At 45.3% G+C, this 115,343-nt stretch carries 117 protein-coding genes, 2 tRNA genes, 1 other RNA gene, 2 pseudogenes and 1 other annotated feature (1 of these 123 running past the window's edge); of the genes and pseudogenes, 99 read left to right on the forward strand and 23 right to left on the reverse strand.

All coding sequences use genetic code 11. From position 1 onward, the window contains the following. Together BM101_RS04530 and leuS are read left to right on the forward strand one after the other, a co-directional pair. Positions 1-657, forward strand: a 657-nt coding sequence (locus BM101_RS04530) for a LysM peptidoglycan-binding domain-containing protein (RefSeq protein ID WP_143084430.1), incomplete at its 5' end; no start/stop codon positions are given. An 83-nt stretch (positions 658-740) separates the two neighbouring features. Beyond that, positions 741-946, forward strand: a binding site (T-box leader). Positions 947-1,033: 87 nt separating this feature from the next. After that, positions 1,034-3,448 carry a leucine--tRNA ligase gene (gene leuS, locus BM101_RS04535; RefSeq protein WP_087032071.1) on the forward strand — a complete coding sequence of 805 codons (2,415 nt, stop codon included), beginning with the start codon at positions 1,034-1,036 and terminating at the stop codon, positions 3,446-3,448. A 318-nt stretch (positions 3,449-3,766) separates the two neighbouring features. Here leuS and BM101_RS04540 read toward each other — a convergent pair whose 3' ends face one another. Beyond that, on the reverse strand, positions 3,767-5,188 hold the full coding sequence (locus tag BM101_RS04540) for a LysM peptidoglycan-binding domain-containing protein (RefSeq protein WP_093399837.1): 1,422 nt from the start codon (positions 5,186-5,188) through the stop codon (positions 3,767-3,769). A 404-nt stretch (positions 5,189-5,592) separates the two neighbouring features. Between BM101_RS04540 and BM101_RS04545 the strand changes: the two genes are divergently transcribed. The 3 genes from BM101_RS04545 to pepV all read left to right on the forward strand — a co-directional run bounded on the left by BM101_RS04545 (position 5,593) and on the right by pepV (position 9,562). Beyond that, a complete protein-coding gene (locus BM101_RS04545) occupies positions 5,593-7,251 on the forward strand; it encodes a putative polysaccharide biosynthesis protein (RefSeq protein ID WP_087032069.1) in 1,659 nt (552 codons plus the stop codon). Positions 7,252-7,313: 62 nt separating this feature from the next. Continuing rightward, positions 7,314-8,057 (forward strand): pseudouridine synthase, encoded by a 744-nt coding sequence (locus BM101_RS04550; RefSeq protein ID WP_177194380.1) that lies wholly within the window; start codon positions 7,314-7,316, stop codon positions 8,055-8,057. A gap of 101 nt (positions 8,058-8,158) precedes the next feature. After that, positions 8,159-9,562 (forward strand): dipeptidase PepV, encoded by a 1,404-nt coding sequence (pepV, locus tag BM101_RS04555; RefSeq protein ID WP_087032066.1) that lies wholly within the window; start codon positions 8,159-8,161, stop codon positions 9,560-9,562. Positions 9,563-9,722: 160 nt separating this feature from the next. On the opposite strand, the gene BM101_RS04560 is transcribed toward pepV, so the two are convergent. After that, complete coding sequence (locus BM101_RS04560; protein WP_177194396.1) at positions 9,723-10,409, reverse strand: HAD family hydrolase; 687 nt, start codon at positions 10,407-10,409, stop codon at positions 9,723-9,725. 2 nt (positions 10,410-10,411) lie between these two features. Then, positions 10,412-11,191, reverse strand: coding sequence for a DeoR/GlpR family DNA-binding transcription regulator (locus BM101_RS04565; RefSeq protein WP_087032062.1), 780 nt, complete (start codon positions 11,189-11,191; stop codon positions 10,412-10,414). A 231-nt stretch (positions 11,192-11,422) separates the two neighbouring features. Here BM101_RS04565 and lacG point away from each other — a divergent pair, with 231 nt between their 5' ends. Genes lacG through BM101_RS04580 form a run of 3 tightly spaced genes read left to right on the forward strand, consistent with a single transcriptional unit; the run spans position 11,423 to position 14,857 of the window. Beyond that, positions 11,423-12,823 (forward strand): 6-phospho-beta-galactosidase, encoded by a 1,401-nt coding sequence (gene lacG, locus BM101_RS04570; protein WP_087032060.1) that lies wholly within the window; start codon positions 11,423-11,425, stop codon positions 12,821-12,823. Between the two features lie 24 nt (positions 12,824-12,847). Continuing rightward, positions 12,848-13,162 carry a PTS lactose/cellobiose transporter subunit IIA gene (locus BM101_RS04575; protein WP_087032058.1) on the forward strand — a complete coding sequence of 105 codons (315 nt, stop codon included), beginning with the start codon at positions 12,848-12,850 and terminating at the stop codon, positions 13,160-13,162. A gap of 12 nt (positions 13,163-13,174) precedes the next feature. Beyond that, the gene (locus BM101_RS04580; RefSeq protein ID WP_087032056.1) at positions 13,175-14,857 is read left to right on the forward strand and encodes a PTS lactose transporter subunit IIBC; all 1,683 of its coding nucleotides are present in this window, start codon (positions 13,175-13,177) and stop codon (positions 14,855-14,857) included. Between the two features lie 126 nt (positions 14,858-14,983). Here BM101_RS04580 and BM101_RS04585 read toward each other — a convergent pair whose 3' ends face one another. Further along, complete coding sequence (locus BM101_RS04585) at positions 14,984-15,352, reverse strand: PH domain-containing protein (protein WP_087032054.1); 369 nt, start codon at positions 15,350-15,352, stop codon at positions 14,984-14,986. 290 nt (positions 15,353-15,642) lie between these two features. Between BM101_RS04585 and BM101_RS04590 the strand changes: the two genes are divergently transcribed. Continuing rightward, the gene (locus BM101_RS04590; protein WP_177194381.1) at positions 15,643-16,071 is read left to right on the forward strand and encodes a GatB/YqeY domain-containing protein; all 429 of its coding nucleotides are present in this window, start codon (positions 15,643-15,645) and stop codon (positions 16,069-16,071) included. A 152-nt stretch (positions 16,072-16,223) separates the two neighbouring features. On the opposite strand, the gene BM101_RS04595 is transcribed toward BM101_RS04590, so the two are convergent. Then, complete coding sequence (locus BM101_RS04595; protein ID WP_087032050.1) at positions 16,224-16,400, reverse strand: YjzC family protein; 177 nt, start codon at positions 16,398-16,400, stop codon at positions 16,224-16,226. A gap of 283 nt (positions 16,401-16,683) precedes the next feature. Here BM101_RS04595 and BM101_RS04600 point away from each other — a divergent pair, with 283 nt between their 5' ends. From BM101_RS04600 to pheT, 6 genes are all read left to right on the forward strand, one after another. Continuing rightward, complete coding sequence (locus BM101_RS04600) at positions 16,684-17,991, forward strand: murein hydrolase activator EnvC family protein (RefSeq protein ID WP_245825640.1); 1,308 nt, start codon at positions 16,684-16,686, stop codon at positions 17,989-17,991. Between the two features lie 118 nt (positions 17,992-18,109). Continuing rightward, positions 18,110-18,865 (forward strand): TrmH family RNA methyltransferase, encoded by a 756-nt coding sequence (locus tag BM101_RS04605; protein WP_087032048.1) that lies wholly within the window; start codon positions 18,110-18,112, stop codon positions 18,863-18,865. A gap of 120 nt (positions 18,866-18,985) precedes the next feature. After that, positions 18,986-19,501: an HD domain-containing protein gene (locus BM101_RS04610; RefSeq protein WP_087032046.1), complete on the forward strand. Its 516-nt coding sequence runs from the start codon at positions 18,986-18,988 to the stop codon at positions 19,499-19,501. A 199-nt stretch (positions 19,502-19,700) separates the two neighbouring features. After that, positions 19,701-20,030 (forward strand): winged helix-turn-helix transcriptional regulator, encoded by a 330-nt coding sequence (locus BM101_RS04615; protein WP_087032044.1) that lies wholly within the window; start codon positions 19,701-19,703, stop codon positions 20,028-20,030. A 320-nt stretch (positions 20,031-20,350) separates the two neighbouring features. Further along, on the forward strand, positions 20,351-21,397 hold the full coding sequence (pheS, locus tag BM101_RS04620; RefSeq protein WP_087032042.1) for a phenylalanine--tRNA ligase subunit alpha: 1,047 nt from the start codon (positions 20,351-20,353) through the stop codon (positions 21,395-21,397). 4 nt (positions 21,398-21,401) lie between these two features. Beyond that, positions 21,402-23,816, forward strand: coding sequence for a phenylalanine--tRNA ligase subunit beta (gene pheT, locus BM101_RS04625; RefSeq protein WP_087032040.1), 2,415 nt, complete (start codon positions 21,402-21,404; stop codon positions 23,814-23,816). 110 nt (positions 23,817-23,926) lie between these two features. Here pheT and rnhC read toward each other — a convergent pair whose 3' ends face one another. After that, positions 23,927-24,862 (reverse strand): ribonuclease HIII, encoded by a 936-nt coding sequence (gene rnhC, locus BM101_RS04630; protein ID WP_087032038.1) that lies wholly within the window; start codon positions 24,860-24,862, stop codon positions 23,927-23,929. A 275-nt stretch (positions 24,863-25,137) separates the two neighbouring features. On the opposite strand from rnhC, the gene zapA reads away from it, so the two are divergent. From zapA to BM101_RS04655, 5 genes are all read left to right on the forward strand, one after another. Beyond that, on the forward strand, positions 25,138-25,932 hold the full coding sequence (gene zapA / locus BM101_RS04635) for a cell division protein ZapA (RefSeq protein WP_087032036.1): 795 nt from the start codon (positions 25,138-25,140) through the stop codon (positions 25,930-25,932). A gap of 8 nt (positions 25,933-25,940) precedes the next feature. Next, positions 25,941-26,486 carry a CvpA family protein gene (locus BM101_RS04640; RefSeq protein WP_087032034.1) on the forward strand — a complete coding sequence of 182 codons (546 nt, stop codon included), beginning with the start codon at positions 25,941-25,943 and terminating at the stop codon, positions 26,484-26,486. Positions 26,487-26,578: 92 nt separating this feature from the next. After that, on the forward strand, positions 26,579-28,954 hold the full coding sequence (locus BM101_RS04645; RefSeq protein ID WP_087032033.1) for an endonuclease MutS2: 2,376 nt from the start codon (positions 26,579-26,581) through the stop codon (positions 28,952-28,954). A 77-nt stretch (positions 28,955-29,031) separates the two neighbouring features. Then, the gene (gene trxA / locus BM101_RS04650) at positions 29,032-29,343 is read left to right on the forward strand and encodes a thioredoxin (RefSeq protein WP_087032031.1); all 312 of its coding nucleotides are present in this window, start codon (positions 29,032-29,034) and stop codon (positions 29,341-29,343) included. A gap of 356 nt (positions 29,344-29,699) precedes the next feature. Then, positions 29,700-30,257, forward strand: coding sequence for an NADPH-dependent FMN reductase (locus tag BM101_RS04655; RefSeq protein ID WP_087032140.1), 558 nt, complete (start codon positions 29,700-29,702; stop codon positions 30,255-30,257). Between the two features lie 84 nt (positions 30,258-30,341). On the opposite strand, the gene BM101_RS04660 is transcribed toward BM101_RS04655, so the two are convergent. Beyond that, a complete protein-coding gene (locus BM101_RS04660; protein WP_177194382.1) occupies positions 30,342-30,767 on the reverse strand; it encodes a DUF2507 domain-containing protein in 426 nt (141 codons plus the stop codon). Positions 30,768-31,123: 356 nt separating this feature from the next. Next, complete coding sequence (locus tag BM101_RS04665; protein WP_087032027.1) at positions 31,124-31,435, reverse strand: hypothetical protein; 312 nt, start codon at positions 31,433-31,435, stop codon at positions 31,124-31,126. Between the two features lie 225 nt (positions 31,436-31,660). Here BM101_RS04665 and racE point away from each other — a divergent pair, with 225 nt between their 5' ends. The 4 genes from racE to cbpB all read left to right on the forward strand — a co-directional run bounded on the left by racE (position 31,661) and on the right by cbpB (position 34,240). Next, a complete protein-coding gene (gene racE / locus BM101_RS04670) occupies positions 31,661-32,476 on the forward strand; it encodes a glutamate racemase (RefSeq protein ID WP_087032025.1) in 816 nt (271 codons plus the stop codon). Between the two features lie 21 nt (positions 32,477-32,497). Next, the gene (locus tag BM101_RS04675) at positions 32,498-33,121 is read left to right on the forward strand and encodes an XTP/dITP diphosphatase (RefSeq protein ID WP_245825638.1); all 624 of its coding nucleotides are present in this window, start codon (positions 32,498-32,500) and stop codon (positions 33,119-33,121) included. Beyond that, a complete protein-coding gene (locus tag BM101_RS04680) occupies positions 33,121-33,636 on the forward strand; it encodes a metallophosphoesterase (RefSeq protein WP_087032019.1) in 516 nt (171 codons plus the stop codon). Before BM101_RS04675 ends, BM101_RS04680 begins: the two co-directional genes overlap by 1 nt. Positions 33,637-33,751: 115 nt before the next feature. Beyond that, positions 33,752-34,240, forward strand: coding sequence for a cyclic-di-AMP-binding protein CbpB (gene cbpB, locus BM101_RS04685; protein WP_087032016.1), 489 nt, complete (start codon positions 33,752-33,754; stop codon positions 34,238-34,240). 186 nt (positions 34,241-34,426) lie between these two features. Here cbpB and BM101_RS04690 read toward each other — a convergent pair whose 3' ends face one another. After that, positions 34,427-35,332, reverse strand: coding sequence for a mechanosensitive ion channel family protein (locus tag BM101_RS04690; RefSeq protein WP_087032013.1), 906 nt, complete (start codon positions 35,330-35,332; stop codon positions 34,427-34,429). A 259-nt stretch (positions 35,333-35,591) separates the two neighbouring features. Between BM101_RS04690 and BM101_RS04695 the strand changes: the two genes are divergently transcribed. Together BM101_RS04695 and BM101_RS04700 are read left to right on the forward strand one after the other, a co-directional pair. Next, entirely contained in the window at positions 35,592-36,047 is a 456-nt protein-coding gene (locus tag BM101_RS04695) for a DUF948 domain-containing protein (RefSeq protein ID WP_087032011.1), read from the forward strand. Positions 36,048-36,090: 43 nt separating this feature from the next. Then, positions 36,091-36,543 (forward strand): YtxH domain-containing protein, encoded by a 453-nt coding sequence (locus BM101_RS04700; protein WP_087032008.1) that lies wholly within the window; start codon positions 36,091-36,093, stop codon positions 36,541-36,543. Between the two features lie 60 nt (positions 36,544-36,603). Here the strand turns inward: BM101_RS04700 and BM101_RS04705 are convergent, their stop codons facing one another. Continuing rightward, positions 36,604-37,719: a M24 family metallopeptidase gene (locus BM101_RS04705; RefSeq protein WP_245825636.1), complete on the reverse strand. Its 1,116-nt coding sequence runs from the start codon at positions 37,717-37,719 to the stop codon at positions 36,604-36,606. Positions 37,720-37,937: 218 nt separating this feature from the next. Between BM101_RS04705 and ccpA the strand changes: the two genes are divergently transcribed. Beyond that, on the forward strand, positions 37,938-38,951 hold the full coding sequence (gene ccpA / locus BM101_RS04710; protein ID WP_087032005.1) for a catabolite control protein A: 1,014 nt from the start codon (positions 37,938-37,940) through the stop codon (positions 38,949-38,951). A 454-nt stretch (positions 38,952-39,405) separates the two neighbouring features. Beyond that, a pseudogene (locus BM101_RS04715) lies at positions 39,406-40,446 on the forward strand (IS4 family transposase). A gap of 191 nt (positions 40,447-40,637) precedes the next feature. Here the strand turns inward: BM101_RS04715 and BM101_RS04720 are convergent. The 3 genes from BM101_RS04720 to BM101_RS04730 form a co-directional block, all read right to left on the reverse strand. Beyond that, entirely contained in the window at positions 40,638-43,328 is a 2,691-nt protein-coding gene (locus BM101_RS04720; RefSeq protein ID WP_087032003.1) for a transglycosylase domain-containing protein, read from the reverse strand. 139 nt (positions 43,329-43,467) lie between these two features. Continuing rightward, positions 43,468-44,451 carry an oxygen-dependent tRNA uridine(34) hydroxylase TrhO gene (gene trhO, locus BM101_RS04725; RefSeq protein WP_087032000.1) on the reverse strand — a complete coding sequence of 328 codons (984 nt, stop codon included), beginning with the start codon at positions 44,449-44,451 and terminating at the stop codon, positions 43,468-43,470. A 246-nt stretch (positions 44,452-44,697) separates the two neighbouring features. Beyond that, entirely contained in the window at positions 44,698-46,509 is a 1,812-nt protein-coding gene (locus BM101_RS04730; protein ID WP_087031997.1) for a M3 family oligoendopeptidase, read from the reverse strand. Between the two features lie 109 nt (positions 46,510-46,618). Here BM101_RS04730 and BM101_RS04735 point away from each other — a divergent pair, with 109 nt between their 5' ends. Together BM101_RS04735 and BM101_RS04740 are read left to right on the forward strand one after the other, a co-directional pair. Next, positions 46,619-47,116 (forward strand): VanZ family protein, encoded by a 498-nt coding sequence (locus BM101_RS04735; protein ID WP_087031994.1) that lies wholly within the window; start codon positions 46,619-46,621, stop codon positions 47,114-47,116. 64 nt (positions 47,117-47,180) lie between these two features. Then, positions 47,181-47,915: a YebC/PmpR family DNA-binding transcriptional regulator gene (locus tag BM101_RS04740; RefSeq protein ID WP_087031992.1), complete on the forward strand. Its 735-nt coding sequence runs from the start codon at positions 47,181-47,183 to the stop codon at positions 47,913-47,915. A 219-nt stretch (positions 47,916-48,134) separates the two neighbouring features. Here BM101_RS04740 and BM101_RS04745 read toward each other — a convergent pair whose 3' ends face one another. Next, entirely contained in the window at positions 48,135-48,686 is a 552-nt protein-coding gene (locus tag BM101_RS04745) for a DUF2798 domain-containing protein (protein WP_177194383.1), read from the reverse strand. A 354-nt stretch (positions 48,687-49,040) separates the two neighbouring features. Between BM101_RS04745 and comGA the strand changes: the two genes are divergently transcribed. The 25 genes from comGA to BM101_RS04870 all read left to right on the forward strand — a co-directional run bounded on the left by comGA (position 49,041) and on the right by BM101_RS04870 (position 69,262). Further along, positions 49,041-50,084 carry a competence type IV pilus ATPase ComGA gene (gene comGA, locus BM101_RS04750; RefSeq protein WP_245825634.1) on the forward strand — a complete coding sequence of 348 codons (1,044 nt, stop codon included), beginning with the start codon at positions 49,041-49,043 and terminating at the stop codon, positions 50,082-50,084. Further along, entirely contained in the window at positions 50,035-51,108 is a 1,074-nt protein-coding gene (gene comGB / locus BM101_RS04755) for a competence type IV pilus assembly protein ComGB (protein ID WP_087031986.1), read from the forward strand. The genes comGA and comGB overlap by 50 nt, the downstream gene beginning before the upstream one ends. Further along, positions 51,108-51,425 carry a competence type IV pilus major pilin ComGC gene (comGC, locus tag BM101_RS04760; RefSeq protein ID WP_087031984.1) on the forward strand — a complete coding sequence of 106 codons (318 nt, stop codon included), beginning with the start codon at positions 51,108-51,110 and terminating at the stop codon, positions 51,423-51,425. Before comGB ends, comGC begins: the two co-directional genes overlap by 1 nt. Positions 51,426-51,448: 23 nt before the next feature. Next, positions 51,449-51,892 carry a prepilin-type N-terminal cleavage/methylation domain-containing protein gene (locus tag BM101_RS04765; protein ID WP_087031980.1) on the forward strand — a complete coding sequence of 148 codons (444 nt, stop codon included), beginning with the start codon at positions 51,449-51,451 and terminating at the stop codon, positions 51,890-51,892. Next, positions 51,867-52,208, forward strand: a complete 342-nt coding sequence (locus tag BM101_RS04770; protein ID WP_087031978.1) for a hypothetical protein — start codon at positions 51,867-51,869, stop codon at positions 52,206-52,208. Before BM101_RS04765 ends, BM101_RS04770 begins: the two co-directional genes overlap by 26 nt. Beyond that, a complete protein-coding gene (comGF, locus tag BM101_RS04775; protein ID WP_087031975.1) occupies positions 52,177-52,644 on the forward strand; it encodes a competence type IV pilus minor pilin ComGF in 468 nt (155 codons plus the stop codon). Before BM101_RS04770 ends, comGF begins: the two co-directional genes overlap by 32 nt. A gap of 10 nt (positions 52,645-52,654) precedes the next feature. Further along, complete coding sequence (locus BM101_RS04780; protein ID WP_087031972.1) at positions 52,655-53,008, forward strand: hypothetical protein; 354 nt, start codon at positions 52,655-52,657, stop codon at positions 53,006-53,008. Positions 53,009-53,291: 283 nt separating this feature from the next. Continuing rightward, a complete protein-coding gene (locus BM101_RS04785) occupies positions 53,292-54,353 on the forward strand; it encodes a M24 family metallopeptidase (RefSeq protein WP_087031969.1) in 1,062 nt (353 codons plus the stop codon). A 68-nt stretch (positions 54,354-54,421) separates the two neighbouring features. Then, positions 54,422-54,982: an elongation factor P gene (gene efp, locus BM101_RS04790; protein WP_087031966.1), complete on the forward strand. Its 561-nt coding sequence runs from the start codon at positions 54,422-54,424 to the stop codon at positions 54,980-54,982. Between the two features lie 26 nt (positions 54,983-55,008). Further along, complete coding sequence (locus BM101_RS04795) at positions 55,009-55,431, forward strand: Asp23/Gls24 family envelope stress response protein (RefSeq protein WP_087031963.1); 423 nt, start codon at positions 55,009-55,011, stop codon at positions 55,429-55,431. Positions 55,432-55,442: 11 nt separating this feature from the next. After that, a complete protein-coding gene (nusB, locus tag BM101_RS04800) occupies positions 55,443-55,883 on the forward strand; it encodes a transcription antitermination factor NusB (RefSeq protein ID WP_087032134.1) in 441 nt (146 codons plus the stop codon). Positions 55,884-56,205: 322 nt separating this feature from the next. Further along, the gene (folD, locus tag BM101_RS04805) at positions 56,206-57,045 is read left to right on the forward strand and encodes a bifunctional methylenetetrahydrofolate dehydrogenase/methenyltetrahydrofolate cyclohydrolase FolD (RefSeq protein WP_087031960.1); all 840 of its coding nucleotides are present in this window, start codon (positions 56,206-56,208) and stop codon (positions 57,043-57,045) included. A gap of 16 nt (positions 57,046-57,061) precedes the next feature. Then, entirely contained in the window at positions 57,062-58,414 is a 1,353-nt protein-coding gene (xseA, locus tag BM101_RS04810) for an exodeoxyribonuclease VII large subunit (protein WP_087031957.1), read from the forward strand. Beyond that, positions 58,395-58,643, forward strand: a complete 249-nt coding sequence (locus tag BM101_RS04815; protein WP_087031954.1) for an exodeoxyribonuclease VII small subunit — start codon at positions 58,395-58,397, stop codon at positions 58,641-58,643. Before xseA ends, BM101_RS04815 begins: the two co-directional genes overlap by 20 nt. 3 nt (positions 58,644-58,646) lie before the next feature. Beyond that, positions 58,647-59,549, forward strand: coding sequence for a polyprenyl synthetase family protein (locus BM101_RS04820; protein ID WP_087031951.1), 903 nt, complete (start codon positions 58,647-58,649; stop codon positions 59,547-59,549). A 12-nt stretch (positions 59,550-59,561) separates the two neighbouring features. After that, on the forward strand, positions 59,562-60,404 hold the full coding sequence (locus BM101_RS04825) for a TlyA family RNA methyltransferase (RefSeq protein WP_087031949.1): 843 nt from the start codon (positions 59,562-59,564) through the stop codon (positions 60,402-60,404). A gap of 38 nt (positions 60,405-60,442) precedes the next feature. Then, positions 60,443-62,161 (forward strand): DNA repair protein RecN, encoded by a 1,719-nt coding sequence (gene recN / locus BM101_RS04830; protein WP_087031945.1) that lies wholly within the window; start codon positions 60,443-60,445, stop codon positions 62,159-62,161. A 124-nt stretch (positions 62,162-62,285) separates the two neighbouring features. Further along, entirely contained in the window at positions 62,286-63,026 is a 741-nt protein-coding gene (locus BM101_RS04835) for a glycerophosphodiester phosphodiesterase (protein WP_087031942.1), read from the forward strand. Then, on the forward strand, positions 63,019-63,975 hold the full coding sequence (gene miaA, locus BM101_RS04840; protein ID WP_245825632.1) for a tRNA (adenosine(37)-N6)-dimethylallyltransferase MiaA: 957 nt from the start codon (positions 63,019-63,021) through the stop codon (positions 63,973-63,975). The genes BM101_RS04835 and miaA overlap by 8 nt, the downstream gene beginning before the upstream one ends. 23 nt (positions 63,976-63,998) lie before the next feature. Further along, complete coding sequence (gene hflX, locus BM101_RS04845) at positions 63,999-65,258, forward strand: GTPase HflX (RefSeq protein WP_177194385.1); 1,260 nt, start codon at positions 63,999-64,001, stop codon at positions 65,256-65,258. Further along, positions 65,242-66,495, forward strand: a complete 1,254-nt coding sequence (locus BM101_RS04850) for a methionine gamma-lyase family protein (RefSeq protein WP_087031939.1) — start codon at positions 65,242-65,244, stop codon at positions 66,493-66,495. The genes hflX and BM101_RS04850 overlap by 17 nt, the downstream gene beginning before the upstream one ends. Before the next feature lie 374 nt (positions 66,496-66,869). After that, entirely contained in the window at positions 66,870-68,273 is a 1,404-nt protein-coding gene (locus BM101_RS04855; RefSeq protein ID WP_087031938.1) for an FRG domain-containing protein, read from the forward strand. Positions 68,274-68,373: 100 nt separating this feature from the next. Next, complete coding sequence (locus tag BM101_RS04860; protein ID WP_087031935.1) at positions 68,374-68,670, forward strand: hypothetical protein; 297 nt, start codon at positions 68,374-68,376, stop codon at positions 68,668-68,670. A gap of 216 nt (positions 68,671-68,886) precedes the next feature. Then, positions 68,887-68,960, forward strand: a tRNA-Arg gene (locus BM101_RS04865). 228 nt (positions 68,961-69,188) lie between these two features. After that, positions 69,189-69,262 (forward strand) — tRNA-Arg (locus tag BM101_RS04870). A 151-nt stretch (positions 69,263-69,413) separates the two neighbouring features. On the opposite strand, the gene BM101_RS04875 is transcribed toward BM101_RS04870, so the two are convergent. Both BM101_RS04875 and BM101_RS04880 read right to left on the reverse strand, forming a co-directional pair. Next, on the reverse strand, positions 69,414-69,725 hold the full coding sequence (locus BM101_RS04875; RefSeq protein ID WP_087031932.1) for a YjgN family protein: 312 nt from the start codon (positions 69,723-69,725) through the stop codon (positions 69,414-69,416). 176 nt (positions 69,726-69,901) lie between these two features. After that, entirely contained in the window at positions 69,902-70,204 is a 303-nt protein-coding gene (locus BM101_RS04880) for a hypothetical protein (protein ID WP_087031929.1), read from the reverse strand. 255 nt (positions 70,205-70,459) lie between these two features. Here BM101_RS04880 and BM101_RS04885 point away from each other — a divergent pair, with 255 nt between their 5' ends. The 16 genes from BM101_RS04885 to BM101_RS04960 all read left to right on the forward strand — a co-directional run bounded on the left by BM101_RS04885 (position 70,460) and on the right by BM101_RS04960 (position 82,654). After that, on the forward strand, positions 70,460-70,768 hold the full coding sequence (locus BM101_RS04885; RefSeq protein WP_342746164.1) for a DUF2187 domain-containing protein: 309 nt from the start codon (positions 70,460-70,462) through the stop codon (positions 70,766-70,768). A 333-nt stretch (positions 70,769-71,101) separates the two neighbouring features. Beyond that, positions 71,102-71,563 carry a fatty acid biosynthesis transcriptional regulator FabT gene (fabT, locus tag BM101_RS04890; protein ID WP_087031926.1) on the forward strand — a complete coding sequence of 154 codons (462 nt, stop codon included), beginning with the start codon at positions 71,102-71,104 and terminating at the stop codon, positions 71,561-71,563. A 4-nt stretch (positions 71,564-71,567) separates the two neighbouring features. Next, positions 71,568-72,545, forward strand: a complete 978-nt coding sequence (locus BM101_RS04895) for a beta-ketoacyl-ACP synthase III (protein WP_087031923.1) — start codon at positions 71,568-71,570, stop codon at positions 72,543-72,545. A 27-nt stretch (positions 72,546-72,572) separates the two neighbouring features. Then, entirely contained in the window at positions 72,573-72,797 is a 225-nt protein-coding gene (locus BM101_RS04900; protein ID WP_087031920.1) for an acyl carrier protein, read from the forward strand. A 29-nt stretch (positions 72,798-72,826) separates the two neighbouring features. Next, the gene (gene fabK / locus BM101_RS04905) at positions 72,827-73,786 is read left to right on the forward strand and encodes an enoyl-[acyl-carrier-protein] reductase FabK (RefSeq protein WP_087031917.1); all 960 of its coding nucleotides are present in this window, start codon (positions 72,827-72,829) and stop codon (positions 73,784-73,786) included. Between the two features lie 21 nt (positions 73,787-73,807). Next, on the forward strand, positions 73,808-74,734 hold the full coding sequence (fabD, locus tag BM101_RS04910) for an ACP S-malonyltransferase (protein ID WP_087031914.1): 927 nt from the start codon (positions 73,808-73,810) through the stop codon (positions 74,732-74,734). A 29-nt stretch (positions 74,735-74,763) separates the two neighbouring features. Then, a complete protein-coding gene (gene fabG / locus BM101_RS04915; protein ID WP_087031911.1) occupies positions 74,764-75,495 on the forward strand; it encodes a 3-oxoacyl-[acyl-carrier-protein] reductase in 732 nt (243 codons plus the stop codon). 15 nt (positions 75,496-75,510) lie between these two features. Continuing rightward, positions 75,511-76,746 (forward strand): beta-ketoacyl-ACP synthase II, encoded by a 1,236-nt coding sequence (fabF, locus tag BM101_RS04920; RefSeq protein WP_177194387.1) that lies wholly within the window; start codon positions 75,511-75,513, stop codon positions 76,744-76,746. Between the two features lie 3 nt (positions 76,747-76,749). After that, complete coding sequence (gene accB / locus BM101_RS04925; RefSeq protein ID WP_087031907.1) at positions 76,750-77,229, forward strand: acetyl-CoA carboxylase biotin carboxyl carrier protein; 480 nt, start codon at positions 76,750-76,752, stop codon at positions 77,227-77,229. A 17-nt stretch (positions 77,230-77,246) separates the two neighbouring features. After that, positions 77,247-77,678, forward strand: a complete 432-nt coding sequence (fabZ, locus tag BM101_RS04930) for a 3-hydroxyacyl-ACP dehydratase FabZ (protein ID WP_087031904.1) — start codon at positions 77,247-77,249, stop codon at positions 77,676-77,678. Between the two features lies 1 nt (position 77,679). Beyond that, the gene (locus BM101_RS04935) at positions 77,680-79,056 is read left to right on the forward strand and encodes an acetyl-CoA carboxylase biotin carboxylase subunit (protein ID WP_087031902.1); all 1,377 of its coding nucleotides are present in this window, start codon (positions 77,680-77,682) and stop codon (positions 79,054-79,056) included. Positions 79,057-79,092: 36 nt separating this feature from the next. Next, a complete protein-coding gene (gene accD, locus BM101_RS04940; RefSeq protein WP_087031900.1) occupies positions 79,093-79,968 on the forward strand; it encodes an acetyl-CoA carboxylase, carboxyltransferase subunit beta in 876 nt (291 codons plus the stop codon). 53 nt (positions 79,969-80,021) lie between these two features. After that, the gene (gene accA, locus BM101_RS04945; RefSeq protein ID WP_245825659.1) at positions 80,022-80,747 is read left to right on the forward strand and encodes an acetyl-CoA carboxylase carboxyl transferase subunit alpha; all 726 of its coding nucleotides are present in this window, start codon (positions 80,022-80,024) and stop codon (positions 80,745-80,747) included. A gap of 115 nt (positions 80,748-80,862) precedes the next feature. Continuing rightward, entirely contained in the window at positions 80,863-81,834 is a 972-nt protein-coding gene (locus tag BM101_RS04950; RefSeq protein WP_087031894.1) for a tetratricopeptide repeat protein, read from the forward strand. Positions 81,835-81,944: 110 nt separating this feature from the next. Further along, positions 81,945-82,157, forward strand: a complete 213-nt coding sequence (locus BM101_RS04955; RefSeq protein ID WP_087031891.1) for a cold-shock protein — start codon at positions 81,945-81,947, stop codon at positions 82,155-82,157. Positions 82,158-82,240: 83 nt separating this feature from the next. Further along, complete coding sequence (locus BM101_RS04960; RefSeq protein WP_087031888.1) at positions 82,241-82,654, forward strand: ribonuclease HI family protein; 414 nt, start codon at positions 82,241-82,243, stop codon at positions 82,652-82,654. A 142-nt stretch (positions 82,655-82,796) separates the two neighbouring features. On the opposite strand, the gene BM101_RS04965 is transcribed toward BM101_RS04960, so the two are convergent. Beyond that, a complete protein-coding gene (locus tag BM101_RS04965) occupies positions 82,797-83,630 on the reverse strand; it encodes an SDR family oxidoreductase (RefSeq protein WP_087031886.1) in 834 nt (277 codons plus the stop codon). A gap of 241 nt (positions 83,631-83,871) precedes the next feature. Here BM101_RS04965 and BM101_RS04970 point away from each other — a divergent pair, with 241 nt between their 5' ends. The 4 genes from BM101_RS04970 (at position 83,872) to BM101_RS04985 (ending at position 88,111) form a co-directional block, all read left to right on the forward strand. After that, the gene (locus tag BM101_RS04970; RefSeq protein ID WP_087032127.1) at positions 83,872-84,480 is read left to right on the forward strand and encodes an NAD(P)H-binding protein; all 609 of its coding nucleotides are present in this window, start codon (positions 83,872-83,874) and stop codon (positions 84,478-84,480) included. Between the two features lie 41 nt (positions 84,481-84,521). Next, a complete protein-coding gene (locus tag BM101_RS04975; RefSeq protein ID WP_087031883.1) occupies positions 84,522-85,520 on the forward strand; it encodes an aldo/keto reductase in 999 nt (332 codons plus the stop codon). Between the two features lie 270 nt (positions 85,521-85,790). Continuing rightward, positions 85,791-86,843, forward strand: coding sequence for an NAD(P)-dependent alcohol dehydrogenase (locus BM101_RS04980; protein ID WP_087031880.1), 1,053 nt, complete (start codon positions 85,791-85,793; stop codon positions 86,841-86,843). 233 nt (positions 86,844-87,076) lie between these two features. Then, the gene (locus BM101_RS04985) at positions 87,077-88,111 is read left to right on the forward strand and encodes a zinc-binding dehydrogenase (RefSeq protein WP_087031877.1); all 1,035 of its coding nucleotides are present in this window, start codon (positions 87,077-87,079) and stop codon (positions 88,109-88,111) included. 161 nt (positions 88,112-88,272) lie between these two features. Here BM101_RS04985 and BM101_RS04990 read toward each other — a convergent pair whose 3' ends face one another. From BM101_RS04990 to BM101_RS05005, 4 genes are all read right to left on the reverse strand, one after another. Continuing rightward, entirely contained in the window at positions 88,273-89,442 is a 1,170-nt protein-coding gene (locus BM101_RS04990) for a THUMP domain-containing class I SAM-dependent RNA methyltransferase (protein WP_087031874.1), read from the reverse strand. Between the two features lie 114 nt (positions 89,443-89,556). Beyond that, an RNA gene (gene rnpB / locus BM101_RS04995) (RNase P RNA component class B) lies at positions 89,557-89,922 on the reverse strand. A 17-nt stretch (positions 89,923-89,939) separates the two neighbouring features. Further along, positions 89,940-90,281 carry a cell division regulator GpsB gene (gpsB, locus tag BM101_RS05000; RefSeq protein ID WP_087031871.1) on the reverse strand — a complete coding sequence of 114 codons (342 nt, stop codon included), beginning with the start codon at positions 90,279-90,281 and terminating at the stop codon, positions 89,940-89,942. A gap of 169 nt (positions 90,282-90,450) precedes the next feature. Beyond that, positions 90,451-90,825, reverse strand: coding sequence for a hypothetical protein (locus tag BM101_RS05005; protein ID WP_087031868.1), 375 nt, complete (start codon positions 90,823-90,825; stop codon positions 90,451-90,453). Between the two features lie 250 nt (positions 90,826-91,075). Between BM101_RS05005 and BM101_RS05010 the strand changes: the two genes are divergently transcribed. The 7 genes from BM101_RS05010 to dtd all read left to right on the forward strand — a co-directional run bounded on the left by BM101_RS05010 (position 91,076) and on the right by dtd (position 97,642). After that, a complete protein-coding gene (locus BM101_RS05010; protein ID WP_087032125.1) occupies positions 91,076-91,690 on the forward strand; it encodes a DNA-3-methyladenine glycosylase in 615 nt (204 codons plus the stop codon). Positions 91,691-91,706: 16 nt separating this feature from the next. Then, positions 91,707-92,195, forward strand: coding sequence for a DUF3013 family protein (locus BM101_RS05015; protein WP_179193084.1), 489 nt, complete (start codon positions 91,707-91,709; stop codon positions 92,193-92,195). 17 nt (positions 92,196-92,212) lie between these two features. Beyond that, positions 92,213-93,163, forward strand: coding sequence for a 50S ribosomal protein L11 methyltransferase (gene prmA, locus BM101_RS05020; RefSeq protein ID WP_087031862.1), 951 nt, complete (start codon positions 92,213-92,215; stop codon positions 93,161-93,163). 3 nt (positions 93,164-93,166) lie between these two features. Next, positions 93,167-93,943, forward strand: a complete 777-nt coding sequence (locus BM101_RS05025; RefSeq protein ID WP_087031859.1) for a 16S rRNA (uracil(1498)-N(3))-methyltransferase — start codon at positions 93,167-93,169, stop codon at positions 93,941-93,943. Beyond that, positions 93,936-94,601, forward strand: a complete 666-nt coding sequence (gene deoC / locus BM101_RS05030; protein WP_087031856.1) for a deoxyribose-phosphate aldolase — start codon at positions 93,936-93,938, stop codon at positions 94,599-94,601. Before BM101_RS05025 ends, deoC begins: the two co-directional genes overlap by 8 nt. 358 nt (positions 94,602-94,959) lie before the next feature. Further along, positions 94,960-97,170 (forward strand): RelA/SpoT family protein, encoded by a 2,211-nt coding sequence (locus BM101_RS05035; RefSeq protein ID WP_087031853.1) that lies wholly within the window; start codon positions 94,960-94,962, stop codon positions 97,168-97,170. 25 nt (positions 97,171-97,195) lie between these two features. After that, positions 97,196-97,642 (forward strand): D-aminoacyl-tRNA deacylase, encoded by a 447-nt coding sequence (dtd, locus tag BM101_RS05040; protein WP_087031850.1) that lies wholly within the window; start codon positions 97,196-97,198, stop codon positions 97,640-97,642. A 249-nt stretch (positions 97,643-97,891) separates the two neighbouring features. On the opposite strand, the gene BM101_RS05045 is transcribed toward dtd, so the two are convergent. Further along, positions 97,892-99,211: an N-acetylmuramoyl-L-alanine amidase gene (locus tag BM101_RS05045; RefSeq protein ID WP_245825629.1), complete on the reverse strand. Its 1,320-nt coding sequence runs from the start codon at positions 99,209-99,211 to the stop codon at positions 97,892-97,894. A 320-nt stretch (positions 99,212-99,531) separates the two neighbouring features. Here BM101_RS05045 and tnpA point away from each other — a divergent pair. From tnpA to BM101_RS05080, 7 genes and pseudogenes are all read left to right on the forward strand, one after another. After that, a pseudogene (tnpA, locus tag BM101_RS05050) lies at positions 99,532-99,933 on the forward strand (IS200/IS605 family transposase). A 15-nt stretch (positions 99,934-99,948) separates the two neighbouring features. Further along, entirely contained in the window at positions 99,949-101,256 is a 1,308-nt protein-coding gene (locus tag BM101_RS05055; RefSeq protein ID WP_218149882.1) for an RNA-guided endonuclease InsQ/TnpB family protein, read from the forward strand. Between the two features lie 532 nt (positions 101,257-101,788). After that, on the forward strand, positions 101,789-103,111 hold the full coding sequence (gene hisS / locus BM101_RS05060) for a histidine--tRNA ligase (RefSeq protein ID WP_087031847.1): 1,323 nt from the start codon (positions 101,789-101,791) through the stop codon (positions 103,109-103,111). A gap of 24 nt (positions 103,112-103,135) precedes the next feature. Next, on the forward strand, positions 103,136-104,902 hold the full coding sequence (aspS, locus tag BM101_RS05065; protein ID WP_087031843.1) for an aspartate--tRNA ligase: 1,767 nt from the start codon (positions 103,136-103,138) through the stop codon (positions 104,900-104,902). 140 nt (positions 104,903-105,042) lie between these two features. Continuing rightward, positions 105,043-105,936: a deoxyribonuclease IV gene (locus BM101_RS05070; RefSeq protein ID WP_087031840.1), complete on the forward strand. Its 894-nt coding sequence runs from the start codon at positions 105,043-105,045 to the stop codon at positions 105,934-105,936. 88 nt (positions 105,937-106,024) lie between these two features. Next, a complete protein-coding gene (locus BM101_RS05075; RefSeq protein WP_087031838.1) occupies positions 106,025-106,606 on the forward strand; it encodes a LemA family protein in 582 nt (193 codons plus the stop codon). 18 nt (positions 106,607-106,624) lie between these two features. Further along, positions 106,625-107,452: a TPM domain-containing protein gene (locus tag BM101_RS05080; protein WP_256212128.1), complete on the forward strand. Its 828-nt coding sequence runs from the start codon at positions 106,625-106,627 to the stop codon at positions 107,450-107,452. An 80-nt stretch (positions 107,453-107,532) separates the two neighbouring features. Here BM101_RS05080 and BM101_RS05085 read toward each other — a convergent pair whose 3' ends face one another. Beyond that, a complete protein-coding gene (locus BM101_RS05085; protein WP_177194399.1) occupies positions 107,533-108,366 on the reverse strand; it encodes a pyruvate, water dikinase regulatory protein in 834 nt (277 codons plus the stop codon). 87 nt (positions 108,367-108,453) lie between these two features. On the opposite strand from BM101_RS05085, the gene BM101_RS05090 reads away from it, so the two are divergent. The 10 genes from BM101_RS05090 to glyS all read left to right on the forward strand — a co-directional run. Beyond that, the gene (locus tag BM101_RS05090) at positions 108,454-108,888 is read left to right on the forward strand and encodes a Fur family transcriptional regulator (RefSeq protein ID WP_087031829.1); all 435 of its coding nucleotides are present in this window, start codon (positions 108,454-108,456) and stop codon (positions 108,886-108,888) included. 209 nt (positions 108,889-109,097) lie between these two features. Next, the gene (gene rpsU, locus BM101_RS05095) at positions 109,098-109,271 is read left to right on the forward strand and encodes a 30S ribosomal protein S21 (protein ID WP_086627850.1); all 174 of its coding nucleotides are present in this window, start codon (positions 109,098-109,100) and stop codon (positions 109,269-109,271) included. 207 nt (positions 109,272-109,478) lie between these two features. Continuing rightward, a complete protein-coding gene (locus tag BM101_RS05100; RefSeq protein ID WP_409373494.1) occupies positions 109,479-110,465 on the forward strand; it encodes a PhoH family protein in 987 nt (328 codons plus the stop codon). A 9-nt stretch (positions 110,466-110,474) separates the two neighbouring features. Continuing rightward, positions 110,475-110,957: an rRNA maturation RNase YbeY gene (gene ybeY, locus BM101_RS05105; RefSeq protein WP_087031827.1), complete on the forward strand. Its 483-nt coding sequence runs from the start codon at positions 110,475-110,477 to the stop codon at positions 110,955-110,957. Continuing rightward, on the forward strand, positions 110,929-111,345 hold the full coding sequence (locus tag BM101_RS05110; RefSeq protein WP_087031824.1) for a diacylglycerol kinase family protein: 417 nt from the start codon (positions 110,929-110,931) through the stop codon (positions 111,343-111,345). Before ybeY ends, BM101_RS05110 begins: the two co-directional genes overlap by 29 nt. 20 nt (positions 111,346-111,365) lie before the next feature. Continuing rightward, complete coding sequence (gene era / locus BM101_RS05115) at positions 111,366-112,277, forward strand: GTPase Era (protein WP_087031821.1); 912 nt, start codon at positions 111,366-111,368, stop codon at positions 112,275-112,277. A gap of 95 nt (positions 112,278-112,372) precedes the next feature. After that, positions 112,373-113,185 carry a DNA repair protein RecO gene (gene recO / locus BM101_RS05120; RefSeq protein ID WP_087031818.1) on the forward strand — a complete coding sequence of 271 codons (813 nt, stop codon included), beginning with the start codon at positions 112,373-112,375 and terminating at the stop codon, positions 113,183-113,185. A gap of 284 nt (positions 113,186-113,469) precedes the next feature. Then, on the forward strand, positions 113,470-113,712 hold the full coding sequence (locus BM101_RS05125) for a hypothetical protein (protein ID WP_087031815.1): 243 nt from the start codon (positions 113,470-113,472) through the stop codon (positions 113,710-113,712). A gap of 29 nt (positions 113,713-113,741) precedes the next feature. Then, complete coding sequence (glyQ, locus tag BM101_RS05130; protein WP_087031812.1) at positions 113,742-114,653, forward strand: glycine--tRNA ligase subunit alpha; 912 nt, start codon at positions 113,742-113,744, stop codon at positions 114,651-114,653. A 4-nt stretch (positions 114,654-114,657) separates the two neighbouring features. Beyond that, on the forward strand, positions 114,658-115,343 hold the beginning of the coding sequence (gene glyS / locus BM101_RS05135) for a glycine--tRNA ligase subunit beta (protein ID WP_087031810.1). 1,378 nt of this gene lie beyond the right edge of the window; 686 of the gene's 2,064 nt are visible here — the first part of the coding sequence; its start codon is at positions 114,658-114,660; its stop codon lies beyond the right edge, outside the window.

Here is a 115,343-nt window from a genome sequence, read left to right on the forward strand (position 1 = left end):
AATTTGACGTCGGACGTCATCTTGCCGGGCCAAACATTGACGTTGAGCGGATCTGTTACAGCAACCCAAACGGCAACGACTGCAACGCCAGCCAGTACGCCTGCAGCAACCACACCGGTATCCACAAGCAAAGCGACCGTGACGGTAGCCTCCGGGGATACGTTATGGAAATTGGCCAACGCGAATGGCCTGACGGTTGCGGAGCTGAAAGCCTTGAATAATTTGACGACCGACTATGTCTACCCAGGCCAATCACTCGTTTTAGCAAAGAGCGCGCAAACGCAAACACCAGCGCAGACGGTGACCACTGTTGTTGCGGCAAATACAAGTGCAGACAGTATTTATACCGTCCAAAAAGGCGATACGCTTTATAAAATCGCTTCAGCCAACGGCATTTCAATCACTGAACTAAAAACGCTGAACAATTTGAGCTCAGACATCATCTTTGTGAACCAAACACTGAAAGTCAAACAAGCAGCTGCTGTCACTGTTGCCGCTGCCCCTGCGACAACCTCTGCGGAGAAAACATACACGGTTAAGAAAGGCGATACGCTTTACTTCATCGCTAAGGAAAATGGTGTATCATTGGCTGAATTGATTGAAGCAAACGGCATCACTTCTGACACCATCTATATCGGACAAGTAATCAATCTATAAGCAAGCGGCTGGGGTTTTGCACTTCGCCCTTGAAGATTCAAAGGTTATTTGATAGAATAACAGAAGGATAAATTCATAAATATCAATAAACAAAGATAAGGAACAGTAAAGAGCTGCTTTTTTTTAGAGAGTGCATGGTTGGTGGAAATGCATAATTGGTTCTCTTGAACTCGCCTTTGAGTTGTTCCGCTGAATAAAGTAGGCTGAACCGTTTCGCCGCGTTATAGGCATGATGAGGAATGTACATACATTCAATATAGGTGGTACCACGAATCCAATCGTCCTATAGACAGAACCAATGGCGGAATCTGTCTATAGGATTTTTTTTATGGAATCATCTGCACGAATGAAAAAAAGGAAAAGGATGTTGCTAATCATGGGTTACAATCACAAAACGATTGAAAAGAAATGGCAAAAATATTGGTCCGACAACAGAACGTTTAAAACGACGGAAGGAGGCGGCAAACCAAAATATTACGTTTTGGATATGTTCCCTTATCCATCTGGACAAGGATTGCACGTAGGCCATCCGGAAGGGTATACAGCTACGGATATCGTGGCTCGTTCAAAACGCGCACAAGGCTTCAATGTATTGCATCCGATGGGATGGGATGCCTTCGGATTGCCGGCTGAACAATATGCTTTGGACACAGGGAATGACCCTGCCGACTTCACAGCACACAACATCAAAACGTTCAAACGCCAAATCCAATCTTTAGGATTCAGCTACGACTGGAGCCGTGAAATCAATACGACCGATCCTAACTACTACAAGTGGACACAATGGATTTTCACAAAATTATTCGAAAAAGGCTTGGCATACGAGGCGGAAGTATCCGTTAACTGGTGTCCTGCTTTGGGGACCGTGCTTGCCAATGAAGAAGTCATCGACGGTCTCAGCGAACGTGGTGGACACCCTGTCTATCGCAAACCGATGAGACAATGGATGCTGAAAATCACCGCTTACGCAGAGCGCCTGTTGGATGATCTTGAGTTGGTGGATTGGCCGGACAGCATCAAAGAAATGCAACGCAATTGGATCGGCCGTTCTGAAGGGTCGAATGTGACCTTTAAAATCAAAGATACCGATAAAGACTTCACCGTCTTTACGACAAGACCGGATACGCTGTTTGGGGCAACTTATGCCGTAATGGCGCCTGAATTGCCTTTGGTAAAGGAAATCATGTCCAGCGACCGAGCTGATGCGGTTGAAGCCTACATCGACTCCGTCTCACTGAAGAGCGACTTGGATCGTACCGAAATGGCGAAAGAAAAAACCGGTGTCTTCACTGGGGCGTATGCCATCAATCCTGTCAATGGGAAAGAAATCCCGATCTGGATTGCGGACTATGTTTTGGCGACATACGGTACGGGCGCCATCATGGCTGTCCCAGCCCACGATACCCGTGACTACGAATTCGCAAAAACGTTTGATATCGAAATCATTCCCGTTCTGGAAGGCGGCAATGTCGAAGTTGAGGCCTTTACGGAGGATGGGTTGCACATCAACTCTGACTTCCTGAACGGTTTGGATAAAGTGACGGCCATTGCAAAAATGAACGAATGGCTTGTTGAAAATCAAATCGGTGAAACGGTCATCTCGTACCGCTTGAGAGACTGGCTGTTCTCGAGACAAAGATATTGGGGAGAACCGATTCCGGTCATCCATTGGGAAGATGGCACGTCAACCACTGTTCCTGAAAAGGAACTGCCCTTGCTGCTTCCGAAAACCGATAAAGTGAAACCGAGCGGCACCGGTGAATCCCCGCTGGCAGTCATTGATGAATGGGTGAATGTCGTTGACCCTGAAACGGGAATGAAAGGCCGCCGCGAAACCAATACGATGCCACAATGGGCGGGTAGCTCATGGTACTTCCTCCGCTTCATGGATTCGCACAATCCGGATGAGCTGGCTTCAAAAGAACGACTGGATTATTGGCAAAATGTCGACCTCTATATCGGCGGAGCGGAACATGCCGTGCTTCACTTGCTGTATGCACGTTTCTGGCATAAATTCCTTTACGACTTGGGAATCGTCCCTACCAAAGAGCCATTCCAAAAACTATTCAATCAAGGGATGATTTTGGGCGAGAACAATGAAAAAATGTCCAAATCAAAAGGCAATGTCGTCAATCCGGATGATATCGTGGAACGTTATGGCGCAGATACCTTGCGCATGTACGAAATGTTCATGGGACCTTTGGATGCCTCTTCCGCTTGGAGCGAAAATGGTATCGAAGGAAGCCGTAAATTCTTGGACCGCGTGTGGCGCATGATTTTTGATGAAGATGACAAAGTGAGAGACCGTATTACGACAGTCAATGCGCATACTTTGGAAAAGGTTTACCATCAGACAGTCAAAAAAGTGACGGAAGACTACAATAACCTGCACTTCAACACCGCCATCTCCCAAATGATGATTTTTGTCAATGAAGCCTACAAAGCGGATTCCTTACCATTTGAATACATTGAAGGCTTTGTGCAATTGTTGGCTCCGATTGCGCCGCATATGTGTGAAGAAATATGGGAGAAATTTGGGAATAAAGAAGGCATTTCTTACGTACAATGGCCTGCATATGATGAATCATTCTTAAAAGAAGATGAAATTGAAGTTGTTTTCCAAATAAACGGAAAAGTCAAAACAAAAGAAATGGTTTCTTCGGATATTTCAAAGGATGACATGATTGCAATGGCATTGGAAAATAACATCATCAAAAAAGGCACTGAAGGGAAAACCGTCAGAAAAGTGATCGCCATTCCTGGTAAGTTAGTCAACATCGTAGCTAATTAAGCTGCATTCACAACTATAAGGGATTGCCGTATCATAAGAATGAGACAAAAAGCGTTTAGACCCGAATCACTGGAGCGAATAAGCGGAGTATGGTCACGGACCATCTGAGCATTATCCGTGAAGTGACTTCGGGTCTGCTTTTGGAACACGCTTAGAGAGTGCGATGATTCGCTGTAGGGACTGAGCACGAAGCGGTCTTACCGGATCCCCCCGCGAAAGAGGACACGGTTACGATTGATTAATAGGAAAAAAGAAAGAGGCTAGGACTTATTTGTCCCTGCCTCATTCTTTTTTCAGCTTTTGTTCAGTCACCGTATATTATTGTGGAATTTTCAATACTTGCCCGATGCTGATCAGATTTGGGTTGGAGATGTTGTTTGCCGATACAATTTGTTGGATGGTGATGCCATAACGAAGTGCGATGGCATACAAGGTGTCGCCAGCTTTCACTGTATAGGTCGTTCCTGTAGTAGGAGTAGGTGTTGGTGTGGTTCCCGCACCAGGGATGGTGAGCACCTGTCCGACGCTGATCAGATTGGCATTGGCAATATTATTGGCCGAAACGATCTGCTGGATGGTCACTCCGTACCGTAGAGCTATCGCATACAAAGTATCCCCGGATTTAACCGTGTAGGTCGTACCGGTTGAAGGAGTAGGCGTTGGAGTCGGCGTCGGTGTGGTTCCCGCACCAGGGATGGTGAGCACCTGTCCGACCCTGATCAGATTGGCATTAGCAATATTATTGGCTGAAACGATCTGCTGGACGGTCACGCCGTACTGCAAAGCTATCCCATACAAAGTATCCCCGGATTTAACCGTGTAGGTCGTACCGGTTGAAGGAGTAGGCGTTGGAGTCGGTGTGGTTCCCGTACCAGGGATAGTGAGTACCTGTCCGACCCTGATCAGATTGGCATCGGTCAGGTTGTTGGCCGAAACAAGCTGCTGAACGGTGACGCCATAGCGGAGTGCGATGCCATATAAGGTATCCCCGGCTTGCACCGTATAGCTTGCGCCAGTTCCGCTACCGGGAACACTGGCCATGTTCCTTAATTGGGAAATGGTCACAAAAGAATATCCCATCGCTCTCAGTTGTGAAATGATGTTAGGCAAGGCTGAAGAGGTTCCGTTTGCGCCGTAGCCTGCATGCATCAATATGATAGCACCCGGAACGATATTGTTGATGACACGGTTATAGATATCCGTTGAAGAATTTCCGGTCCAGTCCAGGGAATCAATCGTCCATTGCAACGTATAAGCATAGCCGGCATCGCCTACCGTTTGCAAGACCGTCGAGTTGTATGCTCCATAAGGGGCACGGAAGTAAGGTTTTGTGCTCTTGCCTGTGAGATTGCTTATGATTGTTTCGGTTCGATTGATTTGATTGGTCATTTCCGCGGTGGAAATGGTAGTGAAATCTGGATGGTCGTAGGAATGGTTCCCGATATCGTGTCCGGCAGCGACGATGTTTTTAATCGCCTGGGGATGATTTTCCGCACCTTGACCGGTCAAAAAGAAAGTGGCTTTGACATTATTGGCAGACAGCACATTCAGTATGGATTGGATGTTATAGCCGTCCGATCCATCATCAAAAGTCAAGGCGACAACTTTATTGGTTGTGGATCCTTGGTAAATTATTTGTGAGGTCGCCGCTAATGCGGACGGTGCCGTAAAAGCAAAGAGCAAGAAGAACGAAAAGATCAGTCCGGAAATGTTTCTGAACACTTTAGAGTGGGTACTCATCTTTATACCTCTTTTCTATTCAATTGAGAGCAACGGCATGTGACTGAACAACACAATTGAACGAAGTGACATCCAGGAATGAAGCAGCGGCGTTAGTCGCGGAGTTGAGGGTGGGGGGGCCGATTTACTACTTTATTACATTCTAATTTTAACACAAACAGCCTCTAATGGATAAGAAAACGCTATCATGATGCAGAGCAGCCTAAAAATAGTTGGATATGAAAATCATCCAATAGTAAAATGTCTAATGAATCGGGGAAAACCTCCCAATTTTGGTTAAGAGTTTCATAATTAACAGAAAAAGCGCAACGTTTGATTGAAAAAGTTCTGATTTTTGGTAAAATATTTGAGTAATGTCATAATCATTCTCTTATATTTTATTTCAGAGAGAAAGCAGGTAGTAAATGTCAGAAAATAAACAGTTAAATGAAAATAACGAGACGACCAATGATAAGATGGTGCAAGGTACCTTCTGGATGACTTTCGGAAGTATTTTTTCGAGGCTGATCGGTGCCCTCTACATCATTCCTTGGAACGCGTTGATGGGGTCTACCGACGCGGCGAATACGGCAAATGCCTTGTATTCGATCGGCTATACGCCGTATCAGCTTTTCCTGTCGATTGGGATTGCCGGCTTCCCGGCCGCAATGTCAAAACAAGTTGCGCAGTATAATGCGAAAAATCAATATCGCACAGGGATAGACATCTTTCAGAAGAGCATGTATTTCATGGTGTTCACCGGGGTGATAAGCAGTGCCTTGATGTATCTTCTGGCGCCGATGATCGCCCAAAACAGTCCGGCCGCTTCCGTTGCGGACGGCACCATGGTTATTCGGGCCTTGGCACCCGCCCTGTTGTTGGTTCCGGCATTGAGTTTGATGCGCGGTTTTTTCCAGGGTTATCAGGATATGGTCCCGTCTGCCATTTCTCAGGTCATCGAGCAAATCGCGCGCGTCCTTTATTTGCTGGGTGCGACCTATATCGTGATGAGCCTGTTGGATGGCAACATCGCGAACGCCGTAGCCCATTCCACTTTCGCAGCCTTCATTGGTGCGATTGCAGCGACCATCGTTTTGCTGTTCTATTATAAGAAACAGATGTCTTCCTATCAGTCGGTCATTGCAACGAGCGAACCATCAAGCAATCTTCAAACGACGGCCGCCATCAAGAGCATGTTGAAGGAATCCATCCCGTTCATCATCATCGGGTCAGGGATTACGTTCGCCAAAATGATCGATCAGGTATCATTTAAACCGATGATGGAAAGTTTGACGAATTATTCCGGCAAAGAAATAGAAGATCTGTTCGGGCTTTTCAGCTTCAATTCCGATAAATTGATCATGATCATCGTTTCCTTGGCAGTCGGGATGGCCACCGCGGCCGTGCCGTTGATCGCCGCCGAATTTACGAAAGGCAACTTCAAAGTTTTACAAAGCCAGATCAGGGAAATCATCCAGTTGTTTGCCTTCATCATGCTTCCGGCTTCGCTGGGGATGATGATCGTTTCCGAACCGATCTATAACGTGTTTTATCCGGTTCATCCGGATGGCCCCGCCATCCTGGCCGTATCGGCGTTAATGAGCATCGTATTGGGGTTGTTTACGGTTTTAGGCTCCATCCTCCAGTCCTTGAGCAAGCATAAAACGATGATCACGTACTTGTTGATCGGCTTGGCTGTGAAGGCCATCGTGCAATATCCGATGTTGGCATTGTTCGATACGGCCGGGGCATTGATCGCAACGACCATCGGATTTTTTGTGACATCCGTATTGAGCGGTTGGAAAATCTATCAGATGACACATTTCGGATTAGCCGGAACGTTGAAAAAATCAGGCAAAATCCTGTTGGTGGCCTTGCTGATGGCCTTGTGCGCCTACATTGCGCTAAAAGTTTCCATGGCCTTCATCCCGGTCGACAGGAAAATATACGCTTTGTTGGTAGTGATGATCGTAGCCGCAGTCGGCGGGATCGTCTATCTTGGCCTGACCTTGAAATTGCGCATCGCCGATGATATCTTGGGCAAAAAAGCAGTAGCGTTAAGAAGAAAATTACATATCAAATAAGAATAGATGAAATCGAGAAGCAGCCTTTATGGATGCTTTTTGATTTTTATGGGAGGATAATTATGCGTCTAGATAAATTGCTTTCGAATTCCGGGTACGGATCCAGAAAAGAAGTCAAACAGCTTTTAAAGAATAAAGTAGTCACCGTCAACGGGAAGGTCCAATCCAAAGGGGAGGCGAAAGTGGACAGTGAGAAAGATGTCATTTTGGTCGGCGGGGAAGCAGTCCATTACCAAGAATTCATCTATATCATGATGAACAAGCCGCAGGGCGTCCTCAGCGCAACGGAAGACAACCATCAAAAAACGGTGATCGATCTGCTTCCATTAGAATTCCAGGAATATGAGCCCTTTCCGGTAGGACGGCTAGATAAAGACACTGAAGGGCTGCTCCTATTGACGAATGATGGAAAATTGGCTCATTTTCTGTTGTCGCCAAAAAGGCACGTGGACAAGGTTTATTTGGCCGAAATCGCTGGCATCATGTCAGAAGCCGATCGCCAAACTTTTGAAAAAGGGGTCATTCTGGAAGATGGCTATCTGTGTTTGCCCGCAAAGATGGATGTTCTGTCCATTGATGAAGAAAAGGCAACCTCGGAAGTCCACATCACGATCAAAGAAGGAAAATTCCATCAGGTGAAAAGGATGGTGATGGCAGTAGGCAAAGAGGTGACCTACCTGAAAAGGATGACGATGGGACCGTTGCAGCTGGATGAAAAGCTGGCAAAAGGGGCGTACCGCCTCTTGAGTGAGGCCGAAATTGCGATTTTAAGAGAACATTTACCGGATTCGATTAGAAAATCCTAAGATTTCCTGCGGAATAGGGTGGAGAAACAGAGGTTCACTTTTGAAAAAGGCCTAAAAGTGATATGATGGAAGCATGATATTTTAAGTTAGGAAGTGTCCATATGGAAATCAATTGGAAAAATGAAGTTGAAGCAAGAAAAGAGGATTTGTTGAAGGACCTGTTCACACTGTTGCGCATCGACAGTGTCAGGGATGATTCAAAAATAACGCCTGATGCCCCTGTCGGTTCGGGACCGAAGGCAGCCTTGGAAGCCTTTTTGGCGATAGCGGAACGCGACGGCTTTACAACAAAAAATGTAGGAAACTTAGCAGGCCATATCGAATACGGCGACGGCGAAGAATTGATGGGCGTATTCGGCCATGTCGACGTAGTCCCTACCGGTACGGGCTGGGATACAGATCCGTTCGAACCAGTCATCAAGGATGAACGCATCTATGCACGCGGCGCCAGCGATGATAAAGGCCCAACCATGGCTGCATACTATGCATTGAAAATCATCCGTGATCTGAAACTGCCTATCTCGAAAAAAGTCCGCGTCATCATCGGTACGGACGAAGAGAGCGGCTGGAAATGCATGGATTACTACTTGAGCCATGAACAAAAACCTGATTTCGGGTTCTCCCCGGACGCCGACTTCCCAATCATCAACGGTGAAAAAGGCATGCAGACATTCATGGTCCAATTCAGAGGCGACAACAAGGGCGGGAAAAACGAGTTGTTGAGCTTTGATTCCGGTTTGCGCGAAAATATGGTGCCGCAAGACGCCACGGCGGTATTTAACAGCGAGGAAGCCGAAAAGATCGAAAAAGCTTTCGAAACATTCCTGGCAAACAATCCTGTTTCCGGAACAATCAAAGTGGACGGCAAAGAAGTCACGATTGAGTTGGTAGGGAAAGCTGCCCACGGTATGAATCCAGCTGCGGGTATCAATGCGGGTACTTATCTGGCTGCGCTCCTGAATACATTCCAATTCGGCGGACAAGCTGCGGTATTCCTGGAATTGATCACGGATTGTCTTCACTTGGAACACAATGCGACAAAAATGAAACTGTCCTATACGGATGCCGTTATGGGCGACTTGACCATGAATGCGGGCATCTTTACTTTCACGCCGACAACCGGTGGGGAAGTAGCCTTGAACTTCCGTTATCCGCAAGGGGTATCTGAAGAAGGAATCGAAATCAAACTGGAAGCTGCTCTTGCGGAATACGGTGTAACCATCGCAAAAGGCGGACATGGCAAATTGCCGCATTACGTACCTGCGGATGATCCATTGGTGAAAACGTTATTGGATGTCTACGAAAAACATACCGGCCTGAAAGGGCATGAACGCTCAATCGGCGGCGGCACATACGGCCGCTTGTTGGAACGCGGCGTTGCTTACGGCGCGATGTTCCCGGACAGTATCGACACGATGCACCAAGCAAACGAATTCCTGGCGTTGGATGATTTATTCCGTGCCACAGCCATCTATGCGGATGCCATGTACCAATTGCTGAAATAATGGCGAAAACTATTTTACGTTAACAAAAAAGATAAGCACTCAGGATTTATCCGGGACTTTTTAGTCTGTTTCGGAAAAATCTCGAGTGCTTTTTCTATTGATTTCTAGCCGTGTATCATCGTTCTCTCAGTCACGTTACGGACTATCCTTAGAAATATAGTTAGGCTTGTTGAGCGAAGATATAATCTGTAAATCCATTGAAATCTGTGATGACGCCGTTCTTGCAAAGATTATCTTTCAGGAAGGTCTCCCTGTTCTTGAAAAAAGGATCGATTGCGATGATCATGCCGATATTTGCGCGGTTGGCTGCACATAAACCGGAGTAGGCATCTTCGATGACCAAGCAATTTTCGGGAGCAATAGCAATTTTTTTAGCTGCATGCAGGAAAATATCCGGTTCAGGCTTGCCGGGGAAAGAACCGTCATCAAAGACGACTTTGTCTGGATCAAACCAACGGTCGAGCGCGAATGTCTCAAAATAGAAATCGACGTTTTCCTTGATGGTTGCTGTAGCTATCGTTAAAGGCATGGCCATTTCTTTCAAGGTATCCAATGATTCGATAAGCCCATCCGTCAACACGAGTTGTTCTGGCTTGGCCAAGCATAATGTGCGGTAGTATTCTTCCTTTTCAAGAGATAGTTTTTGGATTTCTTCATCCGTCAGCGAAGGCGATACAAAATGTCTAAGGATCTTGTCGTTGGTGCGACCGTGCAGATTAGTAAGGATTTCCTCTTCAGTCAACGGATTGCCTGGATTGTATTCTTGGATCATATCGATCCAAGCTTGTTCGTGCAGGTGGGAATCTTGGAACATGGTGCCGTTGAAGTCAAAAATGATGCCGTTCAATTTCATAAGTCATCTCCTAAGTTTGTCTGGGCTTGTTGTAATGTGACGTACTGTGAATAGTGGGCGATCAGATCGGGACTGACGTGATCATCCGTGACCAGATAATCGATGTCGTGAAGATTGTAGAAAATGTAGAAGTCATCACGATTGAATTTCTTATTGTCCACTAAAAGGTATTTCGTTCGGGAATTGTTCAATGCAATATTCTGGGTTTCACCCTCTGCCATGTTGTAGGTTGAGATGGCTTCATTGTGTATCCCGTTGGAACTGATGAAACATTTTGTGAATTTCAATCTCTTCAGAGTCTCGTTCGCGATCGGGCCGAAAAAAGCCCTTGTATTTTTCCGATAATCTCCCCCGACCAAAATGATATCCGCAGAATCATATTGGCGTAAGTTTTCGAATACTGGATAGCTGTTCGTGATGATGCGGATTTTTTTATCACCAAGATAGCCCGCAAGCAGTTCAATCGTAGTGCCAGGGCCTAAAAAAATGGTGTCGCCGTCTTCAACATAACTTGCAGCCAGTTTTGCAATCGCGTTTTTTTCTTCTTTTTGGACTTCCTGTTTTTCTGTGTGCGATAACTCTTGGTCCAACGCATAGCTGATGCTTTGAGCACCGCCATGTATGCGCAGAATTTTTCCGGCTTTATCAAGTTCGTCCAGATCTCTGCGGATAGTCATATCGGAAACGTTTAGTTGCTTGACGATGTCGGTTACAGTAATGATGCCTTCTTGATTGACGAGTTCAGTTAATTTTAACAGTCGCTCTTTTTTTAACATCCGAATTCACCTCTTTAACATACCCATAATTTAGCATATATTCATAAACTGGTCAACGAAAACGAACAAAAATAAACAAAATGTGGCGAAAAAATGGATTAAAAAACAAAATTATGTGCTTTTTTGGAATTCAAGAGAATAAAATTGTTGACAGTTTCTGTGGATGCGGTTACCATAAGGACATAAAGAAACAAAAACAAACAATAACGAACAAGGATAGGGGAGAGTCAGATGTTACGATTACCTGAAGATTTTATATTTGGCGGTGCCACTGCTGCATACCAAGCAGAAGGCGCAACAAAAAAAGGCGGAAAAGGGCCTGTCGCTTGGGATGAATTTCTGGAAAAGCAAGGAAGATTCTTGGCGGATCCGGCAAGTGACTTCTATCATCAGTACCCACAGGATATTGCGCTCTGCAAGAAATTCGGCGTTAATGGTCTGCGTCTTTCCATCGCTTGGAGCCGTATTTTTCCGGACGGAACGGGTGAAGTGAATCAAGAGGGGGTGGATTTCTACCATAAAGTCTTTGCGGAATGCGAAAAAGAAGGTGTGTTGCCATTCGTGACGTTGCATCATTTCGATACACCGAAACGCCTCTTTGATCAAGGCGATTTCCTGAACCGCGATACGATGGATGCATTTGTCTCTTACGCCCAATTCTGTTTCGAGGAGTTCACGGAAGTGCGTTACTGGAGTACCTTCAATGAAATTTATCCGGTTGCGAGCAATCAATACTTGTTGGGTGTTTTCCCTCCAGGCATCCGATTCAACCTGGGCAGCACGATCCAATGTCTGCATAATATGATGGTCGCACATGCGCGTGTCATCAACATTTTCAAAGACAACAAGTATCCAGGGGAAATCGGTGTTGTCCATTCCTTGGAGCCGAAGTACCCGGCGAGCGATTCGGAAGAAGACAAGCACGCAGCCTTTTTGGACGACGCCTTATCCGTCCGCTTCTTGTTGGATGCAACCTACCTGGGACATTATTCCGATGAAACAATGCAAGCCCTGAAAGAAATCTGCGAAGCAAATGACGCAAGCTATACGTTCTTGGATGAAGATTTTACCGAGATGGAAAAAGCCTCGCACCGTAATGATTACTTGGGAATCAACCATTACCAATGCCATTTCGTGAAAGCTTATGACGGCGAAAGCCAAGTTCACCACAATGGTACAGGCGACAAGGGGACATCGGTCTACAAAATCAAGGGAATCGGCGAGCGCGTCTATAAAGAAGGCGTTCCGCGCACGGACTGGGATTGGATCATCTATCCGGAAGGGATGTACGATCTGTTGCTTCGCATCCAGAAGGAATATCCGCACTACAACAAAATCTACATTACGGAAAACGGGATGGGCTACAAGGATGAATTCGAGGATGGCATCATCATGGATAAGCCCCGCATCGATTATCTACGCGTCTACCTGAATGAATTAAGCAAGGCAATTTCAGCCGGCGTGAACGTCAAAGGTTACTTCCTATGGTCCTTGATGGATGTCTTCTCGTGGTCAAACGGCTACAACAAAAGATACGGCTTGTTCTATGTCGATTTTGAAACGCAAAAACGTTATCCGAAAGAATCTGCATACTGGTACAAGCTGGTCAGTGAAACAAAAACAATCATTTAAACAGTCAGAAAAGGAGAATGAATAATGAACAGAGAAGAATTGCAGATGCTGGGTTTTGAAATCGTGGCGTACTCCGGCGATGCCCGCAGCACTTTGCTGAAATTGTTGAAGGAGGTTCGGCAAGGTCATTTCGAGAATGTCGAAAAAGAATTGCAGGATGCAGACGAAAATCTGAAACTGGCGCACAATGCGCAGACAAAAATCTTGTCGCAGGAAGCATCCGGGGAAGTCATGGACATCGGCTTCATCTTTATCCATGGGCAAGATCACCTGATGACAACGTTGCTCCTGCGGGATCTGATCCAAGACTTCATCGCATTGTACAAAGAACGTCAATAAGGAGGAAAAAAGATGAATACGCTAATCAAACAGATTGAAAAGGGAAAACCACTATTCGATAAAATTGCGCGCAACATCTATATTGGAGCCATCCGTGATGGCTTCTTGACCGCAATGCCGGTGATCCTGTTCTCCAGTATCTTTATCCTGTTCGCAGCAGTGCCGGAGATTTTCGGCTATGCTTGGCCTGAAGCTGTCTCTACCTGGTTATGGAAAGTGTACGGCTATTCGATGGGGATCGTCGGTTTATTGGTATCGGCCACAACTGCACGTTGCCTGACCGAATCCGTCAACCGCAAAATGCCTGACAACCGTCGCATCAACGCTACTTCCACGATGCTTGCAGCTATCGTCGGATTCCTGTTATTGACCACCACGCAGATCGAAGGCGGCATATCCATGGATTACATGGGAACAAAAGGGATTTTGGTATCCTTCGTCGTGGCATTTTTGACGGTGAATATCTACAAATTCTGCGTTCTGCATAATATCACGATCAAGATGCCGAAAGAAGTGCCGGGGACAATTGCCCAGACATTCAAGGATGTTTTTCCTTTTGCCTTTTCCGTTTTTGCGGCCGCTCTCTTGGACGTAATCATCCGCCAAATGTTCTCTGTTTCGTTTGCTGAAGCCATCATTCATTTATTGCAACCGTTGTTCAGTGCAGCGGATGGGTACCTTGGTCTTGCCTTGATTTATGGCGCTATGGCTTTGTTCTGGTTCGTCGGCGTACATGGACCTTCCATCGTGGAACCGGCAATCGCTGCAATCATCTACGTCAACGTGGAAAGCAATCTGCAACTGCATATGGCAGGCCAACATGCCTCCAATGTGCTGACTACCGGGTTGGGTCACTTTTTGGGAACGATGGGCGGAACCGGTGCTACGCTGGTGGTGCCGTACCTGTTCATGCTGTTCGCTAAATCCAAGCAATTGAAGGCGGTAGGAAAAGCTTCCTTCGTGCCGGTATCATTCGGCGTCAACGAACCTGTACTTTTCGCGGCACCCATGATTTTGAACCCTTACTTCTTCATCCCATTCCTGTTGGCGCCGATCATCAATGTTTGGGCGTTCAAATTCTTCGTCGATGTTTTGGGTATGAACAGCTTCATGTATGTGTTGCCTTGGGCGACGCCTGCGCCGATCGGAATCATCTTGGGTACCGGGATGGGGGTCCTGGCCATCGTATTATCCGTCTTGCTGATCGTAGTCGATTCGATCATCTACCTTCCGTTCATTAAAGCGTATGACGCCGTCTTGGTGGAAGAGGAAGCGCTGGCAGCTTCACAATTGAACGAAGAAGAAGGAGAGATTCTTGCAGAAACTCCGGCTCCGGTAAAAGAAGTGGTGTTGCAAGCTGTAGCTGCACCGGAAATGGATCAAAAAGATATCAATGTTCTTGTCCTATGTGCAGGAGCAGGAACAAGCGCTATGCTGGCGAACGCATTGAGAGAAGGAGCGGAAACATTCGGCGTGCCGATCAAATCTGCTGCCGGAGCATATGGTTCGCACTATGAAATCATGCAAAATTACGATGTCATCGTTTTAGCGCCACAAGTGAATTCCTATTATGAGGATATCAAAGAGGATAGTGACCGTTTAGGGATTAAGTTGTTGCCGACAAAAGGTGCAGAATACATTAAATTGACGCGCAATCCGAAATTGGCGGTCGACTTTATCATGGAGCATTATTAAATAGCAAACAAAGAAACCAGCAACCTATTCCGTTGCTGGTTTCTTTGTTTGTTGCAAAATGAGATGATTGTTATTTGCTTATTCAATGGGGATTCAACGATGTTTATGATTCCGCTAGATGGGTTGTTATTTCAAGATTGCATTAGCGATAAGCTTATCGAATTTGCGAATATCGATACCTTTTTTCAGATTGATTTTAACATGTCCTGCTCGGGTCCATAACTCAACCTCCGAGTTGAAATCAAATGTCCCGGCATTCTCAGTGGACCACATGTTTATCGAAGAGTAGGGCAGCGAATAGATTTCGATTTTTTTACCTGTCAAGCCCTGGGAATCCCTGATAATCAATCGTTTGTTCGTAAAAATAGCACTATCCCGCAACGTTTTATATGCGGCAACTGCTTCTTCACCTGATACCAATAAATCATTCACATCTTCTGGAATCGCACACTCACTAATTAACGTCCAAGCTAAAATTGCATTTGTTTCTGCCATTAATCTTTCCCTCCAGTATATCAATCATCACGGCAGACCAATTGCCGTCATTATTATTATACTCCAATAAACAGAAAATATTGGGGATAAATCATACATTTTTGTGCAGTTATAGTAGCAGAAGCAACTTCGAGGGATCTTCCTGCAATTTTAACACGGTTAGTCGGCGCAATGCTGTATGGTTATGACCCTGTTTCACCATGAGGCAGGGTTATCAGAGACAATCGATTTGTAAAATAGAAGAAGTAATCGTAAAATGGATTCATGAGGAATTTGAAGGAGGAACAATCATGACATTGAAAGAACAAGTAAACAAAGACTTCATCCAGGCAAGGAAAGACAAAGACACGCTGAAAGCGGACGTCTTGCGGCTCATCAAAACCGAGTATGATTCCTTTTTGATCGACAACAAACGGGACATGACGGATGCCGAACAAATCAATGTTTTCCTGAAGGACATCAAGAAAACAAACGAAGCCATCGTTTATGCGAAACAAGTAGGCCGCGAAGATTTGATTGAAGAAAACAACAATAAATTAGCAATCTTAGAAAGCTACACCCCTAAGATGATGGACGAAGATGAAATCCGTTCCTTTTTGGAGGAGAACAATGTTCCTTCCATGGCCTTGAAGGACGCGATGAAATTTGCCATGGGCGCATTGAATGGCAAAGCGGACAAAGCAGTGGTTTCGCAGATCATCAAAGAGTTACTGAAATAATGCAAAGAGAAAGTGCGGGACGTAATCATTTTCCATGATTATATCCCGCACTTTTTCTGATATATTTCGACATGATTACCAACGTATTTCAAAAATCAGCCTCCGCTTGAGCTATGTCAAATACGTTTCTATCTGGCTGCAAATGCCAGAAGTTAAACCTTAAGCCATTTATTGCCGGCTTTGGTTGTAGGCGGCAGTCTATCGCCTTGATCGATATGTACTTGTTTGCTGCCTGTGATTTTCCCGCCTCTTGGGCCCACTTCTTTGTACGTTCCGGCAGGCAGATTATCTGTCCCGGGTTTATGCAGATCAGTTAGTGCAGTTCTCATTTTGATTATCCTCCTTTTATATAGTAGAGATTGAATATGGCAGAGGCTGATCCTCTATGTACCGCCTTAAGTATAATACTGAAAGCGCAAACAATCAATTAATTGGCTATTTTCTTTTCTGTGAAAGGGTAATATGTTTTTTTTTGGATGAGTCTTCGATCATAATGTGATAAAATCCTCCTTTTGTAACAAATTGAAATGTATTTGTCATATTTCTATTACAGAAAAGTATTTTTCTTCTGTTATACTACTACTTGTAGCACAATTAGGAGGAGAAGTTTACTTGAATAAAAAATACATAGCGTTGTTCTCTTCAGTCTTATTGCTTAGCCCATTAGCAGGTGGCTTTACTGCACAAGCGGCTTCAATGGAAGAAATGCAACAACAAAAAACGCAATTACAACAACAAACAGACACAATTCAATCCCAAATAAATGATAAATTAAATTCTTTGAATTCTTTGCAATCAGAACAAGCAAGTTTGCAAACAAAAGTGAATGATTTACAAAATCAATTGAACGATTTAATGAATAAATTAGCTGCACAAGAAGAAAAATTAGCTGAGATGGAAGCTAAAATTGCAGAACTTCAAAATGAAATTGAAGCATTGCAAGTTGTCATCGATCAAAGAACAGAAAAATTAAACACGCAAGCGCGCTTCATCCAAACCGATGCAGGCGTGTCCGATATAGCTACCCTCTTAGTATCTTCAGAGAACTTCTCTGATCTTGTCGGCAAAATAACGGTAGTATCGAAAATCGTAACGGCCAATAAGGACATTGTTGAACAACAAGAAGCAGATAAACAAAAAGTGGAAGACAATAAAAAAGCTGTTGAAGACGAAAAAGTTGCAGCGGAAACATTGAGACAACAAATTTTGGTTTCCAAGAACAATGTCGTAGCACAAAAAGCGGAAATTGATAACCAAATTGAACAAGTAATGACAAACTATGCCTTGACCGATTCGGAAAAGAGCAGTTTAGAATCAACGAAAGCTGATTTGGCAGCTCAAACGGAATCAATCAGTGCTGATATGGTTGCCGAGGAAACACGGATTGCCGCTGAGAAAGCAGCTGCTGAACAAGCGGCCGCACAAGCCGCCGTTGCCGCAGCCGCACAAGCAGAAGCAGCGAATAAATTGACGGCATCTGCTGCACCGACGACTACTCCAACAAGTAGTTATACCGTTAACTCAAGTGGTTTCATAAAACCGGCCAGCGGATATTATTCTTCTCCGTTCGGATACCGTCTATCACCAATCACTGGTGCCTATGAATTGCATAGAGGACAAGATATCGCGGGAGGCGGAGCCATTTCCGCAGCACAAGCTGGGACAGTTGTAACAGCAACGTATCATCCAAGTTTCGGTTATTATGTAGTGATCAATCATGGCATCATCAACGGCGTGACCGTTGAAACGCTATATGCTCACATGCAGCCAGGTTTGTTGGTGGCGCCAGGGCAAACGGTCAGCCAAGGGCAACAAATCGGTGTAATGGGTACGACAGGAGATTCAACCGGTGTCCACCTTCATTTTGAAGTCCATGAGAATGGCAATTTAGTGGATCCGTTGAACTACATCGGCGGTTAATGAATCGGTAAATGACGAAGAGGTTGGGGATGCCCCCAATCTCTTTTTTTAATTGCTGAACAAAATGTTTAGTCGTTTGGGTTATAATGGAGACATGATGAATTGAGGAGCAGGGAAAATGGAAAAAATTCTATCGGCAAAAAACCAAAAAGTGAAACAATGGAAAAAATTACATACAAGCAAAGGAAGAAGAGAAGCGGGTTCCTATTTAATAGAGGGAACGCACCTATTGAAGGAAGCTTTTAAATATAAAGCGGACATCAAAGAAATTCTGATGACGGAAGATTATTACGAACAATCGCAATTTCCGCTTGATGAGGCCAAGGTAATCCTTGTTTCTGAGGAAATCATGAACAGTCTTGCCCAAACGGAAACCCCGCAAGGTGTCATCGGTATTTTGGCGATGCCGGTGCAAGAAAAAGACTTGGAATATAAAGGGAAATATCTTTTATTGGATCAGGTCCAAGATCCAGGCAATGCCGGCACCATCGTCAGAACGGCCGATGCGGCAGGGTATGCGGGCGTCATTTTTGGCGAAGGCTCGGTTGACCCCTATAACGATAAAGTCCTGCGCTCCATGCAGGGGAGCCACTTCCATATCCCGATCCATCGCTTGGATTTGCTTGACGTGATCCCGGAACTGGCGGAGAGAGAAATCCCGGTCTATGGGACGGAATTGAATGAAGAGGCCGTCGATTACCGCACGGTAGCAGCTACCGCAGATTTGGCGCTCGTTATGGGCAACGAAGGAAATGGCGTTTCACAAGCCGTATTGGCACTGACGAATAAAAATCTCTACATTCCGATTATAGGGGAAGCGGAGTCTTTGAACGTCGCGGTGGCGGCCGGCATCCTGATGTATCATTTCTTATAAGCGATATTATTTCATATCGATGATGATTCCATGACTTTTTATAAGAATTTATTAAAGGGCTTTTCATCCCTTATAAAAGATGTATAATGAAGCCGTATTATACGAAAAGGGAGTCCTGGAATGAATATGCAAAAATGGCAACAAGATAGCGAGTACATGTCTCATGTCTCTGATCTGTTGGAACGTGAAGAAGTTCAAAAGTTGGATGATTATATACAGCACGTCTACAGCACACGTCTGGAACATTCGATCTCTGTGTCCTACTACAGTTTTTGCATCGCCAGGAAATATGGGATGGATGCAAGAGCGACTGCAAGAGCGGGTCTGCTGCATGATCTGTTCTACCACGATTGGCGCGTGACAAAATTCGCTGAAGGGACCCATGCCTATATGCACCCTCGTATCGCTTGTGCGAATGCCGAAAAGCTCACGGTACTTTCAGAGTTGGAAAAGGACATCATCATCAAACATATGTGGCTGGCGACGATCGCCTTGCCGAAATATAAGGAAAGCTTTGTCGTAACCTTCGTGGATAAATACTGCGCTTGTGAAGAAGTGATTGTGCCTTTGAAGCAAAAGACAGCCAAATTTTTCCGTTCAAGATGGGAATCCATCAAATATAGCTTCAACGCCTGACCTAATGACTTAAACATTTGTGAGCCCGAGACGTTGTCCGGGCTCTTTTTTCATGATAAATCCACTTAGGAAAGGTGTTGCGGGGACGGCCTCGCGGAACAGCGTACACTTATTTTTTGTAAACTTTTTGTGACAAAGGGCACATTCCCTTTGACAGAGGAAATACCTGTGTTTATAATAGGTCAAAGAGGTGAGAAGATTGAACGAGACACTAGAAGTGAAAAAATGTATTTGCCCAAAATTCGAAAAAACATTTTCTATTTTAGGGAAGAAATGGACCGGCTTAATTATTGAAGTTTTAATCGATGGAGATAAGAGATTCAAGGAAATGGCCGAACAAATACCTAACGTAAGTGACCGAGTATTAGTTGAACGCTTAAAAGAGCTGGAAGAAGAAGGAATTGTCATCCGCACGGAGAACCCTGCGGCAGCAATCAAGGTGATGTATGGTTTGTCCGAAAAAGGGAAAGATTTGAATACAGTAATGGTGGAAGTCCAATCATGGTCTGACAAATGGATTTCATGTTAAGTCTTGACGAGAACTTTTTTTCTGGTTACACTGTTATAGTATAAAAATGAATAGTAAAAGCGATGACAGGAAGTATCGGTATCACATGCTTTTTTGCAGGGAATAAGGGCCAATGACTGCGAGTCCTTATAAAAGCAGGTAGCGATTTTCACTCCTTGAGCTGACTTTGGGATTTGCGGATGCAATGAATAAAGTTCCGGTTTATTACCGTTATGCAAATGAAGTGTCGCTTTTTTAGCGAAACAAGGGTGGTACCACGAAAAATCTCGTCCCTTACCAGGGATGGGATTTTTTTGCATTTTAAGAGAAGGAGACAGGACATGGAATTGAAAGAGAAATTACAAACATTACGTATAGATGGATTGCAACAAATTGCTGATGCGGGGGATCTGCAGGCATTGAATCAGATCCGCATCTCCTATTTGGGGAAAAAAGGTCCCATCACAGAAGCTTTAAGGGGGATGAAAGACCTTTCTCCTGAAGAAAGACCGCTCATCGGAACGCTCGCCAATGAATTGCGCGATGATCTGGAAGCTGCCATCCAAGCGAAAAAAGAGCTGCTTGAAACAGAAAAAATGGCAGCAGAAATGGCTGCTGAAACGATTGACGTGACCTTGCCCGGGAAAAAAATCGCTCAAGGGACAACCCATGTATTGACGCAAATAAATGAAGAAATCGAAGACCTGTTCCTCGGGATGGGCTACCAAATCGTCGACGGACCGGAAGTTGAAGAAGACAGCTACAACTTTGAAAAGATGAATTTGCCGAAAGATCATCCAGCCCGCGATATGCAGGACACATTCTATATCACGGAAGAAACCTTGCTGCGTACGCATACTTCGCCTGTGCAAGCGAGAACGATGGAAAAACATGATTTTTCAAAAGGACCATTGAAGATGATCAGCCCGGGTAAAGTTTACCGCCGCGACAGCGATGATGCGACGCATTCCCACCAATTCCATCAAATCGAAGGTTTGGTCATCGGGAAGAACATCACTTTGGCTGATTTGAAAGGGACGCTTGCAGTTTTCGCTAAGAAGCTATTTGGCGAAGAACGTGAAATCCGTCTGCGCCCAAGCTATTTCCCGTTCACGGAACCATCTGTTGAGGTGGATGTCAGCTGCTTCAAGTGCGGCGGCGCAGGTTGCAATGTCTGCAAGCACACCGGCTGGATCGAAATCCTGGGATCAGGTATTGTCCATCCCAATGTTTTAGAAATGTCTGGAATTGACTCTACGAAATACTCCGGGTTCGCTTTTGGTCTAGGCCAAGAACGTGTAGCGATGTTGAAATATGGTATTGATGACATCCGTCACTTCTACCAAAACGATATCCGTTTCTTAAGTCAATTCGATGTAAAGGAGTAACACAATGAAAGTATCCTATAAATGGTTAAAAGAATATTTAGATTTATCCGATGTAACACCAGATGCATTAGCCGAAAAAATGTCCCGTACCGGTATCGAAGTGGATGACGTCATCTATCCGGGCAAAGGCTTGTCAAAAATCGTTGTCGGGGAAACGTTGGCTGTTGTTGACCACCCCGATTCGGACCATCTGCATGTCTGCCAAGTGGATGTCGGCGCGGGAGAACCGATCCAGATCGTCTGCGGTGCACCAAACGTAGCGGCAGGACAAAAGGTGATCGTAGCCTTGCATGGCGCAAGAATCACAGGCAATGCCAAAATCAAAAAAGGCAAGATGCGCGGCCAAGAATCCAATGGCATGATTTGTTCATTGGAAGAATTGGGCTACACGGAAAGTGTCATCCCTAAAAAATATGCAGACGGCATCTTCATCTTGCCGGCCGATTCCGTTCCTGGCTCTGACGTTGTCACTTTGTTAGGTTTGGATGATGCCATCCTGGATATCGACATCACACCGAACCGTGCAGACGCATTGAGCATGCGCGGCTCTGCCTATGAAGTCGCAGCCATCTACAACAAGGCATTGCAATTGCCTGAAGCTCCGGTTTCAGAAACAACAGAAAACATCAACGATTATATCTCCGTTACCGTTGGAGACGAAACAGATGCGCCTGCATATCATATCCAAGTCATCAAGGATGTTAAAATCGCAGAAAGCCCGCTTTGGCTGCAAATCAAATTGATGAACGGCGGCATCCGTCCGATCAATAACGTGGTGGACATCACCAACTACATCCTTTTGGAGTACGGCCAGCCGCTGCATGCCTTTGACTACGATAAAATCGGCTCGAAAGAAATCGTTGTCCGTAGAGCGAAAGAAAATGAAAAAATGACGACATTGGATGGTGTCGAAAGAACATTGGACGCAGACAACATCGTGATCACGAACGGTTCAGAACCGCTTGCCTTAGCGGGTGTCATGGGTGGATTGGAATCGGAAATCACGGATGGAACAGTGACTGTCGCTTTGGAATCCGCCATCTTCAATCCCGTAACGATCCGTAAGACTGCCGGCAAATTCAACTTGCGCAGCGAATCAAGCTCGCGTTTCGAAAAAGGCATCAACGTCGCGACGATCCAAGCAGCCGGAAAGCACGCTGCTGAATTGATCCATGCCTTAGCAGGCGGTACGATCGTCGAAGGGATGGCTTCTTTCGACACAGTCGAAGTGAAGGATAAAGAAGTGTCCATCACCTTGGACAAAATCAACAGCTCTTTGGGAACGGATATTTCCGGCCAAGAAGTGACAAACATCTTCAATCAACTGGGCTTCGGTTCCACCTTTGATGGGGAAACCTTCATCGTTTCCGTACCGCCAAGAAGATGGGATATCTTCATCTATGCCGATATCCTGGAAGAAGTTGCCCGCATCTACGGCTATGATAACCTTCCGGAAACTTTGCCGGTGACGCCGGCTGTGCCGACCGCTTTGACTTCAAAACAACACACGATGCGCATCACCAGAAGATACATGGAAGGTGCTGGCTTGACGCAAAACATCAGCTATGTATTGACCACAGCTGAGAAAGCGAAAGAATACTCAGTCGAAGGCAAAGAAGGCATCCGTTTGGCTTGGCCGATGAGTGAAGACCGCAGCACCCTGCGCATGAACTTGTTGAGCACGTTGCTGGACAATGCTTCCTACAACGTAGCGCGCAAAAATAACGATATCCAATTCTATGAAATCGGGCGCGTCTTCTTCCATTCAGAGGACCAAGTCTTGCCGATCGAATCGGAACGGCTGGCAGGCGTGATGACGGGCATGGCTTACGAAAAAGACTGGCAATTAGCCGCTGAACCAGTGAATTACTACCATGCCAAAGGCGTGTTGGATGGCTACTTCGAAGCGATGGGCTTGACTGCCCGCATCCGTTACGAAGCAGTGAAGGATTTGAAATGGATGCATCCGGGCAGAACAGCCGCCATCTATTTGAACGATGCCTACATCGGCTACGTTGGACAAATTCATCCGGCTACCGCGGATGCCTATGACTTGAAAGAAACGTATGCATTTGAAATTGACTTCGAGGTGATTATCGACGCACCGAAGGAAACCATTACGCAACAACCTATCCCGAAATATCCGGGTGTGACACGTGACGTCGCCTTATTGGTCGACGAAACAGTGACTCACCAACAGATCGTCAAGACCATTACTGAAAATGCCGGTAAGTTCCTGAAAGATGTCCATCTATTCGACATTTATCAAGGCAAGGGAATCGAAGACGGCAAGAAATCGGTTGCCTATTCCTTATCATTCCTGAACCCGGAGGCTACCTTGGTCGACGAAGACATCAACAAAGCCTTCAGCAAATTGGTTGCGGCACTGGAAACAGAATGCGGCGCTGCAATCCGTTAAGGAAACAGCCTCGCCTGGATTCCGGCGCCAGCCACTGAATAAATACACAAAACAAAGAATAGCATCCCGCCCAGTCAAATGACCGGGTGGGATGCTATTTCGATTGCTGATTATTTAGCTGCTAGACGGATCGCCTTTTGGGTATTGGCGAAATGCAGTTTCGTATATTTGTTCAGTTCTTCCATGCCTCCCTGGCGATACATTTCGGCAGCCACCAGATCGACGTTGGCACCGGCGCCGGACGGAATCCGGAATCCCGAAGCAGCGGTCATCTCATCGAGCGTCTTCAAGAAGTAATAACGCGCGATGATGGAAGCCGCCGCGACGGCCAAATGGTGCGATTCGCCCTTGGTCTGGAAAAAGATGTTCTCCTTTACCTGTTCGCTCTGATCGGCGATATGCTTGAAGTAGGTGGAAGGCAACTCGAATTGGTCGACCAGGAGTGCCTGCGGCTTCTCCGGCGCAATTTTTTTCAGCAGGTTGCCCAAGGCCTGGTTATGCAGCATAGCCTTCATCTTGCCTTGGCTCATCGTCGGCTGGACGGCGTTATACTTTTCCGGCATGACGTTGATGACTGTACATTGTACGGTCTTCAAAAGCTCTTTGGCGATGCTGATGATGCGCACATCGGTCAAAGCTTTCGAATCCTGGACACCCATTTTTTTCAACAAAGGCAACTTATCAGCGGGGGCATAGACTGCGCTGACGGTCAGCGGCCCGAAATAACTGCCGTTTCCGACTTCGTCGCTGCCGATGACGGACCAATCGGCAAAACCGGCAGGGAGTCCGCTTTTCGGCTGGGCAGTGCTGCCGGAAGCTTTGGCTTTAGCATTCGGAAGGGAGGAATCAGCGCTCCAACGGCTTGCCTCCGCTTCGGCATTTTGCCCCTGGAACAGGACTTTTCCGGAAGTATAGCCGGTAATGGAGGTCTGGTTCTTTTTGGCGGTGAAGACGCTGTAGGGTACAGCTTTCACTTGTTCATTTTTATAAAAATTGGCCATTTTCTGCAAATCGGCGGCCGTTACTTTCAATACAATAGTAGACATTTTTTCATCCTTTATCCAAGTATTTTTCTTGCAATCCCTAAAGAAAGGTATCCTGTGTTGGACGCGGCAATAGCTTTCCTATCTATTCTATCATAGCGCCAAGGGAACTTCATCAGATTTGGGCGAACAATAGTCCTTTCAAATCCAAAGGTTCGAAAAAGGTGAAGTGAGGCTAAACAACGGAACGTTTCATCTTTACGGGCAGGTTTATACTGCAATTAAAGGGATATAATGCTAAAATATAATAGATAGTTTTCAGATGGAGGTCTTAGGAAATGACAGATAGCAAAAGAAGATTCAAAACAATCATTGCGGGAAAGACCTATACGATTGTAGGCAATAAATCGGCTGACCATTTAACCGCCGTATCAGGGCTGGTAAATAAACAATTGGATCAAATAAAAGAAGCCGCACCCATGCTCGGAGCAGAAGAGCGCGGAATATTGGTGGCCGTCAATGCGGTATCCGATCAAATCACGAAACAATTGGAAATCGAGGAACTGAAAGCGAAGATTGCCGCATTGGAAGAGGAATTGAAGGAAGCGAAAATGCAAAAAACTGCAACCAGCGATATTGCCGAAACGCAGCTGCAACCGGAAATACCCAATGAAGAGCATGAAGGGGAAACAGCAATCGTTGCTGCCGCACCGAGAAATATTTCTGAACAGGTCAACAAAGAAGAAGGCGCAAAGACAGCGACTGAGCCGAAAGTGAAGGCAGAGTCAGAAGTTGAAGCAAGCAAAGCAACCGCATCGCATGCGACCGCAACAAGTCAAACCAATCAATTCAGCAAGTCGGAAAAGATTGTGGCTACACCGGCAACGGTTACGGAGCTGCAACAGGCTGCGCGCTCCGCGGTTCAAATACAACCAAGCGTTGCCAGTGCTTCCAACTCAAAACTGAACAGAACGACAACGGCTTCCGAAGCTACCTTGAAAAAAGCGCAGCAAAGCAGCAATGTCCTGGCAGCCAGAGCCATACGGCAGGAAAATGACAACAATATGCCTCCTTACACAAAAAACAGGATGAAGAATGAAAATAAACATATCGAAAACCACAACAGAAATTAGGTGAATACATGCTTACGATAATCATTGCTATCCTCTTACTATGGGGAGTCTATACGGGTGTCAGAAGAGGACTCATTCTGCAGGTGGTCTATACTGTAGGCTATATTCTGTCTTTTGTGATCGCCAAAAATTACTATGTGCTCGTGGCCGATAAAATCAATTTGCTCGTTCCCTATCCTTCCATCGAATTCGGCAAGAAGCTGGTATTCTATAATGAGCAAGTTTCCTTTAAATTGGATCAGGCTTTCTATAATGGGTTAGCCTTTGTCCTGATTTTGGCGGCTGGGTGGTTGGTTACGCGAATCGTAGGCAGCATGTTGAATTCCTTGGCTTTTTTACCGATCATCAAGACACTCAACAATCTTGGCGGCGGCATATTGGGATTCCTGATCCAATATATCGGCATCTTCTTGTTGCTGACTTTGGCATCCATGATACCGGTGGACATCATCCAGCAACAATTTTCCGAAAGTGAATTGGCCTACCGGATCGTATCGGATACGCCCTATATTTCACAAGCCATCTATGAGTGGTGGGTAGGCATCATCAAATAGTTTCAATACAAATCGAGGAAAAAAGGGGAACAATATAGCGGACTATATCGTTCCCTCTTTTTTTGAAAAGGCCCTCTTTAGGAGAGAATAAAATGAATACAAAAATAACAAAGACGCTAGAGTTTGAAAAAATAAAACAGCAAATCCAAGCATTTGCCGCTACGGATTTAGGGAAAGAAAAAATTCAACAGCTGCATCCCGAAACCGATGCCGAAAAGGTAGCGAAACTACAGGACGAGACGGAAGACGGCAGAAAGGTATTGCGTCTGAAGGGCGGAATCCCGATGCCCCGGCTGAAATCCATCAAAAGCCATCTGAAGCGCCTGGAAATCGGCGGAACGCTGAACGGGAAAGAGATAGCCGAAATCGGCCGTGTGCTGACGACGACGAAAGAAATCATCCATTTTTTCCAATGGTTCGAAGACAACGAAATCGAATTCTTTGTGCTGGATGAGATCATCGCCAAACTCGTTGTCCTTCCGGAGATAACCAGGAAGATTCAGGACACCGTCTATGAAGACGGATCGATACTGAATGATGCTACGTCGGTGCTGAAAGGTATCCGGACCGGAATCAAACAGGGCGAACAAAATATCCGCACCAAACTGGATGACATCATCAGAGGGAAAAAGGCGGCTTATTTGAGCGATGCCATCGTCACGATCCGGAACGATCGCTATGTCATCCCTGTGAAGCTGGAATATCGGAATCAATTCGGCGGCATCGTGCATGACCAAAGCTCAACCGGCCAGACGCTTTATATCGAGCCGCAAGCGATATTGGAACTGAATAACCATCTGCGTGAATTGGCCGCAAAGGAGAAAGCGGAAATAGACCGCATTCTCTATGAGTTGTCGATGGAAATCGAGCCTTTTTCACATGAACTGTACCGGAACAGCGAAGTCTTGGCGACATTGGATTTCATCAATGCGAAAGCACGTTATGCGGAATCGCTGAAGGGGACCAGACCCATCATCAGCGCCGAAAATCATATCGCGATTTGGCAAGCGCGGCACCCGTTGATCGACCAAACGGAGGTTGTCCCGAATGATTTGATCCTCGGTGAGGAATACCAGGCTATTGTCATCACGGGGCCGAATACCGGCGGGAAGACGATCATGCTGAAGACGCTGGGGATCATCCAAATGATGGGGCAATCCGGTCTGCAGATACCTGCAAACGAGAACAGCCAGATCGGCATCTTCACGGAAATATTTGCGGACATCGGTGATGAGCAATCCATCGAGCAGAGCTTGAGTACATTCTCTTCGCACATGACAAATATCGTCTCCATCCTTAACCAGATCGATGACAAGAGCTTGCTGTTGCTGGATGAGTTAGGCTCCGGTACGGATCCGCAGGAAGGGGCATCCCTTGCCATCGCGATCTTGGATTACATCGGCGGCATCGGCAGCTACGTGATGGCGACAACGCACTATCCCGAATTGAAGGCATACGGCTACAATCGCCCCGGAACCATCAATGCGAGCATGGAATTCAACGTGGATACACTCGCACCGACCTACCGGCTGCAGATAGGCGTTCCCGGACGAAGCAACGCCTTCGATATTTCGAAACGATTGGGCCTGAAAACGCCCATCATAGACCAAGCGCGAAGCTTCATCGATGTCGATAGCCAAAACCTGAATGAAATGATTGCCGATTTGGAACAAAAACGCCGTGTAACCGAAATGGAATCCAATCGTTTGAAGAAACAGCTGGAGGAATCCGATGCGTTGCTGGAAGATTTGAAAACCGCAAACGAAAAACTGGAACTGTCCAAAGAGAAGGTCATCGAGGAAGCCAAAAAAGAAGCGAATAAACTGGTCGCCACCGCCAAAGAAGAGGCGGAATTCCTGTTGCAGGAAATCCGAGAGATGCAAATGAACCTGGGCGCAAAAAACGCGGTCAAGGAACACGAATTGATCGACTTGCGCAAGCAATTCGACAAGCTGCATCAGGAAGAATCCTTGTCTAAGAACAAGGTATTGCGCAAAGAAAAAGAGAAGAAGCAGTTCAAAGTAGGTGATGAGGTCATCACCGAAACCTATGGGCAAAGAGGGACGCTGGTTGAAAAGACAGGGAATGCAGAATGGGTCGTACAAATGGGCATCATGAAAATGAAATTGCCGGAATCGGATCTGCGCATCATTAAAGAGGAACCGCAACCGCAGAACCGGAAAAGACAAATGGCGACCATCAAGTCCGCCTCTTCCAGCCATGTTTCGCCGCAGCTGGATTTGCGGGGACAACGTTATGAAGAGGCCCTGGCGGAAGTGGATCAGTACCTGGATGCGGCTTTATTGGCCGGCTATCCGCAGGTCACCATTGTCCATGGCAAAGGGACTGGAGCCCTGCGGAAAGGCGTTGCGGAATACTTGAAACGACATCCGCAAGTGAAATCATATGAGTTCGCGCCCATGAATGCGGGCGGAAACGGTGCAACCATCGTCACGTTCAAAGGATAAGCAGATTTTTAGGAAATAAAAAAAGGCTCTGCTATAATAGATTTTATAAAAATGAAACATCCAGGGGGAGAATAATAATGGTAAAAGTATTAACAGATGCAAATTTTGAAACGGAAACAAAAGACGGCATTATATTGGTGGATTTTTGGGCAACTTGGTGTGGCCCTTGCCGCATGCAATCCCCCATCATTGATGAGTTGGACGAGGAAATCGGCGACAAAGTAACGTTCGCTAAAATGGATGTCGATGCAAATCCGCAAACACCACAAAAATTCGGCATCATGGGCATCCCAACGCTGATCATCAAAAAAGATGGTGCAGTCGTTGAAAAATTGGTAGGCTTTCACCAAAAAGAAATGCTGGAAGAAGTACTCGATAAATATATCTAAACGAAAAACAAAAAATCAATCGCATCAGAAAATGCGATTGATTTTTTTATTGTCTGAAGAAGACTGAATCGGATAAAAAATATAATACTGAAAACATTTATTCCTCAACGCTTTTGTAAGTTTTAAATAAAATATCTCGAATTCGCGAATAATTTACTTGAAATACTTTCCGGTCTGTGTCATACTATGTATGTACTTACGAAACGTAAGAAGAATTGAAGGTCTTCCTTCGATGCAAAAAATAAAGTAGTGGAGGAAATAACTTGGGTAACACAACTCTTATATCTCGAATCAGTAATGCTTTATTTGGAAATAAAAATCAAATCGAAAAAACAGACGAAAAGGGGAAATTAAATATGAAAATCGGAATTATCTCAGGCAGCGTACGTGAAGGAAGAAACTCAGCAGCAGTAACAGAATGGATCCATGATTTCGCAGTCAAAAGAAACGACGAAGGCGTGGAATACGAAATGGTCGCTTTAGCGGACTACGATTTGCCATTATTGGGCGCTAAACTTTCGGAAGAACGTCAAGCAGAAGCCGGCGCTGCCATCCAAGCATGGTCCGCTAAAATCGCATCATTCGACGGCTATATCTTCGTCACGCCTGAATACAACCATGCGGTTGGTGGCGCTCTGAAAAATGCATTGGATTTCTTGAAACCTGAAGTTGCTGACAAAGCAGCCGGGTTCGTTGGATACGGTAGCTTAGGCGGCGCTCGCGCCCACGAAAACATGCGTGTCATCTTAGGGGAATTGAGCGTCGCTACGGTTCACACAACCGTTAACTTCTCATTGATGACTGACTTCGAAAACATGAGCAACTTCGTTCCTAACGATTACCATGCAGGCAATGCAACAGCTATGTTTGACGAAGTAATCAAATGGTCTGGCGCTTTAAAAACAATCAGATAATCAGTACAAACATACAGAGACCGTCATGCCTGGTGAGCATGACGGTCTTCTTTGTGTTATTTATTTGCTTCCATGTCGTCAGAGTCACTCCGTGAAGATGGTGATGATGACATCTTTTTTCTTGTTTTTCCCAATGATGATTTCGGATTTCGCTTCACAAGGGATTCCGGTGGTCAGTTGTATCTGCTCAGCCAAAAAACCGGCTTCGAGCTGGAAAGATGCCATTTCATTTTGGAGGCGAACGGTTATCAAGTCGCTCGACAGCCTATATTGTTGGGTCTTCTCGTCTTTTTTCAGCAGCTCCAATTCTCCGAAACCACAATAGATCATCGCTTCATAGACATCCTGTTTATCTTTCAGTGGGAATTGGCGTGCTAAATCTTTTCCGGCCCAATATAAGATTTCATCTGTATGTTCACCTAAAATATTTCCCAATAGGTAGTCTCTGATCAGCAGATAGGAAAAATGCTCATTGTCGATAATATGTGCGTTCTCATTTTCAGGATTCAACGTGGACATCCTCCTTTACTAGTATCCTTTATTATACACAAATTTTTTAACCAGCATAGATATTATTTTCATTGCATGCCTTTGGATGGCCTTTTTTACTGTTATCAGGCATAATAAACGTAGTGGACGTTTCATTTCAAAACGAAAGGAAGAGCGTTATGAGGAATTTGAGAAAGATGATAGGACTGATCTTGTTGCTTTTGCCTGTATTTAAGTATCTTTCCGATTGGAAAAATGAGGAGGATCAACGGAAGCTATCCGGAAGATGACAGACCGGTAAAAACTAAAAATCGTTACGGCCATCGCAGTGGTTGTAACGATTTTTAGCGGCGGATGCGCTCGAGGTTCCGCACCTGTCAGGTAGGCTTTGAAAAGCCGTGAACTCTTTTGATTGCGAACCCGAAAAGGATTCCGTTACCGGGAGCAGTGAGCTTCACTTTATCAGCGATTTTTTTGATGCGTTCTTCGGTATCCGCTTCCGGACTGATGAGAAACACTATTTCTTTTTCGGGTTCCCATTGTACCGGGAACATTTTTTTGTTCCCGCTGGAACCGGAGCCACGGCCGGTAACCACGGATCCGCAATAAGGCCCGATGTCGTCCGCATATTTGAAGACATTGTTCGTTAGCCCTTTGTTGGTTACGATTACGAGCGATTGATAGTTCACGTCGTTCCCCCCCTTCGTGGATGCGGCTGATGTTTTATCAGTAGCTAATTACTCAAGGATACATTACTATTTGGTTACATTTTAACACAGGCGCGCAAATCCGCCGAATATTTACTATAGTGAGAGAGCAATAAATAAATTAGATTAAATTTTCGTTCATTTTAAACACTATTAATGAAACATAGGGTAAAATAAAGCATATAGAACAAAAAAGGAAGTTACTGAATGAGTAAAAAAGCAATCGGGTTTATTGACTCAGGTGTCGGCGGCTTGACTGTCGTAAAACAGGCGATGAAACAATTGCCGAATGAATCAATTTATTATTTAGGGGATTCGGCAAGATGCCCTTACGGCCCAAGACCGCAAGAAGAAGTGGTCCAATTCACTTGGGAAATGACGAATTTCCTCTTGGAAAAAGACATCAAAATGCTGGTGATTGCCTGCAACACGGCGACTGCGGCCGCGCTTGAGACGATCCGCGCAGGGGTGGACATCCCCGTTATAGGGGTCATCAACCCGGGCAGCAGAGCGGCAATCAAGCATTCAAAAAATCACCGCATCGGCGTAATCGGAACGAAAGGCACCATCAACAGCAATGTGTATAAACACACCATCAAAGAGAAGGATAACACCATCGAAGTGATCAGCATGAGCTGTCCGAAGTTCGTTCCGTTGGTGGAAAGCAATCAATTCAACAGTTCCATCGCTAAAAAAGTAGTGGCCGAGACTTTGCAGCCACTCTTGAAGGAATCAGTGGACACGCTGATTTTGGGCTGTACACATTATCCTTTGCTGAGCCCCCTTATCCAGAATGTGATGGGGCCCAATGTTACGCTCATCGATTCCGGAGCAGAAACGATCTCTGAAGTGAGTACCTTGTTGGATTACTTCCATCTAGCAGAGAGCTCCCATAATAAAACAGCGTCGGAGCACAAGTTTTATACAACCGGATCGCCTAAACTATTCTCTGAAATAGCGGAAACCTGGCTTGAAAGCAGCCACTTAACAGTAGAAAAAGTAAATTTACAAACTAACGATTGACGAAAAAGAATGGAGAATAATATGAACACAGAAGAACCGAAACGAATACTGATTGCAACAAAGAATCCCGGAAAGGCGAAAGATTTTTCCCTTCTGTTTGAACCGAAGGGCTATCAAGTCATGACCTTGTTGGACTATCCTGAAATAGAGGACGTGGAAGAAACCGGCTATACTTTTGAGGCCAATGCCCGCAAGAAAGCGGAAACCATTGCCAATCGATTGCATATGACTGTTTTAGCGGATGATTCCGGTATTTGCATCGATGCCTTGGATGGTCAGCCAGGTGTCGTCTCGGCGCGCTTCGCAGGGGCAGACAAGAGCGATGCCGCAAACAACGCGAAGGTCCTTTCCATGCTGGGCGCCCTGGACAATCCATCCAGAAAAGCGCATTTCCATTGTACGCTTGTTTTGGCTCACCCGGAACGCGAAAGTTTGGTCGTAGAAGGGGATATCGAGGGTGAAATCGCGAAATTTCCCCAAGGCGAAAACGGGTTCGGCTACGATCCTTTATTTTTCATCCCGTCGTTGAATAAAACGATGGCCGAATTGACCGGTCTAGAGAAGAATACCATCAGTCATCGTGCCATGGCTTTGAAGAATTTGGAAAAGGTTTGGACCGAGTGGTTGGAAAAGGAAGTGGAATAATGGTACGTATCCTTGCGGTAAGTGACAGCCACGGCAGAAAAGACATCCTGAACGAATTAGCGGAACGATATGTGAACAAGGTCGACTATTTTGTCCACTGCGGCGATTCGGAATTAGAGAGTTCCGATTTGATCTGGGAGATAATGACGACAGTCCGCGGCAATTGCGACTATGATCCTGGTTTGAAGGACTCCTTCGTATTGACTATAGGTGATCGCAAAATCTTGACGCTCCACGGGCATCACCATGCGGTAAAAACCTCGAATGAAAAAATGAAACAGGAGGCAAAACAGAACGGTGCGTCGGTTGTTTTTTATGGCCACAGTCATGTCCCTGTGGCTGAGCAGGAAGATGGGATCGTCTTCATCAATCCGGGAAGCATCAGCCAACCCCGCGGTCCGATCCGCGAAAAAACCTATTGCATCGTGGATATTGAAAACAACCGCCTGGCAGTGAGCTATTATACGGATCAACACAAAGCGGTGGCTGCGTTAAATCAGAGCTTCTTCATTTAAAATTTGCACGTGTAAGTCTTAAATAATCATTAATAATGCGCTCCGGCCCAATCATTCCGGGGAATGAAGCGTATAATTATTATTGAAGGATAGCTTTAAGGGGGCAATAACTGAAATGATAAGCAAAGAAATTGAAGAAATACTTTTAGACACTAAAGCTTGTGGAGAATTGATGATTGATAGCGCGGACGTTGCGAATGTCCACTACAACAACAATCTGAATCATGCATTTTTAGTTCTCTCCAAGGTGAAATATTCGGTCATCCCCGTATTGGATTCAAAATCCCGTATCAAAGGGCTTATTTCCATGCCGATGATCATCAATGCCATCACCGAAATCGATGCCATCCGCTATGACAAGCTGGAGAACATCACCGTGGAGACTGTAATGGATCCCAACGTCCCAACCATCCGTCCATGGACGGATCTGGAAGATATCCTGAACAAGTTGATAGACCACAATTTTTTGTGTGTGACCGAAGAAAATGGGACCTTCGTTGGGATCATCACGCGCAAAGAGATTCTGACCAGGGTGAACCATCTGGTGCATAGCATCCATCAGCTCTATAAATTAGAGAAGAAAGAAAGTTTAGAGGTTAAATAGACTAAGCGGCACAACCACCACCATCGAGGCGGGAGTTGTGCCGTTTTTTTTATAAGCGTGAAAATCAGCGGATCCTTACAATGAAGCCTTTTTCGGCATGGAGTGGGAGTATGCCCGTTTGCCAAAATAGACTGCTGAGCGGGTATTCTCCGAAAAAAAGCGCCCGTATAAACGGACGCTCTGCGATCATTTTGCCGGGAAAGTAAAGGGATGGGTCGGAATTTGGATTCCTTCTGCCATCAAGGCATTCATGTAGCTTTTCAGGAACAAGTTTTGGATAAGATATTGTTCGCCGTTCAAAGTGTAAAAGATGACACGGTATGCGATCATCCCGTTTCCCTTATCCAAAATGCCAATGACATTGGGTCCTTTGACGATTTCAGGATGTTGGGGCACAAGGCGGTCGTTGACCGTTTGAATGGTGGCACTGACTTTATCGAAATCGGTATCCGGGAATAATTGAATATCCACCAAGGCGCGCATATCGTTTCGGGATAGGTTGCTGATGATGGTTATCGTATGGTTCGGCAAAAAGTGTTGGGTACCATCGAAACTCTTCACCTGTGTTGTGCGCAGACCGATGCTGACGATAGTCCCGTCGATTTCTCCGATTCTGACATGGTCGCCTACATCAAACTGGGATTCCAGGATGATGAAAAATCCGTTCACGATGTCGCTGATAAATTCCTGTGCCCCAAGACCAATCGCCAAACCAGCGATTCCGGCACCGGCCAACAGGGTAGCGATCGGCACACCCAGAATGGATAGGATGCCGTAAAGCAGGAAAAAGAAGAAGACATAGTTCAAACCGTTTTCTACGATTTTATAAATGGTCGTATAACGGTTCTGGGCGACGTGTTTGGTCAAAATCTGTTTATTGAACGTGCGGCGCAGCAAATATCTGGCTGCACGTTTCAAGATGAAAAAGACCAGTAAAAGAAGGAATAAGGAGAGCCCCTTTGAAATCAGAATACCGATTATGTTTGCCCAATCAATGCTATCCCACCATCTGATGAGAGCATTCGGCGATGCGACAACTTCTTTCAGGACATCCTGGGTGAGGGAACTATCCTGTATGCTTGCTTCGTTCATATATACAAACCTCATTTCTAAACACTATGCTCCCATTGTAGCAAAGACTTTTGAAAATGAGAATGACATTCCGTTTAAGTTTCGGTTAAATAATGAAATATTCAACTGAAAAATAAAAGAATGGTAACCGATTGGAAATAAAGGGTTTTCAATGGAATCTAGCAATTGTCTATGGTATCATTTTATTATAACGAAATGATGGCATCCATACATCTTTCATGGCAAAAGAAGGTATGGATAAAAAGGAGTGAGAAGATAAATGGGATATGGTGAGATAGCAGGGTTAATCGCCGCAATTGCTTTTGCAGTTTTGGTAGTATTCATTATTCTGACATTAAGAAAAGTCACAGACATTTTGGGCGAGGTGGAAAAAATTGCCCAAGAAGCTAATAAAAGCTTGGCGGTCATAACGAAGGATGTCGATCATTTAGCGATTGAAGTGGAAGGATTGTTGAACAAAACTAACACTCTGGTTGATGATCTGAACGGGAAAATCAGCAAGACGGATCCTCTGTTCACCGCAATCGGGGACTTGGGGGTGACCGTTTCGGATGTCAACGAATCAACCCGCCATTTGGCTGTAGCTCTCAAAGGCAACAGCAAAAAATCCTCATCTTCTTCGACTATCGGAAAACTTGGAAGAACGGCGGCAGCATTGAACCGTCAAAGACGAGCGAAAAAAGAAGCCAAGGATACGGAATTCAAAACTTATTAATTCAGGCAAATAAAATAATGAAAGAAAAAGGGGAATGACTATTATGACGAAAAATAACGGCGGATTTGTATTAGGTGCAATCATCGGAGGAGCGGCGGCAGCCATCACAGCATTGTTATTCGCTCCTAAACCAGGCAAGGAATTGCGTGAAGACATCAGTGACGAAATAAACAACCTGATGGACACTGCCCGCGACTATGCCGATATCGCAGTGGAAAAAGGAAATGAATTCATGGATGTCGCCAAAGAGACGACCGAAGATATCAAGATCAATCTGAAGGATACGACAGAGTCGCTTAAAACGCAGTTTACGGAGACGTCAAAACACGTCGGTGAGGATTTGAAGAAAGCAAAAGATGATATTAAGGAAAAAGCTACCGACGTGAAGGAGTTTGCCTCTGTTATCGCCGAAGAAACGAAAGAAGAGGCTGCGGCGGTTGCTGCTGAAAAAAAGGAAGCTGCTGAAGAGTTCAAAGATATCGTGGAAGACATCTGATTATTCCCACACAAACAAAGAAACCGGAGAGCCATCTCCGGTTTCTTTGTTTGTCTAGCCTTATTTGATTAATTCCAGATAAGTTGCAATGCCCGTCGGTGTTTCAGTGAAGGAAACAAATCCTTCCGGCGATGCGTATCCGCAGTCTTCGACTCTGACACCCACATCGCCAGGAAGATAAATACCCGGTTCGATGGAGAAACACATACCGTCCAAGATTTCCATGTCGTTTCCTTCCATGATGGAGGGAAATTCATGAACCCCTTGGCCCAAGCCATGCCCGAGTCGGTGGTTGAAGTATTTGCCGTAACCGCCGACCGCAATCACATTTCGTGCCACAGCATCCAGCGCGCTGGCTTTCATGCCAACACGAACAGCAGCCATCGCTTCGTCATGGGCCGAGAGAACCAAATTGTATATTTCCTTTTGATGCTCCGTCGGTTCATCCCCGAAGAAGAGGGTGCGCGTCACATCGCTCGCATAGCCTTCGTACATGACGCCAAGGTCGAATAAGACGAACTGATTTTTTTGCAGTTTTTTTTCGCCGGGGGTTCCGTGCGGGCTAGCCGCGTTTTCACCGAATAGCACCATCGTATCAAAGCTCATTTCTGAGATGCCTCTTCTCTTCATCTGATACTCGATTTCAGCAACAACTTCCGCTTCAGTAATGCCTTCGCGAAGTGCCTTAGCCCCGATTTGAAGCGCTTGATCCGCCCAATAGCCTGCCTTTTTCATGATTGCCAATTCTTGGGGGTTCTTTACTAAACGCATATCTTGTATGGTTGTACTGATGTTAAAATCAAAGGCAGCCGATGGGAAAGCCTCCTTCAGAGCCTCCAATCTTTCGACCGTCAAGAAATCTTTTTCGATTGCCCATCGCTTTAATGGCACGTTTTTTTCTTGCAGTTTAGCTACGATGATTTCCCAAGGGTTTTCCGTATCCAAATAACTGAAGATGTCATATTCAGAGGCTATTTTTTTTGCGTCATTTTCTTCAAGTGCGGGGGTAAATAGAAGCGGTTTTTCATCCTTAAAGAGAATAGCTGCTAAAATCCTTTCATGCGGATCACTCATATAAGAGGATACATAAAAAACATTTCGTGGATTGTTCAGAAAAACGATATCGATATCTTGTTTCTTCATTAAATCAACAATACGGTTTAATGGCATTTGCATAATAACACCTTCCTTTTTCTTTATTATAGCACATATTTGACGTTGAAAATTTGAATCATGAAATATGAAATTTTCATGAAAACTTTGTAAAACGCTTGCATTTAGGGTGAAAGCATGTTAAATTCTTTATAAGCGTATATGAAAATGACGTTATTTACAATATTTTGTTGAAAAACGAAAAATTAAAATGAAAAGTATATAGGATAGGAGCATCACAAATGGAAAAACAAACGATTACAATCTACGATGTCGCTCGCGAAGCTAATGTTTCCATGGCAACGGTTTCCCGCGTAGTGAATGGCAATCCGAATGTTAAACCTTCAACACGCAAAAAAGTGTTGGAAGTAATTGAACGCTTGGATTACAGACCCAATGCAGTAGCACGAGGATTGGCAAGCAAAAAGACAACAACAGTAGGGGTTATTATCCCTGATGTTACGAATTTATTCTTCGCTTCATTAGCCCGTGGTATCGATGATATTGCAACAATGTATAAATACAACATCATTTTGGCGAATTCCGATGAAAATGAACACAAAGAAATTCAAGTATTGAACACACTATTGGCGAAACAAGTAGACGGAATCATCTACATGGGCAATAAAATCACTGATGAATTGCGTGCGGAGTTTTCCCGCTCAAAAACGCCCGTTGTACTTGCGGGAACCATCGATCCTGAGCAACAAGTAGGCAGCGTCAACATCGATTACATTGCGGCGACTGAAGAAGTAATCGGGAAATTGATTGCAAACGGCAAAAATAAAATTGCATTTGTTTCCGCTCCTTTATCTAACCCGATCAACGGACAACACCGATTGAAGGGCTATAAAAATGCTTTGATCAATGCAAACAAAGCTTACGATGAATCGATTGTTTTTGAATTGGAGCCAAATCTTCATAACGGGGAAGAATTAGCTGCAAAATTGATCGCTGAAGGCGTGGATGCTGCTTATGTAGCAGGCGACGAATTGGCAATCGGCATATTGAACGGCGTAATCAATGCAGGCTTGAATGTTCCTGAAGATTTTGAAATTGTTGCAAGCAATAATTCTAAAATCACAGAAATGGCGAGACCAAAATTAAGCTCCATCATGTTACCACTTTATGATATAGGTGCTGTAGCGATGCGTCTGTTGACAAAAATCATGAACAAAGAAGAAATCGATGAAAAATCAATAACGTTACCTTATAAAATTATTTACAGAGGAACAACAAGCAACGAAGGAAAATAAGCAATCTACTTATTCTATTTCCAACAAAAAAAGCGAGAATGCATTCAAATTATGCATTCTCGCTTTTTTTATGATGAGATTATGAATTTGTTTCTCCTCTTCATGTTTCCCGTTATACTTAATGTAGAGAGGATGGTTTATAAATTAAAAGGAGGGCTCAAAAATGGCGATCCAACTAATGGCATTCCAGGAATATATTGAAGAGGCCCAAACTATTTATCTGGAAGATATCCGCGAAGGGAACCCGCAAGCCTTTACCCGAAAAAGGAAAACGACTCCGCTCGCATTGATGCTTCAAATGTTTGCGCAAAAGGGGAACTCCCAATTTTGCGAACTCTTAAATTTCTACGAGAATCAGGGGAAACCCCTCGACATTTCGACCGTCGCTTTTTATAAGGCCCGAATGAACTACAACCCCAAAGCCATCCGGCTGATGATGACTGACTACCTGTCCATGGTTTATGAAGAGAACGATGACCAGTTGGTCAAGCTGAACGGCTACATTGTGACCGCGATAGACGGCTCTGACATCATCCTGCCCTCCACGGAGGAAAACGCCAGGAAATACGGTGTGGCTCCTAACCCCAAGGCATCCGCCAATCCGGTGATGGCATCCGTCTCCCTACTTTATGATTGTATCAACAAATTGGTGATTGACACGTCTGTCGGTCCGTACAAGAGCAGCGAACGCGACTCGGCTTCGCAACACCTCCACGTATTGAAAGAAACGCTCCGGCAGCCGACCATCACCGTGTTTGATTGCGCCTATTTCTCAATGCGTCTGGTCCACCAACTGATCCAGGACGGGCAGAAATTTGTGATGCGGATGGATCACCAGAACTTAAAGCGCTATTCCAGCCAGCTATCTGTCGGGCAAGACCAAACCTTTGAAGTCACCTTTAATAGTTATCAGACAAACGACTACCGGAATGACCGGACTTTCCGGGCGACCTTGATGAGCACGGTTTATCGTTTGTGATTTGTAAAAATCCCGCTTCGCAAGCAGGACAGCGAGGAGATGGAGGACGAAGTCCTTTTGACGAATGTAACACCCGCAGAATTTTCATCCGACGATTTGAATGAAGTGTACCGTTTGAGGTGGGGAATCGAAACTGCCTACAACGTACTGAAAAACCGGATGAAGTTAGAGGAGTTCAGCGGCATCCGGGAACGGCTGATCCTTCAGGACATTTATTGTAGTGTCTGGTTGTACAACCTGACGATGCTTCACCTGATCGAAGTGAGCGAAACAAGAGAAATCCCCCAAGAGCGTTATAAATATGAAATGAAACGAAATCTCAGCATCGCCATCGGAATCGTGAAGACCTATTTCATCCGATCGCTCATGAGTGAAACGCGCGAACAACGGAGAGAAAGTTTCGAACAAATGAGTGCACTGCTTACCAAGCACCTTGTCCCCGTCCGCCCACACAGGGCGGTCAAAAGGAAGAGCCCGGTGAACAAATCCAGACGATCTTATCGTTACACATATTAGGGCAACTTTCTCCCTGGAGTTGCCTTACTTTGGTGTGTCTTCGATTGTCAGAAACAAAAGAGACAGGAGAAATAGGAGAGGTATTCTCCCATTTCTCCTGTCTCTTATTTGTCAATACCCTTAAGTTAATGACATTGATCTAATGATTCAGCTTTTTTTTGTTGGCTCTATGTTTACTTGAATGCGAAGACCTACTCGGCAGGCACCGCTTCGGTTGCTGCAGGGGCTTGCTCCGTAACAACTGCTGCCTCTTCAGGGGCATTGCCCGTAGCGCCAGCTGCTCCGGAAGCAGTTTGTTTGACCGTGTCCACTTGGGTCATGTATTTATTCCAGAATGTCGTCAAATCTTCGGCTGTGGCTCCGGGTGAAAAGCCATACGACAGTTCAACCGGCAATGCATCAGCTTTAAAGAGGTCTGTTTTCTGCTCGCCGCTGATCGTGACGCTTTGGCCATTTGGCAAGGTAACTTTGCCTGCCAATGTTCCGGTTTCAGCCACAACGGATTTTTCCACGATGCCATCCGGTTTTTCATGGGTTTGGCTTGCGCCCACTAAATCAGGATTGATGTAATAAATCGTATTCGCCAGATGCGACCAGTAGGCTAAATTCCGCCCGGTTGGGAGACCTTGATTGTCAGGATCATAAAAAACGTGTTCCTCTTTATAATTGTCATATCCCATCCAGGAGCTTAAGGTGATGGTCGGGGTGCTGGCGATAAACCATATATCCCGGTTCGCTTCAGAAGTACCGGTTTTCCCAGCCCAGTCCGCGCTAAAGTCCAGTTGCTTGTTGATCGAACGGGCTGTCCCATCCGTTACAACATCGCGTAAAATGTCCAGCGTCAGATAAGCGGTTTGCGGAGAAAACACCTCGGTTGACTCTGCTTCGTGCTGGTAAATGACATTGCCATGTTTATCGGTGATCTTTTCGATAAGATAGGGGGAGATGTGTTCTCCGCCCGTTGCAAAGGTCGTAAAGGCGCTGGTTTGTTCCAATACGGTAGGTCCACCATTGGTTGCCCCGATTGCAAGGGACGGGTTGCTGTATTCCGATTCATCGATGGAATCGATCCCCATTTTTTTCAAATATTGTGCGGGCTCAAGCCCTAATTCGTTCATTTGCATGTAGATCTTTATGGTAGGGTTGTTCTTGGATTGATATAGGGCTTGACGCGCCGTCATGAAACTGTTCGAAATCTTATCGCCAAAATTGGTCGGTTCCCAGTAAGTCCCATCCTGTTGCAGAACTTTTATTTTTGTATCGGGAACCATCGAGGCAGGATACAAAAAGTTTTGTTCGATTGCAGGAGCATAAACCAACAAAGGTTTAATCGTAGAACCGGGCGAACGATTGGTGCTGAAGGCGTGGTCGACTTGATTGACGGAGAAATCACGGCCGCCGATGAATCCCATGATTTTACCGGTACTATTCTCAATGAGGACACTGCCCGTTTGTGCCAGTTCGGTGACTTCTTGGGTCGTGCCATTTTCGTCGACATACGAATCCACGTAGGTTGGGCCTAAGGTATCACCGTAGACATCCGCAACTTCCTGCATGCCGTTGTAGAGATCCTTATCGATGGTGCTGTACACATTGTAGCCAGACAGGCGGAGCTCGTTATCGGCTTCGGCATAATATTGATTATATAGTTCTACATCCGCTTCCAGATCATCCATCGTTAGATTGTTGTTCGCTGCGGCAACTTCCATCAAAGTAAGGATAGCTTCCCTTTCGACGGCCTGATACAAGTAGCTGTTCCTGTCTTGGGTATTGGCATGAGTCGGAATAAAATCTTGCGTGATGTCGTAGGCCAAAGCCTCGTCGTATTCTTGTTGGGTGATGTAGCCCTCGCTGAGCATGCGATACAGCACCGTATTTTTCCGATTGAGCGCTTGCGTTATGTCTTCTTTTCTCTCCCCAAATTGTGTGAATGGGGTATAGGTGTAAGGATTTTGCGGAATCCCCACCAAAAATGCAGCTTGAGGCAAGTTTACTTCCGAGGCATGTACCCCGAATATGCCTTTTGCAGCTTCTTCAATGCCGGCGATATTCGAACCGCTGCTGTTTCTGCCGAATGGGGAAACATTCAGGTACGCTGTCAAAATTTCTTCTTTTGTAAAGAAGTTCTCCAAGCGCAAGGCCAGTAAAATTTCATTGGCTTTCCTGGAAAAGGTTACTTCGTTCGATAGAATCTGTTGCTTGACGAGCTGTTGCGTGATGGTCGATCCGCCCGATTGACTGCCTATTCCCGTCAATTCTGTGACCAGAGCGCGCAGAATGGCCTTTGGTACGATCCCTTCATGTTCATAGAAGTTTTCGTCCTCGGTAGCGATGAGCCCTTCTTTGATGAGGGGTGAAATCTCCTCCGAGCTGATGGTTGTCCGTACCAAATCTGTCCGTATTTTGGAAATAGGCTCTTCACTGGCGTAGTACATCGTGGAGACCAGCTCTACATTCCCTATCGCGGCCGCCATGCTTTCCCGGGACGGTGGGGTCTCCTTCGAAACCAGGTCGGCAAAGTATCCGAGTCCGGCTCCGACGCCGAATATCCCCAGCAGAACGAGGATCAAAATAAAGCCGGTGAAAAGATTACGGATGACGCCAAAAAAGACGTTGAATCCGAATGCGACTTTTGCTGAGAGTTGTTTCAAATTGGTCTCGGTCGCTAGTTTCCGTTTCATCGCACGGGCAGACAATTTCAGGCGGTCCATCCGTTTAGGCGTTTTTTGTTCCCCAAGCAATGCTTTTTGTGCTGCGTCGTCCGCGTTCTGCTTCGTAATAGTACGCTGAAACGACTTTTTTATTGTAGTTGAAAGATTTTTCAAGAATCGCTGAAGCTTATCAAGCCATTCCCCAAATCCCTTTCCGTTTGGATTATCCATAAAATCCCTCTTTCATTCTCAGGTAGTTCAGTCCTTAGTATAACAAAAAAGCCTCGGTGTGACTATTTAATCAGGGTGCCGGAGACAAAAAGAAGCCGGATAATAGTCTGATTACTATCCGGCATGAGCAAATATGCAATTATTGTCGAGCAGCGGCGTCGGTTACAGCAAAGCTTTCCCCGAGGGCTGCCAACCGCGCTTCCACTTCCGGACGCGTCAAATTGTTTTTTTGAACGTAATAGTTGGGTTCATGGGCACGGCATGCAGGACTGCAGCTGCGCATATATTTATGCTCATTTTCTTCGGAACACAGCATTTGACGGTTGCAGCTGGGGTTTGCGCAGTTGACGTATCTTTCGCAAGGCGTGCCATCAAACCAATCCTTGCCGACAATGACGTGTTCGACGCGGTTGATGTCTACGCTGATCCGCTCATCGAACACGTACATCTTCCCGTCCCACAGATCGCCCTTGACGTTTTCGTCCTTGCCGTAGGTAGCGATGCCGCCATGCAACTGGCCGACGTCCTTGAAGCCTTCCTTCACCAGCCAACCCGAAAATTTTTCGCAACGGATACCGCCGGTGCAATAAGTGACGACGCGTTTATCCATGAACTGTTCCTTGTTATCGCTGATCCATTGCGGCAATTCACGGAAATTGCGGATTTCCGGACGCACGGCACCGCGGAAATGCCCCAGATCATATTCGTAATCGTTGCGGGCATCGATCACAACGGTGTTCTCATCCAAGATGGCCTTACGGAAAGCCTCAGGGGAAAGATATTCGCCGGTCACTTCATTCGGATCGAGATTGTCCTTTTCCAGATGGAGCGATACGATTTCCGGACGGTAACGGACAAACATCTTCTTGAAGGCATGCCCATCCGCTTCGTCGATTTTGTAAGTGATGTCTGCGAAGCGCGGATCTGCGTTCATCTGGTCGATATAGGCTTGCGTCTGTGCAATCGTACCTGAGACAGTCCCGTTGATGCCTTCTTCCGCAATCAGTATCCGTCCTTTCAGGCCGGTTTCCTTGCAGAATGCCAGATGATTTTCAGCGAAAATTTCAGCTTCCGCGATAGGTGTGTATTTGTAATAGAGTAGGACGCGATATTCTTTTTCCATACTTCTCCTCCTGATGATTCTAAATGTTATCGAACGTTTTAGAATTATACACATTTCGTAAGTGGAAAGCCAAAAAAATGCTTGTGATGTATATCTATTGCAGCCCTTCAGAATTGTGCGACGCCATCGCCGTAGGGCAATGCCAACTTTATTCAAAAATGGACAACCAAAGCTTTGCATTTCCACAGCCGTTGAAAAAGCGTTGCAATGGTTTGGGTTTGCGGAATGCTTTTATTTGGAACGCGATTATTTGATGTATTTATCGGTCAAATGGATGAACTCCTCGGCATCTTTTGCCGTGATGGTCAAGCCTTGCTCCCAGAAATCGGGTCGGGTGATGTCGGCCTGCAGGTGTTTCAGCACGAGGTCCTCCGTCGTCATGGCTGCCGTATCCCTCAATAAAGCGATGTATTTTTCTTCGAAGTTTGCGGGATTCTTCAACGATTCGGCATAGATGCTCAGGCTGAACAGGAAGCCGAAGGTATACGGGAAATTGTAGAAAGGAACCTCATCGATGAAGAAGTGGAGTTTGCTTGCCCAGAATAAGGGATGGTATTCGCTCAGGTTGTCTTGGTAAGCTTCCTTTTGGGCTGCTGTCATCAGCTCCGATAAGCGTTCCACGGTGACGAAACCGTTTTGTCTTTCCGCATAAAAATTATTTTCAAAAAGGAAGCGGGCATGGATATTCAGGAACATGGCGGTCGCGTTTTCGAGTTTCGTATTCAAAAGCGAAATCTTTTCTTCTTCGCTGCTGGCCAATTGGACGGTGGCAGAACTGATGACCGTTTCCGCGAAGGTGGAAGCCGTTTCCGCTACGTTCATCGCATAGTGCGTGTTCAACGCCGGCAGGTCGCGCATCACATGGGAATGGAAAGCATGCCCCAATTCGTGGCCCAATGTGCTCATGTCGCTTGCTGATCCGGTGAAGGTCATGAAGATGCGGGACTCTTCGGATTCCGGCAGGTCTTCGCAATAGCCGCCGGGGCGTTTGCCGGCACGATTTTCCGCTTCGATCCAGCGGTTTTCGACTGCCATTTTAGAGAACGCGGATAATTTGGGACCGAATTTCGCGAAATTGGAGATGATGAAATCGACCGCTTCGTCATAGCTGAACGTTTTTGCTTCGAAAGCGCCGACCGAAACGGGGGCATCGATGTCGTGCCAAGCAAGTTTCTCCTTGTCCATCAAAGCGGCTTTGCGGTTCAAAAAAGCCAGGAAGGGTTGCTTTTTGGCGGTAATGGCCTGCCACATCGTATCGAGCGTCTCGCGTTTGATGCGATTATAGCGAAGGGGCTCGACAAGGAAATCGGCATCATGATGGGCTGCGAAATCCGCCAAGCGGAAACCCTGAAGGTGGTTCAATGTGTCGGCAAAGGCGGGTGCCAGGCCTCCCCAGGCTTTTTCCCACTCGGCGAATAGTTGTTTGCGTATCGCCGGATCGGGATTGGAGTACATGCGGTTCATGGCTTGGCCGGCCGACAGTTCCGTCATGGTTCCCATTTCATCCTCGAAAGGGATCTTGATGAAGGAGACGAGGGTATCGTAGTGGGAGCTCCATCCGTTGAAGCCATCGACACGCAGCGTGGACAACAGCGCCTCTTCCTTTTCGGACAGGAGGCGAGCGCCTTGCGTACGTAATTCGGTCAGTGCGAATGCGATGGGCCTGAAGGCGGGCAGGGTGACCAGCTGCTCCCAATCGGCATCGGAAATGACGGTCAATTTTTTTTGGAATGTCGTTTGAATAATGGAGAAATTGCTGTACAATTGGGTTATTGTAGCGTGAATCGCACTTGCTTTCGTATCATGAACGTCGGCTGATTGCACAGCCGTAATGAAAGTGCGGCATTGTTCTAGTGCCTTCGTAAGCTGTTCCTCCTGTTTCAGGATAAGTTGAAAAGTTGGGTAGTCGGGTTTATCTTTTTTCGCATCCCAAGCATCCGCCCCTTTTTCGAATCTCACCAAATCACTTTTGATGGATTGGATCTTATCTTGGAGTGCCAGGGAAGAACTGCCGCCTTCAAAAATGGCATTCAAGTCCCAATTTAGACTATATTTCATGGAAAACATCCTTTCTTAATCTTATATTAAATTTATGCATAATAACACTTTATATCAACTTACTGGGAAATACAAAATAATCAACAAAAAATTTGGAAGGGGAAGATATATGTTAAAAGAACAAAGAAGCACTTCCTATATTGTGGCAGCGCTTATCGTGATGGGGTATATTTTTTACCGCTCCACCTTTATCCAATCCGCCTATGTTTTGCCTGCCGTCATGCAGAGCTTGTTCCAATCGCAGCCATTCACAGCACTTTTCTCAACGTTCACTTTTCAATACGGGGAACAACTGGTCAGCCTGCAAGCGCTGGGCTATTTCGGTTTCGTGGCGTTTTTCGGTAATAAAATTTGGCTGTTCATCACCTATTTCATTCTGGCGTATCTTTGGTTCATCGGGTTGTCGGGGCGGATCAGGGGGCGGTTGGTACCAGGCGTCGTTTCGTGGCTGTTGGCGGTCAGTTATGCAGCTGCGGATGAGTTCCATCAGACGCTTACATCGCCGGTATTCGCACTGAAAGAGGATGTCATCTTGGCCGGCATCAGCATCTCGCTTGCGATATTTGTCAGCTGGATGTTGACGAACAGCAAAAAAACGCGAAACTGATTTGCCAATAGGTGGTACATTTGATAAAATGAGTGAGTAAATTATGAAGAGAAGAGGGATCTGAATGTCAGGACATTCAAAGTGGAGTAAAATTAAAGGTGCAAAGGGAGCTGCGGACCAAAAACGCGGAAAGCTTTTCCAAAAAATATCGAAAGAAATTTATATGGCTGCAAAAAACGGCGGTCCAGATCCCTCATCTAATCCAAGCCTGCGCTTGATCATAGATAAAGCGAAAGCTGCCAATATGCCGAACGACAACGTCAATCGCGCAATCAAAAAAGCGACTTCCGCTGGCGAAGGCGAAAACTACGAAGAAATCACGTATGAAGGATATGGTCCTAACGGCGTTGCCGTATTGGTACACGCATTGACGGACAACCGCAACCGTACAGCTACGAACATTAGAGTCGCTTTCAATAGAAATGGCGGAGCGCTGGGTGAGAGTGGTTCGGTCAGTTATATGTTCGATCGCAAAGGATACATCGCCATCGACCGTGAAGACTTGGAAGTCGATGAAGATGCTATGTTGATGAGCGTCTTAGAGGCAGGCGGAGAAGAGCTTCAAACAAGTGATGAAGCATTCGAAATATACACAGATCCAGCTGATTTCAATGATGTCCGTGATGCTTTAGTGGCTGAAGGATATATTTTGGCGGAAGCCGAAATCACGATGGTGCCGCAAACGCAGGTTGCCATCGATCCGGACAAAGAAACACAATTCCGTACCATGCTGGAAAAATTGGATGAAGATGAAGACGTCTCTGAATATTTCCACAACGCGGACTTAGAGGAAGAATAAGGAACGTCAGTGAATAGACAGAGTTGAGGCGGCTCGCCTTTCTATTGTATAAATAGAAAGGCGAGCTGCCATTTTGTTGCTTTGTAAAATTGCTGATCCGGAAACTACAAAATAGGACCCTACAGGCTAAATTGATTTTGTCAATCTTGCCTGTAGGGTCCTATTTTTTATCTACCTTAGCTTTAATTGTTGCGAGTATGAGAAGAATGATAGCGATGGTCAATCAAAATTGATTGCGCCAGCGTCTATAGCCAATGTGCGCTCTTGCTGTTCATGCAACTTTTTCATAACGAATCTTGCGGGTGGTTGAGCCACTAACAGCTCGCACCATAACGCAACGGCAAAGTTTCTTGGCCAATGTGACGGGAATCTTTCAAATGATCCCCAGCTGATGCCATGCCCAACCATATCGCCAATGATCGTCATGCATATAGACATTCCGGTTACCGTAAACAAAATTCTGAATAAAATGTTGGCGTTGAATCCATCTGTAGGTTCCGAGAATTTGTGTGCTAATTTTTCTGCAATGCGTCCGACAACGAAGTTTTCCAGGAGCATAGCGATAACAAAAACAATCGGTATACATTTAAGAATTATCGTCAATACTTCTTTGTCCAATCTTCCAAAACTTGTGCCGATATTCAGTGTACTCATAACCAAACACGTGATGACAGTGATGATAGCGCCATACAATAATCCTTCTTTACCATTTTGAGGTAATCTATTTTCTTCTTCCAATGTAACGAGTTCTTCTTTTTTATTGCTTTGCATAGTAATGAAAATCGCCTTCTTTCTTTATTTCTAAATTTATAATATCTAAAATTATATTTTTGTGTAAGTAAGAATTTGATGAGAAATCATTATGCTTCGGTTGTTGAAATTTCAGCTATCTTGTTTTTGGAACAAATGAGGTGAATGAAATTTTTTTAATTCGGGAGCAATGAATGAAAATGTAAAAATATTTACACTTTGGATTGGTGGTGGCAGGTCTTGGCCTTTGCCTTTGCAGGATACTCCCACCCGGCGTAGCATAGCGGACGATTATGAAAAAGAAAAAAATATTAAAGCGATACAGCCAGATGTGCAAATATTATGGGTGTCGGCGAAAAGAAAAGAGGTGAGGAAGTGGAGGAGAAGGCCGAAAAGTTGCTGTCCAGCGCGATGAGAATGGGCGTTTCGGATATTCATCTGTTGCCCTACGAGGACCGATACGAACTCTTTTTCCGCGTCAGTTCCGGTCTTACGAAAATATCCGGCATGTCCATCGAAAAAGGGGAGCGGCTCATCTCCTATTTCAAATTCCTTTCGAACATGAATGTCGGGGAACGCAGAAAACCGCAATCGGGTTCGGCGCGATATCGTTTGAACGGCCAAAAAATAGAACTGCGGTTATCGACGATCGCCAATTTCCGCTACCAGGAATCGCTGGTCATACGGATGCTCTATGCGAACAGCACCGAGGAGAAGACATTGCATAACTTTTTCCCGTCGGATGAAAAGAAACTGGAGAAGATGTTGGACCATAAAAGCGGACTGATCCTTTTTTCCGGCCCTACCGGTTCCGGGAAAACGACGACGATTTACCATCTGCTCCGCAAGAAATATGCATCCGAGCCTTTACAGATCATCACGATGGAGGACCCTGTGGAAATCGAGGAGCCCTTATTCCTGCAAACCGAAATCAATGAGGATGGCGGCGTGTCCTATGAAATCCTGATCAAACAATCCCTGCGGCACCACCCCGATATCATGGTGATCGGCGAAATCCGGGACGAGGAGACCGCCAAAATGGTTGTGAGGAGCGCTTTGACCGGTCATCTGGTCATTGCCACGATTCACGCGAAAGAATCGCTTGGTGTTTTGGAGAGGCTGAAAGAGTTGGGGGTTTCCGATGAGCAAATGAAACAGACGCTGTTGGCTATCGTGTCCCAGCGGCTGATCCCTAAAAGCTGTCCGTACTGCCAGGGGAGCTGTTCCATCCATTGCCGGCATTTTTCCGTGAATGAAAAAGCCGCCGCCATCTATGAAATACTCGACGGAAAAAATCTGCAAAGGCATATCCAGGAAGGGGAGGTGGAAAAGCAATTCGTGTCGTTGAACGACAAATTGCGGAAAGCCTATGCCTACGGCTATATCTCTCAAAAGAACTTTCTCGAAAACCTCATCTGAACAGAACTGGCGCACAAAGGAACAAGCGTATTTCCTGAGACGGTTGGGAGAATTGCTGGAGGAGGGATTCTCGCTCGCTGAAGGATTGTCTTTCCTCGGAATCATGCAGCCGAAAAAGGAGAAAGCCATCCGGGAAATCATGGCGGAGCTTGCAGCCGGGAACTCTTTGCCGGACGCGCTCGCCGTTTTGGGCTTCCCGAAACAGATCGTCTCCCAATTACACTTAGCCTTGCTGCATGGCCGTTTCAATGAAACGCTGCTTTTCTGCGCGGATTTTTTAACCGAGAAAGACAAGCAAATAGCGAAGCTGAAAAAAGTGATGGTGTATCCCGCATTTCTGCTCTTGTTTGCAAACGGCATGCTGTTTGCGATCAGGCAAGTCCTGTTACCGAGCCTGGAAAGCATGATGGGCCCCAACGCGGAAACCGTGAACGGGCTCGTGACAATCATTCTCTTTTTCCTGAATCATTTGCCGATCATCACCGCTAGCTGGCTGGCGCTGCTGGCTTTCTCGTACATCCTTGGAAAGGAATATTTGAAAAAGAAGACAGCTTTCGAAAAATCTTTGCTGTTCATCAAGTTGCCCGTTTTGGGGAAATGGGTGCAATTGTACTATTCCTTTTTCTTCAGCAGGGAATATGCCTATTTTTTTAAAAACGGCATGCAACTGAACCAAATCGTTACCCTCATGAAGGAAGAGGAGGGTACGGAATGGATGAAGGAAATATCCCGGATGATCGAGGAGGGGCTGGTCCAGGGGGAGAGTCTGACCATCGTCATCAAACGTTACCCGATTTTTAAGGAAGAATTCGGCTGGATCGTCTACCATGGCGAACTGACCAGCCAATTGCCGGTGAAGTTGACCATGTATAGCGAGGAATGCTTCCGGCTATTGATTGCCGACATTGAGCAAAAAATCGGTTTGCTGCAACCCGTCCTGTTTCTGTTGGTCGCCGTCATTGTGATGTCGATCTACCTGATTTTATTGATGCCGATGTTTTCGAGTTTAGGAGGAATTTATTGATGGGGAAATTCATGAAGAAAATAAACAATAAAAGAGGTTTCACTCTGATCGAAATGGTTTTGGTCCTGTTCATTATCTCGGTGCTCATGCTGCTTATCATCCCGAATTTATCGGGCAAAAAAAATGCGATTGAAGCGCAGGGGAACGCGGCTCTGCAGACGGTTGTGCAAGCCCAGGCCGATATGTATGAATTGGATAAAGGGGTAGAAGCGGGTACGTTTGCCGAACTGCAAGCGGATAAATACATTAACCAAAAGCAATTTACGGAAGCGACCGCCAAATTGGTGATTACCGCCGGAGAAGTATCCCTGAAATAATAGTCACGAATGGATGTTGAGGAATGAACAACAAAGCCTTTACGCTGATTGAAAGCCTGCTGGTGCTGATGATTGCGTCGCTGGTGCTGTCCCTATCGCCGCGGGTAGGTACCGCTTCGCAGGAATTCGCTTTTGCCCTCTTCTTGGATGACCTCTTGACGGAAATCCACACCGCCCAAAGCTATGCGGTCATTTCCGGGAAGAGCGTGGTCTTCGAGGTGCTGCGTCCTGTCAACGCCAGACATTATGCGACATTCACAGCTGCTGCCACAAGCGAGGCCTATGTCAACCGGAAGCTGTTCTTGCCGCAAGGTTCTAAAGTCATACAGGGCTATTCGAGCTATATCAAAAGCGGCAGCGGCTATCTGCAGCCGGACTCCATCATCATGGATACGGCCCGGTACCGGTACACGATCAAAATCCAGCTAGGGAGTGGCAGATATGTGGTCGAAAAAGTTAAGAAATAAGCAAGGCTATATGCTGCTGGAGAGTCTGATCGGCCTTTCCATGATTGCCGTTTCGTTGCACTTGCTGGTGCCTCATGCCATCCAGATTTTCCAGACCTTGCAACAGACCGGCAAAGAAGTGGAACTTTGGCGTGTCGCCCAAGATCAGATGCGGGTAATCGCCGAATCCGGCACCCCGGCAGCGACTGTGACTTCAGCCGGGATCGTCTTCCGGATCGGTTGGGACCCTGACAGCGAGGGCCTGACGATAGAAGGGGAAGCTGGACAAGAGGGGGTGCTGGTGCATGTCAGTGAAGTGCAGGGGACGGTGCGATGACATGCGGAAATCCGGCTTCACGATCATAGAAGCGCTGTTGGCTTTGTCCGTAAATACGTTGCTGCTTTTTTTGATGACAGGCGGCCTGCAGGTCATACAGGCTAGCCAGGAACAGCTGGAAAAGACGAACATCGCGCAATGGCATCTGTTCCTGAACCAATTGGAAAACGAATTGGCCGATGAGGTACTGGTCCAGAAGACTAGCGCAAACATCTACACGAAGTCAGTCAATCCGGCCGATAAGGCAACCTATTCCTACATCTTCAGCAGTAATAAAATTGTCCGCCAAAAAGATGGCACCGGCCATCATCCGATGTTGATGGGAATAAAGTCCGTTAAGTACGAGGTGACGAATGAAGGCATATCCATACAGGCGGTTTTCGCCGATAATCAGACTTACAAAGCCTATCTTGTCATGCAGAAGAAACTGCCTTAGGAACGGTCCTTTGCGAAACAGGAGCGGCGCCATTTTACCGGTGACCATCTTCTATCTTTTCCTGTCGCAGCTGTTTTTGACGGGAGTCATCCAAGTGTACAGGAATCAGATGTATCTCTATCAACTCACGAAGAATCATTATCAGGCACAAACGTTGCTCGCTTATGCAGAGTACTGGATCCAAAGGAAGAATGCTGAAAGGACATACGAAGAAAGGGACATACCAAGGGCGCTTGTTTTCCAGGCGGGGAAAGTCAATTGTGCGGAAGGCGATGGAGAGGCGATCACGGTCACAGTCATACTTGCTGATGATTATTCGGAATCGGGGGAAATCCGGATAGTCTATCTGGATAAGCTGAACTGAATTCTTTCTATTCCCCCTCAGTATATAACGACAAAAGCATTCCTCATTCCCGCCATAACATTCAGCGGGAGAAGTGGCTGATAAGAGTATCCGCAGTAGCTGAGTCAGCCAATCCGAACATGCCGGGAGAAATTTCCCGGTTTTTTGTCGTGGAGCACTATCCTCTTGTTGCTTGCCATCGCCAGAGCGATTTCCCCCTATCTATATAGCTTGATTTTTGCTATACTGTATAAGTATGTTTGTGGAACGAGAAGATTTGAATTTTGGAAGGAAGTATGTATGTATGAGTAGAGTCTCAAAATTGCAGGACGTCTTGAAAGCAGAGAAGATGGATGCGATGCTGGTAACAAGTCAATATAATTTGCGATATGTTTCCAATTTCACGGGTACAACCGGATTAGCGGTCATTACCCAAGAGGAAGCTTTTTTTGTGACTGACTTCCGCTATACTCAGCAAGCTGCAACACAGGCAAAAGGTTTTCAAGTCGTTCAAAACAAAGGCCCAATTTTAGAAGAAGTGAAGAAGATCGTTGAAGAAAAAGGCTTGTCTTCTTTAGGGTTTGAAGACGCACAGATGGCTTACAGAACGGTAGAAGAACTGGAAGAATTGGTATCTTGCGATTTGCTGCCGGCTTCAGGGATCATCGAGGAGCTGCGGGAAGTAAAAGATGCAAGCGAAATAGCAATCATCAAAAAAGCTTGCGAAATTGCTGATGCAGGTTTCGCCTTTATTCTGGATTATATCCGCCCAGGGGTATCTGAGATTGAAATTGCGAACCGACTGGATTTCCATATGCGCGAATTGGGAGCTACGGGCGTTTCTTTCGATACAATCATCGCAAGCGGCATTCGTTCCGCGATGCCTCATGGGGTTGCGAGCCCCAAATTGATCGAAAAAGGCGACTTTGTGACATTGGACTTTGGCTGTTATTACAACGGCTATGTTTCCGATATGACCCGTACTGTATCCGTCGGTCAGCCGAAACCGGAATTGAAAAAAATCTACGACATCGTGCTGGCGGCGCAGTTAAGGGTCAACGAACAGGCCAAAGCAGGGATGACGGGCAAAGAAGTCGATAGCATTGCCCGCGATTATATCACCGCGCAAGGTTACGGAGCATATTTCGGCCATTCCAACGGACATGGCATCGGTCTTGAAATCCATGAAGCCCCAAATACCTCTCAAAAAGCGTTGAAAGTGCTGGTCCCCGGCAACGTCATCACCAATGAACCGGGCATCTACATCGATGGTTTAGGCGGCGTCAGGATCGAAGATGATCTCATCATTACCGAAGCAGGCAATGAAATCATCACGCATTCGCCAAAAGAACTGATTATTTTATAAAAAAATAGAAACCAAGAATAAATAATGGTAAACTAAATGCAAATGACGTTACCACAGGAGGAAAAACTATGATTTCAGTAAATGATTTTAAAACAGGTTTAACAATCGAAATTGATGGCGGTTTATGGAAGGTTGTTGACTTCCAACACGTTAAACCAGGTAAAGGTGCAGCGTTCGTCCGCTCTAAACTTAAAAATTTGCGTACAGGTGCCGTTCAAGAAAAAACATTCCGTGCTGGCGAAAAAGTTGGGAAAGCCCATATCGCGAACCGCAGAATGCAATACTTATATGAGAGCGCCGGCGCATACGTGTTTATGGATACAGAAAACTATGAACAAATTGAACTGAGCGCTTCTCAAATCGAGTACGAATTGAACTACTTGAAAGAAAATATGGATGTTCAGATCGTCATGTACGAATCGGAAACTTTAGGTGTGGACTTGCCTAACACGGTTATCTTGCGCGTAGAAGAAACAGAACCAGGCATCAAAGGCGATACTGCTTCTGGTGGATCAAAACCGGCTAAGATGGAAACAGGGTTGATGGTCAACGTTCCATTCTTTATTAATGCAGATGATATGTTAATCATCAATACAACAGATGGTTCATACGTATCCCGTGCACAATGATTCCTCAGAAAGGAGAATGACGAATAATGGAAGAAACTAATATCCCTTTGTCAAATGGCCCCGTGCCATTTGGAGAGATTGAAATTGCACCGGAAGTGATTGAAGTGATTGCCGGCATTGCCGCCAACGAAGTAGAAGGCGTCTATGCCATGCAAGGCACCTTTAAATCCGGCGTAAATGAACTGTTGGGTCGCGCAGCACATAACAAGGGGGTCCGCTTGACTGTCGATGAGAATGGTCTTGTCGTTGATGTCTATTGCTATGTGAAATATGGCGAATCGGTACCCAAAGTCGCATTGGAAATGCAACAAAGGGTGAAAGAACAAGTGTTGTTCATGAGTAACCTGGAAGTATCAGAAGTAAATGTTCATGTCGTTGGATTAGTGACACCTAAAGGTGAAGAAAATCCTTATTTGGATCTGGATGAAGAATTGGGGGATACCGAGTGAGCTCCTCGCAAATGACAAGAAGAGAAATCAGAGAAAAAGCGCTGCAAGCTTTATTTCAATTAAAGACCAATCCGGAGTTGACTCCTCAGGAAGCAATCAGACAAGCGTTGCTTAGTGATCTGGAAGAATTGAATGTCGAAGATGATATCGAAGTAGCGGATTACCCTTACCTTACCACTTTAGTCAATGGTGTATTGGATAATCAAGAAGAAATCGATAAAGCTATCCAGCCTTATCTGAAAAATTGGACGGTTGGACGTCTTGCGAAAGCCGATGCGCTCATCATGCAAATCGCCGCCTATGAAATGCTTTTTGGGGATACTGAACAAGTACCGCAGCGCGTCGCGTTGAATGAAGCGATTGAAATCGCGAAACTGTATTGCGATGAACAATCGAGCAAATTTATCAATGGTGTATTGTCGAATTTAATTCCAAAAAATGAAAATCCTTAATGCTTCCTGGCTTAAGGGTTTTTCTTTTTCTTTTTTTGACATTTATGTTCATGGGGTACCTCAAACGTCGCACTGTGACGTTTGAGTAACTGACCGGTACGGTCACGTTGATTCCTCTGAATTTAGAAGTCTCTCAGCAACTTAGCCTCTAGGCCATCGAGTTTCCTTACTCGAGGAGTAGGGGGATTTTTCCCCGCTTTCCGTACAAAAAGAATGCCTTTTTTTTAAAAAAATGATACGCTTCTATGAAAGGTATTATCACAGTGCCTTTGATATTATGTTAAAATAAAACGAGAATCCCCAAGGAGAAGGAGATAGATTAATGGAAACGATTTTAATGGATGGTAAAGCTTTAGCTAAAAAAATGCAGGAACAAATGAGAGCACAAGTGTCAGCACTGACTGCTGAAGGGAAAACACCCGGCCTTTGTGTCATCTTAGTCGGCGAAGATAAAGCCAGCCAAGTATATGTGCGCAATAAAGAAAAACAATCAGAAGCGATGGGCATGAACTCCCGCGTGGTCCGTCTTCCGGAAACCATCTCCGAAGAAGAACTCTTAAAAGAAGTTGAAAAACAAAATGAAGATGACAGCATGCACGGTATCCTGGTGCAATTGCCGTTGCCGAAACATATAGATGAACAAAAGGTTCTCCGTGCCATCCGCTATGAAAAAGATGTTGATGGCTTCCATCCTATGAATGTTGGTAATTTTTTCTTGGGCAACGAATCTGCTTTGCCATGCACACCCTACGGGATAATGAAAATATTAGAAGAATACAACATTGATATCGAAGGCAAAAAGGCGGTTGTGATCGGCCGCAGCAACATCGTAGGCAAACCGATGGCCATCATGCTGTTGAATAAAAATGCCACTGTCACCATCGCCCATTCCCGCACACAAAACTTGAAGGAACTTGCCAAAGAAGCAGATATTTTGGTCGCGGCTATCGGCAGAGGTCATTTCATCAACGCTGATTTCATCAAGGAAGGCGCCGTAGTTGTCGATGTCGGAATGAACCGAGACAGCAACGGCAAATTGATCGGCGATGTGGATACAGAAAGTGCAAAAGGGATTGCAGGCTACATTACACCGGTTCCAGGTGGAGTAGGTCCGATGACGATCACGATGCTTTTGCAACAAACAATAGACAAAGTAAAATAATCAAGGGGGTACAAATTTGGAACCTCTCTATTTAACGGTCACGGCGTTAACAAAATACATCAAGCGAAAATTCGATGCCGACCCCTATTTGGATAGGGTCTATCTGACAGGGGAAATCTCGAATTTCCGGGTCAGACCGCGCCATCAATATTTCAGCTTGAAAGATGATAATGCCGTCATTTCAGCGGTCATGTACAAGCGGGAGTTCGACAAGCTGAAGTTCACGCCAAAAGAAGGTATGAAGGTGTTGGTCGTCGGCCGCGTAAATGTCTACGAGGCCAGCGGAATTTACAATATCGTCATCGAACACATGGAGCCCGACGGCGTAGGGGCGCTTTATCAAGCATTTTCGGAATTGAAGGAGAAACTTTCGAATGAAGGTTTGTTTTCCTTGCCGAAGAAAATACTGCCGCAGTTTCCGAAAAGAATTGCGATTGTGACCAGTCCAAGTGGGGCAGTCATTAGGGATATCATGACAACCGTCAAAAGGAGATATCCGATTGTACAGCTCGTCCTGTTCCCGACAATTGTCCAAGGCAAGGATGCCGCTCCGAATATCGTCAGGAATCTTCAGGCGATAGAGGCAAAAGGCGATTTTGACGTCGTCATCGTTGCCCGTGGAGGAGGCTCCATCGAGGATCTTTGGCCATTCAACGAAGAAGCGGTGGTCCGACAAATCGCGGCCATGGCTATGCCGGTCATCTCATCGGTGGGCCATGAGACGGATACGACCTTATCCGATTTTGTGGCGGATGTCCGTGCCGCAACCCCTACTGCGGCGGCGGAGCTTTCCGTGCCGGTATTAAGTGATGTCTTGCGTCACATCGATCAGTTGGACAACAGGCTTTACCAGAAAATCAGAAATACGCTATCCTTGCAACAACAACGGCTGAATCGCTCGATGCACTCCTATATTTTCAGGCAGCCGGAACGGATGTATGAAGGCTATACCGTAAAGTTGGATCAAATGCAGCTGCGCTTGGCGAATCAGATGGCGAACCAATTACAATTGCAGAAAAACCAGCTGCAAAGGTTGCAGATGCGCTTGGAAAATAAAAGCCCGGTGCGGGATGTTATGCAGGCCCAACAACAGTTGACGCAAACAGAAGATGCCTTACAAAAAGCGATGCAACGCTATCTGCAACAAAAACAGCAACAGCTGGCGAATGGGATGCAATCCCTTGATCTGCTCAGCCCCTTAAAAATCATGCTGCGCGGGTACAGCTATACGACCAAGGACGGGAATATAGTGAATGCCGTCAAACAATTGCAGAGCGGCGATAAATTGAAAGTGAATTTCGCTGACGGGTATGCAGAGGCGGAAGTAAAACGAGTGGTGGAGGAAAAAAATGACACAATCCAAGAATAAACTGAGCTTCGAAGAGGCTATGACACAATTGGAAGCAATCGTGACCAAATTGGAGTCGGGAGACGTCCCTTTAGAAGAGGCTTTGGAACAATTTAAAGCAGGCATGAGTTTAAGCAAGTATTGTCAGGATACTTTGAATAATGCTGAAAAAACGTTGACAAAAATCGTGGCACCCAATGGCGACGAAATTTCTTTCGAGGAAGATAAACCAGAGACAGAAGGTGAATAATCCATGAATCTAAATGAATTTCAAACAGAGTGGATGGGCAAATTCGATGACTATCTGTATTCTGAATTGGGCAATTGCGTCCCTATGCAAGAAAGCCTCCATGAAGCGATGGCGTATTCTTTGATGGGAGGCGGCAAAAGAATTCGCCCCTTGTTGGTGTTTGCGACCCTCGCGCTGGCGGGGGGGGACGTCAAAAAGGGATTTGCTCCTGCGGCAGCATTGGAGTTCATTCATACCTACTCTTTGATCCACGATGATTTGCCGGCAATCGATAATGACGATTACCGCCGCGGTAGGCTCACTTCACATAAGGTTTACGGGGAAGCGACCGCCATCCTTGCGGGGGATGCACTTTTGACTGCGGCTTTTGAAATGTTGGCGGAAAGCCAAAATTTGTCCGACAGCCAAAAAATCCGTTTGATTGCCCTGTTGGCGAAAGCTGCCGGGCCAAACGGGATGATAGCGGGACAAATGGACGATATCGAGGGCGAAGAGAAAAAGCTGACGATTGAAGAGCTGATGCAAGTCCATGAGAAGAAAACGGGGGCACTGATCGAATTTGCCGTATCGGCAGGTTGTTTAGTCGCAGATGCCGATCCGCATTTTTCCGGCAAGATGCAAGCTTTCGCCAAATACTTGGGGCTGGGCTATCAGATCCACAATGATTTAAAAGACGTCGTATTGGACGAAAACGAAACAGGCAAAAAAATCCATCACGATGCAGAAATGAACAAAAATACATACCCTTCCATCCTGGGGACCAAAGAAGCGATGCTGGCATTGAATGATGTCATCAGAAACGCGGAAGGGTGCCTGGATGAATTAGCGGCTGAGGGTGCATTTCCAGCTGATGAACGCGACAAAATAATCGTCCTTCATCAGTTTTTAGACTATATCAGAATATAACGGGAGAAAATGATGGAAAAAGAAAGATTGGATTTACTGGCAGTACAACAAGGATTGACCGATTCCCGTGAAAAGGCTAAACGATTGATTATGGCAGGCCAAATATACGATCAAAATAACCAACGCTACGATAAGCCAGGCGAAAAAATCCCCACCGATAAAATTCTGCACATCAAAGGGGAAACGCTGAAGTATGTAAGCCGCGGAGGTTTGAAGTTAGAGAAAGCCATTGCGCTTTTTAATGTGGATCCGAAAGACAAAATCTTTTTGGATATCGGCTCTTCAACCGGCGGCTTTACAGATGTCGCCTTGCAGAACGGGGCAAAACTCTGTTACGCCTTGGATGTAGGCTACAATCAATTGGATTGGAAGCTGCGTCAGGATGAACGTGTCGTCGTTATGGAACGCGTGAACTTCCGTTACAGCAAACTAGAAGATTTCACAGAAGGAAGGCCACAGATGGCTTCCATCGACGTATCCTTCATTTCGCTGAAGCTGATTCTTCCCGTTTTGAAGGAGATCATCGAAGTCGGCGGCGATGTGGTGGCGTTGATCAAGCCGCAATTTGAGGCCGGCAGAGGCAAAATCGGCAAGAAAGGGATTGTTCGCAATCCCGAAGTCCATAACGAGGTGTTGAAAGACATTTTGGAATTCGCTTCTTTAGCTGGTTTCGATGTGCTGAATCTGAGCTTTTCCCCGATAACCGGTGGAACCGGCAACATCGAGTTCTTGGTTCACCTGCAAGCAAACAGCCACACACCCGGCATCATTTCAGCTGAAATAGACGCCCCTCAAGTGGTCAAAGATGCATACATACAATTGAAAAGCAAAGCAGTTTCGGTGTCTGAAAAATAGGCTATTAAAGGATCAAATTCGAAGGAGAATGGCGAATAATGTTGCAGGAATTGTCGATTAAAAATTTTGCTATAATTGAAGATCTTCAAGTGAGCTTTGATGAAGGGATGACCGTGTTGACTGGCGAAACAGGCGCCGGCAAATCCATCATCATCGATGCAGTAGGACTTTTGGCAGGCGGAAGAGGTTCCTACGATATGATTCGTTACGGCGAAAAAAAAACCGTGATCCAGGGGCTTTTCACGATGCCCCAACATACAAATACCGCGGAAATTCTTGAGGAATATGGGATCGAATCGGACGATAATCAGATTTTATTGCAGCGCGAGGTGTCCCGCAACGGGAAAAATGTATCGCGCGTGAATGGGACGATTGTAACCGTGTCGGTGTTGCGCGAAGTAGGCGAAACATTGATCGATATCCATGGACAGAATGAGCATCAGGAACTGATGGATCCGCAAAAACACATCAATCTGCTCGATCAATTCGCAGGACCTGAGTTGAAAAAAATCAAAGACAGTTACCGTGCAGCTTATGAACAATATACGCAGGTGCGGAAACAATTGATCCAACTCAAGTCCGATGAAAAAGAGAATGCGCAGAGGATCGATCTGTTGTCATTTCAAATTAAAGAAATTGAGCAAGCAAAGCTGAAGGATGAACAAGAAGAGAACAAACTGGACGACGAAAGGAATTTGCTGGTCAATTTCCAGAAAGTCACGCAGTCGTTGACGACTGCCTATGATGCTTTGCAGAACAGCGAGGAAAACGGGATTGATAAAATCGGCGTCAGCATGTCGGCGTTGGATAAAGTGAAAGACATCAATCCAACCTATCAGGCAATCGCTGCGAATGTTTCGGCCGCTTACTATCAATTGCAGGAGAGCGCTGCTGAAATTTTGTCGGAGATTGAGCAAATGTCCTATGATGAGGGCCGCTTGAATGAAATCGAGAGCCGCTTGGATACCATCTACCAGTTGAAGCGCAAGTACGGAAACACAATCGGTGAAATCCTGGCGCATTACCAGAAAATAGCTGAGGAATTAGACTTGATCGAAAACCGGGAAAGCTATCTGGAAAAGTTGAATGTCGCATACATCAGCTCGAAAGAAGCAGTCTTTGCAATCGGAAAACAGCTGACCGTCATCAGGAAACGCGCAGCGAAATCGCTCGAAGAACAGATCCATCTGCAATTGAAAGAGCTGTATATGGAAAAAGTGACCTTCCAGACGGTCTTTCACGAGAAAAACGGAAAGGTCGCCATCTTCGAGAACGGGTTGGATGACATCGAATTTTATGTTGCAACCAATGTAGGTGAACCGATCAAGGCATTGTCGAAGGTCGCGAGCGGCGGAGAACTTTCCAGGATGATGCTCGCGATGAAAGCAATCTTCACGAAAACGCAGGGCATCACGAGCATCATTTTTGATGAAGTCGACACCGGCGTTTCGGGCCGCGTCGCCCAGGCCATCGCCAATAAAATCCATCTGGTGGCATCCTACTCGCAAGTGTTGTGCATCACCCATTTACCGCAGGTGGCGGCAATGGCGGATCACCACCTTTACATCGAAAAAGAAATCATCGAAGACAGGACCCGAACGCATGTCCATCCGTTGTTTGACGGAGAACGGATAAACGAAGTGGCAAGGATGTTGGCGGGAACCGATATCACGGAACTGTCGATTGCACATGCGAAGGAATTGTTGGATTTGGCAGATTCCGAGAAAAAGAAGGAAAGCGATGCAAAAATCGTTTAGCCCTGCTTGTCCGGGTTGGTTTTTGGAACGACCAGGGGTGCCGTCGCTATCATATAAAACACCGAGGCCGGGACATTTTCCCGCCTTTATTTTTAGGCAATGCAAGAAAGGATTTCGAAAAACGATGGCCTATACAAAAATAATTGCTCATCGAGGCAGTCGCGGAACGAAACCTGAGAACACCTTGGTTTCTTTCCAGGAAGCTATGGCCGTCCACAGCGACGGTATAGAATTGGATGTCCATTTGTCGAAGGACGGCGAAGTAGTTGTCATCCATGATGAAACCGTCGATTGGACGACCAATGGCAATGGTTATGTGAAGGACCTTACCTTGAAACAGTTGAAGGATTTGGATGCGGGAAGTTGGTTCGACAAAAAATACAGCGACTGCAAGATTCCGACTCTGCAGGAAGTTCTGGCTTTTTTGGAAGAATGCAGGTTCGCGGGTGTGCTCAATATCGAACTGAAGACGGATGTTTTTCAATATCCGGAAATAGAAGGAAAAGTATTGGGTTTGACCGAACCCTACCTTTCCAATTTCACAATCATTTATTCCAGTTTCCATTATGGTACATTAAAGAAAATAAAAGCTTTGCAAAAGGAAGCGGAAATCGCTTTATTATTCAGCGAAACAGGTAAGAATGTTATTGAACTGGGTCAAGGTGTGCCGGTTGGCGGATGGCATCCCAAATTTTCCATTTTAAGGAGTTTGCCCCCTTTCGAAACATCCCGCATCCCTCTGCGCGTATGGACCGTCAATCGCAAGGTCGAGATGCAGGTATGTTTGCGGAGAAATATCGATTCCATGATTACCGATTTTCCTGAGAGGGCTTTGCAGTTGAGGAAGGTGATTCAGGGTGGTTGAGGAAGAAAAAAAAGCGCTGACGAAAGTAGTTGTTATCGTCGGACCGACCGCTGTCGGGAAAACCGCATTGAGCATTCATTTGGCTAAAAAATGCAACGGGGAAATCATCAATGGCGATTCCATGCAAGTGTATGAAGGATTGGATATCGGCACGGCCAAAGTGACGGAAGAGGAAGCGGAAGGCATTCCGCACCATTTGCTCGGCTTTGTGCCGGTTACCGAAGATTATACGGCCGCGGATTTTAAAAGGGACGCCAGAGAAGCCATTGATAGGATTTCGGCGAGCGGGAAGCTTCCTATTATAGTAGGGGGATCCGGATTATATATCGAAGGGCTGTTGTTTGATATGCAGTTCGGCGGTGTTGCGATCGAAGATCCTACCTACCGGCAGCAACTGGAGGACGAGCTGGAAAAAACCAGTGCGGAGCAGATTTGGTCACAATTGAAAGAAAAAGATCCGAAAGCAGCCGAACAGATTCATCCGAATAACAGCAGGAGGGTCATCCGCGCGTTGGAAGTGATCCACTTCGGCGACAAGTTGTTTTCCGAGCAAGAAGACAGAGAAGCCGAAGCCCATTATGACGCTCTGCTGATTGGGTTGAATACGGACCGCAGCATCCTTTATGAGCGAATCAACAGGCGAGTGGACAGCATGCTTGAAAATGGTCTCCTGGAGGAAGCAAGGGCCCTTTATGATCTGGATCTTCCGGAAAAAGCGCAGTCCACCAGAGGAATCGGCTACAAAGAATGGTTTGATTTTTTCAAAGGGAAGGTCTCACTCGAGGAAGCGACAGAAAATCTAAAGCAAAACTCACGCCGCTATGCAAAACGGCAATTGACGTGGTTCAGGAACAGAATGAAAAAGATCCATTGGTTTGACCTTATTCAGGATAAAGATGCTCTGGCGAGGGTCGAAAACCTGGTGGATGATTTTATCGATAACAATTGATAAAAAAGAAAGTTGGAATAAACATGGAAAACGCGAGAGAAAGAGTCATTTTGGTTGGTGTGCAAACAACGCAGTCGGATGAATTCTTTGAATATGAATTGAGTGAACTTGCCCAATTGACGGAAACGGCATTAGGGGAAGTCGTAGGGGTGTTGACTCAAAAAAGAGAACGGACTGACTCGGCTACGATCATCGGCAAGGGGAAAGTGGAAGAACTGGTTAACCTATGCGCCGAATTGGAAGCTGATACGGTCATTTTCCACCATGGATTGACAGCACGGCAAGTACGCAATATCCAAGAAACCGTCGACTGCAAGGTCATTGACCGCGTGCAATTGATATTGGATATTTTTGCCATGCGCGCCAGAAGCAAAGAAGGAAAATTGCAGGTCGCGTTAGCGCAGCTGGATTACTTATTGCCGCGCTTGTCCGGACAAGGGGTCAATTTGTCGAGACTGGGCGGCGGTATTGGAACAAGAGGCCCCGGTGAAACGAAATTGGAAACCGACCGTCGTCATATCCGTAGCCAAATGCAAGAAATCAAGAAAACGCTGGAAGAAACGGAAAAACACCGGGAACGCGCAAGAGAAAAGAGACGTGCAAGCGAAGTGTTCCAGATAGGTTTGATCGGTTATACGAACGCAGGGAAATCGACGATCATCAATCGTTTGACCGATGCAAAAACCTACGAAGAAAATCAACTTTTTGCAACGTTGGATCCTTTGACGCGCAAGTTGACGTTGCCGAATCAGTTCCAGGCGACCATCACCGACACGGTAGGGTTTATCCAGGACTTGCCGACCCAATTGATCCATGCGTTTCATTCCACTTTGGAAGAGAGCAGAAATATGGATGTCTTTCTGCATGTCGTCGACGCTTCGACAAGCTATATCGATCAGCATGAGGCAACCGTATTGAAACTGCTCAAGGACTTGGATATGGACAAAACGCCTATGTTGACGATCTACAACAAAATCGATTTAGCCTCACCTGATTTCCAGCCGCGTTTATACCCGAACATCATGATTTCCGCTATTGATGAGGATGATATCGGCCGCTTGAAGGATTTCCTTTGGGAAGAGATCGCAAAAATGTTGGTCCCTTATACAAGAGATATTTCTGCCAGTGGGGCAGAAGGCAATACATTGAATAAAATGCAACAGGAGACATTCGTTGAATCGATTGAATACATCGAGGAAAGCAATGTGTACCGTTTGAGAGGGTATGCAAAAAGGAATTCGAAATGGTTAGGAGACGTTAGCACGCATGCAAGTGATGAATAAAGAAGAACAATCGTTGGAAAAAATGGTTGGAAAAGTTGATTTGAAAATCCAGCCTGTCTTTAAAACAATCCAAGAAAAGGCTCTGTTCAATCAGGCGAAAGTCTTGGATGCGTTCCGGGATAACCGGGTCAGTGACTATCACTTCAACCCCAGCACCGGCTATGGCTACGATGACGACGGCAGAGATACTTTGGAAAAAGTCTATGCGGACATATTCAAGGCGGAAGCCGCGCTGGTGCGACCGCAGATCATTTCCGGTACACATGCCATCGCAACCGCAATTTTTGGAGTGCTGAGACCGGGAGACGAGCTGATCTATGCAACCGGCCAACCGTATGACACGTTGCTGGATATCGTGGGAGTTACCGGCAACGGCATCGGTTCATTGAAAGAATACAATATCGGATACCAACATGTGGATTTGCTGGAGGACGGCAAAGTGGATATCAGCACGGTGCTGGAAAAAATAAGCCCGCAAACAAAGATGATCGGAATCCAACGGTCACGCGGGTATGCAGCCAGACCATCCTTTACGATCATCGAAATACAGCAGATGATCGAGGCAATCAGACCGCATGCGCCGAACGCTGTTTTCTTTGTCGATAACTGTTACGGCGAATTTGTCGAAACAGTAGAACCGATTGAAGTCGGCGCCGACTTGATTGCCGGCTCTTTGATCAAAAATCCAGGCGGCGGCCTGGTGAAGATGGGCGGCTATCTTGCCGGCCGGGAAGACTTGGTTGAACGCTGCGCGTACCGACTGACGACGCCTGGCATCGGCCGCGAAGCGGGAGCATCGCTATACAGCCTCTTGGAAATGTACCAAGGCCTCTTCTTGGCGCCGCATGTCGTAGGCGAAGCAATCAAGGGTGCCGTCTTTACTGCAGCGATGTTGGAGGAGTGCGGCGTTGCCACGACACCGACGTGGGATAGCTACCGCACGGACTTGATCCAGATGGTGGCGTTGCCTTCCAAGGAGGCCATGATCGCCTTTGCGCAGACCATCCAAAAATATTCGCCGATAAATTCCACCGTAAAACCGATACCCGCCTATATGCCAGGGTACGAAGATGACGTCATCATGGCTGCTGGTACCTTTATCCAAGGGGCTAGCCTTGAATTGACTGCGGATGGCCCGATCCGTGCGCCCTATCTCTTGTACGTGCAGGGCGGCTTGACCTATGAACACGTCAAATTAGCCGTTACGGCTGCGGTAAAGGACACGTTTTTCGCCTAAATGATCCTTCATTGCGGGCGTAGCTCTGTGGCCTTTGTATAGTGGAAACCGACAGACTTTCATTGTTGTTTTAACAATGAGGGTCTGTTTTTTTGATATTCCGGAACCTCATGGTTTTGTGGTGTTGGAGTAATTGGACGGCACGGCCGCGACGAACGAGGAACCTTCCTGCGTTTGCGCAGGGAATCGCTTAAGGGAACGGAAAAAAATCGTCAAGGTGAATAATGACGAGGCCGCGATAGCGTTAAATGCATGTTGGGAGCGCTATTATGATATAATGGTATTATCAAAAAAAACATAGTAAATTTGAAGTGATCTTATAATTTAACAACGGCCAATTGGTCAATGCCTATATTCTTTAAGGAAGTGTGACGATGAAAACGGATGATGTGCTGGTTAAAATGGTGGAATATGCTTTTTTTAACGACGTAGTGTGTATCAATGATTTTCTCGATTATTATCAGCCTGAGAAACGGGAAGTTGGAAGAAAAAGATACGAAACGTACATCGATAATTTTGTTGAGAAACATCTGAGGCCTTTTATTGCCGAAACGGATAACCCATTGAATGGAAAATTTCAGATCAAAAGTTATCGGGGAAACGATGGAAAGGGAACTCCCAGAATGGCGGAGCTTAAAAAAGGGGCGGAGCGGGATCAAGAAAACAAACAAGAGATCGACTTTTCCAATGCCATCCAGAAATATTATTTGGTAGGTGAAAATGTCGAAATCAGATTTATTACCAACCTTTATGACTTCCTGAGTGGACTTCAAAAAAAACAAAAAGACAGGGCGTTAGAACAAATTGCGGAATATGAGAAGACAAGGAACAAAACCAACCTTAGTCCATTCAGAAATACAGCAGAAATGGAATATACAAGAGAAGTGATCTTTGCGCATTTTCAAAAAGAATTGAAAAATTATTACTACAGAGGACAGGACAGCGTCAATTATAAACTCTTACCCAGAATATACAGAGAAAGTATCTTGGGGCATGAAGCCGACATGTTTGACGAATGGATCACCGGTCGACCCGAAGAAATTTCAGATTGCAGGCGACATATCGATGCCTTGCGGGTAATGCATCAACGGGGCTTGGCGACGAGGTTACTGGACATTACCTCAAATCCATTGGCGGGTTTGTATTACGCAGTATCCCAAAATGATGACTATGATGGCGAACTCATCATTTTTGAAGTCGACAGTGAAAATCAAAAAGGGCGTTTCAGTGATGCTGTCGAAATCGTCAGTGCGCTCGCCACGCAAAGCATGAAACAGAAGGATGAACTGTCCAAAGCGGGAGCAACGTATCACAAAAAGAGAAATGCCTTAAAAGATAAGACGGCCGACGAAGGGCCCAAAGCGGAATTCAATGGACAAAAGGTCACTAAAAAACTGATCCATGAGGTAAGGCGGATGGTGGGCGATTTCGAACCGATCATTGATCCTGCTGATTTGTTCAAAAGTTTTGTCATCAAACCCTTCAGAGATGAAGAACGGAAGGTGCGGCAAGGCGATTCCTTTATCCTTTCGGGGTTGGAAGCTGACGGGAAAAATAGCCCTAATCTGAAATATAAAGGCATCGCTGATTCTATCGGAGCTTTCAGGTTGAGTAGTGAGGATGGCTTATTAGCCGAAGGGAAAATAAGCCGCTACGTTGTTCCTTCCATCTACAAAAATGAAATACGAATAAATCTTTCCGTGATGGGGATAAATGAGCAATATCTATTTCCCGAATCGCAGAGTTTCTCGGATTATATGAAGAGGCAATATTTGTGAAAATCAGAATGGATGGAAAGGGGCATCTGCTTCGAGCGAAGAGGCTGGAAACAGGATCAAGCCGGATAATGGTCTTTGGGAATAAGGGGGATGATACGTCATGGAAGAATTAAAAAGGAAAATAGTTGAGCTGAAAGAGAAGGATCCCATCAAAATGAAGGAGCTGGAAGAGAAATTCGAGTTTTTGAGGTTTGATGTCATCCGTACAAAAAAAGAGGCCGAAAATCAGGAAATTGTGCTGGCGGAAGCAAAAGGAAACTGGATAAAGGATAATACAGAAGAAAATCTTGCCAGCATGAATGAAGAGGAGGGAAACCTGGAAATTGCAAAGCTTCACTATCGATATGCGGTGGAGAAGATGGAACTGCTGAAGTCAGTGGTTTTTCTGCTTAGCTGATTGTCGTGGGGCATATATTAATATAATAATATTTCTTTGAAAATGAAAAGATTGGAATTCAACCGGCACTTCACTTTGGGGTGCCTTGTTTTTTTCATCAAAAAATTGTTTGAAACGTAAATTTTATGTAAAAAACCATCCAAAAAGTGTTGACAGATCAGCTCTTATCTCATATACTTATAAATGTTGTGAGTCGCAAATAGGTTGCTCATACATGTCTCAATAGCTCAGCCGGATAGAGCATTCGCCTTCTAAGCGAACGGTCGGGGGTTCGAATCCCTCTTGAGACGTAGTAACATTCTGGCAGTAAAACGATGACCGCCAAAACATTGTCCATACAATGCTGCGGCTATTTTTTTGCCTGGTTTTGAAGTTGTCAAAAATCTTGCAAGCAAAAAAATCTTGATACTGACGGAGAAATATGTTACTATAGTAAAAGTGACAAATGAACTGGGAAAGCTTTGGTTCGTGTTGTCAAAGGGCAGGCAAGTTGAAGTTTCTCAATGGTTTTCCATAATGTCTCAATAGCTCAGCCGGATAGAGCATTCGCCTTCTAAGCGAACGGTCGGGGGTTCGAATCCCTCTTGAGACGTAATAAAAAAAGAGGTTATCATCCTTGCCGAAGGGCAGAGATGATAACCTTTTTTTGCCCTTTCCTGAGGTAAGGGCAGATGAGCTTGTGCTGATGCTTCGGGCTCTCTAGAGCGGAGCGATTGAACCGATTCGTTATTGGGAATTTGGCATCATTCAAAATTGGTATTTTTGGCTTTCCAGTCTTCCAGTTTGATTCCTACCCAGAATCCATAGATTCCAAATGTGATGATGAGGAGAAAAAGCCATTTTACCCAGTTTCCGAATAAACTCAAGGCTGTACCATGAAATTCCAAGCGTCTGCCTTCGATGACAGTATGTTCAATTTTCCATTTGTATTGCATGCACAGCGCCCAGGGGTAGCAAATGCCAAAGGTCAATCCGGTTATGATGGCACCGAGTAAGGAAATGATGATGAGCTGTGTCAAGCCGCCATCAAAATAAGAATTATTTTTTGCATTCATAATTGTTCCCTCTTTTCAAAATGATCGTTTCTCATTTATAAGCCTGATAATGGCAAAAAGAAAAAGGGCCTTGGAGCAGATTGCCCCGCAAGCCCATGTATCAGAAAATGAAATTGTTAGTGAAGTCCCGGTGTATGCGCGTTGAGCAGACTATTTTGCATGCCGGTTGCAGCGTGTCAGTCCAGATATTCGTAGACATCCTTCTGGGTTTCATCGAATACAACTTCGTGGGAGTCGCTGTTCTGGATTTTGCGCAGAGGATAATTTGTTCGATAGATACTTTGATCCGGGAACTGTTCCAGAAAGATGACGAAATTCTTAGGATAGAAGCTCACCATTTTCGTGAAGACATGGTCTTGATCGATAATGACGGTTCTTACTTCCGCTGGGCTTTTTACCCAATACGTGTCCACATTGAAGTATTCGCCTGGATGAACACGGTATTCATACTTGAGTAAGGTAATAGGGTCGTTCAACATAAAGAGACCTCCTCTAATCTATTGTTAACTTATTCACGTAACCATTATAACCCAAAAACAATAAATCTTTAAGTATTTTATCAAAGTCAATAAAATGAAAGTTATGTATCGATGTTAATGCCAATAATAGTTAAACAGGAAATATTAGGGAAAGTATGGTATACTATTGTCAGTAAGTGTGTGTTGTGGTTCCCGGTTCATAAAAGTGAGGCGATTATAGAAATGGTACGAAATATTACTAAAGAAACGAAAACTATGATTGAAAGTGAATTGCGTAAGGGTACGAGTAACTCTCGTATCGCAAATCTGCTTGGAGTATCATACGATCAGGCTTTAGAGGTTGTCGATGCGATCAAGGAATCCATCCGGCCTGAAATTGGCGATCAAATTAAATTCACATTTCGGAAGCAAGAAATGGTCGGCGTAATCAGAAAGCTTTTGACGAACAGCGCAGTTGTTGAAATTTATTGGGATCTATCCTCAAATACGATGAAAGACATCTGCGAGGATAAGACTATTGTAAATTTCAAGGATATTGAGGAATTCGTTAAGGTTGGAGAATAAATAGTTTGGTCTAAAGCAACGGGAACCGTTGCTTTTTTTGTTGATAGGATTTGAGTGCCAGGCATCCATTTGCAAAATCACACGCTGCATTCACCCCGTCATAGGGTAGTCGAGATTTCGTTTTACATAACGCTACACTGTGGGGATACCTTTTGGGATTACATTTGAAATCCCAAACATTTTATGAAAATAAATGACTATTTTTCCATAAATGCTTGACATAAAAAATAAAATTTTATATAGTTTGAACAGCGAATAGTTTGACCATCAAACTATTTGAACACCAAGCAATGTTGTTTGACAGGATAGTTATCGAAAGGAGGAGAAATTTCTTTGGATCATTCCATTGATAAAATAAACTCATTTCTCGTGGCTATTTTTAATGAAGTGTTGGATATTGAAGAGCACGCACTGCGTGTGAGCACTTTTTCTGATTTATCCATAAAGGAGATGCATACTGTCGAAGCAATCGGCATGTATGATCATCATACTACTTCTGAAGTAGCGAAAATATTGAACATAACTGCGGGAACCTTGACGGTGGCTATAAATTCTCTTGTTAAAAAGGGGTATGTCGAACGCATTCGTATGAAAAACGACCGCAGAGTAGTAAATCTAGGACTAACCAAAAAGGGGCGCTTGCTCTACCGACTTCATGATAAGTTCCATAGAGAAATGGTGGAAAATACCATTCATGATATGGACAATCAAGAAGTTGAAGTTTTGCTGAAAGGTCTAAACAATCTTCACGGGTTCCTATTCGGTTTAGTTCAAAATATCAAGGAACAGGGTTGATACAATGGGTTCAAAAATTAGCGCTACCGGACATTATCTTCCGGAACAGGTCATCACAAATGATGATCTCGCTAAAATCATGGATACAAGCGATGAATGGATCAGCAAGAGGACAGGTATTCGCCAAAGACATATTTCGAAGGATGAAAACACTTCGGATTTGGCCAGCAAAGCCGCTCTTAACATCCTGCAGAATAGAAATATTACTGCGGATCAAATCGATTTCATCATCGTGGCAACAATGACAGCGGATGCTGCAAGTCCATCGACTGCCTGCCTGGTTCAAGAGAAAATTGGCGCTTCAAAGGCCTTTTGTTTTGACATCAATGCAGCCTGTTCGGGATTTGTGTATTCCTTATCCACCGGGATCCATCTGATGCAAAGTAATTTGTATCAATATGGCTTGATCATTGGTGCAGAAACAATGTCAAAAGCAGTCAATTGGGAAGACCGATCGACGGCTGTCCTGTTTGGGGACGGTGCAGGTGGCGTATTGTTGGAAAGAACGGAAGACGACTGTTTTGTTGCAGAAGACATCCATTCCGATGGCGGACGCCACGGAGCCTTGGTGTCGGATACAAGAAAGCTGACAAGTCCGTTTGGCGGAACCGTGGAAGAGGAGCAATCCTACCTTACGATGGATGGCAGAGCAATTTTTGATTTTGCAATCCGCAGTGTGCCGGATATGATCCGGGATGTAATGCTGAAAGGCAATCTTGTCGAAGGCGATTTGAAGAAAATCATAGCTCATCAAGCCAATATCCGCTTATTGGAAGCAATCAGCAAAAAGGTGAAATTGCCTTTCTCTTTGTTTGCCAGCAACATTGCGGATACGGGTAACACTTCTGCGGCCAGTATACCTATTTTGTTTGATCAGCTCGTTCAATCGAAAGAAATTCAACTCGGCACGAAAGACAAAGTGCTGATGACAGGATTTGGTGGCGGCCTTACTTGGGGCGCCATAGTAATATCATTAAACTAAAAAAAACATTATTTGGAGGAATTTATTATGACATTCGAAAAAATTCAAGCTATTATCGTGGACCAATTAGACAAAGAAGTAGAAGAAGTACAATTAACAACTAACTTCAGAGAAGACTTAGATGCTGACAGCTTAGACTTATTCCAAATCATCAACGACATCGAAGACGAATTCGACATCAAAATCGAATCAGACGAAGGCATCAACACTGTTGAAGACTTAGTTAAATACGTTGACGCTCAATTAGCATAATAAGCAGTCATTAGGAAAGTAGGACTTGTATGAAGTCGGAATTATGTGAATTATTAGGTATCCAATATCCCATCATTCAAGGAGCGATGGCGTGGGTTGCGGATGCTGATTTAGCAAGTGCCGTTTCTAATGCCGGTGGCTTAGGTCTAATAGGGACTGGACATGACCCTGTGGATGTTGTGAACGATAAAATTTCTAAAATGAAATCATTGACCGACAAACCGTTCGGCGTCAACATCATGCTTTTGAATCCACATGTCGATGCTGTTGTTGAAGCAGTGATTGCTTCCGGCATAAAAGTTGTTACAACCGGCGCGGGCAGTCCAGCAAGATACATGAACCAATTCAAAGCAGCTGGGATTATCGTTATCCCGGTTGTCGCTTCTGTCGCTTTGGCGAGAAGAATGGAAAAAGATGGCGCACATGCGGTTGTCGTTGAAGGGATGGAATCCGGTGGACACATCGGTAAAACAACTACAATGGCTTTAGTACCTCAGGTTGTCGACGCTGTTTCCGTTCCGGTTATCGCTGCCGGCGGTATTGGTGATGGACGTGGAATGGCCGCTGCATTTATGTTGGGCGCATCTGCTGTCCAGGTTGGGACTCGTTTCGTTGTTTCCAAGGAATCAAATGCGCATCAAAATTTCAAGAACGCCATTTTGAAAGCGAAGGATATCGATACAGTTGTTACCGGTCAAATTACGGGACATCCTGTTCGTGTGCTGCGCAACAAATTGACTAGAGAATATTTGCAAGTTGAAAAAGAAGAAACAAGCAAAGAAAACCCGGACTTGGCGAAGCTTGAAAAAATGGGCAAAGGGGCTTTGCGAAAAGCGACGGTTGAAGGCGACAAAGACTACGGTTCGATGATGGCTGGACAGATTGCCGGTCTGATTTCGAAAGAACAAACGTGTCATGAAATTATTCAAGATTATATGAATGAATGCAAAGAAGTTATTCTATCACAAGCAAAAATGTGGTCGGAATAACGGATATATAGAGGTGGAAAAATGGCAATAGCTTTTGTCTATAGCGGTCAGGGTGCGCAATATTTTGGAATGGGTCAAGAACTCTATAACGAATATGCAGTTGTCCGTAATGTTTTCGATGAAGCTTCCGCTGTTCTTGGATACGATGTAGCAAATCTTTGTTTCCAAGAAAATGAACAGCTTCATTTAACTGAATATACGCAACCAGCAATCTTAACGGTTAGCTACGCCCTTGATCAATTACTAGCTGAAAAGGGAATTCAGCCAGATTTTGTTGCAGGATTAAGCCTCGGAGAATATACAGCACTGGTGAAAGCCAATGCTTTTTCTTTTAATGAGGCTATTTCGCTAGTTGCAAAACGTGGGAAATACATGAGTGAAGCCGTCCCTGCAGGTCGCGGGAAAATGGCTGCCGTCATGAATGCTGAACGTTCTGTCATCGAAGAGGCGTGCCGTGAAGCGAGTAAAACGGCATATGTGGCTCCAGCCAACTACAATATGCCGACACAGATCGTCATCGGCGGTGAAATCGAAGGCGTCGACAAAGCGATCGAACTGCTGGAAGCAAAAGGTGTAAGAAGGATTATTCCGTTGAACGTCAGCGGTCCTTTCCATACTGCTTTGTTGCATCCGGCTGCAGAAAAGCTGGCAGTAGCTTTATCCGAATTAACCGTAAACGAACCAACTATTCCGGTTATCGGCAATACAGAAGCTACCGTTGTTACGAAAGATGCCATCAAGGGTCTCTTGGTGAGGCAAGTAGAATCTCCTGTATTATGGGAAGACAGCGTACTTAAGATGATCGATTTAGGTGTGGATACATTCGTGGAAGTGGGTCCAGGAACGACTTTGAGTAAATTCATCAAGAAGATAAACAAAGACGTGTCCATCTACAATGTGGAAGATCTGAAATCTTTCAACAAAACCATCGAAGCGTTACAAAAATAAAACGATTATATAAGAAATGAGGGGTACCCTTGGATTTAAAAGGTAAAACGGTTATCGTCACTGGAAGTTCCAGAGGGATTGGGGAAGCCATCGCTGAAGCATATGCGAAACGCGGAGCCAATATCGTATTAAATGCTCGTAAACCAATCGCTGAAGAAAAAGTAGCTCATTTAGAATCTTTTGGCGTCATTGTCAAAACTATTTTAGGGGACGTCAGTGAATTTGAAACTGCAAAAGAAATAGTTAGCCAAACCAAGGAACTATTCGGTTCTGTCGACGTTTTAGTTAATAATGCGGGAATTACACGTGATAAACTAATCATGCGCATGGATGAAGAAGATTTCGATGCAACCTATCAAGTGAACTTGAAGGGGACATTCAATATGATTCGCCATGCTTTGCCGATTATGTTGAAGCAAAGAAGCGGCAGCATCATCAACCTCTCAAGCATTGCCGGTGAAACAGGCAATATTGGACAAGCAAACTATGCTGCCAGCAAAGCCGGAATCATCGGATTGACAAAATCAGTGGCACGTGAAGCTGCCACAAGAGGCATCACTTGTAATGCCATTGCACCCGGTTTCATCGAAACGGAAATGACAGATGTGCTTTCTGAAAAGATTCAAGAACAAATGTTAACGCAAATTCCATTGAAACGATTTGGGAAGGCCGAAGAAGTAGCTAACACAGCTGTCTTCTTAAGTGAGAATACTTACATAACGGGCCAAACAATCAGTGTCAATGGCGGCATGTATATGTAGGACTGGAGGATAATTATGAATCGCGTTGTTATTACAGGGATGGGTGCCATTACACCTTTAGGAAATACAGTAGCTGAATTTTGGGACGGCATCAAGAATGGTAAAAACGGAATTTCTGAAATTACCAAATTTGATGCAACCGAAACAGGCATAACCGTTGCAGGTGAAGTCAAAGACTTTGATGCTACAAAATATATGGACCGCAAAGAATTTAAACGCATGGATTTATTCTCGCAATATGCGGTTGCTGCTTCTGCTCAAGCAGTTGAACAAAGCGGCATTGATTTAGAAAAAATTGATGCTGATCGCTTCGGTGTTATCATCGGATCAGGAGTCGGCGGTTTCATCACAATGGAATCCGGTATCATCAAAATGCATGAAAAAGGACCGAAAAGAGTGCCGCCATTATTCGTACCGATGGCAATCGGTAATATGGCAGCGGGTAACACAGCCATTAAATTCGGTGCTAAAGGCCCAAGCATGGACATCGTTACAGCTTGCGCTTCTGCAACAAACTCAATCGGTGAAGCTTACCGCAACATCAAGCATGGCTATTCAGACCTTATGCTGGCTGGTGGGGCAGAAGCGACCGTTTGTGAAATCGGCATCGCCGGCTTCGCATCATTGACAGCTCTATCTACAAGTACCGATCCAGACCGCGCTTCCATTCCATTCGACAAAGAAAGAGATGGATTTGTTATGGGTGAAGGTGCCGGTATTGTGATGCTGGAAAGTCTGGAGCACGCGGAAAAACGTGGAGCAACCATATTGGCGGAAGTTGTCGGATACGGCGTTACATGCGATGCGTACCATATGACGGCACCATCCGCAGACGGAAGCGGCGCAGGCAAAGCCATGCTGCAAGCTATGAAAGAAGCGGGCATCACACCAGCGCAAGTTGATTACATCAACGCTCACGGAACAAGTACACCGGCGAATGATGCTGGTGAAACAGCAGCCATCAAGTACGCTTTTGGTGAAGAAGCATATAACGTGGCTATTTCAAGCACAAAGAGCATGACAGGACATCTGTTGGGGGCTGCCGGTGGGATTGAAGCCGTAGCATGCGTGAAGGCAATCCAAGACGACTTCTTGCCGCCTACAATCGGTTTCCAAGTTCCGGATGAAGGATGCGATTTGGACTATATACCAAACCAAGGCCGCGAAAAAGAAGTGAACTACACATTGAGCAATTCATTAGGATTTGGTGGACATAACGCTGTGTTATGCTTCAAAAAATGGGAGGCTTAATACGTGAATATAGAAGATGTAAAAAGCCTCATTGCATTGATCGATGAATCAACATTAACCGAGTTGCACTATGAAACAGCCGATTTCCACTTGTTGTTGTCAAAAAATAAGGCCGTTCAAAAGAATAGTCAGTCAACTGCAAATGCAGTTGCTTTTGATAATGAGGTTAAGCCTGTTTCCGAAGTGATGAAAGAATCGTCGGTTGAGAAAAAAGAAGCAGCCGCAGATACTGTAGTCGCGCAGAAAGAAGGACATATCGTCACTTCACCGATTGTCGGTGTCGTTTATCTGGCTGCAACGCCGGAATCAAAACCTTATGTTACAATAGGACAAAGCGTTTCCAGAGGCGACGTTGTCTGTCTGGTTGAAGCGATGAAATTGATGAATGAAATCAAGAGTGAATTCAGCGGGGAAATCGTTGAGATTTTGGTCGAAAACGAACAAATCGTTGAATATAATCAACCACTATTTCGTATTATCTAAAAGAGGAGACTGTTAAAATGAGTTTATTAAGCGCACAACAAGTTATGGATATCATCCCAAATCGCTACCCGATTTTCTTTATCGACAAAGTAGAGGAATTGACTCCCGGCGAACATATTGTATGTTATAAAAACGTTACGATCAATGAACCGTTCTTCCAAGGACATTTCCCTGGCGAACCAGTAATGCCTGGTGTTTTAATCGTTGAAGCATTGGCGCAAGCCGGTTCAATCCCATTATTGACATTGCCTGATTTCGAAGGCCAAACAGCCTATTTGGGTGGCTTGAACAAAGTGAAATTCCGTCAAAAAGTTGTTCCTGGCGATGTTTTACGTCTACAAGTCGACATCATCAAATTAAAGAAATTTGCCGGTATCGGTTATGGTCAAGCTTTTGTTGGGGACAAAAAAGTTTGTGAAGTTGAAATGACATTCATCATAGGTAGATAATATGTTTACTAAGGTATTAATCGCAAACAGAGGGGAAATAGCTGTCAGAATCATTCGTGCTTGTCATGAATTAGGCATCCAAACCGTGGCTGTCTATTCAGAAGCCGATCGTGAAGCCTTACATACCCAATTAGCGACAGAAGCTATTTGTATTGGGCCTGCTAAAGCGAGCGATTCCTATTTAAATATGACAAGTATTTTAAGCGCGGCAGTTGTTACCGGAGCACAGGCCATCCATCCTGGCTTCGGGTTTCTCTCGGAAAATAGCGCTTTTGCTACAATGTGTGAAGAAATGAATATCCGTTTTATCGGACCTTCGGCTGACATCATCGATTTAATGGGCAACAAAGCGAATGCCCGCAGAACGATGATAGCAGCGGGTGTGCCGGTTACACCAGGTAGTGAAGGCTATATCGCTTCTTTTGAAGAAGCGGTGGTGGAAGCGGAAAAAATCGGCTATCCGGTCATCCTGAAAGCTGCTGCCGGTGGTGGCGGAAAAGGGATGCGGAAAGTATACCAAGAGAATGGTCTGGAAGCAGCCTTCAGCCAAGCCAAGGCGGAAGCCAAGGCTGCGTTCGGCGATGATCACATGTACTTGGAAAAAATCATAACGCCAGCCCGCCATATCGAAGTGCAAATTTTGGGCGACTCATTCGGCAATGTCATCCATTTGGGTGAACGGGATTGCTCCTTGCAAAGAAATCATCAAAAAGTACTGGAAGAAAGTCCGTCAACCTTCATTTCTGAAGAAACCCGCAAAAAAATGGGTGAGGTCGCAATCCGGGCAGCCAAACATGTCGGCTATACGAACGCTGGGACAATCGAGTTCCTCGTGGATACGAAGCAAAATTTCTATTTTATGGAAATGAATACCCGCATCCAGGTAGAGCATCCCGTAACAGAGATGGCGACCGGAATCGATATCGTCAAAGAGCAACTGCGGGTTGCCAGCGGCGAGCCACTATCCGTCACGCAAGCGGATGTGGTGATAACGGGCCATACAATCGAATGCCGTATCAATGCAGAAAATCCTGCATTGGGTTTTCGACCTTCTTCAGGGAAAATCGAGTACTTGTTCTTGCCGAGCGGCGGGAATGGCTTGCGTGTCGAAAGCGCCATGTATGGCGGATACGTCATTCCTCCATTTTATGATTCAATGATAGCGAAGATCATCACGAAAGGTGCTGATCGCACGGAAGCCATTGCAAAAATGAAACGTGCTCTGCAGGAATTGGTCATTGAAGGCGTGGACACAAATCAGTTTTTCCAGGAAGACATTTTACAAGATCCAAATTTCATTAATGGAAACTATGATACAGAGTACCTGCAAAATGTATTTCTGAAAACATGGATTCCCGAAGATGAAGGGAACCAATAATGTTGTTGGTTCAGAAGTCACACAAGAGGTGAGGAAATGAAATTATTTCGTAAACGTCCTTACATTCCAATAACTCCCGTTCCCTCTTCGGAAACAGACAATCAGAAACCGATCGTTCCTGAAGGCTTATGGGAAAAGTGCCCGAATTGTCAAAAGACGATCTACAGCAAAGACTTAGGCGCGGAAAAAGTGTGCCCGCACTGTGGTTATAATTTCCGCATTTCGGCTTACGAACGCTTGGGCATGATTGTAGATGAAGGCACTTTTAATGAATGGAACGAAGTGATGCCTGCAGAAAATCCATTAGATTTTCCGGGCTATGATGATAAACTGAAGAACGCTAAAGAGAAAACGGGGCTTGACGAAGCGGTCGTAACCGGAGTGGCGTTTATTAATAAGCAAAAAGTTGCTTTGTGTGTGATGGATTCCAATTTTATCATGGCAAGTATGGGGAAAGTCGTCGGCGAAAAGTTGACACGTACATTTGAACGTGCCACTGCAGAAAGGCTACCTGTAATCGTCTTTACAGCTTCCGGCGGCGCCAGGATGCAAGAAGGGATCATGTCCTTGATGCAGATGGCGAAAGTCAGTGTTGCTGTTTCAAATCACAGCAAAGCGGGACTATTGTATATTGCGGTACTGACGGATCCGACAACTGGCGGGGTTACGGCAAGTTTTGCCATGCAAGGGGATGTCATCCTTGCCGAAACCGGCGCCACGGTGGGTTTTGCCGGTAAACGGGTCATCGAACAAACGATTAAAGCAAAATTGCCGGAAGGATTCCAAACAGCTGAAAAAGTATTGGAAAACGGCTTTATTGATAAAATCGTCGCCAGAAAAGATTTGAAGAAGACATTGCAACATATTTTAGGTTTACATATTCCAAACGCAGAGGCGGGTGATATGCAGTGAAAGATGTGAAAGAGATAATCAAAGCTGCAAGAAGCATTTCCCGTTTGACGGCAATGGAAATGATAGAAACCATCTGCGATGATTTCGTCGAATTCCACGGTGATAGACGCTTCGGCGACGACCCGGCAATTGTAGGCGGTATTGCATCTTTGGATGGGATGCCGATTACTGTTATTGGAACGCAAAAAGGTCATGACGTAAGTGAAAATATTTATCGTAATTTTGGTTCGCCACATCCGGAAGGTTATCGCAAAGCGATCCGGCTCATGAAGCAAGCAGAAAAATTTGATCGTCCTATTGTGACGTTCATCAATACCTCTGGAGCCTTCTGTGATGTCGATTCCGAGGACAGAGGTATCGGCGAAGCCATCGCTGAATCACTATTGGTGATGAGCCAGTTGACGGTCCCATTCATCTCTATTTTCATCGGTGAAGGCGGCAGCGGCGGGGCCTTGGCTTTGGCTATGGGCAACGAAGTCTGGATGCTCGAAAAAACCATGTATTCGGTCTTATCGCCGGAAGGCTTTGCTTCCATCCTTTGGAAAGATGCTTCCCGTTCGGATGAGGCAGCTTCTGTCATGAAGTTGACCCCGAATGATTTATTCAAATTGGACATCATTGATAAAATCATCATGGAAAGCAGACGGAAAATCGACAGAAAAACGGAAGACGTCATGGATGAATTAAAAAAAGAACTGACGGTTAAATTGAAAGAATTGAAACAATTGACTCCGGAAGAACTGGTCGAACAGCGTCAAAAAAGATTCCGAAAATATTAATGGAAGGCCGGCACGGAGAACCCTGATTCTCTGTGTCGGCTTTTTTGGCTTTCTACTTCTGGAATATGATATAATGACCTAATCATCAAATACAAACAGTTTGGAGTGACTGCAAATGGGGGACAAAATAATCTTTCCTCATAATTATGAGGGATACTTGAAAAAAGGTTTGCTGGCCTTCGAGCAAGGTGACTTGAGCATAGCGGAAGAACGGATCGGCAAGGCGCTGCATATCAAAAAAACGGCTGAAATCGTGCCGCTCTACATTATGTTGCTGCAGGAGACCAATCAGCCGATTAAAGCAGTACGATTCATTGAGGACTACCAATCGGGGATTGCGGAAGCCAATTCTTTGGGTAATCTTGATTTCCTTTATATAAAATGTCTTATCCAGGCTGAAAATTATGAGCAGGCAAGGGAACAATTAGAGTCAAGAAAAAACCAAGGCGATCTGACCACTGATTTGGCATTCACCTTGCAACAGCTTGAAGCGGAAGTAGAAAAGGTAGAACTGGAAAATCTGGAAAAGAAGTTGAAACAAAGCACGGATATATTGAAAGCAGAAAAGGGTATAGCCGAACAATCTTTTCAGAAGCAGCAACAATACACCACGCAGTTGAAAGTGCTGGATGACGATTATTTCCTGAAGATCGCTGAACGGCTGTTGCTGAACCGAGGGGTACATCGCTTGTTGAAGACCGAAGTCCTCCATCAATGTTTGGAACGGAAACTGAATACGGTCATCAAAGCGAATGTATCGGGGAAAGAAGTGAGAATAGATTTGTCTCAGTTGTTGCCTTTAAAAGAAACTGAGCTATTCAAGCATGGTTCAGCCTATATCGATGAACAGATCGCGGATCAGGATCCGACCCTTGCGCAAGTGATCCGGAATGAATTTTTCATGCAACTGTCTCTCCTCTATCCCTTTGAAGAGCAAGAAATCGGAGCGGTTGAGGATTGGATGGCAATCCTTTACTTGAAATACACAGGCGGCGATTATGTAGGCTTTGAGAATGCCGAAAGCATCATTTTGAAGATTGAAAAGATTGAAAAGGAAATAGCGGAATTGGCTACTTTTTTTGATTGATTCATCCAGAATGATTGACTGTATTGATATTCAACTCTATAATGGAGGTATCCAGTCTATTTGTAAGCAGTTTCATTTGAGTGAAGGTGAAAGTCAAAGGAGGATGTACAATGGAATTTGGCAAAGTGAAATGGTTCAATAATGATAAAGGGTATGGTTTTATTGAACTAGAGGGTCAGGATGACGACATTTTCGTACATTTTACCGGAATAGCAAAGGATGGCTTCAAGACACTTGAAGAGGGCCAAAAGGTTCAATTTGAAATTGCGGAAGGCGTAAGAGGTCCACAGGCGACAAATGTCGTTGTTGTGGGTGAGGAATAGAAGATTATAAAAATATCTGGGCGAAAAAATTGTGTACTTGTGCAATTTTTTCGCTTTTATCTATTGCAGAAGGGGAATGTAGTATGATCAAGGCTTATATCGATGGAGCGGTAGCGGGAATGGAAGGTTTCGCGGCGATTGGGATGTTAGTCATCGAGCATGGGGTACAGACGCAAAAAGGCATCCCTCTTGAGAAGAAGATGGACAATCATCAAGCGGAATTTGAAGCGTTCCTCTATTTGTTGCGCTACTTGCTGGATAACGGTAAGCAAAAGGAACTGATATTTTGTTACACGGACAGCAAACTTGTTTCGGAATCGATCCGAAAAAACTACACAAAGAAAGAGGAACACCGGGTGTACCTGGAAGAAGCTCTTTTGCATCTGAAAAAATTCGATCATTTTTATTTGGATTGGATTCCTGAAAAAGAAAACAGGGGAGCGGATAATCTTGCCAAGAAGGCATTATTCCAACTCGCTAAGAAAAAAAGGAAATAAGGCCTTTTTATTAAAAAGAAAACAACGAAGTCTGAAAGATTATCCCCAAAAATGGGATATTCTTTCAGACTTTTTTTCATCAGTAATTCAGGACTGGCATGCCATTCCTGTTCCGTCTTCACTATGAGCTAACGTATAAGGATCATTCTTTATAATCTGTCGAAGCTGCCAATTCTGTTTGCGTTCTGAAATCAGCCAACCTATTTTCAAGAGTTGCAATGGTGCTGGCAAGCGCCTGTGATCCAAGGACCATGCGAAGCGGCGCAGGTGTTATATCCACGCTTTCGATAATTCTTTTTGCCATTTCGGACGGATCCCCGGGTGCCAGGACATTCGATGAATCAAGCATCGCAAGAAAGCTATGAGCCGGATTGCCATCATATTCAGGCATAAGCTCAGCAAGTTGTGCGCTACCGTAACGGAATTCAGTCCGCGCCCCGCCAGGCTCCACAATGGTCACGCCGATATTGAACGGGGCCACTTCCTGCGCAACGGATTCGCAGAAGCCTTCGATTCCGAATTTCGTGGCGTGGTACATGGAATTTCCCGGGAAAGCGACCTGTCCGCCATAGGAAGATATTTGGATGATACGGCCATGACCTTGTTTGCGCAGAAACGGAAGGGCTGAGCGGATCATCTGGATGGAGCCGGTCAAATTGGTCGCGATGATGTGTTCCACTTGTTCATCGCTCAATTCTTCAGCAGCGCCGAATAGACCATAGCCCGCATTATTGATGATGACATCGATTTTCCCGTGTTTTTCAAATGCTTCCTTCACCACTTGCTGAATCGCTGGTGTATCGGTCATATCAAGGATCTGGTAATCAAAGGTTGTTGGGTACTTTTCGCCTAAGTCGGCAACTTTAGCTTTATTGCGTACCGTTCCGACCACCGTATCGCCTTTAGCCAATAATTGTCTGGTCAGTTCGTAGCCAAAACCACTGCTTACACCTGTAATTAACCATGTTTTGTTCATTATTCTTCCTCCACTCGATTGATTCATTAGACTATATACCTTGAAGTGGACTCCAAGTCAAGGGGTTTGTTTATAAACTGTTGTTGTCGCCTAATTATATCACGCTGTTCGTTTCTCATAAAATGAAGCAACCGGAGGCATCTTGAAAATAAAAAAAGAAATGTAGCAGTTTATTGTTGACTTAGAGTGAACTCCAAGTGATACCATACACGTATCAATCAGAAAATAGAGGCGAAAAATGATGACAAATGTATTAATTATTGGCGCAACGGGTTCAATTGGACGCGTTGCAAGACAATTGTTCCTAGAAAAAACGCAGGATAAACTGACACTCTTTTCAAGACGGCCCAACAGACTGGAACCTATCGATTCAATGAGGGAAACAATCTTTTCTGGGGATGTCATGAAGGCACCGGACTTGGACAAAGCCATTTCAGGCCAGGATGTTGTATTTGCTTCATTAAGTGGGGATTTAACCAGGATGACCCAAGCGATTGTGGAATCGATGAAGCGCATTGGTGTCAAACGGCTAATTTTCATCACTTCAATGGGCATCTATAATGAAATCCCGGCTTCGGTCGGGTCTTCCGGCAATCTTCGGACCAATCCTGTTTTACAAACATACCGAGCAGCTGCGGATATCATTGAAGCTTCCGATCTGGATTATACGATCATCCGCCCGGGCTGGTTCGACAGCAGAAACGATACGGATTACGAAATTACATTAAAAGGCGAGCCATTCGGCGGACATGATGTGTCCAGAAAAAGCATCGCAGACCTTGTGGTTCGGCTTGCCGATGATCCGACGCTCTATGCCCGTGAAAGTGTAGGCATCAATCGTCCGGAATGATCCAATGGTCCAGTACTTAACCTAAGAAAGGATGATACGAAATGAAATATACATCAGTTGGCAGAACGGGCATCAAAGTTTCCGAATTATGTTTTGGTGCTATGTCTTTTGGGGGCGATGCAGATGAAGAAATGTCAAAAGCTTTGTACAACCGCTGTCTCGAGGCCGGAATCAATTTTTTTGATACAGCGGATATGTACTCGAACGGCCGCTCCGAAGAAATTCTTGGGAAATTGATGAAGGGTCAACGGGAAGAGCTCGTGATCACAAGTAAAGTCTTCTTCCCTACCTCAAAAACACCGAAAGTCAATGACCGCGGCCTTTCGCGGAAACACATCCTAACGAGCATCGATGCCAGTCTGAAACGGCTGGATACCGACTATATCGATTTCTATATCTTGCATTATTTCGATCCGAGCACCGATATGGAGTTGGTTTTACGCACGTTGGATGATCTGCAAAAACAGGGGAAAATTCTTTATTCCGGTGTCAGCAATTGGGCCGCATGGCAAATCATGGATGCGCTTGGCATTTCGGAAAGGGATTTGCTCAGTCGCTTCGAAATCATGGAGCCTTTGTATAACTTAGCGAAACGACAATCTGAAGTGGAGTTGCTGCCGTTGGCTGAAGCTAAAAATATTGGGGTCATCCCCTACAGTCCGCTCGGAGCAGGCTTGCTGACAGGTAAATACGGCTTGGACAAGCAACCTGATTCCGGTCGTCTCATCGATAGCGAACTGAATCGACTGCGTTATCAAAATGATTTGGAATTTGCCGATCGCTTTACAGCCTTCGCCAAAAAATTAGGCGTCAGTCCAGCGACATTAGCCGTCGCATGGGTAAAAAGCCACCCCGCAGTGACCGCCCCGATCATCGGAGCCCGGAACTTGTCGCAATTGGAGGATTCTTTAGCGGCCGCCGATTTTGAGATGACTCCGGAACTGCGGGCGGAAATCAGTTCGCTTTCGATTGCCCCGGAACCGGCAACAGGCCGTTCGGAGGAAAAAACGCTGGGTCAGTTTGGAACATGGAGTAAATAACTCTAGGCATTATCAATAGACCGACCCATCTCTCAGGTGTTTGATCCATCAACCCGACAAACATTTTACCAATCGTTTACATTAAAACAAATGATGCATGGAAAATCATGGATGCAACAGCAAGCGTGTTTTGAAGGTAAATAGCTCAGAAACGTCAGCCTATCCATAAAATACAGGCAGCAACCAGATGCCAAAATAGAATGACAATCACGATTTAAAAGTAGTGATTTATAAATAACAAAAAAAGAAGTTACAAGGAGTTTTAATAATATGTGTAATAATTGCCAAACAAAGGTATTGCAAGCGATGAATACGAATCATTCCTCATTTGAACGAGGTTTTATAGAAAGACGGGAATTGCATGCAAATGATGTTGCAATCGATATAAAATATTGTGGCATTTGCCATTCAGATATCCATCAAGTAGATAATGATTTCGGGAACGCCGTATTTCCGATGGTGCCCGGACATGAGATTTCCGGGGTAGTATCTTCAGTGGGAAGCGATGTTACGAAGTTCAAAATTGGAGATAGAGTCGGGATCGGCTGTTTCGTAGATTCATGCGGGGAATGCGAATACTGTCTGCGCGGAGACGAACAATTCTGTACAAAAGGCGTAGTCGTTGTTTTCAACTCAACCGACTATGAAGGCAACAACACTTATGGCGGCTATGCCAATAATATTGTCGTGAAGGAAAATTTTGTCATCGGCATTCCCGATGCATTAGATTTAGCAGCGGCAAGTCCCTTACTATGTGCAGGCATCACGACATACTCCCCTATGAAAAAATGGAATGTCGGCCCCGGGAAAAAGGTCGGGATTATCGGTATGGGAGGATTAGGGCACATCGCCGTCCAATTTGCACATAAATTGGGCGCAGAAGTCACCGTTTTAGGGCACTCAAAAAGCAAACAAGCGGAAGCTGCACAATTCGGTGCTGATTCCTATTACCTGACTTTTGATCCGGATACTTTCACTGCTTTGGCGGGGCAGTTTGACTTTATTTTGAATACTGTGGCAGTCAGTCTGGATGTCAATGCTTACGTCCGATTGTTGAAGGTTGATGGCGTCATGGTGTACGTTGGGCTAGCGACAGAACCGCAAGAATTTTATGTGGGCAGTCTATTCGGTAACCAGGCTACCATTACGGCATCGAATGTCGGCGGAATCGCAATGACACAGGAAATGATCAATTTTGCGGCTGAGAATGAAATTCTTCCCAAAATTGAAATCATTGGTGCAGACCAAGTCGAAGAAGCCTACACACGCATTTTGAACAGTGACGTCCGCTATCGGTTTGTCATCAATATGGCGACTTTATAGTAAATCAGTAAATATAGCGCGGAAATTTTTATTCAACAAAAAAGTATATAGAAAACACTTGCCTTCATGTCGACTTTAAGTGTTACCCTTATTTTATCTTGTAACGGCGCTTTGTTCTCCTGGTGTGATCAGAAAACTACTCATGAGATCCCTGGGGTGGGGTTTGGAAGGCGGACAAACGACTGTTGCAAGGATTATGCAAAGTGAATATTGAGAAAAGATGGAGAAATTATATGAAAGCAAACATAATGTACGCTGCTGGTGATGTACGCGTAGAAGAGATACCCGTTCCGAAAATACAAAAACCCACGGATGCTATTTTGAAAGCAGTTGTTGCCTGCATTTGCGGCAGCGATCTGCATCCTTACCACAGCATGCATGCGCATGAACATGGCGAAGGCGAAGCGATGGGGCATGAAGTGCTTGGCAGGATCGAGGAAATGGGTTCAGAAGTTTCCGACTTCAAGAAAGGCGATCTAGTCGTTGTTCCTTTCGCATACGGCGACAACACCTGTCCGTTTTGCAAGGAAGGCTTGATGACTTCCTGCGTGAACGGCGGCTTCATGACCGGTTGCCAGGCGGAATATGTCCGGGTGCCTCAAGCACAAGGAAGCATGTTCAAATTGCCGGACGACATTGATGAAGACTCGCCTCTATTGCCTTCTTTGTTGACGTTGTCTGATGTATACGGCACTGGCTATCATGCGGCGGTGATGGGCGGCGTGAACGAAAACACGACGGTAACGGTCATCGGCGATGGAGCTGTCGGGCTCCTTGCTGTTCTGTCAGCGAAGAAACTCGGCGCCAAAAAAATCATCCTGATGGGCCGCCACAAGGAACGGACCGATCTTGGCGTTGCGTTCGGTGCCACTGACGTTGTCCCTGAACGCGGAGAAGAGGGCATTGCAAAAGTCCGGGAGTTGACCAATGGGGAAGGGACCCATGTCGTGCTCGAGTGTGTCGGGCTGATGCCTGCTTATGAGATGAGTCTTGAGGCTGTCCGGGCCGGCGGGGTTATCAGCCGTGTCGGGGTTCCGCAGTACGTTGAAGCGCCTGTCGGGTTTGCGAGCCTTTTCGGGCGTAATATCACACTGACGGGAGGTCCGGCCCCGACGCGTGCATACATGGAAGAATTGTTGCCGGACATTCTTGACGGAACCATTGAGCCTGGCCGTGTTTTTGACGTAACGGTCGATCTGGACGGTGTTCCGGAGGGGTACAAAGCCATGGACAAGCGTGAAGCGCTGAAAGTATTGATCCGACCCTAGAAAGACTGACACTGACAGATAAATGAAAAACATTAGTCGGGGTCGTCAGAAAGAGTCCCCGCTATAAACGAAAAAAGAAGTCTGTATGCATTTCCCGGATAGGGGAGTGCATACAGACTTCTTTTTTGGCTTCAGCACGATGGCTCAGCGCAGTTGGTTTGTTAATCTTTCTTTTCGCTAGGTGCAAAGTCCTTCTTGATTCTTGGCGGACGCGTGCCCCAATATTGGAACAAATCGGTGCGCAGTCTACCGTTGTACAGCTTGCGTTTTTTAGTCGCTCTCTCGCCGTAGAATTGTTCAAACAGCAGGTCACTGGTTAAAATGTATTTGCTCCATGTTTTCAACGGACGGAATACCTGTCCCATTTGTTTATAGAGCTTTTGCACTTCTTCCTCATCGCCAAGGCGCTCACCGTAAGGCGGATTGGAAACCATGACGCCGTATTCTTTGTCGGTGCGGAAATCAATCAATGGTAACAATTTGAATTCTACGTATTCGGCAACACCAGCTTTCGCCGCATTGCTTTTTGCGATAGCGATCATCTCCGGATCGTTATCGGAACCGCCGATATCCAACTTCACATCATAATTGGCTGCATCTTTTGCTTCTTTTCGGACGCTATCCCATAAACCAGATTCGAAAATATCCCATTCTTCGGCAGGGAAAGTACGCTTGAGGCCGGGCGCGATGTTCAATCCGATCAACGCGGCTTCGATCGGGATTGTGCCGGATCCGCAAGTCGGGTCATAGAAAGGACGATCGGAGCGCCATTTTGTCAGCAGAACCAACGCGGCCGCCATATTTTCTTTCAATGGGGCGCCGCCTTTTTCAGAACGGTAGCCGCGCTTGAACAAACTCGAACCGCTGGTGTCGATGGTCAAGATCACTTCATCTTTGTTGATGGCCACTTCGATAGGGTAGAGCGCACCGGATTCAGGTAACCTAGTGCGGCGATGGTAATATTCGCTGATGCGGTTAACGATCGCTTTTTTTACGATGGCCTGGCAATCAGGGACGCTGTACAAAGCTGATTTTTGGGATTTTCCCGAAACTGGAAACTCCGCATCCATCGGAAGAATATCCTCCCAAGGCAAGGCCTTTGTTTGTTCGAATAAGTCATCGAAGGTCGTTGCTTCGAACTTTCCGAAAACGATTTTAATGCGGTCCGCTGTGCGCAACCATAAGTTTGTTTTGATGATGTCCCGTTCGGTTCCGGTGAAGTAAGCCTTACCGTTTTCCACTTGGACATTATAGCCTAGATTTTTTAATTCATCGCCTGTGATGGCTTCGATTCCGCTTGCAGCAGTAGCTACTAACTGGTATGTCTTCATGTCGATCTCCTATTCTTGTGCCGTGAAAAATTGCTGTATAATACACGAAAGATGGGACAAAGGTTAGATTGTCCCATCTTCATTTGCATTCATATTAAAACCTGATTTGTAAATTTCTGTAAGCCATGTTCTGTCTCGCTATCGGAGTCAGGCCTCTGATAGCGGAGGTAATTATCTGTCTGCATTTCTGCCTCTTTCCCTCGTTCATTTCCTTGGAAAGAGTGCCCCTACCAAAGTTTGGGTTGCTCGCTCGAGGGGTTTACCGCGTTCCACCAGAAAGGTTTCCCCGTCTGCTTCGTCACTGTGGCACTTTCAAGAATACTCAGGCATAGACAAAGTCCTTAGCCTTTTTTTCTGCCGTCAATCGATTGATTGCCTTAGCTTATTTTTTCGCTAAGCACGAACACTACAAGCATCTCAGCTTGTGCGAGCATGGACTTTCCTCAGCCTTCCTTACGAAGACCGCAATTACCCGAAATTTACAAATGGTGTTAACCTTATTTTGTTGCTTCGTCGTTCTCTTCCAGTTTAGCACCAAACACATGCTTTTCCAAATTGGAAAGACGTTTTAAAATATCAAAGTTCGTCACGCCGCTTCCCACTGTTGTAGCAGGGGATTGTGTGGGCTTCGATAAAACGGCTTGTTTCGTCAATTCATCAACGCGACTCATCAAGCGTTCGTTTTCACTTTGTAAATAGGAAAGATCTTTTTGATAAGATTCATAGTCGCGAATGATCATATCTAAAAATTCGTCTACTTCTGCAACATTATAGCCTCTCATAGCGCTTTTGAATTCTTTTTGCAGAATATCCTTCGTTGTTAGATTTTTATCTGCCATAGTTTTGCACCTCAATTAATTATCCTTGTTACTTCAAACAGTATAGCATAAAAACATAATATTATTAAGTACATATTCCATCCAATATCATATCAGGCATTGGCCGATAACTCAATCATTTATTTTTGAGGATGCATCCATTATCCTGAAATAGAGCCGGAAAGGCGGGTTAATAAGGCATGGCCCCTTGAAAATTAATGATAATATAATGCTTATCTTTCAAGTTTTGGGTGGAGATGGCCAGGTTTTCGTTCAAAACAGGCTGTTTACCAAAAATTTCGAGTAAAAAACTTTTGAAGACCTTATCGGTTTTGGCCTGCAGAATTTCTTTGAAGATAGCATTTTTAGTTTCAGCATCGATGGCATCACCAAAAATTATTTTTTCATCCTCGGTTAGGTACTCATTGCTCAGCATGATTTCTGCCCTGCGCCCAAATGGGTTTTGTACTTTCAAATCTTCTTTGCAGTCTTCTTTTTGATAATCTCGGGCGATGCGTGTAATTAAATAATCGATCGTCTGTCTGATTTCTGGATTTTGAGTCATAAAAATCTACCCCCTATTCCTATACCATTAATATATCATAGCCGGATGCTTTTAGATATTGGTTCATGTGATTATTTGTGCGGAATGGCACAAAATATTTCGGGGCATCGGATGGTCCCTTCTTTATATCGAAATTAGTTTTCACTGGGATAATTGATAGGTATTCTACCGGTTTTTTGTTACAATGGAGTAGAAAACGGGCTGGGAATAATAGAAGACGGCAGCGGCATAAGTGAAGGTGTTCAGGATGATGAAAGATTTATTTTATAGCCATTATACGACGCAAGAAATCGCTCGGGAGTTGCTCGGGTGTTTGCTTGTCCATGAAACAGAGCAAGGCCGCATGTCCGGCTGGATCGTTGAGACGGAAGCCTATCTGGGCATTCGCGATCAAGCGGCACATAGCTATGGGGGCAGGAAGACGAAAAGGAATGAGGTCATGTACAGAAAGCCAGGCACAATCTATGTCTATCAAATGCATACCCATGCCATGCTGAACATCATCACGCAAGCTGAAGGCGTTCCGGAGGGGATACTGATTCGGGCCATTGAACCATTCGAAGGGATTGAGCTCATGCTTCAGAACCGGCCTAAAAAAGGTTTTTTGCTGACGAACGGCCCCGGAAAGCTGACGGAAGCCATGAATATAACGATGAAGGAGAATGGTGGCTCCATTTTTGGATCCGGTCTATTCATCGCTGAACAACGTCGCAGAATCCCTAACGAGGTTGTAGCCACTCCAAGGATCGGCATCCCCGATAAAGGCGAATGGACCCATGAACCCTTGCGCTACGTTGTGGCCAACAACCCTTATGTTTCCAAACGGTTCGGCAAGATAACGGAAAATCATGGTTGGAAGACGTGATGGGGAGGGGATAGGCATGGACAGCGATATGGTCAGCTTGATAAAACTGAAATTGGAAGAGCAGCATCTGCCATGCGAATGGCGTTTGGAGTGGCATAAGACGTTCCATACGGTGGAAATTGTGTTATTATTAGAAGTCGTCCATCCTCCGGATAATACTTTGTGGGATAAGCATGGGAGCACGAATTATGAGGATACGTTCATTTTCGAAGATTCCATATTGCTTTACGATCGGCAAAATTCAAAAATACGGACGGATGAATACTTGGCGAGTGTCCCTTTTGATCGAAAGAAGGGAATACAAGGCGGCTTAGTGGATACGCTCGTCAAAAATATACGCTTGACCGTCAATGCAGCCAACAACGAACTGCGCGACTTCCTTATGGATAGAGGGGAGCCCCTGTTTGAGATGCACTGGAATGAACAAAATTTTCTTGCTAGCCTGGATACCTTAAAAAAAATCGGTAGATACGATGAAACTTACTATCGGTATCCTAAATATTAATAGAATGGAGATTGAACATGGAGTGGAATGAAATAAAGGTGGAAACAGCGACAGAAGCGGTCGAAGCTGTTTCGAATATTTTGCTTGAGGCAGGCGCGAAAGGCGTTGCCATCGAGGATGAATGGGATTTCGTCAATCTGCAGGATGACGGTTTCGGCCAAATAAAAGAAGAAAGGGAACTGCCTGGCGAGGATAGCCCTGTCTATGTGCTGGCTTATTATCCCAATAATGAAACGTTCCAGGATACTGTGCTGTACATCAGAGGACAGCTGAAGCAACTGGAGAAATTTGACCTTAAAATAGGCAAAAATGAATTGAAAATAAATCAGGTCAAAGAGGAAGATTGGGAGAACTCGTGGAAAGCGTATTTCCATCCGATCAGAATCACCCGCTATCTGACCATTGTTCCTTTCTGGGAAGACTACACCCCTGCTGATGAGCGTGAACTGCTTATCCAATTGGACCCGGGGATGGCATTCGGAACCGGGACGCATCCGACGACCAGGCTATCACTGGAAGCATTGGAAGCAGTCATGCGCGGTGGTGAAAAAATCATCGATGTAGGCACCGGGTCAGGAGTCCTAAGCATTGCAGCGAAAGCGATGGGGGCAAAAACGGTCCATGCTTATGACATTGATGAAATAGCGACGCGTGTTTCTAAAGAAAATATCGCCTACAATGCCTATGCAGCGGATGTCATCGTGAAAGAAAACAACCTGCTCGTCGGTATCGAAAATCAGGAAGCGGACATCATCGTTGCGAATATTCTTGCCGAGATTTTGGTGAAACTGATTCCGGATGCCTGGGACAACCTTAAGGACGATGGCTATTTTATCCTATCCGGCATCATCGATACCAAAAGGGATGAGCTTTTAGAAGCGTTATACAGCCAAGGCTTCGAGGTTGAACAGACAAAGCAGATGAAGGATTGGGTATGTTTGATCTGCAAAAAAGCGACGGAGGATTAACAGATGCAAAGATATATCATTCCTCCTGTTTCGGCAGATTACCGGGAAGAACCGCTCCGGTTGACTGACGACCTGTTCCATCACATGATCCATGTGATGCGGATGAAGCAGGAAAATCGCGTGTATTTGGCGGATTCCACCGGGATTTCGTTTATCGCTGAAATCACGGACATCGCCAACGATACGGTAACGTTAAAGTGGGTGGAAGATGAAGGGAAATCAACGGAGATGCCTGTCCAAGTGACAATCGCCTGCGGTTTGCCGAAGGGTGATAAATTGGAATTCATCGTCCAAAAAGGGACGGAATTGGGGGCACATGCCTTCATCCCCTTCGCCGCAAAAAATTCCGTCGTCAAATGGACACCGGATAAAAGTGCAAAGAAACAGCAACGGCTGCAAAAAATCGCAAAAGAGGCAACCGAACAATCCCATCGTCAGATAGAACCAACAGTGCTTCCTGTCCAGACGCTGAAAGAGTTGTTGGCTGAGGCTAAAAAATATACCCATGTGTTGATCGCCTACGAAGAGGATGCTAAGTCGGGGGAATCCAGCGCATTGGTTGAGACGTTATCCTCCATCCGCAAAGGGGATACCCTTCTGTTCGTGTTCGGACCCGAGGGCGGTTTTGCGCCGGAGGAAGTGGAACAATTTTTACAAGCAGGATGCAAGAGCTGCGCTTTAGGCCCCCGCATCCTGCGTGCCGAAACGGCGCCGCTCTATGCATTATCAGCTGTATCCTATCAAATAGAACTAAGAAATGGAGTGAAAGAAAATGATTGAAAAAATGAACAAATATATCGACCACACTTTACTGAAAACGGACGCTACCGAAGAAAACATAAAGGCTCTATGCGAAGAAGCGAAAGAATATGACTTTATGTCGGTTTGCATCCAGCCTTTCTGGGTGAAGAAAGCGGAAGCTTTTCTGACTGGTTCTAACGTCAAAGTCTGCACAGTCATCGGTTTTCCGCAAGGAGCCAATACAGCGGAAGTAAAAACTTTCGAAGCAAAACAAGCTGTACAAAACGGTGCAGACGAAGTGGACATGGTGATCAACATCGGCGCTATGAAGAGCAAGGATTACCAAACGGTCGAACATGAAATCACAGCTGTGGTTGAAGCGGTTAAAGGGCAGGCGTTAGTGAAAGTCATCATTGAGACTTGTCTTTTGACGGACGAAGAAAAAGTGATTGCTTGCCAATTATCCCAAAAAGCCGGGGCTGATTTCGTCAAGACTTCAACCGGCTTCTCTACCGGGGGGGCAACGTTGGAAGATATAAAATTAATGCGTAAAACGGTAGGGCCGGTTATGGGCGTAAAAGCGAGCGGAGGGGTTCGTACTTATGCGGATGCTCTTCATTTCATCGCTGCAGGGGCGACCCGTTTAGGCACTTCAAGCGGCAAAAAGATTATTGAAGGCTGGCTTTCTGAAAAATAATCGTTAAATAAGTAACTAAGCTGCATGCTGAATGGCATACAATCATCAAAAAATCTTGATGGTCCTTCGGGGATCCATTAAGATTTTTTGTCTTTCCCGAACCGGTGGCTGATGCCTAGGGCCAAAATGCGCCGGAAAATGACGGGCGATCGGGGTGTTTTCTATTGGGGTGACAGTGTTTTTCCGAAAACGAGCAATCCACAATACTGTTGGCGTATCGCGTGAATATAAAGTATAATGTATAGAAATACATTCACTTTTTTTTGCATGAATATATAATCCGAATTTTCGGCTTTCCGATGGCAACTGCAGAAAGGCGATAATAAACAAATACACGACGATAGATAGGAGTGACAAGATGCCGAAAATTAAAACCTATTCACCCGAAGAGGTTGTTCAGCTATGCGCGGAATATATGAATGAGTCCCACGTGGCATTTGTCCAAAAAGCATGTGATTTCGCCAGGAAAGCGCACAGCGGACAGATGCGGAAGTCCGGCGAAGAATATTTTATACACCCGACGCAAGTCGCAGCGATTTTGGCTGATTTAAGACTCGATCCGGAAACGATTGCGACAGGCTTTTTGCATGACGTCGTGGAAGACACGGAATACACACTGGCGGACATTGAACGGGAATTTTCGAAAACAGTGGCTATTCTTGTGGACGGCGTCACAAAGTTAGGTAAAATCAAATATCAATCCCACGAAGAACAACAAGCGGAAAACCATCGGAAGATGCTTCTGGCGATGGCGAAAGATCTACGGATCATCATGGTGAAACTTGCCGATAGGCTCCACAACATGCGCACCTTAAAATTCCACAAACCGGAGAAGCAGCGGATCATAGCCAACGAAACATTGGAGATATACGCGCCTTTAGCTCATCGCTTAGGGATGAACAGGATCAAATGGGAACTGGAGGATACCTCGCTCAGATACTTGAACCCGCAGCAATATTACCGGATTGTCCATTTGATGAACAGCAAACGGGATGAGCGCGAAAATTACATCAAGGACACGATCGGCAAGATCAAGGACTCGATCGATGAACTGGAAATAGAAGCCGATATCAGCGGCAGGCCAAAACATATCTATTCCATCTTCCGTAAAATGAAAGACCAAAAGAAACAATTCAATGAAATCTATGATTTATTGGCGATCCGCGTCATCGTTCATTCCATCAAGGACTGCTATGCCGTATTGGGAGCTATCCATACGAAATGGAAGCCGATGCCGGGCAGGTTCAAGGATTATATCGCCATGCCTAAAGCGAACATGTACCAGTCGTTGCATACAACCGTCATCGGTACGCATGGCACTCCGGTAGAGATTCAGATCAGAACCTTGGAAATGCATCAAGTAGCCGAATACGGGGTAGCTGCTCACTGGGCGTATAAAGAAGGCGTCACTAAGAAGATCGAACCGGATAAAATGCAGCACCAGATTGATTGGTTCAGGGATCTGATCGACCTACAGGATGATTCCCGCAATGCCAGTGAATTTGTGGAGAGCGTAAAGGAAGACATCTTCAAAGACAAAGTGTATGTTTTCACTCCGAAAGGGGACGTTGTCGAATTGCCTTCCGGAGCTGGCCCTCTGGATTTTGCCTACAACATCCACACCGAAATCGGAAACAAAACAATCGGCGCAAAGGTGAACGGTAAAATCGTGCCATTGAACTACAAATTCCAAAATGGTGACATCATCGAAGTGATGACTTCCCCAAACTCATTCGGACCGAGCCGAGACTGGATAAATCTGGTTTCCACAAGCAAGGCCAAAAATAAAATCAAGCGCTACTTTAAACTGCAGGACCGGGATGAACATGTCATCAAAGGCAAAGAACATCTGGAAAAACAATTGCTCGAGATGGAATTTCCGCCAAAAGAGTATTTGACAAAAGCGGGCATCAAAGATGTTTTGAACCGTTTCAACGTCAACTCGGAAGATGATTTGTACGCTGCCATCGGATTTGGCGAGCTTTCTGCCTTTATCGTGGCCAATCGTTTGACCGAAAAGGCGCGCCGGGAAAGAGATCGGGCTAAAGCCGAGCAGCAGATGGACACCATCGAACAAAAAACGAAAAAAGATAATCCAAAAATGAAGATCCGCCATGAAGGCGGGGTCGTCATCCAGGGCGTCGATAACCTGTTGATCCGGATCAGCCATTGCTGCAATCCTGTTCCTGGCGATGAGATTGTAGGCTACATTACGAAAGGCCGGGGGATATCCGTCCATCGGAAAGACTGCCCGAATGTACAAGTAGCCGGAGAAGCCAGCAATCGTCTGATCGAAGTGGAATGGGAAGAGACCGGCATAACCAATATCGATTACGAAACGGAATTGACGGTCGAAGGTTATAACCGTTCCGGTTTGTTGAATGAAATTCTACATGTCGTCAACACCATGACCAAAAATTTAAGCAACATAAACGGAAAAGTGGATCAAAATAAAATCGCCGTCATCACGCTTAAAATCGGCATCCAAAATTTAAGCCAGCTTGATAAAATCGTCGATAAAATCAAAAATATACCTGATGTTTACACAGTCAGGAGGGTGTCTTCTTGATGGCATCCAGAAAGCGAGGGGAACGATGCGCGTCGTCATTCAAAAAGTAACGGAAGCATCCGTGTCCGTTGAGGGGGAAATCATCGGTGGAATCGGAACAGGATTTATGCTGTTGGTCGGCATCGGCAAAGAGGATACTGAAGAAGACGTGGATTACATGGTCAGAAAAGTATCCAATCTGAGGGTCTTCGAAGACGCGGAAGGCAGAATGAATCTGTCTTTAAAAGATGTCAACGGCGCCATCCTCTCCATCTCCCAATTCACTTTGTTGGCAAACACAAAAAAAGGCAATCGTCCAAGCTTTATCGAGGCTGCAGACCCCGAAGCGGGAGAAGCGTACTACCAATTGTTTAACCAAAAGATGTGTGCGCTTGGCTACCGTGTAGAGACCGGCAAATTTGGAGCGCATATGGATGTGCGGTTGAATAATTCAGGACCGGTGACGATCCTGATCGACAGCAAAAACAAGTGAGTTCTTCGCGGTGCCTGCCGATAAAGTCGTATCCACAATTCAAAGTGGGAAAATAAATAAGAAAACCGTATTAAAATGGAAGGTCAAATCCATTTTAATACGGTTTTCTTTAACGAATTGGAGGTTGTTTTTTATTCAGAGTAAAAATATTTCACTTTTTTAGCATCCTCTTCTTCGTGAACGCTCTTTTTCTGAAAACACAAAGGCTGCCTCACTTCAGAGACAGCCTTTGTGCGTTTATTTATCGGATTATTGGAAGTAATCGGTCAATGCTTGATAGACGCTCTCCGCTACCAATGAGCGGTAATAATCTGAATTGAAGGTTTTAACATCGGCATCATTATTCATGTAACCCAGTTCCAATAATAGGGCAGGTTGTGTGTTTTCCCTGATGACGAGGAAATCACCGAATTTGGTGCCGTTATTTTGAAGCGGTAAGTCAGAGCCCAGATGCTTGCTCACCAGGTTTGCCAACGGAATGTCATTGTCAGAGTAGTAATAGGTGGTGAATCCGGTGCCGCCGGTTCCTGCCGCTGTAGAATCGAAATGGAAACTGATGAACAAGTCTGCATTCGATGAATTGCTTAAAGCTGCCCGGTTTTTCAAGGTGACATATTCATCCGTGGTTCTTGTCATCAAAACATTCGCTCCTGCTTCGCGCAATTTCGCGGCAACTGCTTCAGCGGTTGAAAGGGTAACTTCTTTTTCATATAAGTAAGTCCCTTCGGCACCGGGGTCTTCCCCGCCATGACCGGGATCGATTACGATCGTTGCTTCAGCCAATGTAGTTGTGGAGGTAGCGGTCGCAGTCGTTTTCGAACTTCCGGTTTTTTGGACCAGCCAAGAAGCAACATAGCCTTTTTTGCCGTCGTTGCCATTGATCAGATAAAAATCTCCTTCTTGACCCAATAAATTAAAGGTTTGATCTTTTTCTGCCACAAACAACACATCGCTGGTCGAGGTTGGGCCGCTGCGTACGTTGACGCCATCCAGCGTCACGACAACGGTAGAACCGGCTGTTTCGGCGGGTGCAGCAGCGGTTGTATTGGCTGTTTCCGGGGCAACCTCGATGGTGCCTGGGGAAATTTCAATCAGATCGGATTGCATCCAACCAACTTTGTTGTTGAATGCAACCTGGCTCCAACCGTTTTCTTCATATAGAAGGGCGAATTTTTCGCCGGCTGCCGCACTGCCTATCACTTCCGCGGATTCTGAGTTCTCGGCACGAACATTGATGGATGGAGCAATGACCGTCGCCAGCAAATCGGAAGTCGCTGCGACTTCCGTATTATTTATCAGCCAACTGGCTACCCAACCAATCCGGCCGTCGGATAAGCGCACTTTGTACCATTCGTTTTTTTCTGATAAGACGTTCACGGAAGAGCCGCCCTGCACCTGTGTCATAATGTCGTAGGACAATCCCGGCCCCATCCGCACATTGACCACAGTGGCTGATATGCTTACGTTTGTGTAATTTGCCAATGCCACGGCGCCAAACGAGCCTAAACCAATAAATAATAATACAAGGGTAATAAAGAAAATATGTTTATTCATTGCAATATTTTTCAATGGTTCACCTCCGTCTCTTCTATTTGTGTGTCAAAAGCGGAAAGCTCCGCTAAGTACAATCTTCTTATTATTATAGCAAAAGTTGATTCAATAATGCAAAGCCTTTTCATATATACTTTTAGGAGTTAGGCGAGAACCCTCGTGACTTTAGTCGTGAGATGAATCGCCGTTCGGGATTAGGGGTGCCTCAGGCACCTCAAAGCCCGATATATGACTTTCGAACATTCATTATTAACCTTAATTTAATAAAGCTTAAATAATAACGTATGATTTGTAAAAACGAACATACTTTCGTATGCTGTTCTTGTGAGGTGATTACGTTGGCAGAAGTCAAACACGGTCGAGGTTATGCCTATTCCTTGCAGCTCCATTCGGTTTGGTGTGTGAAGTACAGACGTAAAGTTCTAGTAAAACAAGTAGAACAATCACTCAAACAAATCGTACGAGACATCTGTGCTGCACAAGGGATTGAAGTGGAAGAAATGGAAATGGATAAAGACCATATCCACCTTCTCATTTCAATGAAACCGCAACACTATATACCATCAGTAGTTTAAACGTTCAAAGGTCAATCAGCAAGACGACTGTTCAAGTTGCACCCCAAAATAAAGGAATACTTATGGGGTGGACACATGTGGAATCCTAGTTATTTGATTGCGACAGTCAGCGAAAATACTGAGGAACAGGTACGGAAATACATCCAAAGCCAACTACAAAACTGATAGGAGGTGAAACCAATGCCAGTAGAAACAGTCCATCGTGGTTATGTGTATAGCGGAACGCCAACATCTGATGAAATAGAAAGCTACTTCTTTCAATGTTTTGGCGCAGATCGCTTGATGTACAACCTTCATACCGCTCACTTATATGAGTATCTTGAAAAGAATGGCTACACCATCGGTGACAAATTACCTACTTTCAAAGAAATGGGTATGCCGACCGTCAAAGAATTCAAGCAAACGCATGTGAATGAGGAAGGCGACGCGTACCTTTATGAAGTGGATGCATTCGCTTCGAACGAAGCGAAACAGCATTTCAAGAAAGCAATCTCCACATTCAACAAGAATGCGTTCAAAGGACAATTCAAGAAGTCTGCACTGAAACGTCAAAAAACGCTTGGGATTGAGCCTACTTTCCGCGACCTTAAGGGAATGCCGAAATTCCATTCTCGTAAGAACAGTAAGCTGAGTTATACTACATTCAACCAAAATGACAATATCTTTATTGATGAGAACAAAGTTCTCCATCTTCCAACTGCCAGAAAGAGTAAGTTGTCGGAAGTAACCATCACATTGAATACACATCGTCCCTTACCAAAGGGCAGTTGTATCAAGCATGTTACGGTAACAACGAACTCTCAAGGGAAGTTCGAAGTATCCATCACTGTTGCGTTTGAAATGGTAGTCGAAAGCATTGGGATCCCCGCTGTTGAACGTATTCTTGGACTAGATTACTCACAAGCCAATTTCTTCGTAGACAGTGAAGGTAAGAAAGCCAATTACCCGCACTACTATCGAATTATGGAAGAGTGCCTGGCAAAAGAACAGCGTAAACTATCCCGCATGGTACAAGGTTCTAACCGATGGGAACGTCAACGTTTGGTAGTAGCGAAACTTAATACGAAAGTTGTGAACCAACGGAAAGACTGGCTCCATAAGAAGGCTTATGCCCTCGCAAATCGTTATGATATGGTTGTGGTGGAAGACCTTGACCTTCGTGCAATCGGACAAACCTTGAAGTTGGCGAAGAACCAACAAGATAATGGGTTCGGTAACTTCCGCCTGTATCTCAAGTACAAACTTGAACAACAAGGGAAGTATTTTGTAAAAACACCGAAAATCTTCGCTTCAACACAAATCTGTTCTGATTGTGGCGTGAAAAATACAGCCCTCAAGGGCGATATTTCCACGCGTGAATGGACGTGTGATCATTGTCATGAATGGCACGACAGAGACCATAACGCTGGGCTGAACCTACGCAATTATGGTATCCGTTGGATTGATGAAGTATTGTTGGCACCACCATTGGTGGCTGCTTTACCATAGAAACAGGTTTGCTTGGTACCTGACAGTTCCTCTCGCTAGGATGAAAGGGCGTGTCACTGGATGCGTAGTCCGCTGTATATAAACCAGAGCTTCGCAAGAGGCTCACAAGCCTGCGACTTTCTTTTCGGAGAAAAGTTCACCGTGGGTGAAAGTCATGGGTTGTTGACAAGATAAAATTTAAAGGGTGAAAAGGCTGCCAAAAAGAAACGGACTTGACATTTCATTTCGTATCTTGTATCTTTAAAGAAATTATAGAAGTCCAGTGAAGATCGAAGTAGGATAGGCGAATTTGTATCAGAGAGAATTGTCCAGGCTGCAAACAATTCCAAATGGTTTATTTGAAAGACAGGTTGGAGGATTAATAGTGCAAAGCTATTACGTTACGAACGTTACTCGTCAAAGGAAAGCGAATGCTTTCGAATAAAGGTGGCACCACGTCTAACTATCGTCCTTTTCCATTATGGAAAGAGGGCTATTTTTTTGGCTATTTTTATGTAATCCATTGAAACTGAACACTAAGGAGAGAATACGAATGATACAAAAGCCTAAAGGAACTGCTGATATCTTTTTACAAGATGCAGAAATTTGGCAATACGTTGAAGAAACTGCCCGTATACTGATGCATGACTATCAGTTCAGCGAAATACGGACGCCGATGTTTGAAAGTTATGAACTATTTTCAAGGGGAGTGGGGGACACGAGCGATATCGTCTCGAAGGAAATGTACGACTTCTTCGATAAAGGGGATCGCCATATCGCCTTAAAACCCGAAGGGACGGCTCCCGTTGTCCGCGCCTACGTTGAGAACAAATTGTTTGGGCCTGAATATCCAAAACCGTTAAAGGTCTACTATCTTAGCCCGATGTTCCGCTATGAAAGACCGCAAGGCGGAAGAATGCGCCAATTCCACCAATTGGGAGTGGAAGTATTCGGAAGCACGAATCCTGCAACGGATGTAGAAACCATCGCATTGGCATGGGACGTTTTAAAAGAAATCGGGTTGACTGACTTGAAGCTTGTCATCAATTCATTAGGCAAAACAGCCGACCGCATCCGCTACCGCGAAGCGCTCATCGCTTATCTGGAGCCATTCCATGATGAGCTCAGCAACGATTCACAGACGCGTCTGCACAAAAATCCTTTGCGTGTATTGGATAGCAAAGATAAACGCGACAAAGAAATCGTGGCAAATGCGCCTAGTATTTTAGAGTTCCTATCAGAAGAATCGAAGAAACATTTTGAAGACGTGCAACAATTATTGAACGCTTTGGAAATTCCTTTCTCAATCAACAGCAATATGGTCCGGGGTTTGGACTATTACCAAGATACCATTTTCGAAATCATGACATCGTCTGCTGTCTTCGGCGCGGAAACGACCGTTTGTGGCGGGGGACGCTATGACGGTTTGGTGGAAGAAATCGGCGGACCTGATGTTCCAGGGTTCGGCTTCGGCATGGGATTGGAAAGATTGGTCCTGTTGATGAAAGACCAACACGTGGAAATTCCTGATTTGACCGAATTGGATGTTTATGTGGTGGGGTTAGGCGAAGAAACGAATGTCGAAACGCTGAAGTTGGTTCAAAATGCCCGCCAATCCGGATTCTCGGCTGACCGCGACTTCCTGGACCGCAAGGCAAAAGCGCAATTCAAAACAGCCGCTAAAAATGGTGCAAAAGTCGTCATGACAATAGGCGAAGAAGAGCTGAGCAAACAACAAGTACAATTCAAAGTGATGGCTACAGGGAAAGAGGTTACCTTGCCGTTAGCGGAAGTCTATGCTGATTTTGAAAAGGTCTATAACCTACAGGCATCAGACATGACTGCATTCAATGAATTTTTTGGCAAAGAAAACTAGATAAAACAGAAGAGGTTGGGGAAAATGGAAAGAAGAACAGAGTACTGCGGTTTATTATCAGAAAAATATGTCGGCCAAACGGTTGTCGTTGACGGTTGGGTCAATAAAAGAAGAGATTTGGGCGGATTGATCTTCATCCACCTGCGCGACCGCGAAGGGATCATTCAAGTCGTTTTCAATACGGACTTCAACGAAGAGGCTTTCCACCTTGCGGAGTCTGTCCGCGGAGAATATGTGCTGCAAGTGAAAGGGAAAGTTGTTCTTCGTGAAGAGAACCAAATCAACCCTAACATCGGAACAGGCACTATCGAAATCGAAGCCGAATCAGTGGAAATTTTGGCGAAAGCAAAAACACCGCCGTTCTATATCGAAGATGCTGTGAATGTATCCGATGAATTGCGTTTGAAGTACCGCTACATCGACTTAAGAAGAGACAAAATGATGCACAACATGAAAATCCGTCACCAAACGACGCGCACAGTCCGCAATTATCTGGACGATTTGGGCTTCATGGATATCGAAACACCTTATCTAACCAAATCAACCCCTGAAGGCGCACGCGACTATGTCGTTCCATCACGCGTCCACCAAGGTGAGTTCTATGCTTTGCCGCAATCCCCGCAACTGTTTAAACAGATGTTGATGGGCGCTGGCTTTGACCGTTATTACCAAATCGTCCGCTGCTTCCGTGACGAAGATCTGCGCGGCGACAGACAACCTGAATTTACGCAAATTGACGTCGAAACAAGCTTCTTGTCCGCTGAGGAAATCCAAGAAACGACAGAAGGCATGCTCCAAAAAGTGATGAAGGATGTACTAGGAAAAGAAATCACAGCACCATTCCCACGCATCTCTTATGATGAAGCGATGAATCGCTTCGGCAGCGACAAACCGGACGTCCGCTTCGGCCTGGAATTGATCGACCTGAATGAATTTGCCAAAACAGCCTCTTTTAATGTCTTCAAATCGGTCAGCGAAAAAGGCGGACAAGTAAGAGGGCTGAACGTGAAAGGGAAAGCCGATGCGTATTCCCGTAAAGACATGGACGGTTTGACCGATTATGTAAAACAATACGGCGCTAAAGGCCTTGCTTGGATGAAGGTTGAAGAAGACGGCTTGAAGGGTGCGGTCGCTAAATTCTTTACCGAAGACGGCGATGCGTTGATAAAGGCGATGGATGCTGAACCGGGCGACTTGTTGGTATTCGTAGCAGATAAAAAAGAAGTTGTCTATCAAGCGTTAGGAGAATTACGCCTGAAATTCGGACGTGATCTAGACTTGATCGATCACTCCCAATTCGCGTTCTTGTGGGTTGTTGATTGGCCATTGCTTGAATATGATGAAGACGCAAAACGATATGTTGCTATGCACCATCCGTTTACGCGTCCGAACGATGAGGATGTCGCCAAATTAGCGGAACATCCAGAACAAGTATATGCGCAAGCATACGATATCGTGTTGAACGGTTATGAAATCGGCGGCGGTTCCCTGAGAATCCACACAAGGGAAGTACAAGAGCAAATGTTCGCAGCGCTTGGCTTCACAAAAGAAGAGGCGGAGAGCCAATTCGGATTCTTGTTGGATGCTTTGGATTACGGATTCCCGCCGCATGGGGGCATCGCACTAGGATTGGATCGCTTGGTTATGCTGCTTGCCGGCGAATCAAACATCCGTGAAGTCATTGCTTTCCCTAAAAACGGCAAAGCCTTTGATCCTCTTACAAGCGCACCAAGCGAAATCAGCACTGCCCAATTGAAAGAACTGAGCTTGAAGATTTCTTCGCTGGACTAAGGTACGTATCGTGCCAGCGGGAAACAGTCTTTATGATACAATAAACGTATCATAAAGACTGTTTTTTTGTTCCGGGAGGGATTTCCTGCCGGTCGGGAAGAGCAGGTCGTGAAAATAATTTATTCGCAAAGGGTGACAGTATGTTAAAGATAGGTTCACACGTTTCAATGGCAGGAAAGAAAATGCTCTTGGGGTCTGCTGAAGAGGCAGCATCGTATGGTTCTTCTGTATTCATGATCTATACAGGGGCGCCGCAAAATACAAGAAGAAAAAGCATCAATGACATGAATATTCCGGAAGGGATGGACTTCATGGCGAAAAACGGGTTGGTTGAATTGGTTGTCCATGCCCCTTATATCATCAATTTGGCCAATACGACAAAGCCGGAACATTTCGGCTTTGCCGTCGAATTTTTACGCGCTGAAATTGTCAGGGCGCAGGCATTGGGAGCGAGGCAGATTACGCTGCATCCGGGGGCGCATGTAGGCGCTGGTGCTGACATAGGTATCCAACAAATCATCAGAGGCTTGAACGAAGTGTTGGAACCCGCTCAGACAGCCCAGATTGCATTGGAAACAATGGCAGGAAAAGGCACCGAAATCGGGCGTTCTTTCGAGGAGTTGGCTGCCATCATTGACGGGGTGACGTATAACGACAAATTATCGGTGACGCTGGATACGTGCCATACGAACGATTCGGGTTATGATGTCAAAAATGATTTTGACGGTGTACTTGCCGAGTTCGATAAAATAATCGGTTTGGATAGATTGAAGGTTGTCCATATCAATGACTCCAAAAATGAAAAAGGTGCGGGCAAAGACCGACATGCCAATATCGGTTATGGTAGCATCGGTTTTGATGCGCTGAATTATATTGTCCACCATCCGCAATTGGCGGCACTTCCAAAAATTTTGGAGACGCCATACGTCGGGGAAGACAAGAAAAATCAAAAGCCGCCGTATAAGTTCGAACTGGATATGTTCAAAGCGCAAACGTTTAATCCGAATTTATTGGCAGATATTTTGAATCAATAGATACATCCGAGGACGGATGCAATCGGGTTTGGAATGAAGGATAATAGGGAATAGCAGCAAATAGAATGGTTGAGGGAGAGGGTTATTCATGAAAGGTTGGTTGAAGGTTGTTATCGGCATTGTCATCGCTATTACGTTGTTGGGTATACCGATGGTCAGTTCCTATAACTCATTGGTGACGGAGGAGAGCAATGTCACTGTCCAATGGGCAAACGTCGAGTCGAAATTGCAGAGGCGTTATGATTTGATCCCTAATTTGGTCGAATCGGTGAAGGGGGCAATGGAACAAGAGCAAGCGGTGTTCGGGGCGATCGCGGATGCCCGGGCGAAAATCGGCAGTGCCGGCACGGCGGAAGAGCAGGTGGCAGCCAGCAATGAAATGGAATCTGCCATTTCACGCTTATTGGTGGTCGTCGAAAATTATCCTGATTTGAAGTCGAATGAACAGGTAACCGCTCTGATGGACGAGTTGGCGGGGACCGAAAACCGCATTTCTGTAGAAAGGGACCGCTACAATGAGGCAGTCCAAAGCTATAACAACAAGGTGAAAAGATTCCCGGGTTCCATCATGGCAAGGATATTCGGATTTGATGAAAAATCATATTTTGAAGCTGTCAGCGGAGCTGAGACGGCACCAAGTGTGGACTTAAATACATCTAGCGAGAAATGATAAGGAGCTGAGGCGATTTTGCTTCTATTGAAAGAGAAAACGCTCAGAAGAGCCGTCTATGTGATGAGCGTAATCCTATGCTTCTTCACTTTTGCCAAACCGGTTTTTGCGCAAGTTCTCCCGGAGGCATCATCCGATTTCTACGTCTATGATCCGTCGGGAACCTTATCCCAAGAGACGAAAGATTTCATTATGAGCGTGAATGAGCAGTATGGATTGACCGAGGAAAAACCGCAGGTGGTTGTGGCCGTAGTGGATTCGCTCCAAGGCGAAACCATCGAGCAATATTCTGTGGACCTTTTTAAAAAATGGAGGATCGGGAATGGGGCCCTTGACAACGGCGTTCTGATCCTGCTTGCGTTGAAAGAAAGGGAAGTCCGTTTTGAAGTCGGTTACGGGTTGGAAGGCGCCTTGACGGACAGCAGAACCGGAAAGATTTTGGATAATAACCTCAGTTATCTGTCGGCCAATGATTTTGATAATGGGCTGAAGGGGATTTTCACAGAGACTGCCTACGTAGTGAATGAGGAGTATCATTACGACAACGATGTCATCTTTTCAGGATATCCTGTCGACGTTAACCAATATGAGAGCCAAAATGGATCGACTTTCCTATCGCTGATTTTCCGTATCGTTCTCTTCCTGATCATCCTGTCGTTCTTTGTTGGCGGTCGGGGTGGACGTGGTGGGCGCGGCGGTGGCATGAACCCATTATGGTGGCTGTTGTTGGGTGGCGGCGGAAACAATAGCGGCGGCGGTTTTGGCGGCGGCGGCTTCGGTGGGGGTGGCGGCTTTGGCGGAGGCGGCGGTTCTTCAGGCGGAGGCGGCTCCAGCAGAGGGTTTTAGCAAAGTGCGAAACAAAAAAAGAAGGATCTGGGCTGTCAACCCAAATCCTTCTTTTTGTTTTGCATGAAGCAATGATTCACTCACGGAATGATCGATGTATCCGAGGTTTTGATGTTGCTCATGATGATTGCGGCAGTCTCTTCAATCGAGCGCTTGGAAACATTGATGATGATGCAGCCGATTTTGTTGTACAGATCATAGGCGTATTCCAGTTCAGCGCGAATCCGATCCATGTCAGAATAGATGGTGTCCGGAGACAAGCCGTATGCGATCATGCGTTCCTTCCGGAAATTATTCAGCACTTCCGGGTCATTCGTTAAGCCGACAATTTTTTTCGGATCAACTTGCCAAATTTCATCAGGGATAGCCGCTTCGGGCATAACGGGCAGATTAGCGACCTTTATATTTTTATTCGCCAGGAACATGGAAAGGGGCGTTTTTGATGTGCGCGATACGCCCAGCAAAACCAAGTCAGCATCAAGGAAGCCCTTTGGATCTTTCCCGTCATCGTATTTGACGGCAAATTCGATGGCGCTGATACGGTTGAAATATTCATCATCCAGGCGATGCAAAGCACCTGGCCGCTTGAGCGGTTGTTCCCCCGTAGCGGCCGCAATATCCTGCACGAGTGTTTTCAAGATGTTGTAGCAAGGGATTCCTTCTTCCCGGCAAAACTGCGCCGTCAGCTCGCTTAAATCGTCAACGACTAAAGTATGGATAACCGAACCTTTCAGTTCCTTTGCTTTCCGTAAGATGGGGTTTAAATCCTCAATGGTGCGGACGAACGGATAGTGATGCATGTGTACAGACACGGCCGGAAATTGTGCGAGGACGGCTTGGAGCACCTTCCTTGCGGTATCGCCTACGGAATCTGAAATGATAAAAAAATCAAGCTCTTTTGAATCCATATTAATCAATCCTTCCTGAAACTTTAAGGTTGCATTCTTCCTAATAATATACTATAGTCTCAATAGAATTCATAGTGGGATGGAGGGAAAACGTTGGCGACGGATACTGTAAGTGAAGCTTTGAGCCTGTTGAAAAAGAAGGGCTACAAATACACTAAAAAAAGACAAGACATCATCACCGTCTTCGCTGATGAGAATCGTTACCTGTCTGCCAAAGCGGTACAGCAGAAGTTGGGGGAAAAATACCCTGCACTCAGCTATGATACGATTTATCGCAATCTATACACTTTCGTGGATGTTGGGATTCTGGAAGAGACGGAATTGAACAATGAAAAATTATTCAGAATCACCTGTTTGGCTCAAGGCCATCACCACCATCATTTCATCTGTCAAAAATGCGGAAGGACCATACCGTTGGAAATGTGTCCGATGGATTTCTTTGAGCAACAATTGGAAGGGTGCCAAATCGTTTCGCATCGATTCGAAATATTTGGCATCTGCAAAAATTGCCTGGCTGCCCAGCAGTAAAAGCGGCGATTTTCCGCAGAAAAATTGGCCTGGAATGAACGTGGAGCAGGCTAGGGTTTAAAATTTTCCATTTCTTTATTTTTATTCAAATAAGGGATTGCAATTGAGTGTCCCTATGATATAATATCAAAAGAACAATTTCATTTTGATATGATACAATTTTCAAAAGGGAACCGTTACTTTTAATGCTCGGAGGGAGGGAATAGTTAATGTCAAAAACAGTTGTTCGTAAAAACGAATCTCTTGATGATGCTCTTCGTCGCTTTAAACGTACTGTTTCAAAAACTGGTACTTTACAAGATGCCCGTAAACATGAATTTTATGAAAAACCAAGTGTGAAACGCAAGAAGAAATCTGAAGCTGCAAGAAAACGTAAATTCTAGTAGACAGATCAGCACTGGTTGATAAATTCCCAGAAATGAATCGATAAAAATGGAATGATATCCGTATCATTCCATTTTTTGTTGTCCAGCAATGCCGAGTTCCGGCAATGGACGCAATAAATAGTTCCAACAGATAATCACCTTTATGATATACTATAGACAAATAACGGTAATGATAAAATCCCAATAAAGAGGAGTGTAGCTTGTTTGACCGATACAGTGAATAAAACAGAGAAAATTGAAATAGTGGATGCATCCGTTTTGCCCCAATTATTTGGCTCACAAGATAGCCATTTGATCATGATTGAAGATGCCTTACAGGTAGCCATTACGAGCCGCGGAATGAAAATCGAAATCACCGGCGAAAAAGCGGCAGTCGATAGCGCCGTTTCATTATTGAAGAAACTGTTGGAATTGATGTCCCGCGGTATTCATATTTCACAATCAGATATCGTCACAGCTATTAAAATGTCAGAACGTGGAAGCTTGGATTTTTTTATAAACTTATATGAAGAAGAAATCGGAAAAACCTATGCCGGCAAACCGATACGCGCAAAAAACTTCGGGCAAAGTCAATATTATCAAGCCGTAAAGAAAAAAGACGTCGTTTTTGGAATCGGCCCGGCCGGTACCGGGAAAACCTTTTTAGCCGTGGTGATGGCTGTGGAGGCTCTGAAAACCGGAAAGGTGAAGAAAATCATCTTGACAAGGCCAGCGGTTGAAGCCGGCGAAAACCTTGGCTTTTTACCGGGGGACCTGAAAGAAAAGGTTGATCCGTACTTGCGTCCAGTATATGACGCGCTTTACGCCATTTATGGCGTCGAACACACGACCCGACTGATGGATAGAGGGGTCATCGAAATTGCTCCCTTAGCTTATATGAGGGGACGCACGCTGGACGATGCCTTCATCATCCTGGATGAAGCGCAGAATACGACCGTGGCGCAGATGAAGATGTTTTTGACGCGTCTAGGATTCGGATCGAAGATGATCGTGAATGGAGACAAGACGCAAATCGATTTGCCGAAAGGCGTTTTATCCGGCTTGATAGATGCAGAAAGAAAATTGCAGCATATCCCCGAAATCGCCTTCGTTACGTTCGATGCGCATGATGTGGTACGCCATCCCGTCGTGGCAAGCATCATCCGAGCTTATGATGTGAAAGAACAACCCCATCAATCTATAGAAAAGTGAGAGAACAGTATGGAAATAGATATTTTTGATGAAACAGAATCAGTAAAAAAAGAACATGAAGAATTAGTCCATTCTTTGATCGTTTTTGCGGGTGATTATTTAAAATTAGCCGCAGATACGGAATGTTCCATTACTTTTGTAGACGATGAACGCATCCGCGAAATCAACCGCGAATACCGCAACAAAGACCAGGCGACAGATGTCATCAGCTTCGCTCTGAACGATGACATGGATGAAGATTTCCCCATCAACATGGACAGCATCGAAGGTGTTTTCCCGACTAATCTAGGTGATATTATCATTTCAACAGATAAAACAGCGGAGCAAGCAGCGGCTTATGGTCATAGTTTTGAACGTGAATTGGGCTTTTTGGCATTACACGGGTTCTTGCACTTAAATGGGTATGATCACATGACCGAAGAAGACGAAAAAGAAATGTTTGGTCTGCAGAAAGAGATATTGGATGCTTATGGACTTAAAAGAGACGAATAAAGAGAAAATGGATGCAATCGGCAAGAACCCTAATTTTTTAGCTTCCGTCAAGCATGCTTTGGATGGCATTCAAACTATCCTGAAGGAAGAACAGAACATGCGTTGCCATGCTTTGTTGGGGATTATTCCATTGCTGTTAGCTTGGTATTTTCAATGCAGTACCATTGAATGGATCATCATCATTTTCTGCATTTTTTTAGTAGTCATAATGGAGTTTCTGAATACGATATTCGAAAACGTGGTCGATTTGGTCACTGATTTTGAATTTCATCCTTTGGCGAAGAAGGCAAAAGATATTGCTGCTGGAGCCGTATTGGTTACAGCCTTATTTTCCATCGCCATTGCTTTGATCATCTTTTTGCCTAAATTCATCACTTTTTATTTTTAATCACATTAGAGGAGTTAGATATGAATAAACAAGAACATTTTAAATCAGGTTTTGTGTCCATCATCGGGAGACCGAACGTCGGCAAGTCGACTCTATTAAACCGCATCGTGGGCCAAAAGGTCGCCATCATGAGCGACGTCCCGCAAACGACAAGAAACAAAATACAGGGAGTGGTGACGACGGACGATTCCCAAATCGTATTCATCGATACACCCGGTATCCATAGACCGCTTACTCGCTTGAACGATTTCATGCTCCAAAGTGCCTACAGCACCTTCAATGAAGTCGATTTGGTCTTGTTCGTGGTGAATGCAGCCGAAAAACGCGGCGCCGGGGACAATTTCATCCTGGAAAAAATCAAAAACCTGCGTACGCCTAAATTCTTGATCATCAACAAAATCGATCAAGTAAAACCGGAGCAACTGCTGAAAATCATCACGGACTACACTTCCGACAATGAATTCAATGAAGTGGTTCCCATTTCCGCTGCGAACGGGTCAAACGTCAACGAAATGATGGAAACAATCAAAAAATACATCCCTGAGGGGCCGCAATACTATCCTAGCGATCAAGTGACCGATCATCCGGAATATTTTGTGGTAGCGGAATTCATCCGCGAGAAAATCCTGCAATTGACGAAAGAAGAGGTCCCGCATTCGGTAGCCGTTATGGTGGATTCCATGCAACGGAATGAAGACAATAAGGTGCACATCTATGCGACCATCATCGTCGATCGGGCCAGCCAAAAAGGCATCATCATCGGCAAAGGCGGCAAAATGTTGAAGGAAGTCGGCATCCGTGCCCGCAAGGACATCGAAGCGATGCTCGGGGATAAGATTTATCTGGAGTTATGGGTGAAGGTCCAAAAAGATTGGCGGGACAAACAAAGCAATCTGCAGGATTACGGCTACCGCCAAAAAGATTACGATTGATCGGATAATGGTTGGAAATGAGAGTTTGGGGCCTGCGTCCCAGACTCTTGTATTATTTCCGAGGAGATCGCGTGCTGAAGAAAGGGTGAAGTGTGATGGTGGAATATTACAATGAATTTGACGGCATCGTTTTATCTATCCGCAAGCATAGAGAAAAAGATGCATTGGTCAAAATATTTACCCGTGAACACGGAAAAAGGATGTTTTTCGTGAAGAACATCAAGAATCCTAACCATGCCCTCAAAGCGGCCTTGTTGCCTTTTACAAAAGCCACCTACCTAGGCAGAATCAAGGAGGATGGGCTCTGTTTCTTGCAGGACAGCCGGGACATTGAACATTTTTCAAAAATGCAGACGGATATCCACCTGAACGCCTATGCGACCTACTTGAACAATCTGGCGGATGCCGCCATCAATGACGGCATCGTCTCGCACGAACTTTACGATTTGCTCTATTCATGCCTCGAGGCGATCCAAAACGGCATGGATGCGGAAGTGGTCGTCAATATATTCGAAATGCGCGTCCTGAAGTTTTTTGGGGCCGATCCCCAGCTGCAAGCCTGCGCCGTTTGCCACAGCCAAGAAGAACCGTTTGATTTCTCCGTCAAATTTTCCGGGGTGCTTTGCCAGAAGCATTTTGGCGAGGATAACCGAAGGCAGCATGCCAATCCGGCCGCCATTCATTTTGCACGCATTTTTTTGCATGTTTCCCCCAAGCAAATTGCCAGTGTCCAAGTGAAACCGGAGACCAAGAAAGCACTTCGGGAATTCATCGACTTTCTGTATGAGGAATATGTGGGCATCCGTCTGAAGAGCAAGTCATTCATCGACGATATGTTCGAATGGGAGCAACAATTCCAGATTCCGGTCCGAAAGCCGGAGCAACCGGAAGAAGGGGAGAAAAGCTGAGGATTTCTCAATAATTGCTTGACAATGCTTGGAAACACGGCTAATATTGTGAATAGAATAAAATAGTTAACGTTGACGATAAGAGTACCTCTAGACATTTCTGGAAAGCGAATTTGGGACAGTGCGAGCCAATGCAGAAAGCTATTGCGGAAAGGCATATCCGAGTTATTGAATGAAGTGCTGGCCTATGCCAGAATTAGGGTGGAACCGCGAAAATATTCGTCCCTATGCTACAAGGAGACTTGTAACATAGGGACTTTTTTATTTGTAAAGGAGGAATAACAATGCAGTTTGATATGACTATACCAGCTTCAGCGTTTAAGGAAGGTTATTTGAAAGTCCTTTCTGCAGTGAAATTGAACGTCGTGATCGTTATGAAAAACGGCGCGGAAAATGTCAGCTTTGTTACAGATACGAAGCAAACGCAATATGATTTGCCCGTTTCTTTATCGGATGTGGATCATGTGGAAGTAACTTTGGTTCCTGGCGGCATATCCCCTTTTTATCCTATCGTTCAAGCACATTAATCAATCATTTCATTTAAAGGAGAGTTACGATGAAGAAGAAATTAACCGTTCAAAGAATGATCCAAGCTTTACAAAAGTATTGGGCAGACCAAGGCTGCCTACTGATGCAATCCTATGATACCGAAAAGGGTGCCGGCACCATGAGCCCGTATACTTTTTTGCGTGCCATTGGCCCAGAACCATGGAATGCGGCTTATGTTGAACCTTCTCGTCGCCCGGCGGATGGCCGTTATGGTGAAAATCCGAACCGTCTTTACCAACATCACCAATTCCAAGTGGTCATGAAGCCATCGCCAGAAAATATCCAAGAGCTTTATTTGGAAAGCTTGCAAGTATTGGGGATCAACCCGCTCGAACACGATATCCGCTTCGTGGAAGACAACTGGGAAAATCCTTCCATGGGTTGTGCCGGATTAGGCTGGGAAGTTTGGCTGGACGGAATGGAAGTAACACAGTTCACCTACTTCCAACAAGTGGGTGGTTTAGAATGCAGCCCGGTCACAAGCGAAATCACATACGGTATTGAAAGACTGGCTTCTTATATCCAGGAAGTGAACAGCGTCTACGATTTGGAATGGACAGAAGGCGTTAAATACGGTGAAATCTTTATTCAGCCGGAGTATGAACATTCCAAATATTCATTTGAAGAAAGCAATGTAGAGTTGTTGTTCCAGTTGTTTGATTCCTATGAAGCGGAAGCGACGAAGCAAATCGAAAACGGATTGGTTCATCCCGCCTATGATTACGTGTTGAAGAGTTCGCATGCCTTCAATTTGTTGGATGCAAGAGGGGTCATTTCCGCTACCGACCGTGCTGGCTACTTAGCCCGCATCCGCAATATGGCGCGCCAATTGGCGAAAGCTTTCGTTCAGAAGAGAAAAGAACTTGGCTTCCCGCTATTGCCTGCAGACCAATCAGAACTTTTATTGAAGGAGGACTAACAGGATGAGTCAAACGATTTTATTAGAAATAGGTTTAGAGGAAATGCCTGCAAAATATGTTCGCAGCAGCAGCGTCCAATTAAAAGAAAAAGTGATGGCTTTCTTGAATGAGAACCGCATCGGCTTTGATTCCGTCGAAATGCTTGCGACGCCTAGACGTTTAGCGATCATCGCGCACAACGTCAGCGAAAAACAAGCGGATCTCACAGAAGAATTAAAAGGACCCGCCAAGAAAATCGCTTTGGCTGCGGATGGCAGCTGGTCAAAAGCGGCAATGGGATTTGTCCGTGGACAAGGCCTGACGACAGAGGATATCTATTTCGCAGATCTGAAGGGCGTTGAATATGCTTTTGTCAAAAAAGAGACAATCGGGCAAGATGCTTCCGAAGTTTTGAAAGAATTGGGCACGGTTGTTGAATCCTTGACGTTTCCTGTATCCATGCACTGGGGCAGTCATCAGTTCAAATATATCCGTCCGATTCACTGGATTGTGGCTTTAGCGAACGAAAAAGTCATTCCATTCTCCGTTTTGGACATAAAATCCGGCCGCAAAACGCGCGGACACCGTTTTTTGGGCGAAGAAATCGCATTGGAAACGGCTGCCGACTACAAAGAAAAACTGGCTGATCAATTTGTCATCGTTGATCAAGACGAAAGAAAAAATATGATCCGTGAGCAAATCAAACAAAT

The sequence above is a fragment of the Trichococcus palustris genome (genome assembly GCF_900114465.1).
GTDB classification, from domain to species: domain Bacteria; phylum Bacillota; class Bacilli; order Lactobacillales; family Aerococcaceae; genus Trichococcus; species Trichococcus palustris.

Excerpts from the sequence above, each read along its gene's own strand:
- leuS (WP_087032071.1), top strand. The coding sequence starts at position 1,034 with ATGGGTTACAATCACAAAACGATTGAAAAGAAATGGCAAAAATATTGG.
- BM101_RS04540 (WP_093399837.1), bottom strand. The coding sequence starts at position 5,188 with ATGAGTACCCACTCTAAAGTGTTCAGAAACATTTCCGGACTGATCTTT.
- BM101_RS04545 (WP_087032069.1), top strand. The coding sequence starts at position 5,593 with ATGTCAGAAAATAAACAGTTAAATGAAAATAACGAGACGACCAATGAT.
- BM101_RS04550 (WP_177194380.1), top strand. The coding sequence starts at position 7,314 with ATGCGTCTAGATAAATTGCTTTCGAATTCCGGGTACGGATCCAGAAAA.
- pepV (WP_087032066.1), top strand. The coding sequence starts at position 8,159 with ATGGAAATCAATTGGAAAAATGAAGTTGAAGCAAGAAAAGAGGATTTG.
- BM101_RS04565 (WP_087032062.1), bottom strand. The coding sequence starts at position 11,191 with ATGTTAAAAAAAGAGCGACTGTTAAAATTAACTGAACTCGTCAATCAA.
- lacG (WP_087032060.1), top strand. The coding sequence starts at position 11,423 with ATGTTACGATTACCTGAAGATTTTATATTTGGCGGTGCCACTGCTGCA.
- BM101_RS04575 (WP_087032058.1), top strand. The coding sequence starts at position 12,848 with ATGAACAGAGAAGAATTGCAGATGCTGGGTTTTGAAATCGTGGCGTAC.
- BM101_RS04580 (WP_087032056.1), top strand. The coding sequence starts at position 13,175 with ATGAATACGCTAATCAAACAGATTGAAAAGGGAAAACCACTATTCGAT.
- BM101_RS04585 (WP_087032054.1), bottom strand. The coding sequence starts at position 15,352 with ATGGCAGAAACAAATGCAATTTTAGCTTGGACGTTAATTAGTGAGTGT.
- BM101_RS04590 (WP_177194381.1), top strand. The coding sequence starts at position 15,643 with ATGACATTGAAAGAACAAGTAAACAAAGACTTCATCCAGGCAAGGAAA.
- BM101_RS04595 (WP_087032050.1), bottom strand. The coding sequence starts at position 16,400 with ATGAGAACTGCACTAACTGATCTGCATAAACCCGGGACAGATAATCTG.
- BM101_RS04605 (WP_087032048.1), top strand. The coding sequence starts at position 18,110 with ATGGAAAAAATTCTATCGGCAAAAAACCAAAAAGTGAAACAATGGAAA.
- BM101_RS04610 (WP_087032046.1), top strand. The coding sequence starts at position 18,986 with ATGAATATGCAAAAATGGCAACAAGATAGCGAGTACATGTCTCATGTC.
- pheS (WP_087032042.1), top strand. The coding sequence starts at position 20,351 with ATGGAATTGAAAGAGAAATTACAAACATTACGTATAGATGGATTGCAA.
- pheT (WP_087032040.1), top strand. The coding sequence starts at position 21,402 with ATGAAAGTATCCTATAAATGGTTAAAAGAATATTTAGATTTATCCGAT.
- rnhC (WP_087032038.1), bottom strand. The coding sequence starts at position 24,862 with ATGTCTACTATTGTATTGAAAGTAACGGCCGCCGATTTGCAGAAAATG.
- zapA (WP_087032036.1), top strand. The coding sequence starts at position 25,138 with ATGACAGATAGCAAAAGAAGATTCAAAACAATCATTGCGGGAAAGACC.
- BM101_RS04640 (WP_087032034.1), top strand. The coding sequence starts at position 25,941 with ATGCTTACGATAATCATTGCTATCCTCTTACTATGGGGAGTCTATACG.
- BM101_RS04645 (WP_087032033.1), top strand. The coding sequence starts at position 26,579 with ATGAATACAAAAATAACAAAGACGCTAGAGTTTGAAAAAATAAAACAG.
- trxA (WP_087032031.1), top strand. The coding sequence starts at position 29,032 with ATGGTAAAAGTATTAACAGATGCAAATTTTGAAACGGAAACAAAAGAC.
- BM101_RS04655 (WP_087032140.1), top strand. The coding sequence starts at position 29,700 with ATGAAAATCGGAATTATCTCAGGCAGCGTACGTGAAGGAAGAAACTCA.
- racE (WP_087032025.1), top strand. The coding sequence starts at position 31,661 with ATGAGTAAAAAAGCAATCGGGTTTATTGACTCAGGTGTCGGCGGCTTG.
- BM101_RS04675 (WP_245825638.1), top strand. The coding sequence starts at position 32,498 with ATGAACACAGAAGAACCGAAACGAATACTGATTGCAACAAAGAATCCC.
- BM101_RS04680 (WP_087032019.1), top strand. The coding sequence starts at position 33,121 with ATGGTACGTATCCTTGCGGTAAGTGACAGCCACGGCAGAAAAGACATC.
- cbpB (WP_087032016.1), top strand. The coding sequence starts at position 33,752 with ATGATAAGCAAAGAAATTGAAGAAATACTTTTAGACACTAAAGCTTGT.
- BM101_RS04690 (WP_087032013.1), bottom strand. The coding sequence starts at position 35,332 with ATGAACGAAGCAAGCATACAGGATAGTTCCCTCACCCAGGATGTCCTG.
- BM101_RS04695 (WP_087032011.1), top strand. The coding sequence starts at position 35,592 with ATGGGATATGGTGAGATAGCAGGGTTAATCGCCGCAATTGCTTTTGCA.
- BM101_RS04700 (WP_087032008.1), top strand. The coding sequence starts at position 36,091 with ATGACGAAAAATAACGGCGGATTTGTATTAGGTGCAATCATCGGAGGA.
- BM101_RS04705 (WP_245825636.1), bottom strand. The coding sequence starts at position 37,719 with ATGCAAATGCCATTAAACCGTATTGTTGATTTAATGAAGAAACAAGAT.
- ccpA (WP_087032005.1), top strand. The coding sequence starts at position 37,938 with ATGGAAAAACAAACGATTACAATCTACGATGTCGCTCGCGAAGCTAAT.
- BM101_RS04720 (WP_087032003.1), bottom strand. The coding sequence starts at position 43,328 with ATGGATAATCCAAACGGAAAGGGATTTGGGGAATGGCTTGATAAGCTT.
- trhO (WP_087032000.1), bottom strand. The coding sequence starts at position 44,451 with ATGGAAAAAGAATATCGCGTCCTACTCTATTACAAATACACACCTATC.
- BM101_RS04730 (WP_087031997.1), bottom strand. The coding sequence starts at position 46,509 with ATGAAATATAGTCTAAATTGGGACTTGAATGCCATTTTTGAAGGCGGC.
- BM101_RS04735 (WP_087031994.1), top strand. The coding sequence starts at position 46,619 with ATGTTAAAAGAACAAAGAAGCACTTCCTATATTGTGGCAGCGCTTATC.
- BM101_RS04740 (WP_087031992.1), top strand. The coding sequence starts at position 47,181 with ATGTCAGGACATTCAAAGTGGAGTAAAATTAAAGGTGCAAAGGGAGCT.
- BM101_RS04745 (WP_177194383.1), bottom strand. The coding sequence starts at position 48,686 with ATGCAAAGCAATAAAAAAGAAGAACTCGTTACATTGGAAGAAGAAAAT.
- comGB (WP_087031986.1), top strand. The coding sequence starts at position 50,035 with ATGCCTACGGCTATATCTCTCAAAAGAACTTTCTCGAAAACCTCATCT.
- comGC (WP_087031984.1), top strand. The coding sequence starts at position 51,108 with ATGGGGAAATTCATGAAGAAAATAAACAATAAAAGAGGTTTCACTCTG.
- BM101_RS04765 (WP_087031980.1), top strand. The coding sequence starts at position 51,449 with ATGAACAACAAAGCCTTTACGCTGATTGAAAGCCTGCTGGTGCTGATG.
- BM101_RS04770 (WP_087031978.1), top strand. The coding sequence starts at position 51,867 with ATGTGGTCGAAAAAGTTAAGAAATAAGCAAGGCTATATGCTGCTGGAG.
- comGF (WP_087031975.1), top strand. The coding sequence starts at position 52,177 with ATGTCAGTGAAGTGCAGGGGACGGTGCGATGACATGCGGAAATCCGGC.
- BM101_RS04785 (WP_087031969.1), top strand. The coding sequence starts at position 53,292 with ATGAGTAGAGTCTCAAAATTGCAGGACGTCTTGAAAGCAGAGAAGATG.
- efp (WP_087031966.1), top strand. The coding sequence starts at position 54,422 with ATGATTTCAGTAAATGATTTTAAAACAGGTTTAACAATCGAAATTGAT.
- BM101_RS04795 (WP_087031963.1), top strand. The coding sequence starts at position 55,009 with ATGGAAGAAACTAATATCCCTTTGTCAAATGGCCCCGTGCCATTTGGA.
- nusB (WP_087032134.1), top strand. The coding sequence starts at position 55,443 with ATGACAAGAAGAGAAATCAGAGAAAAAGCGCTGCAAGCTTTATTTCAA.
- folD (WP_087031960.1), top strand. The coding sequence starts at position 56,206 with ATGGAAACGATTTTAATGGATGGTAAAGCTTTAGCTAAAAAAATGCAG.
- BM101_RS04815 (WP_087031954.1), top strand. The coding sequence starts at position 58,395 with ATGACACAATCCAAGAATAAACTGAGCTTCGAAGAGGCTATGACACAA.
- BM101_RS04820 (WP_087031951.1), top strand. The coding sequence starts at position 58,647 with ATGAATCTAAATGAATTTCAAACAGAGTGGATGGGCAAATTCGATGAC.
- BM101_RS04825 (WP_087031949.1), top strand. The coding sequence starts at position 59,562 with ATGGAAAAAGAAAGATTGGATTTACTGGCAGTACAACAAGGATTGACC.
- recN (WP_087031945.1), top strand. The coding sequence starts at position 60,443 with ATGTTGCAGGAATTGTCGATTAAAAATTTTGCTATAATTGAAGATCTT.
- BM101_RS04835 (WP_087031942.1), top strand. The coding sequence starts at position 62,286 with ATGGCCTATACAAAAATAATTGCTCATCGAGGCAGTCGCGGAACGAAA.
- hflX (WP_177194385.1), top strand. The coding sequence starts at position 63,999 with ATGGAAAACGCGAGAGAAAGAGTCATTTTGGTTGGTGTGCAAACAACG.
- BM101_RS04850 (WP_087031939.1), top strand. The coding sequence starts at position 65,242 with ATGCAAGTGATGAATAAAGAAGAACAATCGTTGGAAAAAATGGTTGGA.
- BM101_RS04855 (WP_087031938.1), top strand. The coding sequence starts at position 66,870 with ATGAAAACGGATGATGTGCTGGTTAAAATGGTGGAATATGCTTTTTTT.
- BM101_RS04860 (WP_087031935.1), top strand. The coding sequence starts at position 68,374 with ATGGAAGAATTAAAAAGGAAAATAGTTGAGCTGAAAGAGAAGGATCCC.
- BM101_RS04875 (WP_087031932.1), bottom strand. The coding sequence starts at position 69,725 with ATGAATGCAAAAAATAATTCTTATTTTGATGGCGGCTTGACACAGCTC.
- BM101_RS04880 (WP_087031929.1), bottom strand. The coding sequence starts at position 70,204 with ATGTTGAACGACCCTATTACCTTACTCAAGTATGAATACCGTGTTCAT.
- BM101_RS04885 (WP_342746164.1), top strand. The coding sequence starts at position 70,460 with ATGATTGAAAGTGAATTGCGTAAGGGTACGAGTAACTCTCGTATCGCA.
- BM101_RS04895 (WP_087031923.1), top strand. The coding sequence starts at position 71,568 with ATGGGTTCAAAAATTAGCGCTACCGGACATTATCTTCCGGAACAGGTC.
- BM101_RS04900 (WP_087031920.1), top strand. The coding sequence starts at position 72,573 with ATGACATTCGAAAAAATTCAAGCTATTATCGTGGACCAATTAGACAAA.
- fabK (WP_087031917.1), top strand. The coding sequence starts at position 72,827 with ATGAAGTCGGAATTATGTGAATTATTAGGTATCCAATATCCCATCATT.
- fabD (WP_087031914.1), top strand. The coding sequence starts at position 73,808 with ATGGCAATAGCTTTTGTCTATAGCGGTCAGGGTGCGCAATATTTTGGA.
- fabF (WP_177194387.1), top strand. The coding sequence starts at position 75,511 with ATGAATCGCGTTGTTATTACAGGGATGGGTGCCATTACACCTTTAGGA.
- fabZ (WP_087031904.1), top strand. The coding sequence starts at position 77,247 with ATGAGTTTATTAAGCGCACAACAAGTTATGGATATCATCCCAAATCGC.
- BM101_RS04935 (WP_087031902.1), top strand. The coding sequence starts at position 77,680 with ATGTTTACTAAGGTATTAATCGCAAACAGAGGGGAAATAGCTGTCAGA.
- accD (WP_087031900.1), top strand. The coding sequence starts at position 79,093 with ATGAAATTATTTCGTAAACGTCCTTACATTCCAATAACTCCCGTTCCC.
- accA (WP_245825659.1), top strand. The coding sequence starts at position 80,022 with ATGGAAATGATAGAAACCATCTGCGATGATTTCGTCGAATTCCACGGT.
- BM101_RS04950 (WP_087031894.1), top strand. The coding sequence starts at position 80,863 with ATGGGGGACAAAATAATCTTTCCTCATAATTATGAGGGATACTTGAAA.
- BM101_RS04955 (WP_087031891.1), top strand. The coding sequence starts at position 81,945 with ATGGAATTTGGCAAAGTGAAATGGTTCAATAATGATAAAGGGTATGGT.
- BM101_RS04960 (WP_087031888.1), top strand. The coding sequence starts at position 82,241 with ATGATCAAGGCTTATATCGATGGAGCGGTAGCGGGAATGGAAGGTTTC.
- BM101_RS04965 (WP_087031886.1), bottom strand. The coding sequence starts at position 83,630 with ATGAACAAAACATGGTTAATTACAGGTGTAAGCAGTGGTTTTGGCTAC.
- BM101_RS04970 (WP_087032127.1), top strand. The coding sequence starts at position 83,872 with ATGACAAATGTATTAATTATTGGCGCAACGGGTTCAATTGGACGCGTT.
- BM101_RS04975 (WP_087031883.1), top strand. The coding sequence starts at position 84,522 with ATGAAATATACATCAGTTGGCAGAACGGGCATCAAAGTTTCCGAATTA.
- BM101_RS04980 (WP_087031880.1), top strand. The coding sequence starts at position 85,791 with ATGTGTAATAATTGCCAAACAAAGGTATTGCAAGCGATGAATACGAAT.
- BM101_RS04985 (WP_087031877.1), top strand. The coding sequence starts at position 87,077 with ATGAAAGCAAACATAATGTACGCTGCTGGTGATGTACGCGTAGAAGAG.
- BM101_RS04990 (WP_087031874.1), bottom strand. The coding sequence starts at position 89,442 with ATGAAGACATACCAGTTAGTAGCTACTGCTGCAAGCGGAATCGAAGCC.
- gpsB (WP_087031871.1), bottom strand. The coding sequence starts at position 90,281 with ATGGCAGATAAAAATCTAACAACGAAGGATATTCTGCAAAAAGAATTC.
- BM101_RS05005 (WP_087031868.1), bottom strand. The coding sequence starts at position 90,825 with ATGACTCAAAATCCAGAAATCAGACAGACGATCGATTATTTAATTACA.
- BM101_RS05010 (WP_087032125.1), top strand. The coding sequence starts at position 91,076 with ATGAAAGATTTATTTTATAGCCATTATACGACGCAAGAAATCGCTCGG.
- BM101_RS05015 (WP_179193084.1), top strand. The coding sequence starts at position 91,707 with ATGGACAGCGATATGGTCAGCTTGATAAAACTGAAATTGGAAGAGCAG.
- prmA (WP_087031862.1), top strand. The coding sequence starts at position 92,213 with ATGGAGTGGAATGAAATAAAGGTGGAAACAGCGACAGAAGCGGTCGAA.
- BM101_RS05025 (WP_087031859.1), top strand. The coding sequence starts at position 93,167 with ATGCAAAGATATATCATTCCTCCTGTTTCGGCAGATTACCGGGAAGAA.
- deoC (WP_087031856.1), top strand. The coding sequence starts at position 93,936 with ATGATTGAAAAAATGAACAAATATATCGACCACACTTTACTGAAAACG.
- BM101_RS05035 (WP_087031853.1), top strand. The coding sequence starts at position 94,960 with ATGCCGAAAATTAAAACCTATTCACCCGAAGAGGTTGTTCAGCTATGC.
- dtd (WP_087031850.1), top strand. The coding sequence starts at position 97,196 with ATGCGCGTCGTCATTCAAAAAGTAACGGAAGCATCCGTGTCCGTTGAG.
- BM101_RS05055 (WP_218149882.1), top strand. The coding sequence starts at position 99,949 with ATGCCAGTAGAAACAGTCCATCGTGGTTATGTGTATAGCGGAACGCCA.
- hisS (WP_087031847.1), top strand. The coding sequence starts at position 101,789 with ATGATACAAAAGCCTAAAGGAACTGCTGATATCTTTTTACAAGATGCA.
- aspS (WP_087031843.1), top strand. The coding sequence starts at position 103,136 with ATGGAAAGAAGAACAGAGTACTGCGGTTTATTATCAGAAAAATATGTC.
- BM101_RS05070 (WP_087031840.1), top strand. The coding sequence starts at position 105,043 with ATGTTAAAGATAGGTTCACACGTTTCAATGGCAGGAAAGAAAATGCTC.
- BM101_RS05075 (WP_087031838.1), top strand. The coding sequence starts at position 106,025 with ATGAAAGGTTGGTTGAAGGTTGTTATCGGCATTGTCATCGCTATTACG.
- rpsU (WP_086627850.1), top strand. The coding sequence starts at position 109,098 with ATGTCAAAAACAGTTGTTCGTAAAAACGAATCTCTTGATGATGCTCTT.
- ybeY (WP_087031827.1), top strand. The coding sequence starts at position 110,475 with ATGGAAATAGATATTTTTGATGAAACAGAATCAGTAAAAAAAGAACAT.
- BM101_RS05110 (WP_087031824.1), top strand. The coding sequence starts at position 110,929 with ATGCTTATGGACTTAAAAGAGACGAATAAAGAGAAAATGGATGCAATC.
- era (WP_087031821.1), top strand. The coding sequence starts at position 111,366 with ATGAATAAACAAGAACATTTTAAATCAGGTTTTGTGTCCATCATCGGG.
- recO (WP_087031818.1), top strand. The coding sequence starts at position 112,373 with ATGGTGGAATATTACAATGAATTTGACGGCATCGTTTTATCTATCCGC.
- BM101_RS05125 (WP_087031815.1), top strand. The coding sequence starts at position 113,470 with ATGCAGTTTGATATGACTATACCAGCTTCAGCGTTTAAGGAAGGTTAT.
- glyQ (WP_087031812.1), top strand. The coding sequence starts at position 113,742 with ATGAAGAAGAAATTAACCGTTCAAAGAATGATCCAAGCTTTACAAAAG.